Below are 113,569 nucleotides of genomic sequence, written 5' to 3'. Positions count from 1 at the left end.
GCATGTGGACGAGACGCAGCGCGTCATCGACTTCGTCGAGAAGCCCGCCGACCCGCCCCCGATGCCGGGCAACCCGGACAAGTCGCTGGCCAGCATGGGCATCTACGTCTTCAACGCGCAGTTCCTCTACGACCAGCTGGAGCGCGACTTCAACGAGCCCGGCTCGTCGCGCGACTTCGGCAAGGACATCATCCCGTATCTGGTGACGAGCGGGGCGCGGGTGATGGCCCACGACTTCGCCGATTCGGCCATCCTGAACGGCCACGAGTCCGAGCCCTACTGGCGCGACGTCGGCACCATCGACGCCTATTGGGAGGCCAACCTCGACCTCTGCCACGTCACGCCGCAGCTCAACATGTACGACCGCGAGTGGCCGATCTTCACCTACCAGGAGCAGCTTCCCCCGGCGAAGTTCGTCTTCGACGACGAGAACCGGCGCGGCATGGCGGTGGACAGCCTGGTGTCGGGCGGCTGCATCATCTCCGGCTCGCTGGTGAAGAACTCGCTGCTGTTCAGCGAGGTGCGCGTCAACTCCTTCAGCGAGCTGCATCAGGCGGTGGTCCTGCCGGATTGCGACATCGGCCGCCACTGCCGCCTGACCAAGGTGGTGATCGACCGCGGCGTGGTGATCCCCGAGGGGCTGGTCGTCGGCGAGGATCCGGAGCTGGACGCCAAGCGCTTCCACCGCAGCGAGGGCGGCGTCTGCCTGATCACCCAGGACATGATCGACCGCCTGCCCAAGGACTGACCCTTCCCATCCCCCTTCGCCCCCATGGGGCGAGGGGGCGGTGAGCAAGACCAAGAAGAAACCGAAAGACCCCGCCTCCATGCGCGTCCTGTTCGTCACGCCGGAATGCTACCCCCTGGTGAAGACCGGCGGGCTGGCCGACGTTTCCGCCGCCCTGCCCCCCGCCCTGAACCGCGCCGGAGCCGAGGTCCGCCTGCTGCTGCCCGGCTATCCGGCGGTGCTGAACGGGCTGACCGACCTGCAGCCGGTCGGCAATCCGCTCACCGACCTCCCCGGCGGCGCCCCGGCGACGCTGCGGATCGGACGGATGCCGGGCGGGGTGCTGGCCTATGTGCTGGACGCGCCGTCGCTCTACGACCGGCCCGGCAACCCCTATCTGGGGCCGGACGGCAAGGACTGGCCGGACAACGCGGAACGCTTCGCCGCCCTGTCCTGGTGCGCGGCGGGCTTCGCGGCGGAGGACGGCCTCGATCCCTGGTGGCGTCCCGACGTGCTGCACGGGCACGACTGGCAGACCGGCCTGATCCCGGCCTATCTGGAGCTGCGCCCCGACCGCTTCGCCGGGCCGTTCCGGCCGGGCACGGTGACGACGATCCACAACATCGCCTACCAGGGCCTGTTCGGCGCCTGGATGATGAGCGACCTCGGCCTGCCGTCCGCCGCCTTCCGGATCGACGGGGTGGAGTATTACGGCGGCGTCGGTTTCCTCAAGGCCGGCTGCTTCTATTCCGACCGCCTGACCACGGTCAGCCCGACCTATGCCCACGAGATCCAGACGGCGGAGCACGGCGCCGGCCTCGAAGGGCTTCTCGCCACCCGGGCCGAGGCGCTGACCGGCATCCTCAACGGCGTGGACTACGACATCTGGGACCCCGCCACCGACGCGCACATCGCCGCCCGCTACGGCGCCGCGGACCTCGGCGGCAAGGACCTGTGCAAGGCCGATCTCCAGGCGACCTTCGGCCTGGACCGCCGGGCGGACGCCCCGCTGGCCGCGGTGGTCAGCCGCCTGACCGGTCACAAGGGGCTGGACCTGGTGCTGGAGGCGGCCTCGCAATGGATCGCCTGGGGCGGCCAGCTCGCCGTTCTCGGCAACGGCGAACCGGCTCTGGAGGCCGGCTTCCGCCATCTCGCCACCTGGTACCCGAAGTCGGTCGGCGTGCGCATCGGCTACGACGAGGCTTTGTCCCACCGCATCCAGGCCGGCGCCGACCTGTTCCTGGTGCCCTCGCGGTCGGAGCCCTGCGGCCTGACCCAGATGTACGCGCTGAAGTACGGCACCCTGCCGCTGGTCCGCCGCACCGGGGGCCTCGCCGACACCATCGTGGACGCCAACCCGGCGGCGGTGAACGACGGCAGCGCGACGGGCTTCCAGTTCGTCAACGCCACCGCCCAGGAGCTGACCTGGGCGCTGCGCCGCGCCGCCGCCCTCTACCGCAAGCCCGAGCGCTGGCACGTCCTGCAGCAGCACGCGATGACCCGCGACTTCGGCTGGCACGGCCCGGCGGAGGAGTACATGGAGCTGTACCGCGCGGTGGCGCCGGTTCTGGTGGGGTGAGGCCGCTCGCCCCTCATCGGCATCACACCGGCACGGCCACATAGTTCGACGCGTCGACGCACGGGAATTCCTTGGCGATGCGGTAATCGTTCCGTCCGGCCCAATCGAAAAAGCCGCCCTCGTTGGCGTTCATGACCTCGATGAACAGGATGGGCCTGTGGAGGGCGATCGTGTTCCGGGCGCCGGACAGGGTTTCCATCTCCATGCCCTCGACGTTGATCTTGATGAAGTCGACGCGCTCCTGGACGAGATCGTCGATGGGGTGGACGGCGACGCGTCCGCCCGCCGCCGGGACCAGCCGCGCCGCCCCCAGGTTGGCCTCGTCGGCAACGCTGAGGTCGAAGGAGCCGGCACGGTCTCCGACGCCGCATTCCAGGAACGTGATGATCGCCGGGTCGAGCCGGTTGATCTCCACGTTCTTCTTCAGGAAATGCATGGCCGCCGGGTTGGGCTCGACCGCGATGATGCGGCGCGGCGCCATGAACAGACCATAGTAGACGACGTGGTTCCCGACATTGGCGCCAATCTCCAGGATCGCCGATCCGGCCGGCACGAGTTCCCGCAGATAGTCCAGTTCCTCCTGTTCGAAAAACATGCGCCGCAAATAATGGCGGTGGATCATGTCGAACGGATTGGCGATGGCAAAGCCGACCTTTACGCCGGACACCACGAAGTTGATCACGATGGGATGGTTCCGGAAGAACGCGCCGAACACCCGCGTCACCGCGTGGCGCCACCCGCTACCGTCCGCCGAGCGCGGCCCGGTGGAGTGGGCGCCGCGCCGGTTGATGAAGAGCGGCTGCGCGATCTTGCAGCATTTGTGCGTCCGCCAGAGCTCGAGGTAATATTTGAAGTCCTCGCCGGTATCCATGGCCTCGTCGAATGGGATGGATCGCGCGACGCGCGCGCGGACGAAATGCCCCATCTGCAGCGTCAGATACGGGTCGTTCAGGAGAATGTCGGTCAGGAGGGTGGTCGCCCCCACCTGCTTTTCCCGCAACACCACCGCGTCCGACCCGAACCACTGCTCGGCGATCATCCCGAACACAGCGTCGAAGTCCCCCACGTGGGCCCGGACCACCGCGAAGCCATCGCGATCCATCAGGTCGTCGGCGTCCAGGAAGAAGACCCACTCCGCGCCGTGTTGGATGGCGTGCTCGACACCGAAGTTCCGGCACTTCGAACGGCCGATCGCGCCGTCCGGGTCGGGGATGCGCAGGATCATCACGTCCGAAAAGGGTCCCTGGTCGGTGCGGAACGCCGCCTCGACGGAGGCCGCCGCCTCGTCGGACAAGCCATCGTGCCCCGGCCCCACCGGGATGATCACCGCGCATTTCATGAATGATCCCCCAAAGGCACGCTTCGCGCCGCCATAGTCCATGGCCGCCGCGGGACGGTAAAGGGAAAAGGCCGGACGCCGCACCGTGCCGCGGGCGGCCCCGCCCCTGGCCGGCGCGCGGCATGGTTGTCGCGCGACGGACCATGGGAGGGGGTGTGAGGGGAGCCGCCCTGCGAGCCGCGACCGACGTTGGTCAAAGCGGCACCGTCGCCCTTCTCCATTGCGCGCATCGTCCGTCCGCCCTATGTTCCGCCCCAAACCAGGGCTCCGGGCACCGATGACTGACCTTTCGCACATCCGCAATTTTTCGATCATCGCGCACATCGACCACGGCAAGTCGACCCTTGCCGACCGTCTGATCCAGCAGTGCGGCGGCCTCGATTCGCGCGAGATGCGCGAACAGGTGCTCGACAGCATGGACATCGAGCGCGAGCGCGGCATCACCATCAAGGCGCAGACCGTCCGCCTGCTCTACAAGGCCAAGGACGGGCAGCAGTACACGCTGAACCTGATGGACACGCCGGGCCACGTCGACTTCGCCTACGAGGTCAGCCGCAGCCTCGCCGCCTGCGAGGGCTCGATCCTGGTGGTGGATGCCTCGCAGGGTGTGGAGGCGCAGACGCTCGCCAACGTCTATCAGGCGATCGACAACAACCACGAGATCATCCCGGTCCTCAACAAGATCGACCTGCCGGCGGCGGAGCCCGACCGCGTGAAGCAGCAGATCGAGGACGTGATCGGCCTGGACGCCACCGACGCCGTGGAAATCTCGGCCAAGACCGGCCTGAACATCGACGCCGTGCTGGAAGCCGTGGTGCAGCGCCTGCCCGCGCCCAAGGGCAACGCTGACGGCGAGCTGAAGGCCCTGCTGGTCGATTCCTGGTACGACCCGTATCTCGGCGTGGTCATCCTGGTGCGCGTGGTGGACGGGCGGCTGAAGGTGAACCAGAAGGTCCGCTTCATGTCCACCGGCAGCGCCCACGAGGTCGACCGCGTCGGCGTCTTCACCCCGAAGGCGCTGCTGACCGGCGAGCTGGGGCCGGGCGAGATGGGCTTCATCACCGCCGCCATCAAGGACATCACGCTGACCAAGGTCGGCGACACCATCACCGAGGACCGCCGCCCGGCGGCCGAGCCGCTGGCCGGCTTCAAGCCGTCCATCCCCGTGGTGTGGTGCGGCCTGTTCCCGGTGGACGCCGCCGACTTCGAGCGGCTGCGCGACAGCCTGGGCAAGCTGAAGCTGAACGACGCCAGCTTCCATTACGAGGCCGAGACGTCGGCGGCGCTGGGCTTCGGCTTCCGCTGCGGCTTCCTCGGCCTGCTGCATCTGGAGATCATCCAGGAGCGGCTGGAGCGCGAGTTCAACCTGGACCTGATCACCACGGCGCCGTCGGTGGTCTACAAGCTGTACATGACCGACGGCACGGTGATGGATCTGCACAACCCGGCGGACATGCCGGACGTGATGAAGATCGATCGCATCGACGAGCCGTGGATCAAGGCCACCATCATGCTGCCCGACGAGTATCTGGGCGGCATCCTCCAGCTCTGCACCGAGCGGCGCGGCCAGCAGATCGAGCTGACCTACGCCGGCGCCCGCGCCATGCTGGTCTACCGCCTGCCGCTCAACGAGGTGGTCTTCGACTTCTACGACCGCCTGAAGTCGATCAGCCGCGGCTACGCCAGCTTCGACTACCAGATGGACAGCTACGAGGAAGGCGACCTCGTGAAGATGTCGATCCTGGTGAACGCCGAGCCGGTGGACGCCCTGTCGATGATCGTCCACCGCTCCCAGTCGGAGCGCCGCGGCCGCCAGCTCTGCGAGCGGCTGAAGGAGCTGATCCCGCGCCAGCTCTTCAAGATCGCCGTCCAGGCGGCCATCGGCGGCAAGATCATCGCCCGCGAGAGCATCGGCGCGCTGCGCAAGGACGTGACGGCCAAGTGCTACGGCGGCGACATCAGCCGCAAGCGCAAGCTGCTGGACAAGCAGAAGGAAGGCAAGAAGCGCATGCGGCAGTTCGGCCAGGTCGAAATCCCGCAGAGCGCCTTCATCGCCGCCCTCAAGATGGGCGACGAGTGAGCCCCGGCGTCGCGGTGATGTGATGGAAAGCGGGTCCGGCAAGACCCGCTTTCTTTTTGTCCGCGCATCCCGGAGCCCACAAAAAGTCGAATGACTCGCCGCGCGGAATCGCCTATCACCCGGTCAGGCTTCCAAACGGATGATGTCCCGTGACGCGCACTGTCATGTTTGGCCTGCCCGCCGCGGCCCTGGTCGTCGGCATCCTCGCAGGCTGCACCCCGAACTATTCGCCCAACACCTACGCCGCCACCGCGACCCAGCAGGCGAACAAGGTGGAGCGGGCGGTCGTCATCGGGTTCCGTCAGGTCAAGATCAGCACCAGCGGCACCGTCGGCGCCGTCACCGGCGGGGCTGCGGGCGGCGTGCTCGGCTCGCAGTCCGGCACCTTCGGCATCAACTCGGCGCTGGGTGCGGTCGGCGGCACGGCCATCGGCGGGCTGATCGGCACCTCCATCGAGCATGTGACCGGCGACACCACGGGCTGGGAATACATCGTCCGCAAGCCGGACGGCGAGCTTCTGTCGGTCACCCAGCGGGAAGAGAAGCCCATCGAGATCGGGCAGAAGGTGCTGGTCATCGCCGGCAGCCAGGCCCGCATCGTCGCCGACTATTCCACGGACCCCGAGCCGGCTCCCGCCCCCAAGGACGCGGTGAAGGAAGCGGCCAAGGACGACGCCCAAAAGGACGCCTCTAAGGACTCTAGGCCCGCCGAGACGATCGAGGCGAAGGAGCTTCCCGCCCCGCCCCCTGCGGAGGTCCCTGTGGAGGCCCCCGTGGAAGCTCCGGCGGCTTCGACTCCCGACAGCGGCGGACCGGCGCCCATCCGCCTCACCCCGCCAGCAACGCCGGCTCCCGAGCCGGTGCCGGCGGCCGAGGCCCCGGCGGACAAGCCCGCCGACGGCGCGCCTGCCACCTGACCCGGCCCTCACGCCACCAGGATCGTCAGCAGCAGCACCGGCAAGGCCGGCATCCGGGGCAGGCGGAAGCGCCGCGGCGGCGGCGCTGCCACGGTCACCGGGCGCTCCTCCTCGCGGTCCAGCCGCCCGGCCTCCAGCACCACCGTCGTCATCGCATCGAACACGCCCATCGCCGGTCCCTCCGTCATGTTGGAGGTCACCCTGCGCCCGCGCGAAAAATCTTGGAAACGAATAGGCTTTATGAGGATCATTACAGATCGTGATGGTCCTTCCGCGCGTTGAACCCGCGCGCCCCCTCTGCTTGAATGCGTGACCATGCCGGCCAACCTCGACACCGACCTTCTGCGCGCCTTCGTCGCCGTCGCCGACGCGCGCAGCTTCACCCGTGCCGGCGACACGCTGGGCCGCACCCAGGCCGCCGTCAGCCAGCAGGTCCGCCGGCTGGAGGAGGTCGTGGGCACCCGCGTCTTCCAGCGCGACACCAAGAGCGTCCACCTGACCCAGGAGGGCGAGCTTCTGCTGACCTACGCCCGGCGGATGCTCACCCTGAACGACGAGGTGCTGACGCTGATGCGCCGGCCCGCCACGGTGGCCAGCGTGCGCATCGGCACGCCGGACGATTACGCCACCATGCTGCTGCCCGGCGTGCTGGCCCGCTTCGCCGCCGCCTACCCCGACGTGCCGGTGGAGGTGATCTGCGACAACAGCCCCGATCTGGTGGCGGAGATCGACAAGGGCCGCTACGACCTCGCCCTGGTCACCCGCCACCCGGACAGCCGCAGCGGCGAGCTGGTGCGGCGGGAGCCGGTGGCCTGGGTCGCCCCGCCGCGCTCCACAGTCGTTGATTCCATCCCGATAGAGCGTGAGAACCCGCTGCCGCTGGCCCTGTTCCCCAAGGGCTGCGTGGTGCGCGATCTCGCCGTCGCGGCGCTGGAGGGCATCGGGCGCGGCTGGCGCGTCGCCTTCATCAGCAAGAGCGTGGTGGCGGTGCACGGCGCCGTGCTGGGCGGGCTCGGCGTCACCGCCATGGAGGAATGCACCGTACCGCCCAGCCTGCGCCGGCTGACCGCGGCGGACGGCTTCCCCGACCTGCCGGACATCGACATCGCGCTGCACCGCGCGCCCGGCATGGCCGCCAAGCCGGTCCGCCTGCTGGCCGAGGCCATCCACGATCTGGTGGGCGGGAATCGCGCGGCCTGACCGACCTTGCGGCTCCGTGACATCCGTCCCGGCGCGCACGCGCCGGGTTGCCCCGGCGGGCCGGACCGATGCAGAATGGCCCCTCCTTCATAGGGACAAACCGCCGTGCGCACGCGTTCCACCACCGCCTTCCGCGCCCTGGCGCTGCGGCTGATCCTGGCCGCGGCGGCGATGTGGTTCGCCCCGGACGCCGCCCTGGCGCAAAGCCCCGTCGCCATCGGCGCGCCGCTGACCGGCGAGGTGGTCCTGAACCGCGACATCGAGGTGCGCATCGGCCCCAACGCCGACGCCCGGATCATCCAGACCCTGCCGCGCGGCAAGGCGCTGAACGCGCTGGGCACGCCCCGCGGCACGAGTTGGACGGAGGTCGCCATCGGCGGCCAGCCCATCGGCTACGTGCCCTCCGACTCGCTGGACCCGGCGCTGATGGTGTCGCGCTCGATCACCGCCGCCATGGGCGCCACCGCCGCGGGGGCCAACGCCGGCGGATCGCCCCCCTCGACCGGCAAGCCGCCGGTCATCCACCGCAGCGCCGCCGTGGTGCCGCGCAGCGCGTGGGAGATCGCCGCCCAGGTGCCGGCCCAGGGCTATGTCGTCGCAGCGGACGCCATCAAGGCGACGGAGATTCTCGACAACAAGAAGCGACGCAGCTTCACCCTGCGCAAGGGCGACGTGGTCAGCCTGATCGACTCCGCGAACGGGCGTGTGACGCTGGGCATGCCCGGCCGGACCCGGGCGGTCGCCACGGCCGAGGGGCTGATCGGGGTGGTCGCCCCCTACCCGCTGCCCGGCATGCCGCCGATCGAGCCGGGAGCGCTGTTCGCCGCGCGGCTCGGCGAGTATGTCAGCCACGCCGAGGGGCTGCGGGCGTGGCAGGAGTTCACCTACGGACCCGGAACCGCCTACCGCGACCTGCCGCCGATGGTCTGGCCGGTCTTCCGCGGCGCCCGCACCACCTACCAGATGGGCGTCGGCCCCTTCACCCGGACGCAGGTGGACAATGTCTGCGGCGCGCTGGCGCAGCGCTCCATGGACTGCTGGGTGATCGAGCTGGAGACCTTCTGACCCCGGCCTGACCCCGGCCTGACCCCGGCTTGACCCCGGCTTGACCCCGGCGGCGCCCTTCCGCCAAGCGGCAGCAACTCGTCGCCTCCGGTAAATTACTGAGCTTTTTCGACGAAAATCCATCGATCGTGGCGGTAGGCGGGCATGGCCGTGCCATGTTAATCTTTCTTACTCCCCGCCCGCTCCGCCCCAGGCCTTGCCCATGATCGACTCCGACGACGAGTTCCTTTTTCTGGACGACCAGGACGGCGACGGCAACGGCGAATCCGGGTCGCCGGTCACCGGGAACCGGTGGAAGATGATGATCGTGGACGACGAGCCGGAGGTGCATTCCATCACCAAGCTCGTCCTGGCCGATTTCTCCTACAAGGGCCGCTCCGCCCAGTTCATCTCCGCCTATTCCGCCGCGGAGGCACGGACGATCCTGGCGCGCGAGGAGGACATCGCCATCATCCTGCTGGACGTGGTGATGGAAACCGACGACGCCGGGCTGCAGCTCGTCCACCACATCCGGGAGGAGCTGAAGAACCGCCACGTCCGCATCATCCTGCGCACCGGCCAGCCCGGCCAGGCGCCGGAGCGCGCGGTGATCCTCGACTACGACATCAACGACTACAAGGCCAAGACGCAGCTCACCGCCCAGCAGCTGTTCACCACCACGGTCGCCGCCCTGCGCTCCTACGAGGACATCATGGCGATCGAGATGAACCGGCGCGGGCTGGAGAAGATCATCGAAGCGTCGTCGTCGCTGTTCCAGGCCCGCTCGATGAAGCTGTTCGCCGCCGGCGTGCTGACGCAGCTGTCCGGCATCCTCGGCGTCGGGCCGGACGCCATCCTGTGCGTGCAGCGCGGCCCGGTCATCAGCGGCGCGGCGGACGGGCTGTATGTGCTGGCCGGTTCCGGCCGCTTCGAGACGCTGATTGACGAGCCGGCGGCCAACCATGTCGAACCCGCCGTTCTGGCGGAGGTGAAGCGCTGCCTGGAGGCGCGCAGCAACCGATACGCCGCCGATCATTGCACGCTCTACATCCGGACGCCGAACGACCGCGAGAACGTGGTCTATCTGAGTTCCGACCGGCCGCTGTCGGACCTCGACCGCAACCTGATCGAGGTGTTCTGCCGCAAGATCTCGGTCGGCTTCGACAATCTGCACCTGTACGAGCAGTTGCGGCGCAGCCAGGAGCACACGGTCATCGCCATGGCCGATCTGGCGGAGCGCGCCGGCCATTCCAGCGCGGAGGCCGAAACCGGCCCGCGCATCGCCATGGTGACCGACCGCATCGCCCGCCGGCTGGCCGAGGAGGGGCGCCATCCCGCCATTCTCGACACGGTGTTCCTGGAGTCGGTCGGTCTGGCCGCCATCCTCCACGACGTCGGCAACGCCACGCTGGACCCCGCCATCCTCGGCAAGACCGGGCCGCTGAGCCCGGAGGAGCGGGCCGTCATGCAGGCCCACACCACCACGGGTTGGGATTTGCTGGACCGTGCGAGCCAGCGGTCCGAGGGACGGACGCATCTGCATCTGGGGGCGGAGATCGCCCGGTCGCATCATGAGAATTGGGACGGCACCGGCTATCCCGACCGCCTGAAGGGCGACGCCATCCCGCTGAGCGCCCGCATCGTCGCGGTGGCCGACAGTTTCGACGCCATGACCCGCGACCGCCCCTACCGCAAGGCGCTGGACCATGACGTGGCGGTGGCGGAGATCCGGCGCCTGTCCGGCAGCCGGTTCGATCCGGTGGTGGTCGACGCCTTCCTTGCGGTGTCCGGCAACCTGCGCCGGGAGTGACGCCCTTCGGAGTAGGAGGCGGACGCGGTCAGCCGGCGCCGCTCATCAGCGTGTCCACCATGTCCTTCAACGGACCGATCTGCACCGGCTTGTGCAGCAGCCGGCAGCCCATGGCAGCGGCTTCGGCCTGACGCTCCGGCATCGTGTCGCCGGTCAGGATCAGGGCGGGCACCGGGCCGCCGACATGGGCGCGCACCATCTCCACCGCCTGGGCGCCCGTACCGCCGGCTGGCAGGAAGTGATCGGCCAGGACCAGCCCCGGACGGCCGGACACCTGCGGCAGCCGCTGCGCCAGTTCGTTCAGCGACAGGGCGGTCAGCACATCGTACCCCCAGGCCTCCAGAAGCAGTGCCAGCCCTTCCACGATTGACCGATCGTCGTCCACCACAATGACCAGCCGGCTGGCCTCGTCCGGCGGCCCGCCGTCGCCGTCATCGCGGCGGAACGCGCCGTCGCCATCCACCGGACCATTGCCGGCATCCCCGGTCATGGCGAGGACGGAGGCGGTTTTGGCGTGGTCGTTCGTTAAGCTCACCATTGGATTCTTCACCAGGGCTGAGGGCGGCGGAGCCAGGATACCCCGCGCCGTTTCCAACATGACCATTTCAAAAAAGAATGAAAAATATTAAAAAAATCGAAATATCAGCCTAACAAATTTTTTGCAATGCCTGCCATGTATCGTGGAAAGAAAACATTCCATTTCTGAAATTTATATGCAGCGATGCGCAACATCGAAACAATACGGACGCATGATTTACAAACTTATGTTCATTCGCTTTATCTGATGGACCAACTCTGTTCAACTCTGAAAAAGCGCATATGAGGCACGCTCGGATGCCCTGCCGAAACGTGCTCCAAACAACGGGCCGCGGCATGTTCCGCGAATCCAGACGTGTCGCCTCCGGAACAATCCTTTGAACTGTCCGGATTGGGAGCCGTTCCATCCGGAGACCGAAAAACAATGGGCCCCCGCCTTGCGGCGGAGGCCCGAACTTTATCCTACGAAATTGAATCCTTTTTCGGATCCACAGTCTTTGGATGCGCCCGCTTCAGAAGCGTAGACGTCAGCTGCGCAGGCTGCCGCCCGTGGCTTTGGCGACCGCGGCGACGATCTTCTGGCCGATGGCCTCGATCTCCGGCTCGGTCAGGGTGCGCTCGGTCGGCTGGAGCGTGACGGAGAGCGCGACGGACTTCTTGCCCTCTTCCAGGTTCGCGCCCTGGTAGACGTCGAAGACCGTCACGTCCTTGACCAGCGCCTTGTCGGCGCCCTTGGCGGCGCGGATCAGCTTGTCGGCTTCCACGTCCTTGCCGACGACGAAGGCGAAGTCGCGCTCCAGCGGCTGGAAGGGCGAGAGCTGGACCAGCGGACGCGCCGTGCCGCCCTTCTTCTTGGGCAGCGGGATGACGTCCAGGAACACCTCGAAGCCGACCACCGGACCCTTGACGCCCAGCGTGCCCAGCACGGTCGGGTGGATCTCGCCGAAGCGGGCCATCACCGTCGGGCCGAGACGCAGCACGCCCGAGCGGCCGGGATGGTACCAGCCCGGCGCGTCGGTGGTGACCTGCAGGTTGGTCACCGGCGCGCCGGCGGCCTCCAGCACGGCCATCGCGTCGGCCTTGGCATCAAAGGCATCGACGCCGCGGGCCTTCTCCGCCCAGTGGCGCGGCACCGCGTTGCCGGCGCGGATGCCGGCGGCCACGATGTCCTGCCCGTCCGGCGACGGCTTGCGGAAAGCCGGGCCGACCTCGAACAGGCCGGCGTCGGCGTAACCGCGGTCGGCGTTGCGCCCGGCGGCCTGGATCAGGTTGCCGAGGATCGACGGGCGCATCACGTCGAGGTCTGCGCTGATCGGGTTGACCAGCGTCAGTCCCTCACCGACGCCGCCGAACAGCTCGGCCACCGGACCGGCCATGAAGGACCAGGTGACGGCCTCCGACAGGCCGCGGACGGCCAGCGTGCGCTTGGCCAGCCCGACGCGGCGCTGCTTGGTGGAGAGCGCCGGGCGGGTCAGCACGCTCTCGCGCGGCAGCGGAGTCGCCGGGATGGCGTCGAAGCCGTGGATGCGCAGCACCTCTTCCACCAGATCGGCTTCGCCGTGGATGTCGGCGCGCCAGGAGGGGGGGACGACGCGCAGGGTGCCGTCCACATCCTCGCCGACGATCTCGCAGCCGAGATCGATCAGGATGCGGGTCTGCTCGTCGCGCGGCACCTCGACACCGCCCAGCGCGGCGACGCGGCCCGGACGCAGCGTCAGGGTGCGGCGCCACTGCGGCTCCTCGCCGGCGATCACAAGGTCGGAGGCCTCGCCGCCGCAGATCTCCAGGATCAGGCGGGTGGCGCGCTCTATCCCCGACACCACCGCCGCCGGATCGACGCCGCGCTCCAGCCGGTAGCGGGCGTCCGACTCGATGCCCAGCTTGCGGCCCGTCTGCGCCGTGCGCACGGTGTCGAAGATCGCCGCCTCCAGGAAGACGTTGACCGTCGTCTCGGTGCAGCCCGACGCCTCGCCGCCGATGATGCCGCCCAGCGCCTCGGCCCGCTCATGATCGGCGATGACCGTCATGCCCGGGTCGAGCGGGTATTCCTTGCCGTTCAGCGCCGCCAGCGTCTCGCCCTCGCGGGCCAGACGGACGACGATGCCGCCCTTGACCTTGTCGGCGTCGAAGGCGTGCAGCGGGCGCGACAGGTCGAAGGTGATGAAGTTGGTGATGTCGACCAGCGCGGAGATCGGGCGCAGGCCGATGGCGACCAGCTTGTCGTGCAGCCACTTCGGCGACGGGCCGTTCTTCACGCCGCGGAAATAGCGGCCGACATACATCGGGCAGGCGTCCGGCGCCTCGATGGTCACGCCGAACGGGCTGGCGAAGGCGCCCTTGACCGGCTCCGCCGCCAGCGGCTTCAGCCGGCCCAGACCAGCGGCGGCGAGGTCGCGGGCGATGCCGCGCACCCCGGCGCAGTCGGCGCGGTCGGGCGTCAGGCTGATGTCGATGACCGGATCGCCCAGGCCGGCATAGTCGGCGTAGGCGACGCCGACCGGCGCGTCCTCGGGCAGCTCGATGATGCCGTTGTGCTCCTCCGACAGCTTCAGCTCGCGTTCGGAGCACATCATGCCGTTCGACTCGACGCCGCGGATGACGCCCTTCTTCAGCGTGATGTCGGAGCCGGGGATGTAGGCCCCCTCCGGCGCGAAGACGCCCTTCAGGCCGGCGCGCGCGTTGGGCGCGCCGCAGACGACCTGGAGCTTTTCGGTGCCGGTGTCGACGACCAGGACGCGCAGCTTGTCGGCGTCCGGGTGCTTCTCGGCGGAGACGACGTGGGCGACGCGGAAGGGCTTCAGCTCCTTGGAGCGATCCTCCACCCCTTCGACCTCCAGGCCGAGGGCGGTCAGCTTCTCCACGATCTGGTCGAGCGTGGCGTCGGTCTCCAGATGGTCCTTCAGCCAGGACAGCGTGAACTTCATGGGTCCGGCTCCTTTAGCGCGTCAGGCCCTGGGCCATGCTGGGAACGTCGAGCGGCACGAAGCCGTAATGCTTCAGCCAGCGGAGGTCGGCTTCGAAGAAGGTGCGCAGGTCCGGGATGCCGTATTTCAGCATCGCCACGCGCTCGATCCCCATGCCGAAGGCGAAGCCCTGGTACTTGGTGCTGTCGATGCCGCAGGCTTCCAGCACGTTGGGGTGCACCATGCCGCAGCCCAGGATCTCCAGCCAGTCGCCGTAGTTGCCGAGCTTCAGCTCGCCGCCTTTGCGGGAGCAGCCGATGTCCACCTCGGCCGACGGTTCGGTGAAGGGGAAGAAGCTGGGGCGGAAGCGCAGCGGCAGGTCGTCCACGTCGAAGAAGGCGCGGCAGAACTCGATCAGGCAGCCCTTGAGGTGGCCCATGTGGGTCGCCTCGTCGATGACCAGCCCCTCGATCTGGTGGAACATCGGGGTGTGGGTCATGTCGTAGTCGGACCGGTAGGTGCGGCCCGGCGCGATGATGCGGATCGGCGGCTTCTTGTTCAGCATGGTGCGGACCTGCACCGGGCTGGTGTGGGTGCGCAGCAGCATCTTCTTGTCGCCGGCATCCGGCAGATAGAAGGTGTCGTGCATGTCGCGGGCGGGGTGGCCCGGCGGGAAGTTCAGGGCGGTGAAGTTGTGGAAGTCGTCCTCGACGTCCGGCCCCTCGGCGACGCTGAAGCCCATCTCCGCGAAGATCGCCACCATCTCGTCGATGGTCTGGCTGATCGGGTGGATGCGCCCCTCGGTCTGCGGACGGATCGGCAGCGTGACGTCGATGCGCTCGGCCTGGAGGCGGGCCTCCAGATGGGCGCGGGCGAGGTCGGCCTTGCGGCCGTCGATGGCCGCGGCGATCTCGTCCTTCAGCGCGTTGAGCTGCTGGCCGCGCTCGCGCCGTTCGTCGGGCGACAGCCCGCCCAGCTCCTTCATGAAGCCGGTGATGCGCCCCTTCTTGCCGAGCGCGGTGACCCGCACCTCTTCGAGGGCCGCGAGGTCGCCAGCGGCGTTGACCTGCGACAGGAGTTCGTCTTTCAGCGCATCGAGCATGTCATTTCCCGCGAGCCATAAGGAAGTGCGAGCGTAAAGAAAAAGGGAGCCGGCCCAGAGGCACGGCTCCCTTCTTTCGTGTCCGGCGCCGGACCGGGGTTTCCGCTTGCGCGGCGAACCCTTTAGGCGGCGGCCTTGGAGGCGAGAGCGGCCTGGGCCTGATCGACGATGGCCTTGAAGGCCTCCGGCTCACGGGCGGCCAGATCCGACAGGACCTTGCGGTCGATCTCGATGCCGGCCAGCTTGATGCCGTTGATGAAGCGCGAGTAGGTCAGGCCGTACTGGCGCACACCGGCGTTGATGCGCTGGATCCACAGGCCGCGGAAATCGCGCTTCTTGTTGCGGCGGTCGCGATACGCGTATTGAAGGGCCTTTTCGACCTTCTCGATCGCGATGCGGAAGTTCTTGGAATTGCGACCCCGGTAGCCCTTGGCGAGCTTCAGGATCTTGCGGTGACGGGCGTGCGTGGTGACGCCGCGCTTAACACGAGCCATGGTTCAGATTCCCTTACGATATCAAGCGTTGCGCAGCCAGTTCTTCAGCACGATCTTCTGGTCCGGCTCGGCCAGGGTCATCATGCCGCGCGCATTGCGCTTCATATTCGGGCTCTTCTGCTCCAGGCAGTGGCGCTTGAAAGCCGCCTGGGCGCGCACCTTACCGGACGCGGTCACCTTGAAGCGCTTCTTGGCGCCGCTCTTCGTCTTCAGCTTGGGCATTTTCAATCCTTGCGTTGGATGTTCCCGACTGACGGTTGGGCATGCCCTGGGTCTCGGACCCGGCCTCGCCGCCCGTTGGAGCGCAGGGTTATACGCGCGGCCACGCCGCAACGCAAGGGGGAGCGAATGCGGGAGGGATGGAAGGTGGTTTCGCTCCATCCTCCCCCACTTGGCGGCGGGTCCCTCCCGCTCCCGGGATGGGAGCGGGAACCGGTGTCCGATTGTGATGTTGACGATGGAGGCGCGGCGCTTTGGCCGCGCCTTTGTCTTAAGTTTTCGTCTTTCGCCGGGCCTGCGCGGCGCCTACACTCCCGCCCCGGCCTGTTTTGGGCCGGTCCGTGACCGCTGGATGGGATGAGCGTCTCCGGCATGTCTGAAGCGCAGAAATTCATCGATCTCCGAAACCCGCGGCGCATCTGGGCCGTCGGTTCGATCCACGCGCAGACGGACCATCTCCACGCCGTGCACGAGGTGATCGCGGCGCGCTTCCTGCCCGGCGACCGGCTCGTCTATCTCGGCAACATGGTCGGCTGGGGCGAACGGGTGCTGGAGACGGTCGACGCGCTGCTGGCCTTCCGAACCTGGCTGCTGAGCTGGCGGGGCATGGAGGCCGGCGACATCGTCTATCTGCGCGGCGCGCAGGAGGAGATGTGGCACAAGCTGCTCCAGCTCCAGTTCGCACCCGACCCGCAGCAGGTTCTCGACTGGATGACCCGCCATGGCGCGGGGGCCACGCTGGCCGCTTATGGCGGCACGGTGGAGCAGGGCATGGCGGCGGCCCGCGGCGGCACCATGACGCTCGGCCGCTGGACCCAGGGGCTGCGTCAGGCGATGCACGCGCATCCCGGTCACGAAAATGTGTTCAACACCCTGCGCCGTGCCGCCTACTGCACCGGCCCCGAGCAGGGAGAGGGCGGCGTGCTGCTGGTCAGCGCCGGCGTGGACATCCGCCGTCCGCTGAATCACCAGGGCGACGCCTTCTGGTGGGGGGCGCCCGGTTTCGCCCAGATGTCAGAGCCTTACGGCGGTTTCGCCCGCGTCGTGCGGGGCTACGACCCAGCCCGCAAAGGCGTGGCCGTGACCGACCGCGTGGCGACCCTCGACGGCAATTGCGGGTTGGGTGGGCACCTCGTTTGTGGGTGCCTGTCGCCTTCGGGTGAGATCCTGGACCTGTTCCAGGTCTGATCCATCTCCCTTTTTCCTACCCGTCCTACCCATTCCTTCGGCCTCCGCCACCGAATCCCTTCCGGTGCGGATGATCCGAAACGTCTTGTGCTGCGTATGACGTGCAACAGGGCGAGGGGAACGGCTGTTGTCCCAACCGTCGGCGGTCCGTGGCGAAACGGCCATAGCGAACCGACGGATCATTGGACCTGAGGGGGCCTGTCCCTTCGGACTCCGCAGCACAGGGCACAAGCAGCCTGAAACGCGGCCGCCCAGACGGGAAGGAAGGGACGTATGGCTTACATCGACGATCCCGAGACTCAGCGCGCGAATCTGAGTTTCATCAAGGCTTCCATGCGTGAGCCTCTGCTGACGCGCGATCACGAATTCGATCTGGCCCGCAAATGGCGCGAGGGCGGTGACGAACGGGCCCTTCACGAACTGGTCCGCGCCTACACCCGGCTGGTGGTGGCGACCGCCGCGCGGTTCCGCAACTACGGCCTGCCCATGGGCGACCTCGTGCAGGAGGGCAACGTCGGGCTGATGCAGGCGGCCAGCCGGTTCGAGCCGGACCGCGAGGTGCGCTTTTCCACCTACGCGGCCTGGTGGATCCGCTCGGCCATGCAGGACTACATCCTGCGCAACTGGTCCATCGTCCGCACCGGCACCACCGCCGCGCAGAAGTCGCTGTTCTTCAATCTGCGCCGCCTGCGCGCCCGCATCGAGAGCATCAGCCAGGGCGGCACCGGGTCCGGCAACAGCCTGACCAAGGAAGGGCGGGAATGGATCGCCGGCGAACTCCAGGTCGACGTGACTGAGGTGGAGGCGATGGAGATGCGGCTGTCCGCCTCCGACCAGTCGCTGAACTCCCCGGTGGCCGACGGTTCCGACGAGGACTGGCAGGATTTCCTGGCCGACCAGCGCCCCTCGCCGGAGGAGGTGGTGATCGGCATGCGCGACAGCCGCACCCGCTCGCAATGGCTGGCCGAGGCGCTGGGCGAACTCAGCCCGCGCGAACGCACCATCATCCAGGAGCGCCGCCTGCGCGAGGAGGGCGCCACCCTGGAGCAGCTGGGCCGCGAACTTGGGGTGAGCAAGGAGCGGGTACGCCAACTCGAACACCGCGCGCTGCTCAAGCTGCGCCAGTCGATGCTGAAGCGGGTCGAGGGGTTCGGGGATCTGCTGGCGGACGCGTAGAAGCCATTTGCCCCCACCCTAACCTTCCCCGCCGGGCGGGAGAGGGGACGATCGCCGCTTCGCATAAGGCACCCTCCCCTGCGAAGCGGGGGAGGGCCGGGGTGGGGGCACGTCGCGCTGGCGCAAGGCCACGCTACGCCTTCTCCTCCTCCCGCACCGCCCCCGCGCCATCCCCGCCGCCGTCACCATCCAAAGTCACCCGCCACACCTCGGTCGTGCCGTTGCGGCCACGGAGCGTGCGGTCGCCGACGCAGTCCAGCGGGGCCGCGCCATCGCCCTGGAAGGCGGTGGCGGCACTCGACAATACGATGACCTCCTCGTCCCCCTGAAGGGCAGAGGCCAGCTCCTCGATGCGGGCGGCGACGTTCACGGTGTCGCCGACGATCGTGTAGTTGATGCGGCTTGCCGACCCGATGTTGCCCACCACCACCGGTCCGGAATGCAGGCCGATGCGAACACGGATCGCCGGCAGCCCCTCCGCCGCGCGGCGGCGATTGCCGTCGCGCACGGCGCGGGTGATGGCGTGGGCGGCGCGCAGCGCGCGGGCGGCGTGGTCCGGCTGCTCCTCCGGCGCGCCCCAGAAGGCCATGATGGCGTCGCCGATGAACTTGTCCACCGTGCCGCCCTCCGCCTCGATGCAGTTGGCGAGCAGGGTGAAATGCTCGTTCAGCAGGGCGGCGGTGTCGGCGGCGCCCATATGCTCGGCCATGCGCGAGAAGCCGCGGATGTCGGTGAACATCACCGTCACCTCCCGCTCCTCCGATTGGAAGCTGGTCAGGCCGCCGCGGCGGTGCATCAGCCGCAGCACCAGGGCCTTCGGCACATAGGTCTCGAACCAGCGCAGGCCGGCGACCATGGCGTTGAAGGCGCTGTTGGCGCGGGCCAGCTCGCGCAGGCGCGAATCGGGCAGCTCGTCGATCGCGCGGAAGTCGAAGGTCCGGACATGGTCGGCGGCCTCGGCCAGATGGGCCACCTGGGTGCTGATGCGCCGCCCGACGATCAGCGCCACCGCCACCGAGATCAGCAGGATGCCCAGTCCGGCGAGGCCGGTGGTGTAGAGGCGGCGGACCTCGGCGCTGGCCTCGTTGGCGCGGAAGCTGATGCCGATGGTCCAGTCCTGCTGGCCATAACCGGCCATGCTGCGCATCAGGAACAGGTAATCCTCGTCCAGCACGTTGACGATCCGGCCCTCCACCCGCTTCTTCAGGGCGTCCACCGGCTGGCCGGTCTGCCAGAGCGCCGCCAGCGCCGGGTCGGCCACCTGATCGATGCGCGGCAGGGGTGGGCCGTCGGTCTTGGTGGAGAAGTCGAACTTCATACCGGCCAGCGACGGGTGGGCCAGCACATGCTGCTGGTCGAACAGGACGAAGGCGTTCAGCCCCTGCTCCACATAGAGCGTGGACAGGAAGCGCGAGAGGTCGCCCAGCGACACCCCGACCACCACCTGCCCCAGATAGGCGCCGTTGCGCCGCACCGGCTGGAACAGGGTGACGAAGCTGGTCCCCGCCTCCTTCGACCACAGCGGGTCGGCCCAGACGGCGGTGGTGCGGTCAGCGCCGTTGCGCAGTTCGGGCGCCAGCTCCGGCTCGTGGCGCAGATCCTCCCGTCCGATGTGGAGCTGGTTGCCCAGCCGGTCGGCGCGCAGGCCGGTGCGGTCGGGATGGAAGAAGGCGATGCCCGTGACGTCCGGCGCCCCGGCCAGCGCGCCGCGCAACGTGTCCTGGAGCGAGCGGGAATCGGTCGGGTCCAGCTCCCCCCGCTCCATCAGTCCGGCCACGAAACGGGCCATGTCCCGTGCGGGGTTGAGCTGGTTGCGGATGCGCACCTCCACCCCCGACAAAGCGAGGTCGGCGCGGTCGTTCAGCAGGGTGAAGGTGTTGCGGCTGGCGCTGACGAGACCGAGCACCAGCACGCTGGCCACCGCCAGCAGCATCAGCGACCCGAAGCCGGCCACCAGCACCGCCGCGATGGGCAGGCGCAGGCGCGGGCGTCCCAGCGCGGGCGGGCGCGTCCGGCGCGGACCACCCTTTTTGCGCGCGGCCTCCTTCAGCCGGGCGATGCGCAAGCCGGTTTGAAGAAAACGCCGTTTGGTGGGGTGGTCAGCCATGGCGCGGAGCCTACAGGACGCACGCGGCCATCGGCAATCGGCCATCGCGCCGCGTCCTGTAACGGTCACCCCGCCGTCAACGGGGCGCCTTCAACCGAGTGCCGTCAGCCGGTGATGATCTTCACCGGACGTCCGGGCTGGATCGGCGTGCCCGGCGGCAGGTCGTTGATGATCCGGAACAACTCCTCCGCGTAGGGCTCCCGCGGCATCTGGCGGACGAAGCTCTCGACGCTGTCGCCGGGGCGGACGGTCTGCACGCGGATGCGCCGGGGCTGGTAGGACGCGGCCTCCTGCCGGGTCAGCCGGCGAAAGCTGGTGGCGGTCTGGCGGAAATCGGCGTCGAAGCGCGACAGCGCGCCGCCGGGGGCCAGGAAGGTGAAGCGGTAGAGGGTGCCGGAGTCGGCGCGGATGGCGACCAACCGCACGTCCACCGCCCCGGCGTCGGTCTTGCCCTGGGTCAGCGCGGTCGCCGCCGGCATGCCGTTGACGGTGAAGGATTGCAGGTCCCTCAACGGCGCCCCCTGCGCCCAGCTGCCGGTCAGATAGGCGGCGGGGTCGCCCGCGCCCGGCGCCTTGCCGCCGTCGAACACGATGGCGCCGCCGTTGGGACCCTTGGCGATCACCTGCTGCGCCCCGTTGAGCAGGCTGTATCCCTGCGGCACGTCGAAGGCAATGCCGAGCTGCGGGTGGGCGAAGCTGCGACCGCGGACGAAGCCGTTCTCCGGGCTGTCGCCGTAGATCACCCCGTCCATCGCCGTCATGTAGGGATCGACGGGCCGCGCCCCACGAGGAAGCTCGCGGGCGATGGCCGCCGCCTCGTCGACGCGCGACGCGGTCTGCGGGTGGGTGGCAAAGAAGTCGAAGCCGCCCTCCGCCGCCCCCTTGCCGGCGCGCAGGCCGGAATATTGGGTGTCGCGGCGCATGGTCTCCAGGAAGGTCGCCATGGCGAAGGGGTCGTAGCCGGCGCGGTGCAGATACTCGATGCCCAGCCGGTCGGCCTCCGACTCCTGGCCGCGCGAGTAGCGGGCGAGCAGGGCGGTGCCGCCGATGTTGGCGATCTGCGCCAGCTCCGGACTGCCCAGCACGAGGCCGATGCCGGCGGCGAGCAGCCCGGCGATGGTCTGGTTGGTCTGCCTCTCCTGGCCATGGTGGGCGATGACGTGGCCGATCTCGTGCCCCAGCACGCTCGCCACCTCCGCCTCGTCCTTGGCGAGCGCCAGCAGGCCGCGGGTGATGTAGACGTAGCCGCCGGGCAGGGCGAAGGCGTTGACCACGTCGCTGTCCAGGACGGTGAAGGTCCAGGGGCCGGAGCGGTCGGTCTGGGCGGCCAGCCGGTTGCCAATGCCGGTGATGTAGGCCTGCAGCCGCTGGTCGGGGTAGGCCCCGCCATACTGGGCGAGGATCTTGGGATGCTCCTGCGCGCCGATCGACTCCTCGCTGCCGCCGAAGATCTGGGCGTCGGCCGGGGTGCCGGCCGAGGTGAGCAGCAGGACGGCCAGCGCCGCGGCGGCGATCCGGCGCAGCGGGGACGGGGAAGACGGCTTGCGTTCGGTCGTCGGTTCGGGCGTCATGAGTCGTCATATCGGAAGGGGGCTCGCTGAGATCAAACTCCCCATCCGGTCCGCCTGTTCCACCGCTCCACCCCCACACCAACCATGCCGCGCCGCATTCTTCCGCTGACGCTGTCCGCTCTGCTGCTGATGGCGAACACCGCCGGGCCGCCGGAGCTGCGCGTCGCCGCGGTGACCGACGGCGCCACCCTGCTGCTGGAGGATGGGCGCAGCCTGCGTCTGGCCGGCATCGAGCCCGCCGCACCGCCCATGGGGGCGGAGCCGGGCGATCACTGGCCGCTGGCCGAGGCCGCGCGGCAGGCGCTGGCGGAGCTGGCCGTCGGGCAGCGCCTGAGCGTGCGTGGGGAGGCGCGGACCGACCGGCACGGCCGCCTGCTGGCCCAGGTGGAACGCGGCGACGGTCTGTGGCTCCAGGGCGAGTTGCTGGCGCGGGGCCTCGCCCGCGTGCACACCCGGCCCGACGCCCGCGCCCTGGCCCGCGAGATGCTAGCGGCGGAGGCCGGAGCGCGGGCGGCCGGGCGCGGCATCTGGCGGACCCGCGCCTACGCGGTGCGGCCCGCCGACCCGGACGCGCTGCGCCGGGACCGCGACAGCTTCCAGATCGTCGAGGGGCGGGTGCTGCGGGTAAGCAAGGCCGGCGGCGACGCCTATCTGGATTTCGGCGAGGATTGGCGGATCGACGTCACGGTGCACATCGGGCGCGCCGCGCTGCGCGAATTCGTGGCCGCCGGCATCGACCCGCTGTCCTACGAGGGACGGGTCGTCCGGGTGCGCGGCTGGGTGGGTCTGCGCGCCGGCCCGCTGATCGAGGCGACCCATCCCGAACAGATCGAGCGGCTGGACGGGGCGGCATCGCCGCTCCGGCCAACGCCGCGCCCTTCCGCTGCGCCACCGGACCTTTCCGACGACGACGAGGAGTGAGCCTGTGGCGGACGACGGACGGGCGTCCTACACTTGCTTCCATTCGGCCCGGACTGACAGGACCTCTTCATGCCCCGCAGCGAGCTTTTCCCGCCCATCGACCCCTACCAGACCGGCTTCCTGCCCGTGGACGAGATCCACACGCTCTATTGGGAGCAGTCGGGCAACCCGCGCGGCGTGCCGGTGCTGTTCCTGCACGGAGGGCCGGGGGCGGGCGCCTCGCCGACGCACCGGCGCTTCTTCGATCCCGGCCATTACCGCATCGTCGTGATGGACCAGCGCGGGGCGGGCCGATCCAGCCCGCTGGGCGAAGTGCGGCGCAACACGACCGAGCTGCTGGTGGAAGACGCCGAACGGCTGCGCCGCCATCTGGGGATCGAGCGCTGGCTGCTGTTCGGCGGAAGCTGGGGATCGACGCTGGCGCTGGCCTACGGGCAGACCCATCCGGAGCGCTGCCTGGGGCTGATCCTGCGCGGCATCTTCCTGATGCGGAAGGCGGAGGTCGACTGGTTCCTCTACTCCATGCGCACGATCTTCCCGGAGGCCTGGGCCACCTTCGCCGGCCACATCCCGCCGGAGGAGCGCGGCGACCTGCTGGAGGCCTACTGGCGGCGGCTCAACGCGCCGGACGCGGCGACCCGCATGGCGGCGGCGCGGGTGTGGAGCCTGTATGAGGGCTCCTGCTCCTCGCTGCTGCCTTCGCCGGAGCTGATCGCGACGAGCGCGGAGGACACCCACGCGCTGGGCCTCGCCCGCATCGAAGCGCATTACTTCCGCTCCAACCGCTTCACCCCGGAGGACCGGCTGTTGCGCGACGTGCACCGTATCCGGCATCTGCCGGGGGCGATCGTCCAGGGCCGCTACGACATCGTGTGCCCCATCACCAGCGCCGACGAGCTGCGCCGCGCCTGGCCGGAGGCCGATTACCGCGTGGTGCCCGACGCTGGCCATTCCGCAATGGAGCCGGGCATCCGCGCCGCCCTGGTCCAGGCGACGGAGCGATTCAAGGAGTACCGGTAGAGGAGAGATGGCTTCGCTGGGCCCCCTCCCCCCGCAGCAGTGGAGGGGGGCTAGGGGGCTTTCGGCCAGCGCGAGAGGCCTTCAGGCCAACCCTCTCCCGAAACGGGAGAGGGCTTTGAACACAGATCAGGCGGCCTTCTTCAGGACCAGTTCCAGCCGCTCGGTGGCCTTGGTCTCGTCGATCTTCTCGACGGCGGCCAGTTCGCGGGCCAGACGCTCCAGGGCGGCCTGATAGATCTGGCGCTCGCTGTAGGACTGGTCGGACTGGTCGGCGCCGCGGTACAGGTCGCGAACGACCTCCGCGATGGCCACCGGGTCGCCGGAGTTGATCTTGGCCTCATACTCCTGGGCACGGCGGCTCCACATCGTGCGACGGACGCGCGAACGGCCCTGCAGCGTCTCCAGGGCGACCTTGATGCGGTCCTTCGTGCTGAGGCGGCGCAGGCCGGCGGCCTTGGCCTTGCCAACCGGAACCTTGAGCGTCATGCGCTCTTTTTCGAACGTGATCGCGTAGAGCTGAACATCCATGCCAGCGATGCTGTGGGTCTCGATTCCCTCGACCCGACCGACGCCATGGGCCGGGTAGACGACGAAGTCACCGGCCTCGAAGTCAAGCTTGTTCGACATTTGGGTTGGCTCTCACTTCTCGCGATCGCGCCATTTTGCCGCCCCGGTGGAGGGGGCGAAAAAGGCCCGGTGACAACGACACACCGTGGGGATGGGGTCCTCCACGCCGCGCACTGTTGCACTGAGCCCTTGGTCGATGGGAATTCCGGCAATGACGCTGAGGCCGGCTCCGGGCGCGTATTATAGCGATGTTACGGCCGGGTTACAAAGGCTACGCGCGGGCAGCCGTCCGGATTCTGACGTTGCCCGCCGATGGCCGACCTGTCGTTTTTGCATGGCGGCAAAAGAATGCCATGCGCCGCAATAGTCCCGACTCCGCTTAGCCGCCGGCCTTCGGAGAGAAGAACTTGTCGAACTTGCCGTCCACGCCCTTCATGGCGTCGGCGTCGGGCAGCGCGTCCTTCTTGCGGGTCAGGTTGGGCCACTGCGCCGCGTAGTCGCGGTTCAGCTCCATCCACTTCTCCGCACGGCCGTCGGTGTCCGGCACGATGGCCTCGGCCGGGCATTCCGGCTCGCACACGCCGCAGTCGATGCACTCATCCGGATGGATGACCAGCATGTTCTCGCCCTCGTAGAAACAGTCCACGGGGCAGACCTCGACGCAATCGGTGTACTTGCACTTGATGCAGTCTTCCGTCACGACGTAGGGCATGATTCGTTCTCCGCTGTTCTCGCCAGTTCCGGCGGTGTTCACGCGCCGGGGTTCGAGTCGCTTCGATGGACGCTTCGACTGACGTGCTCGCGCGTGGGCGCGGCCGGGGGCATGATAGGGACCATGGCCCGACCGCGGCGCTTGCCTAGCACGCCGCCCGAGACGGGATCAACCCCGCCGGTTGTGTGGGCGCAAGCGACGCAGCCCCACCCTCCGGATTCCCCTCCGCGACCGCCTCCAGGAAGGTGCGCAGGGCCACCGTCTCCATGGAATCCACCCGCCGGACGAAACGGGTGGGCATGCGCGCCAGTTCCGGCGGCAGCGGGCGGGCGGTGAACAGGCCACGCCAGGGCTCCCGCTCCACCACGACGCGGGGCAGGACGGTGACGCCCATGCCGGCGCCGACGCAGCCCAGGATGGCCTCCAGCGCCCCGAACTCCATCACCCGGTAGGGAACCCGCCCGGCCTCGCGCATCGCCGTCTCGGCCCGCGCGCGGTAGGCGCAGCCGCGCCGGAAGGCCAGCAGGGTGTTCCGCCCGGACTCGCTGGTGATGCCGCTGGCGGGTTCGACCAGCACCAGCTCCTCCTCGAAGACGGGCTGGCTGACCAGTTCGGGATGCTCCACCGCCCCGGAGACGAAGGCGCCGTCGATGCGCCCGGCCAGCACCTCCCCCAGCATGGTTTCGGTGGGGCCGGGGACGATGGTCAGGTCGACGTCGGGATTCTCCGCGTGGAAGCGGGCGAGGATCGGCGGCAGCCGCACGGCGGCGGTCGTCTCCATGGTGCCGACGGACAGCCGCCCGCCCCGCCCCGCCGCGTCGGCCACCGCGTCGCGCGCCTGGGCGACGAGGCGCAGCACGCGGTCGGCGTAGTCGGCCAGCACCCGCCCGGCCGGCGTCGGGGCCATGCCGCGGCTGAGCCGCAGGAACAGCGGCACGCCGAGATCCTCCTCCAGACGCTTCAGCCGCGCCGTCACGTTGGACTGGACGCAGTTCAGCGTCTCCGCCGCCCGGCTGACGCTGCCGGCGTCCGCCACCGCCTTCACCACACGCAGGCCCGCAAGGTCCATCGCAGCCTCCCCGATCCGGACATCTCCCATCACTCACAGTGAAGCATAGCATCGAAACAAATCATTAGAAATGAGGTCTCCGTCGCGCGAAGATGGGAGCACACAAAAACGCGAGCCTACGGGAGGAAGCCATGGTCCGGGTGCTGATCGGCGGCGTGCTGGCGCTGGCCATCGCCATGGGGGTGGGGCGTTTCGCCTTCACGCCGATCCTGCCGGCGATGCAGGCGGCCACCGGTCTGGGCACCGACGCCGCCGGGCTGCTCGCCTCGCTCAACTATCTCGGCTATTTCCTGGGGGCGCTGGGGGCCGGGCTGGTGCCCCACGGCACGGTGCGCACCGCCGTCTTCCGCACCGCGTTGATCGCCAGCGTCACCTCGACCGCCGGCATGGGCTTCACCGAGGACATGGCGGCCTGGGCGGTGCTGCGCTTCGTCTCCGGGCTGGCCAGCGCCGGCATGTTCATCCTGGGCATCGCCATGACGCTGGACGCGTTGGCCCGCGCCGGGCGGGAGTCCTGGACCGGCTGGCTCTACACCGGCGTCGGGATCGGCATCGCGTCGAGCGGCCTGTTCGTCGCCCTGATGGGGGACCGGCTGGGCTGGCGCGGCGATTGGCTGTGGCTGGGGTTGGCCTGCCTGGGCTTCGGTACCCTGTCCTGGCTGTGGGTGACCGACCCGCCGAGGGCGGCCGCTCACACCGCCGCCGGGACGGCGGGGGGTGGCAGCCCCCAGCCCTCCGCCCCGCTGGTCCTGCTGACTCTGGCCTATTTCCTGGAGGGGGCGGGTTACATCGTGACCGGCACCTTCCTGGTCGCCATCCTGAAGACCATGCCGGAGACGGCGCAGCTGGGTGCCGCGGCCTGGATGGTCACCGGGCTGGCGGCCATGCCGTCCGGCATCGTCTGGGCGGCGGCGGGACGGAAGCTCGGTCTCTGGCGGGCGCTGATCCTCGCCCATGTCGTGCAGGCCGTGGGCATCCTGCTGCCCATCACCGGGTCTCCCGCCGCCGCGGTGGTGTCGGCGGCGCTGTTCGGCGGGACCTTCATCGGTATCGTCACCCTGTCCTTCACGCTGGGCCGGCAGTTGTCGGGCGGGGCGTCGGCCCGAGTCATCGGCGCACTGACCGCCGTCTACGGGCTGGGACAGATCGTCGGGCCGGTGCCGGCGGGGCTGGTGGTGGCACGCACCGGCAGTTTCGATTCCGCCCTGGTGGGCGCCACCGCTGTGGTGCTGGTCAGCGCGGCGCTGCTCGCCGCGGGGGCCTGGATGGCCGGACGCTCCGGCCCCGCCACGGTTGCCCTGGACGCCCGGCGGGGGTAGCCTGCCCAGCATGTTCGATCCACTGCACCCTGAGGAGTCCCGCCGCCACGCCCCCGCGACGGAGCGCAACCGCGCGCCCATCCTGGAGGTGCTGCGCCGCGTCCTGCCGCCGCAAGGTCTGGTGCTGGAGGTGGCGAGCGGCACCGGCCAGCACGCCGTCGCCTTCGCCGAGGCGCTTCCCGGCGTGACGTGGCAGCCGAGCGACCCCGACCCGGCCTTGCGCGACAGCGTCCGCTCCTGGGCCGCCGCCGCCGCGCTGACCAACCTGCGCGACCCGCTGGATCTCGACGCCGCCGCGCCCGACTGGCCGGTCCACAGCGCCGATGCGGTGGTCTGCATCAACATGATCCACATCGCCCCGTGGGAGGCGGCGCTCGGCCTGTTCGCCGGGGCCGCCCGCCTTTTGCCCACGGGCGGGCCGCTGCTGCTCTACGGCCCCTTCACGCGCGGCGGCCGGCACAGCGCGACGAGCAACGCCGCCTTCGACGCCGACCTGAAGGCCCGCAACCCCGCCTGGGGCGTGCGCGACCTCGACGCGGTGGAGCGCGCCGCCGCCGGCTTCGCCCTGGCTGAGCTGGTGGAGATGCCCGCCAACAACCTGACCGTCGTCCTGCGCCGCCGCTGACCGTCCATTCAGGCCCCCAATCCGGACCACCCCGTCCGAGGTGCGGTCTTCTGCCGCAGTTTCGCACCCGCGAGATTTGCTATTGTTTCCCTGTAGCGCTTGAGTTTGTAAACAAATTACAAATTGGGGGAAATGATGAAGCGGAAGCTGGTTCCGGACGTGGTGAAGTCGCAGGAACTCATCCTGGTGACGGAGGACACCTCCGTCCTGACCGTGTCGAAGCTGATGGCGGAGAAGAACATCGGCGCCGTTCTGGTGGTGAACCACGGCGACCTCGTCGGCATCGTCACCGAGCGCGACCTGAACAACAAGGTGCTCTCCACCCAGATCGACGCCTTCGAGACCGAGGTGTCGGCGATCATGACCCGCAACCCGGACACCCTGTCGCCGGACGCGGACGCCATCGAGGCGTTGACCCTGATGCAGTCCAAGCATTACCGCCACCTGCCGATTACCCAGGGCAAGCGTGCGGTCGGCATCGTCTCGATCCGCGACCTGTTCAAGCTCGCCTACGAGCATCTGGTGGAGGAGGTGGAGTTCCGCGACGGTCTGATGCGGACCTGACCCGAAAAGGCGAACGGGCCGCCCCAGCGAAGGGGCGGCCCGTCGGAAGACCCGTTCAGGAAGGCCGGAGCGTCAGTGCGCTTCGGCCTTCTTCCGTTTGCGGCGGGCGGCGGCCATCAGGTTCAGCGCCTCGACCAGCGTCGAGAAGGCGATGGCGAAGTACAGGTAGCCCTTCGGGATGTGGAAGCCGAAGCCGTCGGCGATCAGCGCCACGCCGACCAGAAGCAGGAAGGACAGGGCCAGCATCTTCACGGTGACGTGGCGGTTCACGAAGTCGCCCACCGGCCGGGCGGCGAACAGCATCACCGCCATGGCGATGATGACGGCGGTGACCATCACCGGCAGGTCGTTGGACATGCCGACCGCGGTGATCACGCTGTCCAGCGAGAAGACGATGTCCAGCACGATGATCTGCCCGACCACCGCGCCGAAGCTGGCGAGCTTGGGGGCGGCGCTGTCCTCCTCGTGGCCCTCCACGGTGTTGTGGATCTCGATGGTGCCCTTGGCCAGCAGGAACAGGCCACCGCCGAGCAGGATCAGGTCGCGGCCCGAGAAGCCCATGCCGAACACGGTGACCAGCGGTTCCGTGAGGGTCGCCACCCAGGAGATGGAGGCGAGCAGCGCGAGCCGCATCAGGAGCGCCAGCGCCAGACCGAGCTGCCGGGCCTTCTGCTGCTGGTGGACCGGCAGCTTGGCCGCCATGATCGAAATGAAGATGATGTTGTCGATGCCGAGCACGATCTCCAACGCGGTGAGCGTCAGGAGGCTGGCCCAGACCTGCGGGTCGGAGAACAGTTCGAGCATGAGGGCGGCGGGCTCCAGAAAAGTCGGCCGTTGCGGGATTATTTTGCGCAGATGAGGTTGCGGTTCCTGAATGGCAATGGCCCGGCCCGCGCTTCACCGCCGCTTTCCGTGGCTGTTCCGGCTTACTCCTCTCCGTAGAGCTGGTCGAGCGCCCGGCGGTCGCGCTTGGTGGGACGCCCGGCGCCGGGCTCCCGCGGGGCCGGCGGCGCGCGGTAGGGGTCCTGGATCGCCTCCTCGCGCACCGGCGGGGCAAGATCCTCGTAGAGGGCCTGCGCCTCCGGCGCCGGGCCGCGCCGGCTGCCGAGCGCGACCACCTTGATGACGCGGATATGCCGCCCCTGGGCGAAGGTCAGCACGTCGCCGGGCTTCACCGCGTAATGCGCCTTGCCGACCACCGTGCCGGACACCCGCAAGCCGCCGGCGTTGCACAGCTTCGCCGCGAGGCTGCGCGTCTTGAAGAAGCGCGCGAACCACAGCCACTTGTCGATCCGCAGCCGGCCCGCCGGGGTGGGGTCAGAGCCGGAGTCGGGGAGATCGTCATCGTCGTCGAGGTCGGTCATGCGGCGCCCCCACCCTTCCCACGGCTGACGCCGTGGGCCCCTTCCCTCCCCCGCTCACGCAGGGGAGGGACTTTCATCCCCTCCCCTGCGAAGCGGGGGAGGGTTAGGGTGGGGGCAATCGTGACCAGAAAAATCACGTTTCTCATCCAATTCCCGAAAGCTGGCGCAGCTTGGCGAAGGGGTGGTCGGCGTTGACGGGGGCCTCGCGGCGGGGCTTGTGGCGCGGGTTGCGGCGGCGGCGCCAGGAGACCGCCCCATCCTCCGCCACGGAACGCGTGTAGCCAAGCCCCTTCATCACCGCCCCCAGCTCGTCCGGCTTGGCGCCGATCATCTGGGCCAGCGCCGGCTCGGCCACCGTCCGACCCTCCTTGGCGGCGGTCAGCAGCTCGGTCTCCAGCCGGTCGAGCATGTCCACCCGCAGCGCCCGCGGCCCCGCCGCCGGGTAGCCGATGGCCTCCCAGAAGGCGGGCGGCGCGCCCGTCGCCTCCACCGAGACGCGGCCCGGCGGCGGGATCGGCACCGGCAGGGGCAGGCGGTGCTTCACCGCCCACAGCAGCCCGCGCAGCTCCACCGCCCCCGGCTTGGCGAGCGCCGTCAGGTAGAGGTGCGACACGCCGAGCCGCACCCCGTGTCGGGACAGCGCCTTGCGGTCGGCCTTCTCCAGCCCTTCGACGAGCGGGGCGACCGGCGCGCGGGGCATCGCCCCCATGTTCTCGACGACCTGGAAGGCCAGCCCACGCGCGGTGCCGGTGAGATCAGCCGCATCGCGCAGCGCCAGCAGGGGGCGCAGCCGGGCGGCGACGCGGTCCTTCAGCCAGCGCTCCAGCCGGACGCGGACGCGGTCGAGCTGCCCCTGGTCGAGCAGCCCCTCGTCGAAGGGCAGGACCGCCGGGGTCAGCACCGACGGGCCGGGGCCGAGCCGGGCCACCGCCAACCCGTCCGCCGTCAGCACCCCGTCCGGCCCGAGGGCGAACACGTCGTCCGGCTCCTGCTCGAAGGCGCGCAGGCGGGACGCCACCTCCTCGCGCAGCGCGCGGCGGGCGGCGGTCAGCAGGGATTTGGCCTCCTCCGAGCGCTCCGGGGCGTCGGGGACGAAGCGGAAGCCCTCCAGCCGGCCCACCGGGTGGCCCTCCACCACCACCTCGCCGTCGGCGCGCACGCCGCCGATCAGCTCCCGCCCATCCTTCAGCGTGCGGACCAGCGTGGCCGAGCGGCGGTCGATGAAGCGCTGCGTCAGCCGCTCGTGCAGGGCGTCGGACAGCTTGTCCTCGATGGCGCGGGTGCGCGCCTGCCAATGCACCGGGTCGGTCAGCCAGGAGGGCCGGTTGGAGATGTAGGTCCAGGTGCGGATGTGGGCGATGCGCGCGACCAGCGCGTCGATGTCGCCCTCGGTGCGGTCGAGCCGGGCGATCTGCTTGGCCGCCCAATCCTCGTCCAGCCGCCCGATGCCGGTGCGCAGCTGCCGGAAGATCTGCCCGAGCAGCCGGGTGTGGGCGTCCGACAGCACCTTGCGGAAGTCGGGGACCTGGCAGACCTCCCAGAGCAGGCGCACGTTGTCGCGGCCCTTGGCGAGGTCCATCACCTCATGGTCGCGGACCAGCGCCTGGAGCGCCAGATGGTCGTCGGCGTCGCGGGCGCGCAGCAGCTCGGGGATCGGCGGGCGCTCCTCCAGCGACTTCAGCAGGAAGCCCGGCGTGTCGAAGCGCAGCTTGCTGTTGCGCCACATCAGCGTCTTGATCGTCTCGAACTGGTGGTTCTCGACGCGGTCGACCACGTCGGCCTCCAGCTCCCCCACCTCGTCGGTGGTGCCGAAGGTGCCGTCGCGCATGTGCCGCCCGGCCCGCCCGGCGATCTGCGCCACTTCCGGCGCGCGCAGGCGGCGCGGGGCGAAGCCGTCGAACTTCACGATGCGGGCGAAGGCGACATGGTCGACGTCCATGTTCAGCCCCATGCCGATGGCGTCGGTCGCCACCAGATAGTCGACCTCGCCCGCCTGATAGAGCCCGACCTGGGCGTTGCGGGTGCGCGGGGACAGCGCCCCCAGCACCACCGCCGTGCCGCCGCGCTGGCGCCGGATCATCTCGGCCAGCGCGTAGACGTCGGTCGCCGAGAAGGCGACGACGCAAGAGCGCGGCGGCAGGCGGGTCAGCTTGCGGTAGCCGGCGTAGGTGAGCTGCGAGAAGCGCGGCCGGCTGATGAACTCGGCGCGCGGCACCAGCCGGCGGATCAGCGGCTGCACCGTGTCGGAGCCGAGGAACATCGTCTCCACCAGCCCGCGCGCGTTGAGCAGCCGGTCGGTGAAGATGTGCCCGCGCTCCGGATCGGCGCAGAGCTGGACCTCGTCCACCGCCAGGAAGTCCACCGCCCGGTCGAGCGGCATGGATTCCACCGTGCACACCCAGTAGGACGGGCTGGGCGGCAGGATCTTCTCCTCCCCCGTCACCAGGGCCACGGCGCTCTTGCCCTTGATCGACACGATGCGGTCGTAGTTCTCGCGGGCCAGCAGGCGCAGCGGAAAGCCGATCATCCCCGTCCGATGGCCGAGCATGCGCTCGATGGCGAGATGGGTTTTCCCGGTGTTGGTCGGCCCCAGCACGGCGACCACCCGGCCACCCGCACCCAGACCGCCCCCGGACGAAGAAAGGACAGAGGTCATAAGCGTAAGTTTTGGGCCTGGGGACCGGCAATGCAAGCGTCAGGGCGGCCGTGCCATGCTGCAACGCCCATCCGGGGCCGAACTCTTCCGGAAACGGTATAAAACCTCGGGCCGATGGACGGGCGCCGGTTATCCCGTCTACCCTGGCGCGCTCCACCCTAAGGGATTCCTCATGCGCCGTCTTCCCGCCCGTCCGCTCGCCGCCGCGCTGATGCTCGCAACCCTGGCGCTGCCGCCCGCCGCCCGCGCGGAGGCGCCCCCGGTGACCGAGGACGGGGCCAGGGCGCTCGCCGCCGCGCTGAAGGACGGGCTGGCCCGCTGGTTCCCCAAGAGCGAGGGCGACGAGACCGAGCTGCGCTGGAGCGGCGAGCCGGTGGCGACCCCGGCGGGCGACCATTACGAGGTGGCGCTGCCCGCCCTGACCGCGGTGTCGGACGACGGCACCACCGCCGACATCGGCACCATCCGCCTGACGGTGAAGCCGCAGGACGGCAACACCCACGCCGTCACCGCCACCCTGCCCGACCGCGTCGCCATCCTGGACAACGGCAAGCCGTCGGCCACCGTCAAGCTGGGCCGCCAGCGCATCAGCGCCCTGTGGTCCGGCACCTACGAGACGGCGCTGTCCATGGACGCCGAGCTTGGCGACCTGTCGGTCACCAGCGACCGCAAGGGCAAGAAGGGCAAGAAGGACGAGAGCGCCCTGACCGTCGGCGCCATCACCGTCGCCGGGGAGCTGAAGCCCGACGGCACCGCCGCCGCCGGCACCCCGCTGTGGAGCGGGCCGGGCGCCCTGTCCGTCAGCAACCTGCGCTTCCTCGACGAGACGAAGAAGGAGGTGCTGAACCTCGGCGGCCTGACGATGGAGGGCACCTACACCCGCGTCGACCTCGCCCGCGCCGACGCCATGCAGCGGCTGACCCAGACCCACGCCCTGGCCGGCACCCAGCCCCCGGCGGCGGAGCTGATCCCGCTGATGCAGAACCTGATGGGCGGGGCCAGCGGGCGCGTCCGCCTGTCCGGCCTGACGGCCCTGAACCCGGAGGACGGCACCCGCCTCGCCCTCGGCCAGCTCGTCCTGCGCGGCAGCGCCGAGGATCTGGACAAGCCGATGGCCTCGACCACCTTCGGGATCGAGTCCAGCGGCCTGACGCTGGAGCCGGAGGTGGCGCCGAAGGCCTTCATGCCGGAAAAGCTGGACATCCAGCTCAGCACCGCGAAGCTGCCGACCGCCTCGCTGTGGCGGGCCTTCGCCGACCTCGCCGCGCTGGCCGAATCCCAGGCCGCCGCGGGCGAGGAGGATGAGGAAGAGGGCGAGGAGGAAGCCGCCCTGCCGGACGACGGGACCGACGAAGCGGCGATGGCCGCCATCGGCAACCGGCTGATGGGCGCCATGGCGGAGGTCGGGACGGAGCTGCGCATCGACCGCTTCGTCGTCAACACCCCGGCGACCTCCGGCACCATGACCGGCGCCATGCGCATGGCCGCCAACTCGGCCTTCGGCGCCGTGGGCAGCAGCACCGTGCTTCTGCGCGGCCTGGACGCCGCCACCAAGGCGATGCAGCCCAAGCCGGGCAAGAAGGCCGACGAGAGCACCCAGAACGCGCTGGGCGTGATCGCCATGCTCCAGGCCTTCGGGCAGGCCTCCAAGGACGACGCCGGCAACGACGTGCGCAGCTACAAGATCGACGTCACCGAGACCGGCCAGTTCCTGTTGAACGGGGCGGATATGAGCGCTCTGATGGGCATGGGCCAGCCGGCGCCGGAGCTGGAACCGACCCAGGGCAAGAAGCGCTGAGGCTTGGGGGCGGCTTTTGCCCCCACCCTTCCCATGCTGCGCATGGGCCCCTTCTCTCCCCCGCTGCGCAGGAGAGGGAGTTGATCCCCTCCCCTGCGATAGCGGGGGAGGGTCAGGGTGGGGGCAATACTTTCCCCCACCCACTCCGGTTGCGAAACTCCAGTGCAACGCCAGCCGATCGCTCTTGCATGGGGCGGCGCGCTCGCACATATCTGCGCCGTCCTCCGGACCCACCGGCAAGCCCACCACTAACAAGCCCACCACCAACAAGAACGATCAAGGATGACACCATGACCGAGGAACGGCTCAGCTTCCAGGCCGAGGTCAGCCGCCTGCTCGACATCGTCGCGCACTCGCTCTACAGCGAGAAGGAAGTCTTCCTGCGCGAGCTGGTCTCCAACGCCTCCGACGCCTGCGACCGGCTGCGCTACGCCGCGCTGACGCAGCCCGAACTGTCCGCCGACGACCCGAACCTGAAGGTCCGGCTGATCGTGGACAAGGAGGCGCGGACCCTCACCGTGGCCGACAACGGCATCGGCATGAACCGCGAGGATCTGGTCGAGAACCTCGGCACCATCGCGCGCTCCGGCACCGCCGCCTTCATGCGCAACCTGAAGGACAGCGCGAAGGAGGGCGACGCCAAGAAGGACGTCAATCTGATCGGCCAGTTCGGCGTCGGCTTCTACTCCGCCTTCATGGTCGCCGACCGGGTGGAGGTGCTGACCCGCAAGGCCGGGGAGACGCAGGGCTGGCGCTGGCTGTCGGACGGCAAGGGCGAGTTCACCATCTCCGACGTGGCCGACCTGCCGCGCGGCACGCAAATCACGCTGCACCTGCGCGAGGGCGACGACGAGTATCTGGAGGAGCACCGCCTCTCCGCCATCGTCCGCAAATACTCCGACCACATCGCCATCCCGATCCTGTTCGGCGACGGCGAGGAGGCCAAGCCGCTGAACAGCGCGTCGGCCCTGTGGATGCGCTCCAAGAACGAGATCACGGCGGAGCAGTACAAGGAATTCTACCACCATGTCGGGCACGCCTTCGACGATCCGTGGCTGACCCTGCACTGGCGGGCCGAAGGCGCCATCGAATACACGAACCTGCTGTTCGTGCCGTCCTCCAAGCCGTTCGACCTGTTCGACCCCAAGCGCGCCCACCGGGTGAAGCTGTACGTCAAGCGCGTCTTCATCACCGATTCGGCGGAAGGTCTGCTGCCGCCCTACCTGCGCTTCCTGCGCGGCGTGGTGGACAGCGAGGATCTGCCGCTGAACATCAGCCGCGAGATGCTCCAGCACAACCCGATGCTGGCCAAGATCCGCGCCGGCATCACCCGCCGCGTCCTGTCGGAGCTGGGCAAGAAGGCCCGCGACACCGAGAAGGCGGAGGAATACGCGGCCTTCTGGGAAAATTTCGGCGCCGTCCTCAAGGAAGGCCTCTACGACGACTACGAGCACCGGGACGATCTGCTGAAGCTGATGCGCTTCCGCAGCACCGCCGGTGACGGTCTGGTCTCGCTGGAGGAGTATCTGGGCCGCATGAAGGAGGGCCAGGAGGCCATCTTCACGATCAGCGGCGACGACATCGAGACGCTGAAGCGCAGCCCGCAGCTCGAAGGCTTCAAGGCCAAGGGCGTCGAGGTGCTGTTGCTGACCGACCCGGTGGACGAGTTCTGGGTGCCGTCGGTCGGCAGCTTCCAGGACAAGCCCTTCAAGTCGGTGACCCGCGGCGGCGCCGATCTCGGCAAGATCCAGGGCGGCGAGGAGAAGCCGGCCGAGGAGAAGGCCTCCGAAGGCGAGCTGACCGACCTGCTGGTCCTGCTGAAGCTGACGCTCCAGGACGTGGTGAAGGACGTCCGGCCGTCGGAGCGCCTGACCGACAGCGCCGTCTGCCTCGTCGCCGACGAGAACGACATGGACATGCATCTGGAGCGCCTGCTGAAGCAGCACAAGCAGCTCGGCATGGACGCCCCGGCGGCCAAGCGCATCCTGGAGGTCAACCCCGCCCACCCGCTGATCAAGCGCCTCGCCGAGCGCGCCAAGGCGAGCGGCGCGGCGACCTCGCTGGACGACGCGGCGTGGCTGCTGCTCGACCAGGCGCGCATCGTGGAGGGCGAGGCCCTGCCCGACCCCGCCGCCTTCGCCCGCCGTCTGGCGAGCGCGATGGAGAAGGGGCTGGCGTAACCCGCCCCCCGTTGCCCCCTCCCTAACCCTCCCCCGCTCTCGCAGGGGAGGGAACTTTTCTCCCTCTCCCGCGCAGCGGGGGAGGGCCGGGGTGGGGGCGACGCTTATCCCCCCACCCGCTCCGCCGGGAAGACCAGCGTCATGGTGGTGCCGCGGTCAGGGGCGGTGTCGATGTCCAGCCTCCCGCCATGAAGCTCCACCAGCCGCTTGGTCAGGGGCAGGCCCAGACCGGTGCCGATGTGGTTGCGGCCCAGCGCGCTGTCGATCTGGCCCCAGGGTTCCAGCGCCTTTTCCAGCTCGTCGGCGGTCATGCCGATGCCGGTGTCGTGCACCGACAGGCACAGCGTCCCGTCCGCCGCCACGCGGCCGTTCAGGGTGACCACCCCGTGGGGCGGCGTGAATTTTACCGCGTTGGACAGCAGGTTCAGCAGCATCTGCCGCAGCTTGCGCTCGTCGGCGCGCAGCGGCGGCAGATCGGGCGGCAGGTCCGTCTCGATGCCGACCCCGGCCCGCCCGGCGCGGTCGGACAGCAGCCGGGCGCTGCCCACGGCGACGCGCGGCACGTCCACCAGGGATTCGGCCAGTTCCAGCCGCCCGGCCTCGGCCTTCGACAGGTCGAGCAGGTCGTTGATGAGGTCCATCAGATGACGACCGCTTTCCGCGATGTCGCGGGCGTAGTCGCGGTAGAGCGGGTTGGAAATCGGCCCCAGTACCTCCTTCTCCAGCAGTTCCGCAAAGCCCATCATGGCGTTCAGCGGGGTGCGGATCTCGTGGCTCATGCAGGCGAAGAAGGCGGTCTTGGCGCGGTTGGCGCGCTCGGCGGCGCGGCGGGCCTCGTCGAGCTGGCGGGTCCGCTGGATGATCTGCTCGTCCGTCCGCGCCAGCAGGGCCACCCCCGACCCGATGCCGAAATACCGCCCGTCCTCCAGAACGGCGAAGCCGGAAGCCAGCGCGCCGGGATTGTCCTGCATGATCCGCCGCGCGACCTCGCAGAGCGGCAGGTCGGCCTCGACCAGCAGCGGCGCCGGGTCCATTGCCGTCCCCGCGGGCGCCTCCGGATCGGCAACCCCCGCCAGCGCCAGACGGTCCACCAGCCCCAGAATGCGCCCGTCCTCCGCCGTCACGGCGAGCGCCGGCAGGTCGGGCTGGGCGGCCAGCCGATCGCGCAGGGCGCGGCAGGGCGCGTCCGGCCCGACGGGCGGCTCACGGACGGCCAGCAGGGCCGCGACCAGGACGGGGGCAGCCTCCGTTTCCGGTGTGCCGCTGGGGGCGGGACTGGTCGGATCGGGATCGAGCACGGGGTGACGCAGCCTCGTCTGTCGGATGGGACGGTCAGGCCGGAACCGAAACAGCCCCGGACCCTCCATTCTGCCAGACGTTCGTTTGCAATTGGTTGCCGTATCAGGCCGCGCCAGCCGCCGGCATCGGGTTTTGCGGAGCGCCGCCGGCACCCGCCCCACCGGTCGCGGTGACCTGCACGTCCACCGTCATGCCAAGGAAATCCGCTGGCGCGCCGGTCCAGGAACCGCCGAGCGGCACTGCCTGCGAGGGGTCGCGGGCGACGGCGACGCGGATCAGGTTCTTGCCGCCGATGATGCCGTTGGTCGGGTCGAACTCCACCCAGCCGCAGCCGGGCAGGTAGATCTCCACCCAGGCATGGGTCGCCCCGCCGCCGGTCATCGCCCCCTCCTGCCCGTCCCGCGCGGGATCGTAGAGGTAACCGGACACGAAGCGCGCCGCGAAGCCCAGCGAGCGCACGGCCTCCATCATCAGAAGCGCGAAATCGCGGCAGGAGCCGCTCTTCCACGTCAGGGTGTCCACCGGGCTCTGGGTGCCTTCCAGGTCGCGGGCCTGATAGGTGAAGGTCTCCTTGATGGCCCGGGTCATCGACACCAGCATGTCCTGCGTGTCGGGCGGCCCGCCCTCGCCCAGCGTCACGAACTGCCGGGCCCATTCGTCCACCAGATGCTCAGGGTCCGGATAATGCCGCTGGGTGGTCAGTGCCAGATCCGGCACCTCCTCCGCGGAATAGCTGAAGGGATAGGAGCGCGCGTAGTCCTCGATGGGAAACTCCAGTTCGCCCATCGGGTAGTGATCGACCCGGATGTGGCTTTCGAAGCGCAGCTCCGTCGCCGGCTGGTCGAAGCTCGCCACCGCGATGGAGTTGCCGAAGACATCGTGGAGCCAGCGGACGGAGGCCGGCGGCGGGCTGATCACCAGCCCCGTCTCGATCAACCGCAGATCGTGGCTGTCGCGGGGCCGGAACATCAGGCGATGGTCGCCGAAGGTCACCGGATTGGCGTAGCGGTAGGTGGTGGTGTGGTGGATGTCCAGGGTCATCATGGCGCGCGCCCTTTCCGTAAGCCGACACCAAACGTCGGCGTTTGTGAATGGTTCCGAATCACAGTATGGTGCTCGGGCTTTTGGGTGGCCGTGCCGGGGAGGGACGGCGGCCAACGCGCGGCCGGAGCCACAGGTGCCAAGCCAGACCGGGCTGAACCGCGCGCGCCAATGAGACGACAACAAGGGGACTTCCATGCCTTCGCGCCTCGAACAGCTCTGCATCGAGAAAGGGCTGAAGATGACCGACCAGCGCCGCGTGATCTCGCGCGTGCTGTCGGAGGCCGCCGATCACCCCGATGTGGAGGAGGTCCACCGCCGGGCATCCACCATCGACCCGCGCATCTCCATCGCCACCGTCTACCGCACGATGCGCCTGTTCGAGGACGCGAACGTCATCGACCGGCTGGACTTCGGCGACGGCCGCGCCCGCTACGAGGAAGCCGGGTCGGAGCACCATCATCACCTGATCGATCTCGAATCCGGAAAGGTGGTGGAGTTCCAGAATGAAGATCTCGAACGGCTGAAGGAAGTCATAGCCCGCGAATTGGGCTATGAACTGCTCGGCCATAGGCTCGAATTGTATGGTGTTCCGTTGCGCCGCCGCACCACCACGTCGGAGGGGGAGTAACGCCCGGGCGTGCCCGTTCCTGAGTCCTTTGGGACTCGTCGGGCACCATCCGGACGATAATCCCATCAATTGCGGGTTGCGCCGGGCGCGGGTCTGTCCAGAGGCGGTGCGTGGTCCTAGCTTCAGGAACGCACACGAATCACCGACGGATCAACCGCCGCCATGGACGACACGAACAACGACCCGGTTCTCGCCCGCCTCGACCGGCTGACCGACAGCGTCACCCGCCGTCTGGACAAGCTGGAGGAGCGCCTGCGCATCCTGGAACAGGACAACGGCGAGATCATCAACCTCCTGATCGCCGTGAAGGCCGGGCTGGAGGAATGCGCCGGAGAAATCGCCGTGGGCGAGATGCTCATCGACGCGGAGGACGCGGATGATTGCCCCAGCCCGTCGCTGCACTAAGTTGCCCAGGACGGCTCCGCTCAACGCATTTGGCTTGTGACGCGGCTCGTTCCGCCGGATAAGGGCGCATGCAGACCAGCGCCACTCCCGTTTTCGACGCCATCGCCTCCGGTCCCTCCACCGGAAGCCCCACCACGCATGGCGCCGGCCCCCTGGCCTCCATCGCGCCGGGGGTGGCCTTCTTCGACTTCGACGGGACGCTGATCCACGGCGACAGCCTGCTGATGTTCATCGGCGAGGTCATCGGGCGCAACCGCGCCCGGCTGGCCTTCCTGGACGCCCTGCGCTCCGGCCTGCACCGCCACGCGCGCGGGCGCGGGCCGGGGGTGGATTTTCCGGGGTCGGTCAAGACCATCCTGCTGCGCCGGACGCTGCGCGGCGTTCCGGTGGCCGACGCGCTGGCCGCCGCGGAACGGCTGGTCCACCGCATCCGCTGGCACGCCCCGCTGGTCGAGACTTTGAAGATGCACCGGCGCGAGGGGCGCCGGGTGGTCGTTGCCACCGGGGCGCTCGACGTCTACATGCCGGCCCTGCTGCGCGGGTTGGACGTCGATGACCTGCTCGCCACCGGGATGGAGGTGGAGGACAACACCCTGACCGGGCGGCTGTGCACCGGCAACTGCGTCCGGCTGGACAAGCTGGAGCGGGTGCGCGGCTGGATCGCCGCCAACGGCCCCTTCGGCGAGACCTGGGCGTACGGCAACCGGCCCAGCGACCTGCCCATGCTGTCCATCGTCGACCGCCCCACCGTCGTCAAGATCCGCTGACGTCAAGATCCGCTGATCGGGCGGCGCGTGCCGGCCATGGGGATTTGCAACCGGCATCCGCGTGGCGTAGAAAACTCTTGAGGTTCAAGGCCCCTGAAGTTCAGGGAAGCCCGTGGTGAGACCCCCATGACGACCGGCTTTTCCATCGATGCCGACATCCGCCCGCCCGGCCAGGTGGGCCGCAGCGCCGTCGTCGCCGACGACGATCCCGGCCAGCGGGACGAGTTGGCCCGCCATCTGGCCGAGCGCGGCTTCATCGTGTCCACGGTGTCCGGCGGCTTCGAGGCGCTGAACCTCATCGGGGTCGAGGGGTCTGCCGTCGCCCTGCTCCGCCGCCACCGGCTGGAGGACGAGGGGGACCGGGCCGCGGCGCTGGCCTGCATGCTCTACCCGCACACCCGGATCATCCTGACCGCCGGCGCGCCGGACGCCCAGTTGGACGCTGAGCCGGGCAACAGCCCGGTCACCGTGCTGGCCCGCCCCGTGGATCTGGCGCTGCTCGACCGCTGCCTGGACGGGCTATAGGACGACCTCCACCGGCGTGCCCACGGCCAGCCCGCCCAAGCCGCGCCCAACGTCACGGTCGGCGCGGCCCCGGTTGACGGCGATCTCCGCCAGACCGCTGGAGTTCGTGTACCACAGCGCCTCCCCCACCGGGACGTCGGCGAAGGTCCGGCCCCGGCGCACCGTGCGCCCGCCGGCCCGCAGCACCGCGTTCTCCGGCAGCCGGTCGGCGCGCAGGCCGGTCATGGCGTTGCCATAAACGTCCACATAGACGATCCGCGCCAGATCGTCCGGCCAGTCGGGCCGCGCGAGGCCGGCCGGATCGACGGGCTCCAGCGCGACCGGGTTCCCCATGGCCAGGCTGGCCGCCACCGGGGCGAACAGGTCCCGCCCGTGGAAGCTGGCCGACAGCCGCTCGGGCCGCCAGCCGATGCTCCAGGCGCGCACCGACCCGGCCCGCCGCCGCAGCAGCTCGAACAGGCCGTTGTCCGGCCCGACGAAGCGGCGCCCGTCGGCCTCCACCACCAGCGGGCGGCGGTCGGTCCCGACGCCGGGGTCGACGACGCAGAGGAAGACGCTGTCCGCCGGGAATTCCGGAGCGTAGGCGGCCAGCAGATAGGCCGAGAGCTGCGGGTCGAAGGCGGGCGCGTCGGCGAACAGGTCGATGACCGGCAGACCCGGCGCCATTCGCGCCAGCACCGCCTTCATCTGCCCGGTGTAGGGGCCGGACAGCCCGAAATCCGTAAAGAGCACGATCATCCCGCCACTGTAGCGCACTCCACCCCGTTCGGTAAGACACGGATCGTCACGAACCGCCTTGCAAGGCCGGAGAGGCGCTTCATATATTCATGGAACGCAAATGCACTCCGCCCCGTTTACTTGGTCCGCCCGCCCTAACCTTGCCGATCTTTGTCGGGACCAATGAATATGAACATATGTTCAAAAACCTTCGCGACGAAGAGCCTGACGAAGTTTATTGCCATCATGGGCTTGGCCGCCGCCCTGCTGCTGCCGGGAGCGGCGCGGGCCGAGGGTGAACGGCCCCAAGGCGAGCGCCCGAAGATCGTCGCGACCACCGGCATGGTCGCCGACCTCGTGCGGGCGGTGGCCGGCGACCGGGCGGCGGTGGAGGCGCTGATGGGCGAAGGCGTCGATCCGCACCTGTTCAAGCCCACCCGCTCCGACACGGTGAAGCTGCTGCGGGCCGATGCGGTGTTCATCAGCGGCCTGCATCTGGAAGGCAAGATGACCGCCGCCTTCGACCGGCTGCGCGAGTCCGGCAAGCCGGTGGTGGCACTGGGCGATGCGGTGCCCAAGGAGCGGTTGCTCAGCCCGCCGGAGTTCGAGGGCGCCCATGATCCGCACATCTGGATGGATGTGGGGATCTGGGCGAGCACCCTGCCGTCCATCCGCGACGGGCTGACGCGACTCGACCCCGCGGGTGCCGAGACGTACGCCCGCAACGCCGACGCGTACGGGGCGGAACTGGCGCGACTCGACACGTACGCCCGCCGCATCCTGGCCTCCATCCCTGGCAAGGCCCGCGTGCTGGTCACCGCCCACGACGCCTTCAACTATCTGGGCCGCGCCTACGGGATCGAGGTGCGCGGCATCCAGGGGATCAGCACGGAATCCGAAGCCGGGCTGCGGATCATCGAGGAGCTGGCCGCGCTGCTGGCGGACCGCGGCGTGCCGGCGGTCTTCCCGGAAACCAGCGTGTCCGACCGCAACGTCCGCGCGCTGGTCGAAGGCGCGGGCGCGCGCGGCCACCGCGTAACGCTGGGCGGCGCCCTGTTCTCCGACGCCATGGGCGCGCCGGGCAGCTACGAAGGCACCTACATCGGCATGATCGACCACAATGTGACGACCATCGCCCGCGCGCTGGGCGGCGAGGCGCCGGCCGACGGCTTCCAGGGCAAGCTCGCCCTGGCGCAGCGCTGACGCGGCGGAGGAGGAACGGACCATGCAGTATCTCTGGCGCACCCCCGGCAGCCGCACCGCCCCCGAGGAGGCCTCGCCCATCGGGCCGCCGCCCCTGGAGATCCGCGGCCTGACCGTCGCCTACCACCGCCGGCCGGTGCTGTGGAACGTCGACTACGCCGCCCCGCCGGGCGGGCTGATCGCCGTGGTCGGACCGAACGGCGCGGGCAAATCGACCCTGATCAAGGCGTGCCTCGGGCTGGTCCCCAGCGTGTCGGGCACGGTCGAGGTGTTCGGACGCCCGATCGCCAGGCAGCGCCGCCTAATCGGCTATGTGCCGCAGCGCGAAAGCGTGGACTGGGACTTCCCCGTCTCGGCGCTCGACGTGGTGGCGATGGGCCGCTACGGGAAGATCGGCTGGTTCCGCCCGGTCACCCGCGCCCACAAGGAGGCCGCGCTGCACGCGCTGGAGCGGGTGGGCATGGCCGACTTCGCCAAGCGCCAGATCGGCCAGCTGTCCGGTGGTCAGCAGCAGCGCGTCTTCCTGGCCCGCGCGCTGGCCCAGGAGGCGCAGCTCTATTTCATGGACGAGCCCTTCGCCGGGGTGGACGCGGCGACGGAGCGCGCGGTGCTCCAGGTGCTGCGCGACCTCGACGCCGCCGGGCGCACGGTGATCTGCGTCCACCACGATCTTCAGACGGTCAGCGACTATTTCGACCACGCCCTGCTGCTCAACACCCGCGTGGTCGCCCAGGGGCCGGTCGCACGGGTGATGACGCCCGATCTGCTGTCCCGCACCTACGGCGGGCGGCCGATGCCGGCCCCGGCGGCATTGGGGACATTGGGGGCGGAGGCGTCATGATCGATCCCATGTTCGAGGAGGCGTTGCGCATCCTGACCTTCCAGTCCGGCTTCAACAGCGCCGTGGTGGTCGCCGGGACCGCCGCGCTGGGGTTGGCCGGCGGGACGGTCGGCACCTTTTTGCTGCTGCGCCGCCGCGCGCTGGTCAGCGACGCGCTGAGCCACGCCACCCTGCCCGGCATCGCCGTCGCCTTCCTGGTCGGGGCGGCGCTCGGCCTGCCGGAGCGCTCGCTGCTGCTGCTGCTGGCCGGGGCGGTGGCGAGCGGGGTGGTCGGGCTGCTGACGGTGCAGGCGCTGTCCCGGTTCACCCGGCTGACCGAGGATTCGGCCATCGGCGCGGTGCTGTCGGTCTTCTTCGGGCTGGGCGTCGTGCTGCTCAGCGTCATCCAGAATTTGGAACTGGGCGGGCAGGCCGGGCTGAAGACCTTCATCCTGGGCCAGACCGCCGCCATGGCGCAGGGCGAGGCCATCGCCATCGGCCTGCTGGCCGCTGGGGCGGCGCTGGCCGTCGCCCTGCTGTTCAAGGAGCTGCGGGTGCTGGCCTTCGACCCCGGATTCGCCGCCGTGCAAGGCTGGCCGGTGGGGGCGCTCGACCTCGTGTTGATGGGTCTGGCGACGCTGGTGACGGTGATCGGGCTCCAGACGGTGGGGCTGATCCTGGTGGTCGCGCTCCTGATCATCCCGCCCGCCGCCGCCCGCTTCTGGACCGACCGGCTGCCCGCCCTGACCGTCGCCGCGGCGGTGATCGGTGCGCTGTCCGGCTGGCTCGGCGCCACCCTGTCGGCCCTGCTGCCCAAGCTGCCGGCGGGGGCGGTGATCGTCCTGGTCGCCGGGGGCTTCTTCCTGCTCAGCTTCCTGTTCGCCCCGGCGCGCGGGCTGGTCGCCGCCGCGCTGCGCCAGGGGCGGCTGCGCCTGACCTTCGCGGAGCGGCGCGCCCTGACCGACCTGCTGGACGGCCGGCCGGTGGAGGGCGCGACGGCGCTCTGGCTGCGCCTGCGCGGCTATGCCCGGGACGGCGCCCTGACCCCGGCCGGCCAGACCGCCGCCCGCGCGGCGGCGCGCGACCGCCGGCTGTGGGAGCGGTTCCTGGCCGACTACCCGGCCCTGCTGCCCGCCCACGCCAACTGGGGCGTCGACCCCATCGACTCGGTCCTGCCCGGCGACATGGTCCGGCTGCTGGAGGAACGGAGCGCCCCGTCATGATGCCCGACGTCCAGGAATTCCTGCAGATCGACGCCCCCGCCCTGCTCGCCGCGGTGCTGGCCTGCGCCGCCTGCGCGCTGGTCGGCAATTTCCTGGTGCTGCGGCGCCAGGGGATGATGGGCGACGCGGTCAGCCACGCCATCCTGCCCGGCATCGTCGGCGGCTTCCTGGTCGCCGGCACGCGGGAGACGCTGCCGATGATGCTCGGCGCGCTGGCCGCCGCGGCGCTGGCCGGCCTGCTGATCGAGGCGGTGCGGCGGCTGGGCCGGCTGGAGTCCGGTGCCGCCATGGGCGTCGTCTTCACCGTGATGTTCGCCGCCGGCGTGGTGATGATCGAGCAGGCGTCGGCCGGCGGCGTCGATCTCGACGCCGACTGCGTGCTCTATGGCCAGCTGGAGACCATCCTGTGGCTGGCCCCCAAGGGCTGGGCGTCGCTGGCCGACCCGGCGGTGTGGGCGGCCCTGCCGCGGGAGGTGCTGACGCTGGCCGCGGTCTTCGCGCTCTGCGTCGCCCTGGTCGGGCTGTTCTACAAGGAGCTGAAGATCACCACCTTCGATCCGGCGCTGGCCTCCACGCTGGGCATCCCGGCCGGGCTGTTCCATTACGGGGTGGTGCTTCTGGTGGCGGCCACCGCCATCGCCGCCTTCGAGGCGGTGGGTTCCATCCTGGTCATCGCCATGCTGATCGCCCCGCCCGCCGCGGCGCGCCTGCTGACCGACCGGCTGGCCGCGCAGATCCTGCTCAGCGTCGCGCTGGGAGTGCTGGCGGCGCTGGCCGGCTATGGCGCCGCCGCCTTCGGGCCGATGCTGCTCGGGGCCTCCCACTCGCTGAACGCGGCGGGGATGATCGCCGTGGCATCCGGGCTGATCCTGGCGCTGGCCGTCCTGTTCGGGCCGCGCCACGGCCTGCTGGGCCGCCGCCGCGCCGTCGGCCGGCTGCGCGCCGCCCCCGGATTCGTTGCTCCGGAGGCGCAAAAGCCGTAACGTTTTCGCCTCGTCCGATGCGGAGCGCCGAATGCCGTTCCACCCCCGCCGGCTGCGCCGTTGGAGCTGGCTCACCCTGGTCGCGCTCCTCCTTCTGATGGCGAGCGCGCTGCACACGCTGCAGCATCTTCTGGAGCATGGGACGGACGAGCTGATCTGGCCCTTCTTCGGGATCGGGCTGGCCGGTGTGGTGATGGCCCTGGCGGTGCTGCGCGAGCGGGAGGCTACCCGGCGCGCCGAAGCGGAGGCCCGCGCCGCCGACAGCCGGGCGGCGGACGCCCACCGCCGCCTGTCCGAGGCCATCGAGGTCGTCAACGAGGGCTTTGCCCTGTTCGACGCGGATGACCGGCTGGTCCAATGCAACGCCCGTTTCCGCGAGATCTACGCTCCGCTGGGGCCTCTGGAGCCCGGCATCACCTTCGAATCGCTGATCCGCCGCGCCGCCGCCGCCGGCCATTACCCCGACTGCGGCCCCGGCGACATCGACCGCTGGGTCGAGCGGGAGATGGAGCGGCACCGCAACCCGCAGGGGCCGCAAGTGCTGCGGATCGGCGACGGGCGCTGGTTCAAGATCGAGGAGCGGCGGACCAGCGACGGCGGCTATGTCGGGCTGCGCACCGACATCAGCGAGCTGAAACGGCGCGAGCAGGAACTGGCCCACAAGTCCGACCTGCTGGAGGCCACCTTCAGCGCCATGTCGCAGGGCCTCGTGGTGTGGAGCGCGGACTATCATTTCCTGACCTGCAACCGGCGCCTGCGGGAGATGCTCGACCTGCCGGACGACGCGCTCCATCCCGGCCTGAGCATGCCCGGCTTCCTGCGCTTCATGGCCGAGCGCGGCGAGTTCGGCCCCGGCGATACGGCGGAGATCGTCGCCCGCCATTTGACCAACCTGCGTCCCGAGGGAGTCAGCCGCATCGAGCGCACGCGCCCCGACGGCCGGGTCCTGGAGATCACCGCCAGCTTCCTGCCCGACCGCTCGGTCCTGATGACCTACACGGACATCACCGATCACCGCCGGGTGGAGCGGGCTCTGCGGGAGAGCGAGGACCGCTTCCGCAAACTGTCGGACGCCGCCATCGACGGCATCCTGGTGCATGAGCAGGGGGTGATCGCCGACGCCAACCGGGCCGCCGCCGCCATCCTGGGCTATCCGCCGGACGAACTGACGGGGCTGTCCATCACCGCCCTGATGGCGCCGGAGGACCGTGAACTCAACTGGCAGCGCATCCGCGCCCACGAAGAAACCCCCTTTGAAACCATCTGCCTGCGCCGCAACGGCGAACGGCTGACCGTGCAGGGGGAAACCCGCTACGTGCCCTACCGCGGGCGGACGATGGCGATGGTGTCCTTTCGCGACATCACCGCCCACCGCCTTGCGGAAGCGCAGCTCCGCCTCGCCAAGGAGCAGGCGGAGCTGGCGAGCCGCGCCAAGTCGGAGTTCCTGCGCACCATCAGCCACGAGATCCGCACTCCGATGAACGGCGTCCTGGGCATGCTGGGGCTGCTTCTCGACGGCCCGCTGGGCGAGGAGCAGCGCGCCTACGCCCGCACCGCCCGCGAGTCGGCGGAGGCGCTGCTGTCCATGCTGAACGACATCCTGGACATCTCCAAGATGGAGGCCGGGAAGCTGACCCTGGAGTCGGGCTGCTTCTCCCCGGCCGAGGTGGTGGAAAGCGTGGCCGAGTTGCAGGCTCCCCGCGCCTTCGCCAAGGGGATCGAACTGGCCGTCTGCATCCCCGGCGGCCTGCCGGCGATGCTGCGCGGCGACTCGGGGCGGGTAAGGCAGGTCCTGCTGAACCTTGTCGGCAACGCCGTGAAGTTCACCGACCGCGGCGGCGTCGCCGTCACCCTGTCGACAGTGGAGTCGGACCAGGACGGTGGCGGCCAAGCGCCGCCGCGCCTGCGATTCGAGGTGACCGACACCGGCATCGGCATTCCGCAGGACGCGCGGGCCGACCTCTTCACTGAATTCTCCCAAGTGCATCCCCGCCTGTCGCGGCGCCACGACGGCGCCGGGCTGGGGCTGGCGATTTCCAAGCGGCTGGTGGAGATGATGGGGGGGAGTATCGGTTTCGACAGCACCCCCGACCAGGGCAGCCGCTTCTGGTTCACCCTGCCTCTGGGGTCCGGGCCTCTGGGGTCCGGGCCGCTGGAGTCCGGGAGGGCGCGGGCCGCCGCGGCGGAACCGCCGTTGGCCGGGGAGACCGTTCTGCTTCTGGAATCCAACCCCGTCGCCCGGCGGGCTTTGGCCGAGCAGCTCCATTCCTGGGGAGCCACGGTCAGCGCGCCGGACGTGGTGGCGATGGTGGCCGGGCTGGACGCCGGCACCCTGCCCGCCGCCGGCATCGCGGTGATCGGCAGCGTGGAGACCCCGGTCGCCGGCTCGCTGCCCGACCGGCTGCGCGCACGGGGCGTGGGGCGGATCGTCCGTCTCGCCCTGCCGCACCGGACCGCGGGAGGGGACGGCAACGGCGCCGACGCCACGGTGACGAAGCCCGCCCGGCCCTCACGCCTGCTCGCCGCCGTGACCGGGCGGAGCGTGGCGGAGGCGCCGCCCGCCGCGCCGCCGCCTGCGCAAAGCCCGGCCGCCCCGCTCGCCGCCGGAACGGGCCAGCGGATTCTGCTGGTCGAGGACAGCCCGACGAACCAGATGGTCGCCGCCCTGCTGTTGCGCGGCGCCGGCTATCGGGTGGACATCGCCAACAACGGACGGGAAGCGCTGGAAGCGCTGGAGGCCGCGGCGGCCGGCCCGTCGCCCTATGGGCTGGTCCTGATGGACCTCGCCATGCCGGAGATGGACGGGTTGACCGCCACCCGCCGGCTGCGCGTCCTGCCGCCGCCGGCCGGCACCGTCCCGATCATCGCCATGACCGCCGACGCCATGGACAGTGACCGCGAACGCTGTCTGGCCGCCGGGATGAACGGGCATGTCGCCAAGCCCATCGACCGCCCGCATCTGCTGGAGACGGTTTCCCGCTGGCTGGACGCCACCCCGGCGGGCGTTGCGGATACGGGCACGCCGGAGAAAGGCGTTTTGGACATGGAGGTCCTGCAACAGCTCGCCCATGATCTCGATGCGGAACTTCTGGCCGATGTCATCCGCCAGTTCGTGGAGGAGACGCTGGAGCGGGCTGAGAGGATCGCCCGCGGCGGCGCGGAAGCGGCGGGGGGAGGCCCGGCCGATCTCGCCGGGCTGGCGAAGGAGGCCCACACGCTGAAGAGCACCGCGGGGACCTTCGGCGCGCGCAACCTGTCGGCGGCCGCCCGGGCGCTGGAACTGGCCTGCCGGAGCAACGCGGTGGGTGAGGTGACGTCGCTGTGCCGCGACATCCCCCGCCTCACCCGGGAAGCCGTGGAGGCCTACCGGCTCCGCGGCTACGTCACGTCATGACGCGCGGCTTCACTCCATGACGCTGATGTTGACCGCGGCGTCCTTGCCGTTGTTGCCGCGCGCCACCTCGAACTCGACGCGCTGGCCCTCGGACAGGGCGTGAAGACCCGACTTCTGCACGGCCGTGATGTGCACGAACACGTCCTTGGCGCCGGCCTCCGGCGCGATGAAGCCATATCCCTTGGTGGTGTTGAACCATTTGACGGTGCCGGTGGTCATAAGGCGAACTCCTGCTCCTCGGTCGGGGGGCTGCCGCCGGTCCGCGCCGCGGGGCGCAAGGGGCCGGCGAAGGACGATGGACGGTGTGGCGGTCATGTCCGGCGATCCGGTGTAGCGGTCCGGTGTGGCGCCACGCGGAAGCGCAAGCAAAGCAACGCGAGGGGAGGCTAGCCGGATGGCACCGGAACCGGCAAGGCGGCTTCACGGCATATGCCCAATGTGGCCAGACCGGTCATTTGGAAATAAGCCGATGGCGGCAGGTCCCGGCACGGCAAGACTTTCGATGGTCTTGCGTGAATTGAACGCACACGAAGTCTATGCTTCGGCAGGACCAGAGGCGCGAGGACAAGAGCGGGGGGATGAGACTCCCGACGCGACCGGGAATCAGAGTTTTCCTTCGGCCTGCCAGGCGAGGCGCTTGCGGTAGATGGTCGAGGCGCTGATCTCCAGCAGGGCCGCGGCGCGGGGAATGTTGCCGTCGCAGGCGGCAATGGCCTCCTCGATGGCGTCGCGCTCCACCTCCCACAGCGGCTTCACCGTTTTGGGGGACGGCGCGTGGGCCGCGGAGGCCAGGCCACCGCCGTGTCCGCCGCCATGACTATTGCCGCCGTTGCCCGCGGACGACGCCGCGGCGGTCCCCGCCGGACTGCCGAGCGGGGCCGGCAGCATGGCCGGCGTCACCGTGTCGCCGTCGTGCAGCACCACGATGTTGCGCACCACGTTCTGCACCTGCCGCACGTTGCCCGGCCAATGGTAGGTGCGCAAAGCCTGCTCCGCCGCCGGGGAGAAGCGGACGAAGCCCTTGCCCTCCTCTCGCGCGTAATCGCTCAGGAACTGCCGGCAGATCTCCAGCACGTCGTCCTCACGCTCGCGCAGCGGCGGCAGGTGGATGGGGATGACGTGCAGCCGGTAATAGAGATCCTCGCGGAAGCGCCCCTCCTCGACCTCGCGCAGGGGGTCGCGGTTGGTCGCGCAGATGATGCGCAGATCGACCTTCTCCAGCCGGCTGCCGCCGACGGGCGTGAAGGTGCCGGTCTGGATGAATCGCAGCAGCTTGGTCTGGAGGTCGGGCGCCAGCTCGCAGATCTCGTCGAGGAACAGGGTGCCGCCGTTGGCCCGCGCTGCGGCGCCCTCGCGGTCGGCCACCGCCCCGGTGAAGGAGCCCTTCATGTGGCCGAAGATCTCGCTCTCCATCAGGTCCTTGGGGATGGCCCCGCAGTTGATGGCGATGAAGGGCCGGTCGGCCCGCGGGCTCTGCCGGTGGATGGCCTCGGCGCAAACTTCCTTGCCGGTGCCCGACTCGCCGGTGATGAAGACCGTCGCGCGCGAGGAGGCGGCGCTGTCGATGATCCGGTAGACCGCCTGCATCGCCAGCGAGGAGCCGAGGAAACCGTGGTAGCGGCTGCGCCCCAGATCCTTCTCGAAGCTGTCGACGAGCTGGGCGAGGCGCAGCCGCTCCATGGCGTTGCGCACGGTGACGGTCAGCCGCTCCGCCGAGAAGGGCTTCACCAGGAAATCATAGGCGCCGTAGCGCATCGCCTCCACCGCCACCCCGACCGACCCATGGGCGGTGATGATGATGACCGCGCAGGGCAGCGCCTGGGCACTGATCCGCTTCAGCACCTCCATCCCGTGCATGTCGGGAAGCTGAAGATCCAGCAGCACGATCCGAGGCACGCCGTCGGCGAGCTGCTCCAGCGCCGCGGCCCCGGTTTCCACCGTGGTGACGGCGGTGCAGTCCTTCTTCAGGAATTCCGCATAGACGCGGGCCAGCGACGGCGTGTCTTCGACAAGAAGGATTGGCGTGGAGCGCGGGGGCATGGACCGTATGGATTCAAAGGAAAAATGCGGAAAAGGCCATCGGATTGCCCTGGTTATCAGCAAATCCTTAAAAATGCACTCTACGCGATGATGGGCCGGAGACGAAAGACCTGGGATGCGGCCGCGCAACGAAATATCACGCCCGCGGTTTCACACACCCATCATGGATGTGCATTTCACACCGGATTCGCTGTGAGGATCAGCGAAGGACGCTTGTACCGGGTGTCGTGATGGAATATCTGAATTCTACAAAATCCATAGCAAGGAGAGGCGGACCCCCGTGGCCGAAACATCCGTGCTGTCCGGCAAGCGCATCCTGCTCGTCATCGCGGGCGGCATCGCGGCCTACAAGAGCCTGGAGCTGATCCGCCGCCTGAAGGAGCGGGGCGTGCGCGTGCGCGCGGTCCTGACCCGGGCCGGGACCCAGTTCGTCACGCCGCTGTCCGTGCAGGCGCTGACCGAGGACACCGTCTACCAGGACCTGTGGTCCCTGACCGACGAATCGGAGATGGGACACATCCAGCTGTCGCGCGACGCCGACCTGCTGGTCGTCGCCCCGGCCACCGCCAACCTGCTGGCCCGCATGGCCGCCGGCATGGCCGACGATCTGGCGGCCACCGTGCTGCTGGCCACCGACAAGCCGGTGCTCGTCGCCCCGGCGATGAACGTCCGCATGTGGGAGCATCCGGCGACCCGCGACAATCTGGCGCTCCTGGAGAAGCGCGGCGTGCGCCGGGTCGGCCCGAACAAGGGGGAGATGGCCTGCGGCGAGTACGGATTCGGGCGCATGGCCGAACCGATGGAGATCGTCCAGGCCATCGCCGCCCATTTCGAGGAGTTGGACGCGCCCAGGCCGCTGGCCGGCAAGCGCGCCCTGGTCACCAGCGGCCCGACGGTGGAGCCCATCGACCCGGTGCGCTACATCGCCAACCGCTCCTCCGGCAAGCAGGGCCACGCCATCGCCGAGGCGCTGCGGCGGCTGGGCGCCGACGTGACGCTGGTCACCGGCCCGACCCGCCTGCCCGACCCGGCCGGCTGCACCGTGCGCCCCATCGAGACGGCGCGGGAGATGCTGGCGGCCTGCGAGTCGGCTCTGCCCGCGGACATCGCGGTCTGCGCCGCCGCCGTCGCCGACTGGCGTGTGGCCGGCGAATCGGACCGCAAGCTGAAGAAGGACGGCGGCGGCCCGCCGAGCCTGACCCTGGCCGAGAATCCCGACATCCTGGCGACCCTGTCCCAGCCGGGGCCGCGCCGCCCGGCGCTGGTTGTCGGCTTCGCCGCGGAGACCGGCAACGTGGTGGACTATGCGACCGCCAAGCGCATCCGCAAGGGCTGCGACTGGATCGTCGCCAACGACGTGTCGCCGGGCACCACCACCTTCGGCGGGGCCGACAACACTGTCCATCTGATCCGCGCCGACGGCGCCGAGGACTGGCCCACCATGGGCAAGGACGCCGTGGCCGCCCGCTTGGCCGAGGCCATCGCCCGGCATTTCAATCCACCCTCCACCCCCGCCCTCCAGGAGACCATTCCGTGAGCGCAACGGCACCCGCCATTCCCGTTCCCATCGTCCGGCTCGCCCACGCCGCGGGGCTGGACCTGCCGGCCTACGCGACGGAGCATGCGGCGGGCATGGACCTGCTGGCGGCGGTGGCGGAGCCGGTCGTCCTGGAGCCGGGCCGCCGCGCGCTGATCCCCACCGGCGTCGCCTTCGCCCTGCCCGACGGGTACGAGGCGCAGGTGCGGCCGCGCTCCGGTCTGGCGCTGAAGCACGGGGTCACGGTGCTGAACAGCCCCGGCACCATCGACGCCGACTACCGCGGCGAGGTCGGGGTGATCCTGATCAACCACGGCGACCAGCCCTTCACGGTGGAGCGCGGGCAGCGCATCGCCCAGTTGGTGATCGCCCGCTACGAACGCGCCGCCTGGGCCGAGTCGGCCGCCCTGCCCGACAGCGCCCGCGGAACGGGCGGCTTCGGCTCCACCGGCCAGTTCGCCCCGCCCTCCCCCGCGCAGGAGTCGCGCTGATGCTCCGCATCTCCAAGAAGCTGATGTTCGCGATCGAGGCGGTTCTGGACATCGCCTACAACGCCGGCACCGAACCCGTGCAGTCCGGCGAGATCACGCGCCGCCAGGGCATTCCCAAGCGCTATCTGGAGCAGGTTCTCCAGCAGCTCGTCCGCGACGGCGTCCTGGCCGGCGTGCGCGGGCCGCGCGGCGGCTACCGGCTGGCCCGCGAGCGCCGGCGGATCACGCTGGGCGAGATCGTGAAGGTCGTCCGCTCCATGGAGACCGCGACCGACCCCATCGAGGAGCCGGCGGGTTCCATCCTGGGGCACAAGGTCGTGCGCCCTCTGTGGAACGAGCTTCAGGAGGAATGCATGAAGAAGCTCGACGACATCACCATCGAGGATCTCTGCCTGCGCGCCCGCACCGCCGGGGTGGAGAGCGAGACCGAAGACCGCATCGATTTTACGATTTGATCCCACCCGGAAAACGGTTAAATTCCACACACGCTGTGGAAAGTGGGAAAATACCACACACCGGAGGAGTGAAAAATGCCGGGTTCCGAGTTTCGCGGTAAGATCTACGACAGCATTCTCGACACCGTCGGCGCCACGCCGCTGGTGCGCGTCAACCGGCTGGCCGAGGACGCCGGGGCCAAGGCCCAGATCGTCGGCAAGCTGGAGTTCTTCAACCCGCTGGCCAGCGTGAAGGACCGCATCGGCTTCGCGATGATCGACGCGGCGGAGCGCGCCGGCACCATCGAGCCCGGCCGCACCACCCTGGTCGAGCCGACGTCGGGCAACACCGGCATCGCGCTGGCCTTCGTCGCCGCCGCCAAGGGCTACCGGCTGATCCTGACCATGCCGGAAAGCATGTCGGTCGAGCGCCGCAAGATGCTGAAGCTGCTGGGCGCCGAGCTGGTGCTGACCCCGGCGGCGGAGGGCATGAAGGGCGCCATCCGCCGGGCCGACGAGATCGTCGCCACCGATCCGAACGCCTACATGCTCCAGCAGTTCAAGAACGCCGCCAACCCGGAGATCCACCGCAACACGACGGCGGAGGAGATCTGGAAGGACACCGACGGCAAGGCCGATTTCCTGATTTCCGGCGTCGGCACCGGCGGCACGCTGACCGGCGTGTCGGAGGTCCTGAAGGCCCGCAAGCCGGGCTTCCGCACCATCGCGGTGGAGCCGGAGGACAGCCCCGTCCTGTCCGGCGGCATGCCCGGCCCGCACAAGATCCAGGGCATCGGCGCCGGCTTCGTGCCGGACGTCCTGAAGAAGGACCTGATCGACGAGGTCGTGCGCATCTCCAACCAGCGCGCCTTCGAGACGGCCCGCAAGGTGGCGAAGCTGGAAGGCATCCCGGTCGGCATCTCCTCGGGCGCGGCGCTGGCCGCGGCGCTGGAGATCGGCTCCCGTCCGGAGAACGAGGGCAAGCTGATCGTCGTGATCCTGCCATCCTTCGCCGAGCGCTATCTCTCCACCGCCCTGTTCGAGGGGCTGGAATAAACCGGTCCCCCCTCTCCCACGGCCGCCCGCGGCTATGGGAGAGGGGTTTCCAGCGCATGTTCCTGCGCAACCGGGCGGCGAATATTGCGCCGCCGCGCATCCTGCTGTAGAGTGGGATCCGTCCGGTCTTTGTACCCGCCCCTGGCATCGGGCGGCGCTTTGACAAAAAGATTGGATTTTATTAATCTAACCTGTCTGCGCCGGGAGTTTCGGCCGGCGCGGCTCCGCCGTTACAGGCGATGGCCCGGCTTTCGCCACGGGCGCCCGACGATGCGGAGCTGACGGCACAGGACCAGCGGGGGAGGCCACCATGGGCGTCGCGATTCCGAATGCCTCGACGATGAACTGGTTCCAGTTCCGCGGCATCACCAACGAATTGGACTCCAACCTCGCGTCCACCGACTACCGCCAGTTCACGGTGTCGAAGGCCGGCGAATTCAATTTCCGAATCGCCGACATCAACACCAACATCAAGATCGTCGACCAGAACAACAAGGTCGTCGCCGAGGCCAAGGCGAAGAACGAGGCGGCGGAGGCCAGCGCGAAGCTCGGCCCCGGCACCTACACGGCGGTCATCTCTCAGGCCGTCCGCGGGGTGAACGAGCGCGAATACACGCTGGACGTCACCGAACGCCAGAACATCATGATGGTGGGGACCGGCGCCCAGATGAAGGGCATCGCCCGCGCCGTCGTCGGCAAGGATCCAGGCGTCCAGAAGCACACGCTGACCGTCGCCCAGGGCGGCGAGTTCGTCGGCAACATGTCCCTTCCCTTGACGCGCTGGGCCCTCATGAGCAAGGAGGGCAAGGTCGTGGCCTCCGGCGACACGATGGACCCGGCCAAGTCGGGTGGGGACATGCTGAAGAAGCCCAGCTTCAAGATCGAACCCGGCCAGTACGAGTTGGTGATCGTTCCGCCGAAGAACGTGATCGGCGAAATCCCCTATCAGCTGAACTTCGTCCAGAAGGTCGCCAAGTCGCCCGACGACAACAGCGAGGAACGCCCGTTCGACAAGATCATGCGGGAGCGCGAAGCCCGGCTGAAGCAGTGGGCGGCGGAGGACGCGAACAAGTCGTCCAGCAAGGCGAAGACCACCCCCTACAAGATGAGCCTGCTCGCCTGACGCCGCCGCCTGCGGCGGGAGCCTGAGCGAGGGGCTTGCGCGGCATGGGGCGTTCCGCGCTATTCTGCGGATCATGGATTTCACCGACACCCAGCTCCACCGCTATTCCCGCCACATCATCCTGCCGGAGGTCGGCGGCGTCGGGCAGGAGGCGCTGCTGCGCGCCCGCGTCCTTGTCGTCGGAGCCGGCGGGCTCGGCGCGCCGTTGCTGCTCTACCTCGCCGCGGCGGGGGTGGGCACCATCGGCGTCATCGACGACGACACGGTGGACCTGTCCAACCTGCAACGGCAGGTGATCCACGATGAGTCGTCGCTCGGCGTTCCGAAGGTGGAGAGCGCCGCCGCCCGCATCCGCGCGCTGAACCCCGACGTAGCGGTGGAGGTGCACAAGATGCGCCTGACGAAGGACAACGCGCTGGACCTGATCGGCCGCTACGACATCGTGGCCGACGGGTCGGACAATTTCGCCACGCGCTTCCTCCTAAACGACGCCTGCTACTTCGCGGGTAAGACGCTGGTGTCGGCGGCGATCCTGCGCTTCGACGGGCAGGTGTCCACCTTCAAGGCGCATCTCGGCGATCCGCACCCCTGCTACCGCTGCCTGTTCCCGGAGCCGCCGCCGCGCGGGCTGGTGCCCTCCTGCTCCGAGGGCGGCGTGCTGGGGGCGCTGGCCGGCTTCGTCGGCTCGCTCCAGACGACCGAGGTGCTGAAGGAGATCATGGGCATCGGCGAGGGCCTGTCGGGCAGCCTGATGATGCTCGACACGCTGCACGCCTCGTTCCAGCGCATCACGGTGCGCCGCGACCCCGACTGCCCGCTGTGCGGCGCCCACCCGACCATCCACGACCTGTCCGCCCACTGAGCGGCGGCTGAGAGGCTCCCCCCATGGAAGGTCCTGAAAACCTGTCCATCGTCCTGTTCGCGGGCGGCTTCGACCGGGTGCACTACGCCCTGGTGATGGCCAGCGCCGCGGCGGCGACCAACCGCAAGGTCACGCTGTTCTTCACCGGCCGCGCCCTGAACACGTTGCTGGCCGGAGACGCCGACGGCGCGCCGGGCTGGCACCGGCTGGACCCCGCCGACGACGGCAGCCGCCCGGCGGAGCGCGACGCCGCCTTCACCGCCAACGGACTGGCCGGCTTCGAAGAGTTGCTGGAGGCCTGCGTGATGCTGAAGGTCACGGTCATGGCCTGCGAAATGGGGCTGCGCGCGCTCGGCCTGCCTGCCGGTGTGCAGTTGCGCCCCGACGTGCCGGTGAAGACCGGCGGCGTCGTCACCTTTCTGAACGACGCGCCGAAGACCGGCGCGATCCTCTTCGTGTGAGCGCGATGACCGACGACCACAGCCCGGTGGACCACAGCTTGGTGATCGAGCACGCGAACCGCTTCGAGGCGATCGCCGCGGAGGGATTCGAGGGCCACCCCTACCGGGACGCGCTGGCCCATCTGGCGCAGCATGTGACGGCGCATCCCGACCTCGCCCCGCGGGTGGCGCACGCCCTGCGCATGATGATCGGCTTCATCGAGGACAGCGACCCGGTGAAGCGATTCGGCCCGAAGGTGGAAATTTTGCGGGAGGCGGTGGGGCTGTTGGAGGGGTAGCTTTCGCATTGCACACGGAGCCCCCACCCTTCCCACGCTTGCGCGTGGGCCCCTTCCCTCCCCCGCTTCGCAGGAGAGGGAAACAATCCCCTCCCCTGCGTCAGCGGGGGAGGGTTAGGGAGGGGGCAAGGCCGGCGCTTGGCGCATTTCGCTCAGATGGACTTGCTGTCCAGCGCGTAGCCCGCCGAGCGGACGGTGCGGATCAGGTCCATCTCCGTCTCCTCGTTCATCGCCTTGCGCAGGCGGCGGATGTGCACGTCCACGGTGCGCGGCTCGACATAGACGTCGTGGCCCCACACCACGTCGAGAAGCTGCTCGCGCGAGAACACGCGGCCGGGATGCTGCATGAAATGGCGCAGCAGGCGGAACTCGGTCGGCCCCAGATGCACGTCGCGCCCGTTCCGGCGCACCCGGTGGGCGGCCAGATCCATGGTCACGTCGGCGAACTGCAGCGTCTCGTCGGTCATGCCGGGGGCCGAGCGGCGCAGCACGGCGCGCATGCGGGCGACCAGCTCGGTCGGGGAGAAGGGCTTGGTGATGTAGTCGTCGGCGCCGGAGTTCAGGCCGCGCACGCGGTCCGCCTCCTCGCCGCGGGCGGTCAGCATGATGATCGGGATGTCGCGCATCTTGCTGTTGCGGCGCATCTGGCGGCAGACCTCCAGGCCCGACATCAGCGGCAGCATCCAGTCGAGCAGGACGATGTTCGGCGTCTGCTCGCCGGCCAGCAGAAGGGCTTCCTCGCCGTCGGTGGCGGCGTTCACGCGGAAGCCTTCCTTCTCCAGATTGTACTTCAGCAGCGTCACGATGTCGGCTTCGTCCTCGACGATGAGGACGAGCGGCTTCAGCGCCGAATTCATGCTTGTCCCGCTCCCACTGCGCGTCTCGCCGTCACGCGGCATGTCCCGCTCCATCGTTATCCGGGCCGCCGTCCCGCGGCAATCCCCGTTCCACTGGCCCCCGCTCCACTGGCCCCCGCTCCACTGGCCCCCGCTCCACCGACTCCGTGGCCGCATCCATGACCGAACCGCCCGGCTCGACCACCGCGAAGCTGCTGCCGTCGTTCTTCGGACGCGCGGCGCGCAGCGTCGTGCCGACCACCAGATAGTGGATGGTCTCGGCGATGTTGGTGGCGTGGTCGCCGATCCGCTCCAGGTTCTTCGCCATGAACAGCAGGTGCGTGCAGGGCGTGATGTTGCGCGGATCCTCCATCATGTAGGTGAGGACCTCGCGGAACAGGCTGGTGTAGAGGTCGTCCAGCTCCTCGTCGCGCTCCCAGGCGGCGATGGCGCGCCGGACGTCGCGCTCGATGTAGGCGTCCAGCACGTCCTTCATGATCGACTCGACCAGCCGCCCCATGCGCGGGATCGCCACCGCCGGGCGCACCACCGGCACCTGGGCCAGCGCCAGCGAGCGCTTGGCGATGTTGGAGGCGTAGTCGCCGATCCGCTCCAGGTCCGACGCGATCTTCAGCGCCGACACGATCTCGCGCAGGTCCTGGGCCAGCGGCTGGCGCAGGGCGAGCAGGCGCACGGCCTCGGCGTCGATGTCGCGCTCGTAGGCGTCGATGCGCTGGTCGGCCTGCATGACCTGGGCGGCCAGCGCGACGTCGCGGCGGGCCACCGCCTTCACGGCGGCGTCCACCTGCGCTTCGGCGACGCCGCCCATCTGGGTGATCAGGTTGGACAGGCGTTCAAGTTCGTGCGCGAAGGAACGCACGATGTGTTCGTTGCTCATGCTTCACGTCCTTCGCTGATGGAAGAGTAGTGGCGATGCCGGGGATCAGCCGTAGCGGCCGGTGATGTAGCCCTGGGTGCGCTCGTCCCGCGGGTTGGTGAAGATTTCCTCGGTGTCGTCGCACTCCACCATGTCGCCCAGGTGGAAGAAGGCGGTCTTCTGGGAGACGCGGGCCGCCTGCTGCATGTTGTGGGTGACGATGACGATCGTGTAGTTCTCACGCAGCTCGTCGATCAGCTCCTCGATGTGGGCCGTCGCGATGGGGTCGAGCGCCGAGCAGGGCTCGTCCATCAGGATCACCTCGGGGCTGACGGCGATGGCGCGGGCGATGCACAAACGCTGCTGCTGGCCGCCGGACAGGCCGGTGCCCGGCTCGCGCAGGCGGTCCTTCACCTCGTTCCACAGGCCGGCGCGCTTCAGCGAGGTCTGGACGATCTCGTCCATCTCGTCGCGGTGGCTGGCGATGCCGTGGATGCGCGGGCCGTAGGCGATGTTGTCGTAGATCGACTTCGGGAACGGGTTCGGCTTCTGGAAGACCATGCCGACGCGGGCGCGGAGCTGCACGGCGTCGATGTTCTTGCCGTAGACGTCCTCGCCGTCGAGCGCGATCAGCCCCTCGACGCGGCAGTTCTCGATGGTGTCGTTCATGCGGTTCAGGCAGCGCAGGAACGTCGACTTGCCGCAGCCGGACGGGCCGATCAGCGCCATCACGCGGTTTTCCTGGATCTCCAGGTTGATGCCCTTGAGCGCCTGTTTGGCCCCGTAGAACACCTTGACGTCGCGGGCGACCATCTTGGTGCCGTGGATGCCGGCGGCGGGACGCGAAGCCATGGCCGTGGCCGGGATGTGGGTCTGGACGCTCATGGGGTTACCAACGCCTCTCGAATTTCTTGCGCAGGAAGACGGCCAGGCCGTTCATCAGGATGAGGAAGGCGAGCAGGATCAGGATCGCCGCGGAGGTGCGCTCCGTGAAGGCCCGCTCGGGGCTGTCCGCCCACATGTAGATCTGCACCGGGATGGCCGTGGCGCTGTCGGTCAGGCCGCCCGGAATGTCCACGATGAAGGCCACCATGCCGATCATCAGCAGCGGCGCCGTCTCGCCCAGCGCGCGGGCCATGCCGATGATGGTGCCGGTCAGGATGCCCGGCAGGGCCAGCGGCAGGACATGGTGCGTCACCGTCTGCAGCGGCGAGGCGCCGACGCCCAGCGCGGCCTCGCGGATCGACGGCGGCACCGCCTTCAGCGCGACGCGCGAGGCGATGATGATGACTGGCAGGGTCATCAGCGCCATCACCAGGCCGCCGACCAGCGGGGCGGAGCGCGGCAGCCCGAAGAAGCCGAGGAACACCGCGAGACCGAGCAGGCCGAAGATGATCGACGGCACCGCGGCAAGGTTGTTGATGTTCACCTCGATCAGGTCGGTCCAGCGGTTCTTCGGCGCGAACTCCTCCAGATAGACCGCGGCGGCGATGCCGATCGGCACCGACAGCAGCATGGTCACCACCAACGTCAGGGCGGAACCGACGACGGCCCCCAGGATGCCCGCCTGTTCCGGCTCGCGGCTGTCGCCGGCGGTGAACAGGGTGGTGTTGAAGGTGCTGCGGATGGAACCGTTGGCAACCAGCGCGTCGATGGCGGCGATCTTGACGTCGTTCAGCCGGCGCTCGCTCTCCGGCACGTCGCGCCGGATGAAGCCCTTCATGAACTGGTCGATCTCGTCGTCGGCGCGGACCCAGACCGTCTGCGTGGTGCCGACGAGGGAGGGGTTGGCGTTGACCATCGCCTCCAGCTCGTACGGCGCGCCGGAGGACAGCAGGTCGTTCAGCGAGCGGCGGGTGGCGCGGTCGGTGGCCGCCGGGACCTGGGCGTAGAGCGCCTGCCGGACGAGGGCGGTGTAGTTCCGCTCCTCGACATGCTGCTTGTCCAGGGTCACCTCAAGCCGGATCTGCGCCTGCCAGAAGGCGGTGTAGCCCTTGCTGACGATGGAGCCCAGCAGGATCACCAGCATCAGGGACGCAACCCCGACGGCGAGCATCCCGGCGATCCGGAACCGGCGCTCCGCGGCGTAGCGGCGGCGCAGGCGGGCGGAGAATTCCTCGCTCTGGTAGCGCGACTTGGTGACGGCGACCGACATGGCCCGCGTATCCTGTTCCACGAGGTCAGTCATATTTCTCTCGATACTTCTGGACCACCCGGAGGGCGACCATGTTGAGGGTGAGGGTCACGACGAACAGGACGAGGCCCAGCCCGAAGGCCGACAGCGTCTTGGGGCTGTCGAACTCCTGGTCGCCGACCAGCAGCGTGGCGATCTGCGTCGTCACCGTGGTCACGGCGTCCAGCGGGTTGGCGGTCAGGTTGGCGGTGAGGCCGGCGGCCATGGTGACGATCATCGTCTCGCCGATGGCGCGGCTGACCGCCAGCATGACGGCGGCGACGATGCCCGGCAGGGCGGCGGGCAGCACGACCAGCCGGATCGTCTCCGACTTGGTGGCGCCCAGCCCATAGGAGCCGTCGCGCAAGGATTGCGGCACCGCGTTGATGACGTCGTCCGACAGCGAGCTGACGAAGGGGATGATCATCACGCCCATCACGAAGCCGGCGGCCAGCGCCGATTCCGAGCTGACGCTCAGCCCCAGGCTGTTGCCCACGTCGCGGACGAAGGGCGCCATGGTCAGGGCGGCGAAGAAGCCGTAGACCACGGTCGGGATGCCCGCCAGCACCTCCAGGATCGGCTTCAGCCAAGTGCGCAGGCCCGGGCTGGCGTATTCCGACATGAAGATGGCCGCCATCAGCCCGACCGGAACCGCCACCGCCATGGCGATGCCGGTGATCAGCAGCGTGCCGGCGAACAGCGGGATCGCGCCGAAGGAGCCGCTGGAGCCCACCTGGTCGGCGCGCATGGCCATCTGCGGGCTCCAGTGCGTCCCGAACAGGAAGTCCAGCGGGTTGACCACCGCGAAGAAGCGGATCGCCTCGAACAGAAGCGACAGCACGATGCCGATGGTGGTCAGGATGGCGACCAGCGAGCAGATGACCAGCGCGATGTTGACCGTGCGTTCCACCCGGTTGCGGGCGCGCAGGTCGGGGTCGATCCGACCGCGGGCGTAGAGCAGGCCGCCGATGGCGATGCAGCAGCCGATGACCAGAAGGCTCCAGTCGCCGAGCGCGTGCAGCCGCAGATAACGCTCCGCCGCGGCGACCACCTCAGGGTCGGGCTCGCGGCCCGTGGCGACGCCGTGGGCGAGGTTGAGGATGTCGGCGCGCAGCAGGCCAAGCGACTGGGCGTCGCCGTTGACCAGCCGGTCCGGCAGGCCGGACAGGACCATCTGCATGACCAGCCAGCCTTCCGACGCCCCCCAGAAGGCGAAGAGCAGCAGGGCCGGAAGCCCCGCCCAGAGGGCGACGTAGAAGCCGTGGTAGGACGGCACCGAATGAAGCTCGACGACGCGGCCGCCGACGGAGGCGACGGCACGCGACCGGCCCATCTGGTAACCGATCACTGTGAGCAGGGCCAGAATGATGAGCAGTACCGTGAGCTGCATGCGAAACCGCCGGAAATGGGCTGAGAATTGGCTCCTGGCACGAACGGGAAACCGGCGTTCCACCTTTCAGGGGCGCGATGGCATCCATGGTCCCCTCTCCCCTCTGGGGAGAGGGTTAGGGTGAGGGGGTTGCGCTTGTGCCGGACGAACCGCCTTGCGCAACCCCCTCACCGGCCCTCCGGGCCACCCTCTCCCCAGAGGGGAGAGGGCTAAGGTGACCAAACGCTATCGCCGCGCCCTCCGAGGAGAGCCGCCGGTGCCGTCAGCCGGTCAGAGCTGGAGCGGGGTGAGGTTGGTCGCCGAGGTGCGGGCGGCGTCGCGCTCCGCCTTCGGCATGGAGATCAGGCCCTTGTCGCCCAGGTAGCCTTCCTCGCCCATCGCGCGCTCCGAGGTGTACTCGGCGATGAACTCGCGGATGCCCGGGATGACGCCGGCGTGGGCGTTCTTGATGTAGATGAACAGCGGGCGCGACAGCTCGTACTTGCCGGCCTGGACCGCTTCCGGCGACAGCTCGACGCCGTCCATCTTGGCGGTCTGCAGCTTGTCGCGGTTCTGGTCGTAGAAGCTGTAGCCGAACACGCCGAAGGCGTCCGGGTTGGCGGTCAGCTTCTGGACGATCAGGTTGTCGTTCTCGCCGGCCTCGACGTAGCCGCCGTCCTCGCGGATGGTCATGCAGGCCTTCTCGCGGGCCTTTTCGTCGGCAACCGCGGCCTTCACCTCGGCGACCTTCTTGCAGCCTTCGAGCATCACCAGCTCGTTGAAGGTGTCACGGGTGCCGGACGTCGGGGGCGGGCCGAGGACCTCGATCTCCTTGTTCGGGAGCTTCGGGTCGATGTCCGACCACTTCTTGTAGGGGTTGGCGACCATCTTGCCGTCGACCGGCACGTCCTTGGCCAGCGCCTTCCACAGGATCTGGGTGGTCAGGTCGGTGTGCGGGGCCTGCTTGGAGTAGGCGAGCGCGATCCCGTCGAAGCCGACCTTCAGCTCGGTGATCTGGGCGACGCCATTGGCGGCGCACTGCTCGACCTCGGACTTCTTGATGCGGCGCGACGCGTTGGCGACGTCCGGGTGCTGCGGGCCGACGCCCGCGCAGAACAGCTTCAGGCCGCCGCCGGTGCCGGTCGACTCGACCACCGGGGTCTTGAACTTGCCGCCCTTGCCGAAGGCCTCGGCAACCGCCGTGGTGAATGGGAACACGGTCGAGGAGCCGACGGCGCGGATCTGGTCGCGCGACTGGGCGTTCGCAGCACCCGCGAAGGCGGCGGTCATGGCGACGACCGCAGCGGCGGTGACGGCGAGCTTCTTGGAATTCACGGTATCCCTCCGATGGTCCGGTTGCCCCTTTTCCGGGGAACGCGATGGTTCAACCCCGTGCCGCTTCCCCCAGGGGCGGGCGGCTTGCGGGGCGGACACTAGTCGGGGTCCGCGACGCGCTGATTACGGTTTTATGACAGTTTCATGACGACGCCCACTTTCGGTCACGCCGGACGGGGTAGACGCAACCTCTACGCTTGGCGCCGCGCGGGCTCCGCGGCGCGGCCCTCTCCCGACTCCTCCGAGGCCGCCGGCAGATAGACCGTGAAGGTGCTGCCCACCCCGACCGCGCTTTCGATGGTCAGGCGGCCGCGGTGGCGGTTGACGATGTGCTTGACGATGGCCAGCCCCAGCCCCGTGCCGCCCATCGCCCGCGACCGCGCGGCGTCGACGCGGTAGAAGCGTTCGGTCAGGCGCGGCAGATGGGTACGGGCGATGCCCTCCCCCTGGTCGCGCACGGCGACGGCGACCATTTGCATCCCCCGTCCGCCGCGGCCCGCCGGGCCGGACACCCCGACCGCCACGCCGTCGGCGAGCGATACGGCGACGGTCACGTCGGTGTTCTCGCGCGTGTATTTGATCGCGTTGCTGACGAGGTTCTGGAAGACCTGGGTGAGCTGGTCCTCGTCGCCGACCACCGCGGGCAGGCCGTCCGGCGCCTCCAGCGTCAGGCGGATGCGGCGGCTGGCCGCCTTCAGCTCCAGCGCCGCCATCACCCCGTCCAGCCGGTCCAGCACGTCGACTTTACCGGCGGGCGGCATGTGCTCGTCCAGCTCGATCCGCGACAGCGACAGCAGGTCGTTGACGAGGCGGGCCATGCGGCTGGCCTGGTCCTGCATGATCGACAGGAAGCGCTCGTGCGCCTCCAGATCCTCGCGGGCGGGGCCGCGCAGCGTCTCGATGAAGCCGAGCAGCGAGGACAGCGGCGTGCGCAGCTCGTGGCTGGCGTTGGCGATGAAGTCGGCGCGCATCTGCTCCGACCGGCGCAGCGCGGTGATGTCGTGCAACGTCAGGATGACCATCCGCCCCGGCACGGTCCCGGCGGGCACTCCGTCCTCGCCCAGGGCCGGGCGGGGGACGCGCCGCTGGAAAGGCTTGACCCGCACCTCGAACATGCGCTCCACCGGCACCGGCAGGCTGAATTCCAGGATGCGCGAGGCACCGCCCTTCAGGACGGCGTCCACCGCCTCCAGCACCGCCGGGTTGCGCAGCGAGGCGGCGAGGTCGCGGTCGAGGATGCGGTCGCCGAACAGGGCGCGCGCCGCCTGGTTGGCCCGCGCCACCTGCCGCTCCACCCCCACCAGGACCAGCGGGTCGTGCAGCGCCTCGATGATGGATTCGTTGGCTTCGAGCTGGGCCAGCGCCAGTTCGGTGCGGGCGTTCATCACCCGATGCAGCCGCACCGCCGCCGCCGCCGCCGCCCGCACCGGGCGGGAGGCGGTGACGGGCAGGGAGGGCACGGGCTCTGTCGGGCCGGCGGCGAGCTGTGCCGCGTGGGCGGCCACCGTCCGCAGGTCGCGGAAATACAGTTGGATCATCAGCGCCACCCCGCCGACCCCGGCCAGCCCCCCCAGAAGCGCCACCAGCGGCCCGATCGTCCCCTGCCGCCACAGCCCCCACAAGGCCGGCAGCAGCGGCGCCAGCACCAGCGCGGCGGCGAGGATCAACCGGAGGGGCGGCATCGGCTTGGGAATCATGGACGGCGCTTCTCGTGCGTCATGCGGACGGTTTTGGAGACGGAACTCCGCTTTTACACCATCCCGCAAGCCGGTGAGCGGGCGTCACAAAAGATTAACGCGCGGGCCGGGGACATGCCCGGCCCGCGCGTCGTCCGAGAACAGCGTCCTTCGCTTACCAGGGCAGCGAGTCGTGGGCCGCCAGCGCCGCCGCGGTGACCAGATCGTTGACCGAGGCGCCCATGGTGACGATCTGCGCCGGCTTGTCCAAGCCGATCAGCAGCGGGCCGATCATCTGGCCGCCGGCCATCTTGTTGAGCAGCTTCGCCGTGATGTTGGCCGAATGCAGGCCGGGCATGATCAGCACGTTGGCCGGACCGGACAGCCGGCAGAAGGGGTAGACCCGCTTCATCAGCTGGTAGTCCAGCGCCACGTCCGCCGACATCTCCCCGTCATACTCGAAATCGACGCGGCGGCTGTCGAGGATGGAAATGGCCTCGCGCAGCGGGTCGGTGTGGGGGTGCGGGTGCTGGCCGAAGTTGGAGAAGGACAGCAGCGCCACCCGCGGCTCGTGCCCCATCTGCCGCGCCTTGGCCGCAGCCCCGATGGCGATGTCGGCCAGCGTCTGGCCGTTCGGGCGGACATGCACCGTGGTGTCGGCGATCAGCACCGTGCGGTTGCGCGTCAGGAAGACGTGCAGGCCGAAGACCGGCTCGTTCGCCTTGGCGTCGATGACCCGGCGGATCTCCTCGAAGGCCACGCCGAAGGTGCGGGTCAGGCCGGTGACCATGGCGTGGGCGTCGCCCTGCGCCACCATCAGCGCGGCGAAGACGTTGCGGTCCTGGTTCACCATGCGCTGGCAGTCGCGCAGCAGGGCCCCCTGGCGCTGCATCCGGCGGTACAGATAGTCGCTGTAGCGGCGGTTGGCGTCGGACACGCGGGCGTTGTGGATCTCCAGGGAGACGCCCGACTGGCCCATCGCCGCCAGCTGCTCCTTGATGACCGCCTCGCGCCCGATCAGCACCGGCGTGCCGAAGCCGGCGGCGCGGTAGGCGAGCGCCGCGCGGATCGTCCGCTCCTCCTCGCCCTCGGCGAAGACGACGCGGCGCGGGTTGGCCTTCACCTTCTCCAGGATGAGCTGGAGGCTGTCCGCCGTCGGGTTGAGCCGGGTGCGCAGGCCGTTCCGGTAGCCCGCCAGATCGACGATGGGCTTGCGCGCCACGCCGGTCTCCATGGCGGCCTGGGCCACCGCGGCGGGTACCGTCACGATCAGGCGCGGGTCGAAGGGCACCGGGATGATGTATTCCGGCCCGTAGCGCAGGCGGCGGCCGGCATAGGCGGCGTCCACCTCGTCCGGCACGTCCTCGCGCGCCAGGGCGGCCAGCGCCTTGGCGGCGGCGACCTTCATCGCCTCGTTGATGGTGGTCGCCCGCACGTCGAGCGCGCCGCGGAACAGGTAGGGGAAGCCCAGGACGTTGTTGACCTGGTTCGGGTAGTCGGAGCGGCCCGTCGCCACGATGGCGTCGGAGCGGACGGCCTTCACCTCCTCCGGGGTGATTTCCGGATCGGGGTTGGCCAGCGCGAAGATGATCGGCTTGGCCGCCATCGACTTAACCATCTCCGGCGTCATCGCGCCCTTGGCCGACAGGCCGACGAAAACGTCGGAGCCGGCGACGGCCTCCTGGAGCGTGCGCTTGTCCGTCTCCACCGCGAAGGACGACTTCCACTGGTTCATGCCGTCGGTGCGGCCGCGGTAGACGACGCCCTTGGTGTCGCACAGGATGATGTTCTCGCGCGGCACGCCCATGGTCGTGAACAGCTCGGCGCAGGCGATGCCCGCCGCACCGGCGCCGTTGACCACCATCGTCACGTCCTTGAGATTCCGCCCGGTGATGTCGCAGGCGTTGATCAGGCCGGCGGCGGCGATGATGGCGGTGCCGTGCTGGTCGTCGTGGAAGACGGGAATGTCCAGCAGCTCGCGCAGACGCTCCTCGATGATGAAGCAGTCCGGCGCCTTGATGTCCTCCAGGTTGATGCCGCCGAAGCTCGGCCCGAGGAAGCGGACGCAGTTGACGAACTCGTCGACGTTCTTCGTATCGACCTCCAGATCGATGCCGTCCACGTCGGCGAAGCGCTTGAAGAGGACCGCCTTGCCCTCCATCACCGGCTTGGAGGCGAGCGCGCCGAGGTCGCCCAGGCCGAGCACCGCCGTGCCGTTGGAGATGACGGCGACGATGTTGCCCTTGGCCGTGTAGTCGTAGGCCGTGCTGGGGTCCTCGGCGATGCGCAGGCAGGGAACGGCCACGCCCGGCGAATAGGCCAGCGACAGGTCGCGCTGGGTCGTCAGCGGCTTGGTCGGCGCGATCTCCAGCTTGCCCGGACGCCCGGAGGAGTGCAGCAGAAGGGCTTCTTCGTCGGTGACGCGCTTTGTATCGGGTTCGGTCATCGGGGTTCGGTTCCTGAGCGTAGGCTGTTGCAGCCGTTCTTCTTTGGGCCGGCCGTCGTTGTTGTTCTCGGTTCCGGCCGGTCGGGCGGCGGATGTTAGCCCGCGCGGGCGCGTCCCGCCAGAGCGGGATCGCACGAAAGATGCGAATTTTTCCTGGAATACGACATATCAGATCACGAACGATGATCGAAGCGATCATTCCGTGTCCGAAAGGAGGCTCAGCAGCCCTCGGCCATGTCGTAGATGGCGTCCATGTCGCTGATCAGGACCTTGTTGCCTTCCTGCAGCGAGATGGCCCCGGCGGTCTTCAGCTGGGTGAAGGTGCGGCTGACCGTCTCGGTGGTCAGGCCCAGGTAATCGGCGATGTCGGCCCGGCTCATCGGCACGTAGACGGGGTTTTCCTTGTGACCGCGCCGGGCGGCGCGCTGGGACAGCATCAGCAGGAAGGAGCAGATCTTCTCCTTCGCCGTCTTGCGGCCGAGCAGGAGCATCTGGTCCTGCGCCGCCGCCAGCTCGTTCGAGGCCATGGAGAAGAGACGGCGCTGCATCTTCGGGAACTCGTCCATCAGCGCGTCGATCTTCTTGCGCGGGAAGCGGCAGAGCGTCGCCGCCGTGACCGTTTCCGCGGTGTAGGCGTAGCTGTCGTTGACGGCCAGCCCCAGGAAGTCGCCGGTGACGAGGAAGCCGGTGATCTGGCGGCGCCCGTCCGGCAGCAGCTTGTAGAGCTTCACGGTGCCGGCGGTGACGTTGTAGAGCGCGTCCGCCGCGTCGCCTTCGCTGAACAGGGTCTGTCCGGCCTCGACGCGGGAGGTCTGGAGGATGTCGGCGAGACGGCGCAGTTCCTCGGGGTCCAGGGCGGCGCAGACGGTGAGACTGCGCACGGGACAGGCCCCGCAGGGATTCATTTCACTCGCCGCGCCCTTTTCGCGGGCGCGCCCCATGTCAAAGGGTGGCATGGCATGACCCAACCCTTAGCCGTACAACGCTTCCATAATCGTCATATTCGGTCCGTTTCGCAACGGTGCTCACAGAGACCGTGGCCGAATTGCCATACGAATGCCTTATGAGCGGCCCGCCGGAGCGGCCAATCAGCGCCCTTTCGGGGGGCTCGGCGGCTCGGCGTTCGGGCGCGGCGGCTCGTCGTCGAACAGGATGCGGTGGGCCGCCCCGTCGAGATCGTCAAACTGCCCGGACTTGAGAGCCCACAGGAACGCCCCCAGGCCCATCAGCCCCAGGCTCAGCGCGATCGCGATCAGATAGAGAAGCTCGGTCATCGGTCAGGTCCTTGGTCACCGCGCCGCGGCTGAGCCGCAGGGCGTTGGCGATAACGATCAGGGAGGAGGAGGACATGGCCAGCGCCGCCAACAGCGGCGTCAGCATGCCCGCCATGGCGATGGGCACCGCGAACAGGTTGTAGACCAGCGCGATGCCGAAATTCTGGCGCACCAGCCGCCCGGAGCGGCGGGACACCTCGAACGCCTCCAGGATGGGGCGCAGGCGGCGGCCCTGGAACACCACGTCGGCGGCGGTCTGGCTGACGTCCACCGCGGTGGACGGCGACATCGACACGCTGGCCGCGGCCAGCGCCGGGGCGTCGTTCAGCCCGTCGCCGACCATCAGCACCTTGCGGCCCTCGGCGGCGAGCGCGTCGAGGACGGCGGTCTTGTCGGCGGGCGTCTGGCCGGCCCGCCAGTCCTCGATGCCGAGCTGCGCGGCCACCGCGGCCACAGCACCACGGCGGTCGCCGGACAGCAGCCGGACGTCGAGGCCCCGCGCCTTCAGCCCGCGCACCACCGCCGCGGCGTCGGCGCGCGGCGCGTCGAGGAAGGTGATGCGCACCGGGACGGCGCCGGGGCGGGCCAGCCACAGCTCCGGTCCCGCGGCGTCCTCCGCCGTGTCCGGCGCGCCGGTGAAGGCGCGGCTGCCCAGCCGGATTTCCCCACCAGCGTCATCCAGGGCGAGGCCGGCGCCGGGGATCTCCCGCACGCCGGCGGCGACGGGTACATTGGGCAGCGCGCGGGTCAGGGCGCGGGCCAGCGGGTGGCGGCTGGCCCCGGCGAGCGTGGCGGCGAGGCGCAGGTCATCCTCGGCCACGCCGTCGAGATGCGGGACGGGCCGCCCCTCGGTCAGCGTGCCGGTCTTGTCGAAGATCAACGTGTCGATGACGGCCAGCCGCTCCAGCGCCGTGGCGGTCTTCAGCAGGATGCCCTGCCGCATCAGCCGCCCGCTGGCGATCACCTGCACCACCGGCACGGCCAGCGCAAGCGCGCAGGGGCAGGTGATGATCAGCACGGCCACCGCGTTCATCAGCGAGTCCTGCCAGGGTAGCCCGCCGAGCAGCAGCCAGCCCAGGAAGGTGCCCAGCGCCGCCACATGGACGACCGGGGCGTAATGGCGTGACACGCGGTCGGCGATGGCGACGTATTTGGCGCGGCCCTGCTCCGCCACCTCCATCAGCCGGACGATCTCGGCCAGCAGCGTGCCCTCGCCCACCGCCGTGACGGTCACGCGCAGCGGGGCGGTGAGGTTGAGCATGCCGGCGAACACGCGGTCGCCGGGGCGCACGCTGCCCGGCACCGTCTCGCCGGTGATCAGGGCGGTGTCGAGGTCGGACACGCCGTCGGCCACCGTGCCGTCCACCGCGACCCGCTCGCCCACCGCCACCAGGATGGTGGAGCCGGGGCTGACCTGATCCGGCGGGACGATGGCGCTGCGTCCGTCCTCGTTCAGCACGGTCACCGAGGTGGCGTGCAGGCCGAGAAGCTGCTCCGCCGCCGAGCGGGCCCGGCCACGCGCCCGCTGGTCGAGGTAGCGCCCGATCAGCAGGAAGAACAGCAGCATCATCGCGCCGTCGAAATAGGCGTGCTGGCCGCTGTTGATCGTCTCGAACAGGCTCATGCTGGTGGCGAGCAGGACGCCGATGGTGATCGGCACGTCCATGTTCGTCCGCCCGCGGCGCAGCGCCTGGAAGGCCGAACGCGCAAAGGGCCGCAGGGCGTAGGCGATGGCCGGCATGCAGACCAGCGCCGACAGCCAGTGCATCAGGTCGCGGGTGGCGGATCCCATGCCCGTGGCGTGACCGGCCCAGACCGACACCGACAGCAGCATCACGTTGCTGGCGCCGAAGCCGGCGACGGCCAGCGAGCGCAGAAGCTCCTTCTCCGTCTTCGCTTGAGCGTCGCCCAGCCGTTCCGGATCGAAGGGCACGGCGCGGTAGCCGATGCGGGCGACGGTGTCGACGACCGTGTTGGCGTCGGTCTCGGCCGCGCGCCACGTCACCGACAGGCGGCGCGTGGTCATGTTCAGCCGCGCGTGGGTCACCCCCGGCTGGCGGGCCAGCGCCGTCTCGATCAGCCAGACGCAGGCAGCGCATTGCAGCCCGTCGATCATCAGGTGCAGCGAGGCGGTGCCGTCGGTGCCCGGCTTGGCGTGGGGGGCGTAGTCGAGCGGCGGCGCCTCGCCGTCCGGGCGCAACGGCCGGGCCGCGGGATCGACGCAGCGCCGCTCGTAATAGCGTTCCAGCCCGAGCCCGCGGACGAGGTCGTAGGCCGCCGCGCAGCCGGTGCAGCAGAAGGGGCCGGTACCGTCGGAGGCGGTGGTGCCGGTGCCCTCGGGATGCTCCTGCCCGCAGTGGAGGCAGACGGTCATGTCACGAAACCCGTGTGCTGGTGTGCCGTAATCTTGAGGACGGGACGCTTACTTGACGAAGAGGCGCTGTTCGTCCTGGTAGTCGCCCGTGGAATGGTGGATTTCCACGCGCAGGTCCCACTGGCCGGGCAGCGGCAGCGCCACCGGGGCGGCGAAGCGGCCCTCGCCCAGATAGGGCAGGTCGAGGCGCACGTCGTGGCCCTCGCTGGTCGGGCGGATGAAGGCGACCTTGACCTCGGCGTCCTTCAGCAGGTTGCCGTACTTGTCGTGCAGCGTCAGCGCCAGGATGCCCTTCTGCGCCTCGGTGCTGGTGAAGTCGGTGGCGACCTTCCAGCCGCGCTCGGCCTGGGCGCGGGCGCCGGCCAGATCCTCGTTGTACTTCAGGCCCTTCATGAAATGCTGCTCGGTCTGGACGCCGGTCCAGCTCGACAGGGCGAAGTGCAGCATCACGCCGTTGACCGCGATCACGACGGCGAATCCGGCCACGAAGATCCAGGGGATGTACCAGCCGGGCTGGCGGCCGGTCCGGCGGGGCGGGGTGCGGCGGGTTCCGGCGTCGGTGGACAGCGTCATCGTCGTCTTGACCTTTGGTGAATGCAGCGCGAAGAGCCGGTCGGGATCAGTTGGCCGGCCCCATGAAGACGGAGTCATAGGTCGCCACCTCACCATCGGCCGAGGTAAGCCTGAAGGTAAGGGGCTGGGAGGCGCCTTGCAAACCGGTGCGCGGCGCGGTCACGAAAATTCTGTAGGTCGCCACCATGTCCGGATCGGCGGTCAGGCGCTGGTTGTCGGCCTGCTCGTCCTGACCGTCGCCAGCCACCGACAGGCTGGCCCCCGTCACCCCGGAGACCGCCAGCGTGTAGGCGCGCGGGTCGCGGGTCATGTTGGAGATCTTGAAGGTGTAGGCGTTGCGCACCGACCCGTCGGACAGCGCCACGAACAGCGGCGCGCGGTCGCGCAGGACGCTGATGTCCAGCCCCGGCTTCAGCAGCAGCCCGACCCCGATGCCGCCGGCGATGACCAGCATCATCAGCGTGTAGAGAATCGTGCGCGGGCGCAGCAGGCGGAAGGGCACCGGCTGCCCGCCGGTGGCGACGGCCACCTGATTGGTCTGGGTGTCGAACGTGATGAGGCCGGTCGGCCGCCCGACCTTGGTCATGATCTCGTCGCAGGCGTCGATGCACAGGCCGCAGCCGATGCACTGCATTTGCAGCCCGTCGCGGATGTCGATGCCGGCGGGGCAGACCTGGACGCAGTTGAAGCAGTCGATGCAGTCGCCCAGACCTTCGGCCCTGCGCTCCTCCCAGCTCTGCGACTTGCGCAGCAGGCTGCGGCCCTCGCCGCGCCAGTCCTGGTAGGTGACGATCAGGCTGTCCTCGTCGATCATCGCCGACTGGAAGCGCGGCCACGGGCACATGTAGGTGCAGACCTGCTCCCGCGCGAAGCCGGCCAGCAAATAGGTGGTGGCGGTGAACAGGCCGATGAAGCCGAGCGCGGTCGAGGACATCTCGAAGCGCAGCATCTCGCCCAGCAGGGTCGGCGCGTCGGTGAAGTAGAAGATCCAGGCGCCCCCGGTCGCCAGCGCGATCAGCAGCCAGATCAGGTTTTTCAAGACCTTGCGCCCGACCTTCCGGGCGGTCCAGCCGCCCTGGTCGAGGCGGATGCGCTCGCCGCGGTCACCCTCGACCAGCCGCTCGACCCAGACATAGAGGTCGGTCCACACCGTCTGCGGACAGGCGTAGCCGCACCAGACGCGGCCCGCCAGCGAGGTCGCCAGGAACAGGCCCAGCGCCGCCAGGATCAGCGCGCCGGTCAGGTAATAGATCTGCTGCGGCCACAGCTCCACGAAGAACAGGTAGAAGCGGCGGTTGGCGAGGTCGAGCAGCACCGCCTGGTCGGGGGCGTTCGGCCCGCGGTCCCAGCGGACCCAGGGCAGCACGTAGTAGATCGCCAGGAGAACCGCCAGCGCCGCCCATTTGATACGGCGAAAGGTGCCGTGCACCGCCTTGGGATAGACCTTGGCGTGCTTCTGATACATGGAGCGCGACGCGCGACGCTGCGCCTTCGGTGGGGCAGCGGCGGGCGCGTCACCGAAGGCCGGGCGTTCCAACCGGTCGCTTCCCAGTCGGTCGCTTCGAGGCGGTTGCTGTTCGGTGGTCGTGTTCATGACCTCGCCCTTATTCGTCTGGCGACCGCCGCGCGGGCGGCTTGGCCATGCCGACATGGTTCGGCCGTGGCGAGGGGACTATGGCGGCAGAACGTCACAGGGGCATTGCGCTGGATCAAAGGATTCGGGGGCGGATTCGGGGGCGGATCGGAGCACCACCACCCACCTCGACGCAGCCATCGCGGGCCGGACAACAAGCCGCCCGGAAAAAGAAAATGCCGGGGAGTCGCCTCCCCGGCACCGAAGTCCGGCGGACCCGCCAGGGGGGCGTCCCCCTCCCCGGCCGGTTCCTCCTGTCTGGACGGCTTACTTGCCGCCGCCCAGGTTGTGCACGTAGACGGCCAGCGACTTGATCGTCGCGTCGTCCAGACGCTTCGACCAGGCGGGCATCACGCCGGCGCGGCCGTTCGTGATGGTCTGGACCAGCGTGGCCTTGTCGCCGCCATACAGCCAGTTGGCCGTAACGAGCGGCGGAGCGCCGACCTCCATGCCGACCGCGAGCGAGCCCTGCGCGTTCTCGCCGTGGCAGGCGGCGCAGTTCTCGTCGTAGACGGTCTTGCCCTTCTCCGCGGCGGCGGCGTCGGTCGAGCGCTTGTTCAGCGACAGGATGTACTCGGCGACCTGACCGATCTGGTCACGGTTCAGGATGCCGTCCCGGCCGAAGGCGGTCATGCCGATGCCGACGGTGCCGCGGGTGTCGCCGTCATCCGCACGGATGCCGTGCTGGATGGTCTTGTAGATGTCGGCGGTGGTGCCGCCCCACAGCCACACGTCGTCGGCGAGCGTCGGGAAGCCCTTGGCGCCCTGACCGCCGGCGCCGTGGCAGGCCGCGCAGTTCTCGTTGAAGTAGGAGCGGCCGCCGGCCATCGCGAAGGCAAGGAGGTCCTTGTTCTTCTGGATGTCCTCGACCGAGGTCGCCGCGATGGCCGTCAGGTACTTTTCCTGGGCCTTCTTGCCGTCGGCGACCTTCTGCACCAGCTCCTCGCGCTGCGAGTAGCCGAGCAGGCCCTTCGTGTAGCTCTTGCCCAGCGGCCAGGCCGGGTAGAGCACGTAGTAGACGAGGGACCACGCAATGCAGACGTAGAAGATGTACAGCCACCACTTGGGCAGGGGGTTGTTCAGCTCCCGCAGGCCGTCCCACTCGTGGCCGGTGGTCTCGACGCCGGAAAGGGCGTCCTTTTCTTTCTGTGCCATGGCCTAAAACTCCTGACCATCTTCCTTGAGCGGGATCCGGGAGGCGTCTTCGAACTTGCCCCGGTTGCCTGGCCACATGGCGTAGACCACGATGCCGGTGAAGAGCAGGGCCAGCCAGACGGTCCAGAAGGACCGCAGGGCGACAGTGATCGAATCCAAGTCCATGGATCCCTCCCGGTTACTGCTGGAGCTGCTTGGGCGACTGGTACTTGGTGAAGTCCACCATGGTGCCCAGGACCTGCAGGTAGGCCACCAGCGCGTCCATTTCGGTGACGCCCTTGTTGCCCGTGAAGTTCGCCACGACGGCCTTCGGGTAGCGCTTCATCAGACCGGCCGTGTCGGCGTCCGGGTTCTTCTGCGCTTCGAGGTCGGCCTTGGCGCTGGCGATCTGCTCGTCCGTGTAGGGGACGCCGACGATGCGCAGGGTCTTCATGTGATCCTGGATGTCGGTGTACTTCAGCGGACGGTCCTTCATCCAGGCGTAGCCCGGCATGATCGATTCCGGCACCACGGCGCGCGGATCGACCAGATGGGCCACCTGCCAGTCGTTGGAGTACTTGCCACCCACGCGGGCCAGGTCCGGACCGGTGCGCTTGGAGCCCCACTGGAAGGGATGGTCGTACATGCTTTCCGCGGCCAGCGAATAGTGACCGTAGCGCTCCACCTCGTCGCGGAACGGACGGATCTGCTGGCTGTGGCAGTTGTAGCAGCCTTCGCGGAAGTAGATGTTCTGGCCAGCCAGTTCGAGCGGCGAGTAGGGACGGACCCCATCCACCTTCTCGATCGTCGACTCGATCGTGAACAGCGGGACGATCTGGACGAGGCCGCCGATCGACACGGTGATCAGGATCAGGACGATGAGCAGAAGCGTGTTCCGCTCGATCGTGTCGTGACTAAAGCCCTTTTTTTCCTCAGCCATTTTCTCAGTTCCTCCGGCGTCAGGCCGCACCGACCGCCGCCTTGTGCGGGGCGGAGGCATAGGGCTTCTCGATGCGGACGTCACCCTTGGCCGTGCGCCACAGGTTGTAGACCATGATCAGGGCACCAGCCAGGAACAGGACGCCGCCCAGCGCACGGATCACGTAGAAGGGATGCATGGCCGCGACCGTCTCGACGAACGAGTACTGGAGGAAGCCGAGGTTGTCGTAGGCGCGCCACATCAGGCCCTGCATGATGCCCGACACCCACATGGCGGTGATGTAGAGCACGATGCCGATGGTGGCGGTCCAGAAGTGGTAGCTGACCAGACGCAGGCTGTAGAGCTGCGAGCGCTTCCACAGGACCGGGACCAGATAGTAGATCGCGCCGAAGGAGATGAAGGCCACCCAGCCGAGCGCACCGGAGTGCACGTGGCCGATCGTCCAGTCGGTGTAGTGCGACAGGGCGTTGACCGGCTTCACCGACATCAGCGGGCCCTCGAAGGTCGACATGCCGTAGAAGGCCACCGACGTCACGAGGAAGCGCAGGACCGGGTCGGTGCGCAGCTTGTCCCAGGCACCCGACAGGGTCATGATGCCGTTGATCATGCCGCCCCAGGACGGCATCCACAGCATGACCGAGAAGGTCATGCCCAGCGTCTGCGCCCAATCCGGCAGGGCCGTGTAGTGCAGGTGGTGCGGGCCGGCCCAGATGTAGAGGAAGATCAGCGTCCAGAAGTGCACGATCGACAGGCGGTACGAATAGACCGGCCGCTCCGCGCGCTTCGGAACGAAGTAGTACATGATGCCGAGGAAGCCGGCGGTCAGGAAGAAGCCGACCGCGTTGTGGCCGTACCACCACTGCACCATGGCGCTCTGCACGCCCGAGACGAACGGGTAGGACTTCATCCCGGTCAGCGACACCGGGACGTTGACGTTGTTGCCGATGTGGAGGATCGCGACGGTCAGGATGAACGCCATGAAGAACCAGTTGGCGACGTAGATGTGCGACTCCTTGCGGGTCATCACCGTGCCGACGAACTGGATGGCGTAGAGGACCCAGATGACCGTCAGGTAGAGGTCGAGGATCCACTCCGGCTCTGCATACTCCTTGCCCTGGGTGTAGCCGAGCACGTAGCTGAGCGCCGCCAGGACGATGAAGATGTTGTAGTTCCAGAAGACGAACTTCGCGAGGCCCTCGCCGCCGAACAGGAACTGGCGGCTGGTGCGCTGCACGGAGTAGAGCGAGGTGGCGAACAGGACGTTGCCGCCAAACGCGAAGATCACGGCCGAGGTGTGGACCGGCCGCAGGCGCCCGAAGCTCGTCCACTCAAGGCCGAGATTCAGCGCCGGAAAAGCGAGCTGCAGCGCGATGAAGACGCCGGCGAGGAAGCCGACGACGCCCCAGAACACTGCAGCGATGACGAAGAGTCGGACGGCGTCTTCGTAGTAACGCACATTTTCCGACACCCGCTGGCTGCCCAGGGCGGCCCCTGGCGTCAGAGTCGCTGATGTCATTCAATCTCTCCCGTTTGCCCCGGGCGGCTCGGGCCGCTCCCTCTGAGGTTGCACCACCGCTGGGTACGTACTGTTAAGGAGGGGGGCAGGTTCACATACGATGCACTTCTTATGCGGACGCCGGTTGCGCCTGCCTCCAATAATCCCAATATGTGTAGGGGTGGACCTTGCAACATTGATCTACGTCAACGACCGGTCTTACCGGTGCCTGCCATCGTTCACCGTCCTTCACGCGGTCGGACGGGCATGGACGAAAGCTTCATCGCGAAACCTCTCGGTCAGCGTCAGATCGACCAGGCCTATCCGCTGGTGCGGGCCATCTTCCCGGACCTGCCGGTGGAGCAATGGCGCGCATTTGCCGCAGCACTTATCGGGCCGGTTGATACCCCCGCGACGCCGTCGGGCATCATGACCGTGCAGAACGCACGGGGGTACCTCCATGGACTTTTCTCATACGCTATTGCGGAGCATCTTCGCCACGGCCGAATTCTGGCCGTGGAGAATTTCGTGGTGCTCGACCTGTTCGACATGACGGGCCCGGCGGAGACTTTGCTGCACTCCATGGATCGTTTGGCGCGCGGTCACGGATGCGCGGCGATTCACACCGCGCTGCCGGAATTGCTGGCCGGGGCGGCCGGGTCGCGCGGGTCGCTGCTGACCTGCTTCCACCAGGACGGGCACCGCACGGAAACCTTGCGGCTGTGCAAGGCGATGGACGGCGCCAACGACAACCGCGCGCATCGGTCGCAGGCGGAAAGCCCGCTCGGCATCCCGTAAACCGCGCCGGAGGCGTCGGGTCCCCGTCCCATTCCGCGAATCCACGCGCCGTTTCCCACGACTCCGGCGACGTGACCGTTTGCTCGGCGGGCGCGAGCGGCTAGGATGCGCCATCATGACCGACACCCCCACCACCCCCGTCAAATACCGGGCGATCCATCTGCAGGCCGGCCGCCAGCGGCGCGTCCTGCACGGCCACCCCTGGGTCTATTCCAACGAAGTCCAGATGGACACGGCGGCCAAGGCCATCCCGCCGGGCAGCCCGGTGCGCCTGCTGGACCCCGGCGGGAAACCGCTGGGCATCGCCACCTTCAACCCGCACACCCTGATCGCCGCGCGGATGCTCTCCGGCGACCCGGCGACGGTGGTCGACCACGCCTTCCTCGCCGGGCGGCTGAGGAACGCCGTGGCGATGCGCGACGCGCTGTTCGACCGGCCCTACTACCGCGTCGTCCACGCGGAGGCCGACGGGCTGCCGGGACTGATCGTGGACCGCTACGGCGACGTGGTGACGGTGCAGGCCAACAGCGTCTTCATGGACCAGCGGATCGACGCCATCCTGGCCGCCATCGACGAGGTGCTGGCCCCGCGCGCGGTCATCCTGCGCAACGACAGCACCCAGCGCGCGCTGGAGGGGCTGCCCGAGGAAAGCCGGCTGGTGAAGGGCGAGATCGACGGCCCGATCCGGCTGGAGGAGAACGGCGCCACCTTCTTCGCCGACCCGCTGGGCGGGCAGAAGACCGGCTGGTTCTACGACCAGCGCGACAACCGCGCCTTCATCGCCAAGCTGGCGAAGGGCAAGCGGGCCATCGACTTCTTCAGCTACAACGGCGGCTTCGGCGTGCTCTGCGCCGTCGAGGGCGCGTCGTCGGTGGTGTCGGTCGACCGCTCGCAGGGGGCGCTGGACAACGCCACCCGCGCCGCGGAGGCCAACGGCGTGGCCGACCGCTTCGAGGCGCGCCGCGCCGACGCCTTCAACGAGCTGGAGCGGCTGAACGCCGAGGGCGAGACGTTCGAGATCGTCATCGCCGACCCGCCGGCCTTCGTGAAGTCGAAGAAGGACCTCGCCGTCGGCTGCCGCGCCTACCGCAAGATGACCCGTCTGGCGGCGAAGATCACCGCGCCGGGCGGCTTCCTGCTCTGCGCGTCCTGCAGCCACAACGTCGACCCGCCGACCTTCGCCGAGCAGGTCGCCCGCGGCCTGCACGACGCCGGGCGGACGGGGCGCATCCTGCGCAGCGCCGGGGCCGGGCCGGATCATCCGGTTCATCCGCATCTGCCGGAGTCGGCCTATCTCAAGGCCATCGTGATGCAGCTGGACTGAGGGTGACTCACCAGGAAGGCGCGAGGCTGTTGATGACCCTCGCGCCTTCCTGATCTTCCTCGCGGACCCTACGGGCGGCTGAACACCCCGACGACCTCGACATGGGCCGACCACAGAAACTGGTCCACGGGGTAAACGCGGCTCAACACGTAGCCGCCGTCCACCAGCGTCCGGGCGTCGCGGGCGAAGGTCGCGGGGTTGCAGGATACCGCCACCAGCCGCGGCACCTTCGAGCCGGCCAGCGCCTGCGCCTGGGCGGCGGCCCCGGCGCGCGGCGGGTCGAAGACCACCGCGTCGAACCGCGCCAACTCCTTCGCCGTCAGCGGATTCTCGAACAGGTCGCGCCGCTCCGTGGTCAGGCGCAGCGCCCCCGCCGCCTTGTTCAGCGCGGCCAGCGCCGGGGCGTCCCCCTCCACCGCATGGACCGCCGCCCGCTGGGCCAGCGGGACCGCGAAGGTGCCCAGACCGGCGAACAGGTCGGCGACCCGCTTCGGCTCCCCGATGTTGGCGAGGACGGCGGCGACCAGCGCGGCCTCCCCCTCGGCGCTCGCCTGGAGGAAGGCGCCGGGCGGCGGGGTGACCGGCAGGCCGGCGAAGGACACCGCCAGCGGACGGCGGTGGGCGATGGGCTCCGGCGTACCCCGCCCATCCGGCTGTCTTTCATCGGCCTGCCAGGAGATGCGGGCCACCCCCTCCGCCTCGCCGAAGGCCACCAGCCGTTCCCGCGCCGCGCGGTCCAGGCTGCGCGGGCCGACCAGCACAAGGTCGATCCCGCCCTCCAGATCGGTGGCGATCACGTCACAGCCGCCGCCGTCCGGCAGAACCGACAGCAGCAGCCCGCGCAGCGGCTCCACCAGGGCGAACAGGCCGGGCCGCAGCACCGGACACTCCGCCAGGTCGGTCAGCCGGTGGCTCATCCGCTCGTTGAAGCCGAGCCAGACGCGACGCCCCCGCTTCAGCGCGGCGAAGCGGGCGCGGCGGCGCGCCGCTGGCGGCGTCCGCGACAACGGCTCAAGGGGCGTGTCGCCCAGCCCGACGCGGGCCAGCGCGCCCTGCACCAGCCCGACCTTCCAGGCGGCGTAGGCGGCGTCCTCCATATGCTGGAGCGTGCAGCCGCCGCAGGTTCCGAAATGGGAACAGGGCGGCGCGGCGCGTCCGGGGCCGGGCTCCAGAATTTCGAGCAGGTCGGCGCGCAGACCGTCTCCCTTGGCGTTGGCGGCCTCCTTCACGGCCACCCGCACGCGGTCGCCGGGGACGGTCAGCGGCACGAAAAGCTTGGCGTCTTCGAAGCTGGCGATGCCGTCGCCGCGGGCGCCGACCTCGGTGACGGTCACCTCGGCGATCCTGGGGGCAACACGGGGAGCGGTGCGGGATTCGCCGCTGCGGGGGGACGGGCGGTGTTTGGGGGCGGGTCGTTTCACGCGGTCACTCTCAGGACGGCCATCATGCCGGTCTCCTGATGCTCCAGAACATGGCAGTGGAGCATCCAGTCGCCGGCCTCTTCGGCCACGAAGGCGATCTCGGCCGTTTCACGGGGGCCGAGCAGGATGGTGTCGCGCCACTCGCGGTGCTCGGCCGGCCGGCCATTGCGCGAGAGGACGCGGAAGGGAAAGCCGTGCAGGTGCATGGGGTGCCACCAGCCGGTCTCGTTGACGAAAGCCGTCACCTGCGTTTGACCGCGTTTGACGGTGATGAGCGGCTCCAGGTGATGGCCCATGGATTGATGGTTCATGGCGGCCACGCCGTTCAGCGCCCAGAAGGGGCCGCGCGGCCCGGCGGTCTTCGGCATGGCGCCGTGCATCCCGCCATCCAGAACCACATCCTGACGGACGGCTCCGGAAAGGTCAGGCTCGGGCAGCGGGTTGGCGGCCAGCGCGATCGGGGCGTCCAGAGGCGAATCGCGCAGAGGCGCCTCGTCGCCGTAGGTCAGCCGGGTCAGCCGGTAGGCCATGCGCGGGTAGAAGCCGTCGACCACGTCGAACCCCTCGCCCGGCCTGCCTTCCATGTCGATCACGAGATCGGCGCGCTGGCCGGGTCCCAACACCACCTTGCCGTCCGGCGGGGCGTGCGGCGTCACCGGCTGGCCGTCGAGCGCGATCACCCGCGGCGTGTGCCCCTGGAAGTCGAGCGCGAAGACGCGGGCGTTCGCCGCGTTGATCAGGCGCAGACGGACGCGCTCTCCGGCACGGACCGGCACGCTGTCCCGCACCGCGCCGTTGATGGTGACGGTGTTGCCGATGCGCCCGGCGTGGGTGGCGTCCATGGGGTGGCCGAAGCCGCCGGCCAGTTCCGCTTCCTTCGTCAGACGCCAGTCGCCGAGCAGCCAGAGCAGGTCGCGGTCGACGCGGATCGGCTCGCGCTCATCCACGATGAAGGCGCCGGTCAGGCCGTGGGCCACCTGCACCCCGCTGTTGACGTGCGGGTGGTACCAGAAGGTGCCGGCGTCCTTCAGCGGGAACTCGTAGTCGAACCGCCCACCCACCGGCACCGGCGGCTGCGACAGGCCGGGCACCCCGTCCATGGCGTTGGGGACGCGCAGGCCGTGCCAGTGGATGGTCGTCGGCTCCGGCAGCGCGTTGGCGAAGGCGATGCGCGCCGTGTCGCCCTGGCGGAAGCGCAGCTCCGGCCCCGGAATCCGCCCGTCATAGGCCCAGACCGCCGTGTCGGGAAAGCCCGCCCCCGCCAGATTGGCGCGGGCCGGGCCGGCGGACAGGCTGACCGCCGTCCCCTCCCCCACCGCCGCGCGGGCCGCGCGCGGCAGCAGGCCGGCCCCGGCCAGCAGGGCGGAGCCGATCAGCAGATCGCGGCGGGTCAGCGGGAGAAAGGGCGGCACGGCGTCCTCACACGTAGCGGGCCAGGGCGTCGCGCAGGTCGGCCGGCACCGGGGTCGGACGGTGGCTGTCCTTGTCGACGATGACGCAGACGGCCTCCTGCACGGCGATGCAGCGGTCGCCGTCGAAGATCGCCGCACCCAGCACGACGGAGGTGTTGCCGACCTTCGCCACCCGCGCGCCGACACGGATGCTTGCCGGGAACAGCAGCTCCGCCTTGTAGTCGATGATGCTGCGCGCCAGCACCACGGTCCAGGGCGACTCGCCACGGAAGCCGCCGCAGTCATGGACCAGCGACACGCGGCTCTGCTCGAAATACACGCCGATGGCGTTGTTGTTGACGTGGCCGAGCGCGTCGAGGTCGGCGAAGCGCACATGCTCGGCGATCCAGAAACGGTAGAGGTCGGGGCGGGTCGGATCGGTCATGGTCGCCTGTCGTATGATGGTTCGGGCCGAATGTGGCCGGTGGCGCGGGCCGGGGCAAGCCCGGGCATGACGGTCATTCCCCGCAGCGTCCCGATTTGCCGCGCCAACCCGGGCGGGGCGGTGTTATAGGAGTCGCACCATAACACCCGCAACGGACCGCAAGATGAGCAAGGACAGCACCAACCAGACGGCCGAGGCCCTCTTCGAGAAGGCCCTGTCGGTCGCCGAGAAGCATCTCGAGGCGGCGATCAAGGAAGGCGGGGTCCTCGGCCCCTACATCGCCGTCGCCATGATCGAGGCCGCCGTGAACACCGCCGTGGACGAGACCAGCCACGAGGACGTCATCGACATGCTGCGCGATCTGGCCGCCCAGATCGAAGCGGACGCGGACGAGAGCGAAGAATAAAGCGAACTTCGTTCGCTTTAGTTTTTAACGCCTCATTCGCCGGCGGGCTTCGGCCGCATGTGCGGCCGGGACCGCCGTCGCGGTCCGAAGCGGATGAACATCCGCTTCAAGTGCCGCCGTCACGCGGGGTCCGGCTGCCGGCGCGCTTCGCGCCGGCGCAGGATTTCGTAGACGACGGCGCCCAGGATGGTCAGCGCGATCAGGATCAGCGACAGCGCGTTGACCGCGGGTGTCAGGCCCGTGCGCACCTTCGAGGCGATGTAGACCGTCAGCGTGGTGTCCAGCCCGCGGACGAACAACGTCGTGTTGTAGTTCTCGAAGCTCTGCAGGAAGGCCAGGAAGGACGCCGACAGGATGGCCGGCGTCAGATAGGGCAGCGTGATCCGCCGGAACACCTGCCCGTGGGTGGCGCCCAGATCCAGCGCCGCCTCCTCCAGCGTCTGGTCGAACCGTTGCAGCCGCGCCAGGAACAGCAGCATCGCGTAGGCCGCGATGAAGCTGGATTGCGCCAGGATCGTCAGGAACAGGCCGCCGGTCACCCCGAACCACTCCCGCCAGAAGACCAGCGTGGAGATGCCGACGATCACCCCCGGCGTCAGCAGCGGCGACACCATCACGGCGTAGAGGAAGGTCCGCGCCCGGCTGTGCAGCCGGTCGAGCAGCAGCGCCGCCGCCAGCCCCAGCGGCACCGCCACGGCGATCACCCCCGCCCCGACCAGCAGGCTGGTCCCCAGCGCCTGCCACATGCGCTGATCGGCCCACAGGGCGCCGAACCATTGCAGCGTGAAGCCCATCCAGGGGGTGACGGTCGGGAAGCGGCTGCTGTTGAAGGTCGCCGCCGCCATGATCCCCAGCGGCAGGAACAGATAACCGAAGAACAGGACCAGATAGGCCCCGGTGACCCAGCGGCGGAAACTTGCGGCGGTCATGGCGCGATACCCGTCACTTGGCAATACCCATCACTTGGCGATGTCTGTGAGGCCGACGCGGAACAGCCGCATCATCAGCAGGATGAAGGCGACGCACAGGATCAGCAGGATGAAGGCGTAGGCCGCCCCCTGGTTCCAGTTCCCGCCCTCGAAGAACCAGTTGTAGATGACCTCGGTGAACCAGCGGCTCTGCGGTCCGCCGAGCAGGGCCGGCACGGCGTAGCTGCCCGCCGCCAGCATGAAGGTCATGATGCAGCCGACCGCGATGCCCGGCTTGGCGTGGGGGATGACGATGCGGCGGTGGATGCGCAGCCACCCCGCCCCCAGGTCGCGCGCGGCCTCGATCTGGTTGCGGTCCAGCGACTCCATGGCGTTCATCATCGGGAACACCATGAAGAGGATGTAGACGTAGACCATCCCGATGATCACCCCGGCGTCGCCGCCGAGCAGCCGCTGCGGCTCCGAGAAAATGCCCAGCCCGACGAGCAGCGCGTTCAGCGGCCCGTTGAAGGCCAGGATGATGTACCAGGCGAAGGTGCGCAGCAGCTCGTTGATCCAGAAGGGCACGACGAGCATCAACACGAGCAGCGGCAGGCGCCGCCGCGGCGCCACCTGCGCCATGTAGAAAGCGACGGGGTAGCAGACCGCCAGCGTCACCGCGGTGACGAGGCTGCTCGCCCAGATCGTCTTGAGGAAGATCGCCAGATGGATCTGGTTGGTCCACAGCGTCGCGTAGTTGCGCAGCGTGTAGACGTCCTCCGGCCCGCCGGCCTTGCTGGGCGGCAGCGACGGGCGGAAGGAGAAGTCCACCATCAGCAATTGCGGCAGCACGACCAGCAGCAGAAGCCACACGGCCACCGCCAGCAGGATCGCCGCGGTCAGAACCGGACCGTACCGGCGCAGCACGCCGCCCATGACCAAACCCCCACCCGCCGAGATTCTAGGATCGAAAGCCTCTCACGACCCCGGTCCAGAGCGCAAGCGAGGCTATGCCCCGGCAAAAGACCAGAGACTTCAAATAACCACAATTTTATTGCCTTTTTTCGGTCCCTGGACTGTGCCCATAGTGACGCCATGCGTGCATGGCGGACATCCGGCGTGATGAGGGAGGCAACAGCGTGGGTCGCCGCGCTGGTGCTGGTCTTCCACGCCCTGGTCATGGCCACCCACATCCCGGCGCCATTGGCCAGGGTGCTGGCGGAGTCGGCACAGATCGCCATGGCCGGCTCGATCTGCCATTCCAGCGCCGCGCCCGACGCCTCCGCCGCATCGCACGCGAATCATGATTCCGTCCCGGATGGCACGCCGGGCCACGTCACCTATTGCCCGATCTGCCTGTCGCTGGGCGGCGGGTCCCTGTTCGGTCCGGCCATGGCGCCGGCCCCGCTGCCGCCGGTCGGGATCGTGCTGGCCGCCGTTCCGCTGCCCGTGGACGACGAGGCCGGGGCCGGGCGACCCCCGCGCGCCTTCTCCGCCAGAGCGCCTCCGGTGGGTGTCTGAACCGACCCCCTCAGACAGACCCACACCGGAGACTTCCCATGTTCCGCAACACCCGCGGCGCCCTGCTGGCCGCTGCCGTCCTCGCTTGCCTGCCCGGTCTTCTTCCTGGTTCCGCCGCCCTCGCCCACACCACGCTGGAGACCAAGCAGGCCCCGGCCGCCAGCACCTACAAGGGCGTGCTGCGCGTCGGCCATGGCTGCGGCGCCTCCCCCACCATCGCCCTGCGCGTGCAGATCCCAGAGGGGGTCATCGCGGTGAAACCGATGCCCAAGCCCGGCTGGACCCTGACGACCAAGGAAGGCCAATACGCCAAGGCCTACGACTACTACGGCGAGTCGCTGAGCAAGGGCGTTACCGAGATCGCCTGGACCGGCGGCTCGCTGCCCGACGCCCATTACGACGAGTTCGTCTTCCGCGCCCGCCTGCCCGACGCCGACCCCGGCACCGTGGTCTATTTCCCCGTGGTGCAGGAGTGCGAGACCGGCGTACACCGCTGGATCGAGATCCCGGAGCCGGGCAAGACCGACCATGACGTCAAGGAGCCGGCCCCCGGCGTCACCCTGACCGCCAAGCCGTAAGGGAAGGAAAAACGCATGCGCCGGCTGGTCGTGGGGTGGGTCGCCGCCCTGATGCTGCTGTCCCTGTCCGTGCCGGCCCTGGCGCATGCCGTGCTGGTCGAGAGCGCTCCGGAGGACGGGGCGCGGCTCGACAGCCCGCCCGCCGAGGCCGTGCTGCGCTTCAACGAGCCGGTGCGGCCGGTGTCGGTGACGCTGATCGGCCCCGGCGGTGTGACGCTTCCCCTGCCCGCACCGGCCGCCGGGGACGGGGCGCTGCGCGTCGCGCTGCCCGGCGGGCTGGCGGTGGGGACCCATGTCCTCAGCTACCGCGTCAGCTCAGCGGACGGCCATCCGGTCGCCGGATCGCTCCTCTTCGGGATCGGTGCGGAGCCGGAACGACCGGCGGCGCTGGGCGGGGCGACGCCGCCGGCCACGCTGCTGGCCGCCGCCGCGGTCCGGGCGCTCCATTACGGAAGCCTGCTCGCCGCGGTCGGCGGCGGGCTGTTCCTGGTGCTGGTGGCGGGGCGGTGGAGTCCGCTGAACCGCCGCCTGCGCCCCGGCCTGTGCCTGGGCGTCGGCGTCGCCGCCCTGGTGGCGGTGCTGAACGCCGGGCTGGCCGGCGCGGTGCTGGAAGGCGCGCCCCTGTCCGCCCTGGCCACCGCTCCACCCTGGATCGCCGGCCTGACGAGCACGGCGGGGCCGAGCGTCCTCCTGGCCCTGCTCGGCCTGATCGCCACCGCCCTGGGGCTGGCGCTGGAAGAGCGGGGGACGGCGGGCCGCGTCCTGCTGGTCATCGGGGCGGTCGGGGCGGCGCTGGCGCTGGCCGCCACCGGCCACGCCGCGACGGCGGAGCCGCGCTGGCTCAGCGTGCCGCTGGTCGCCTTGCACGGACTCGCGGTGGCCTTCTGGATCGGCGGCTTCTGGCCGCTGGCCGTGCTGCTGCGGACGGAGCCGCCGGCCGAGTCGCTGCGGCTGGTCCGGCACTTCTCCGCCATCGCGGTTCCGGCGGTGGCCGTGCTTCTGCTCGCCGGGGCGGGGCTGAGCGTGTTGCAGATCGCCGACCCGCGCGCCATCCTGACCACCGCCTACGGCCAGATCTGGTCCGGCAAAATCGTTTGCGCCCTGGCCCTGCTGGGGCTGGCGGCCCTCAACCGCTGGCGGCTGACCCCACGGCTGGAGACCATGGGGACCGAGGGAGCGGCCCGGCTGCGCGCCAGCGTCCAGACGGAGATGGTGGTGGCCGCGCTGGTCGTGCTGTTCACCGCCGGGCTGGGCACCACGCCGCCGCCGCGCACCGAGTCCCTGCCGGTCTTCGCCGAGAAGCCGGCGGGCTTCAGCACCGCGGTCGTGGCGCGCGGGCGCACCGCCATCGTGACGGTGACCCCGGCGACGCCGGGAGCGAACCGAGTTGAGATGCGCCTGACCGGACCGGACGGCGCGCCGCTCGACGCGCTGGAGGTGTCGGCGGAGCTGGCCCTGCCCACCGCCAGGATCGAGGGCATCACCCGCCCCCTGCCCAAGGTCGCGCCCGGCGTCTATGCGTCGGACGGCATCACCCTGCCGGTGGCCGGATCCTGGGCGGTGCGGCTGGACGCGCTGGTCAGCGACTTCGAAAAGGTGCCCTTCCGCGCGGTTGTCCCGGTGGGTCGCTGAGCGGCGTTACGCCGGCGCGTCGGGCAGCACCACGGCGTCCTCCGCCCGGAAGGCCAGGCGGGCGGGCTCGCCGGGGGTCAGCGGCGGCTCGTCGCCGAGATGCGGGACCTGGACGGTGATGCCGCCCTCCAGGAAGGCGTTGATGAAGGCGCCCTCGAAATCGCGGTGGGTGACCCGCGCCTCCAGCGCGTTCTCCGCCCCCGCCCCCGCCGCCATGCGCTCCGGCCGGACGAACAAGGTGGCGCGGTCGCCGGGGCCGAGGCGGCGGGGGTTGCGCCCGACCAGACGACCGCGCGGCGTGTCCAGAACGGCCATGCCCCCCGCCGACTCGGCGACGGTGCCGGCAAAGCGGTTGTTCTCCCCGACGAAAGCGGCGACGAAGGCGGTTTCCGGATGGTCGTAGATGGCCCGGCCGTCGCCCACCTGCTCCAGCACGCCCCTGGACATCACGCCGATCCGGTCGGACATGGTCAGCGCCTCGCCCTGGTCGTGGGTGATGTAGATGAAGGTCACGCCGGTCCGCTTCTGCAGGTCGCGCAGCTCGGCGCGCATGTGCTGGCGCAGCTTGAGGTCCAGCGCCGACAGCGGCTCGTCCAACAGCAGGACGGCGGGCTCCACGGCCAGCGCGCGGGCGATGGCGATGCGCTGGCGCTGGCCGCCCGACAGCTCCGTCACCTTCTTTTCCGCGGCGTCGGGCAGGGCCACGAGGTCAAGCAGCTTGCGGACCCGCTCCTGGCGCTCCGCCGAGGGCACGCCGCGCACCTCCAGCCCGAAGCCGATGTTCTCCGCCACCGTCATCAGCGGGAACAGGGCGAGGTTCTGGAAGATCAGCGCGGTCGGCCGCTTGTTCGGGCCGATGCCGCGCATGTCGCGGCCGCCGATGCGGATGGCGCCCTCCGTCGGCTCCATGAAGCCGGAGACCATGCGCAGGATGGTGGTCTTGCCGCAGCCCGACGGGCCGAGGAAGCTGAAGAATTCCCCCGCCCCGACCGTCAGCGACACGTCGCGGACGGCGGTGACGGAACCGAACCGCATGGTGACGGACTCGAGCTGGACGTCCTGACTCATAGGCACCTGATTGGAAGGTCAATCCCTTGTGGGGCGATCACACGTCGCCGCCCTTAGCCCTCTCCCCTCTGGGGAGAGGGTGGCCCGGAGGGCCGGTGAGGGGGTTGCGCGTGACGGTGCGTCCGGCAAAAGCGCATCCCCCTCACCCTAACCCTCTCCCCGGAGGGGAGAGGGGACAATCGGGACGGGAGAGGGTCGCACTCACGCGGCCAGGAAGCGGTCCTGGTACTCGTTGCGGATGGAGACGTACCAGGCCTCCTGGATCGGCCACCACCACAGCTTCTGCAGCGCGTCGCCCGGATAGGCGTCGGCGAAGAACTGCTTGTTCAGGTCGGACAGATGCGCCTCCGCGCCGACCGCCGTGCTGGAGATGCCGGAATGGTTGGTGTAGAGGGCGCCCGCCTCCGGCGTGTAGAACCAGTTGATCCAGGCGTAGGCCTGCTCCAGGTTCGCCGCCTTGGCCGGGATCGCGAAGCCTTCCATCCAGGCCAGCGCGCCTTCCTTCGGCGCCAGGAAGCGGATCGGCAGGCCCTCCTTGCGCAGGGCGACCGCGGACGAATCCCAGGTCTGGCCGATCACGCAGCCGTTGGTGCGGAAGGCGCCCTGGGCCTCGTTCTCGTTCGACCAGAACTGGCCGATCGCCTTCTTGTTGGCCGCAGCCACCTGGAGGATCGCGTCGAAGTTGGCGCGCGCCTTCGCCTCGTCCTTGAACTGCTCGCGGATCGGGTGGGGCAGCTTGCCCTGGCCTTCCAGCCACAGGCCGATGCCGATCAGGCCGGAATGGCCGCGCACCGTCACCTTGCCGGCGTGCTCCGGCTTCCACAGGTCGCCGTAGCTGGCCGTGCCGTAGGTCAGCGGCGCCTTGGCCTGATCGTAGGCGATGGCCTCCGTCCCCCAGTCGGCGGGGGCGAAGAAGCGCTTGCCGCCGACCACGCCGCCCATGGCGGCGGAGCCCTCGACCGCCGACTTCAGGCAGCCGTCCCATTTGACCTTCGACTCGTCCAGCGGCTGGACCAGCTCGAACTCCACATAGTTCGGCACGCGGTCCACCGTGGGGTGGATGATGTCGAAGCCGGCGCCGCCGGTGGCCTTGAGCTGGTTCAGCAGCTCGTCGTTGGTGCCGTATTCGGTCAGGCTGGCCTTGATGCCGGTCTTCTTCTCGAAGTCGGCCAGCATGTCCGGGCTGATGTAGCCGGCCCAGGAGAAGATCTTGACGCTGCCCGACGCGGCGCGACCCTCGCGCAGGATGAAGGGGCCGACCGCCGCGACGCCCGCGGCGGCGGCGGTCCCCTGGAGCAGCAGGCGGCGGGTGAAGCCCTTGGCGGCGCGCTGCGTCTCGGCGCTGGAGCGCTGTTCCAGGCTGGTGGTTTCCGGAACCTTGGTCATGGCACCTGCTCTCCCCTTTTCTTATTGGCCCGAAATCATGCCGGCCATGCCCATCGCGGGGCCGGCCGCGGGGCCGGTCCAGCCGGACTCCGCCGCAGCGGCAACTGTGCCGCGATATCCGGGCGCCGTCCATGGCTCAAGCGGGAGTGGGCGCAAACTTCATCGGCCTGTAACGGCCCGAGGGACCGCCTCGAAGCCGTCAGCTCTCCAGCATGCGGCGGAGAAGCTCGACGTCCTCGGCGAAGGCGGGGTCGGTGGTGCGCAACTCCTCCACCTTCTTCACCGCGTGCATCACGGTGGTGTGGTCGCGCCCGCCGAACTTGCGCCCGATCTCCGGCAGGGAGCGGGCGGTGAGCTGCTTGGCGAGATACATGGCGACCTGGCGCGGGCGGGCCACGGCGCGGGCGCGGCGGGCCGAATGCATGTCGGCGACGCGGATGTTGAAATGCTCCGCCACCCGCTTCTGGATCTCGTCGATGGTGACGCGGCGGTCGTTGGCGCGCAGCAGGTCGTGCAGCACCTCCTGCGTCGATTCCAGCGAGATGGCCCGCCCGACCAGCTCGGCGTGCGCGACGATGCGGTTCAGCGCCCCTTCCAGCTCGCGCACGTTGGACGTGATCTTGTGGGCGAGGAACTCCAGAACCTTCAGCGGGATGGCCGCGTTCAGCGCGTCCGCCTTGGCCTGCAGGATGCCCAGCCGCAGCTCGTAGGTGGTCGGGTGGATGTCCGCGACGAGGCCCCAGCCGAGGCGGGAGCGCAGCCGCTCCTCCATGCCTTCCAGGTCGGACGGGCTCTTGTCGGCGGAGATGATGACCTGACGGTTCTGGTCCACCAGCGCGTTGAAGGTGTGGAAGAACTCCTCCTGGGTGCTGTCCTTGCCGCTGATGAACTGCACGTCGTCGATCATCAGCACGTCCACCGAGCGGAACTGCTGCTTGAAGGCCATGGTGTCCTTGAAGCGCAGCGCCCGAATGAACTGGTACATGAACTTTTCCGCCGACAGGTAGATCACCTTGCGGTTCGGATCGTTCCGCCGGATCTGCCAGGCGATGGCGTGCATCAGGTGCGTCTTGCCGAGCCCGACCCCGCCGTAGAGGAACAGCGGGTTGAAGGTGACCGAGGTGGCGTCGGCGACGCGCCGGGCGGCGGCGTGGGCCAGCTCGTTCGGCTTGCCGACCACGAAATTCTCGAAGGTGAAGCGGGGGTCCAACGGCGCCGAGATGTCGGTCCGGTCCTCCAGCACCGAGGCGACCGCCGTGGGCGACTCGTCCGACGCGAAGGAGGGCGGTCCCGCCGAATAGGATGAGCCGATGTAGGAATTGGCCCCGTAGGAGGCGGCCCCATAGGGAGCGGATTGGCTGAGCGCCGCGGCCCGCGGGGCGGGCGCCTGGGGAACCGGGCCGCCGCCGCCGGCGCCGTCGGCCGGAGCGGAGTCGCGCGACGGCTCGCCCGCGTCCTCGTCCGGCATCAGCATGGACGGGGCGTTGGCGGAGGCGACCACGACGTCGATGGACAGGACGTCCGGATTCTCGCCGGCCCACAGGTTGCGGATGCGGTCGGCGTAGTGGGTCAGCACCCAGTCGCGCATGAAGCGGGTGGGCACGACGATGCGCACCTCCCCGCCGCGGATGCCGGCGAAGGAAAGCGGCTGCAGCCAGCTGCGGTAGGCGATCTCGCCCACCTCGTCCTTGAGGCGGCCCCGGATGCGGGCCCACTGCTGATCCAACGACGCGCCGACCGACATGCTTCCCCTACCCCGCTCCTTTCCCCCCGGACGGCCCCGCGCCGCAGGGGGCACCGTCCCGCCCGACTGAACCCGGACCCCTTAACTTAGGCCCCGCGCCTTCAAAACGTTCCTCTCCTGAAGACTCCAACAGTGGATGCCTCCCAACTGGGCGGCAATACTATCCCTTCGGCGAAGTTGGACTCCGCCTTAGCCACGTCGAGTTTTAAGAAAAGCATCGCTCCAGGAGCAACGGGTTGAGTCGAGCTTCTTGAGCGTCCCGCAGCGTTGCCCGCCGCTTTGAACGTCTCCGTCCTTTAGCAAACGGCGCGTGACATTAAAGGCAACATCAGTGCGCCATTCCCAACGGATCGAAAGTCTAATCAGCCGCCCTCGCCGTGGCAATAGGACAGAAAGCGAACGGTCCGGACTGCGGCAAAAATCACGCAACCCCTCCGAAACGCGCCCCTGCCCTCACGAAAGACCAGGACCGCCGGGAGCGAATCGCCGCCCAGCAGCCGCGATCCCCTGTCCCACCGGAGTTCTGCCGGAGGACTCGGAAAGAACGGAGACTGTACTTATCAAAAACGCAAAAAGCCGCGCCCAGACCTGGTGCGCGGCTTTATAACGCCGAGTAAACTCAGAGAGCCTTGATGCGGGCCGACAGGCGCGACAGCTTGCGCGACACGGTGTTCTTATGCAGAACGCCCTTGGAGGCTCCACGCATCATTTCCGGCTGCGCGGCCTTGAAAGCCTCAGCGGCTTCAGCCTTGTTGCCGGACGAGATCGCCGTCTCGACCTTCTTCACGAAGGTACGGATACGGCTGACGCGGTTACGGTTGATCTCCGTACGACGCGCGGTTTGACGAATGCGCTTTTCAGCAGACTTATGATTGGCCATGAAAACCCTACTCCGGACGACACGCCTGTCCCAGTGCGAGGGGGCCTTATACGCTCCAGCCGAATGGGAGTCAAGGCACCGTCCAACACTGTTTTTCGGCAAAGGAAAGATTACGAGATCTTGACGGATTTCTGGTCCTCCCCCGCTAGATACGGGGGAGGAGTCGGGGGATGTCAGCGATGCTTCCAATCCGGCTGACGCTTTTCGGCGAAGGCGGCCATGCCTTCCTTCTGGTCTTCGGTGGCGAAAGTCGAGTGGAAGATTCGGCGCTCGACCCGGATGCCCTCGGACATGGTCGTCTCGTAGGCGGCGTTGACGGCGTCCTTGGCCATCATGACGACCGGGCGCGAGAGCTTGGCGATCTTCTCGGCGACCTTCACCGCCTCGTCCACCAGCTCCGCCGCCGGCACGATGCGGCTGACGAGGCCGGCGCGCTCGGCCTCGGCGGCGTCCATCAGGCGGCCGGTCAGGCACATCTCCATGGCCTTGGACTTCCCGACAAAGCGGGTCAGGCGCTGCGTGCCGCCGGCGCCGGGGATGGTGCCGATGGTGATCTCCGGCTGGCCGAACTTGGCGGTGTCGGCGGCCAGGATGAAGTCGGCCATCATCGCCAGTTCGCAGCCGCCGCCCAGCGCGTAGCCGGCGACCGCGGCGATGGTCGGCTTGCGGCACTTGGCCAGCCGCTCCCACTTGGCGGTGATGAAGTTGGCCTTGTAGACGTCCATGTAGGAGAAGTTCTGCATCTCCTTGATGTCGGCGCCGGCGGCGAAGGCCTTCTCCGAACCCGTGACCACGATGGCGCCGACGGAGTCGTCGGCCTCCAGCGCGTCCAGCGCCTGGCCCAGCTCGGTCACCAGCAGGTCGGACAGCGCGTTCAGCGCCTTGGGCCGGTTCAGCGTGACGAGCCCGACCGGTCCGCGGGTTTCGACGAGAATGGTTTCGTACGGCATGATGCAGCAGGCTCCCGTGGTTTGCCCCCTCGCTCCGGGCGGGGGTGCTTCTGGTTTGCTCTTGGTCTCGTTTGGAGGATCAGCGCGGAATCAGCGAGAAGCGGACGACCGTGGCCGCCGCCTTCTGGGCAGCGGCTCGGGCCGGCTCGACGAATTCCAGGCGCAGCTCCTCGCCCTCCCGCAGGAAACTGGCGCTTCCACCCGCCCATTGCGGGGCGCGGCTCCAGCCGAGCTGCGGCATGGTCTGGTTGTAGAAGGACAGGACCGCGTTGCGGTCCATGGCGCCCGCCATGACGGACTGCGCGATGCGTCCGGCGGGCTTGTCGAAGACCAGCGGCGCCTCCTCGGCGGGGGCGAGGCCCGGCATGACCGGCACGTCCCCCATGCCTTCGACGTAACGGGCGGAGTCGGCGCGGGCGGGGTCGGCCGCCCAGGCGGACGAGGTTGCGGGCAAAGGAACCCCGGCCAGACCCGCAAGGGCGGGGCCGGCGAGGAGGAGGGCGGCGAGTGTCGCCCTCGCGGTGGCCGATGGAGCCGTCATACCTTCCACCTATATCAACGCTGGCGTTGCGGACAATAGAAAGTCGAACGGCCCGCCTGGACGATCCGGCGGACGCCCCCGGTCTTCGCCACATCGCAGCTGCAGCCCGGACAGGGCGCGCCCTCGCGGTCGTAGACCGAGAACTGGTGCTGGAAATAGCCGAGCTCCCCCGACGCCTGCCGGTAGTCGCGCAAGCTGGATCCCCCCGCGGCGATGGCCCGCTCCAGCACCGCGCGGATCGCCGTGGCCAGCCGCTCCGCCTTGGCGCCGGTCACCGTGGCGGCGATGCGCGTGGGGCTGAGGCGGGCGAGGAACAGCGCCTCCGACACGTAGATGTTGCCGAGCCCGGCGACCACGCTCTGGTCCAGCAGGGCGGCCTTGATGCTGGTCATCCGCCCGGCCAGCCGCGCGGCCAACACCGGTCCGGAGAACGCGTTGCCCAGCGGCTCCGGCCCCAGCGCGCGCAGCAGCGGGTGCTCGGCGAGCGTCTCCGCCATGGCGAGGTCCATCAGGCCGAAGCGGCGCGCGTCGTTGAAGGTCACCACCGTTCCGGCGTCGGTCTCCAGCACGACATGGTCGTGGGCGCCCCAGGCGGCGGGCCGTTCCGGCGTGATGATCATACGGCCCGACATGCCGAGATGGGCGATCAGCACCGTCCCGTCGTCGAGATGGACCAGGATGTATTTGGCGCGGCGGCGCACCGACTCGACACGGCGGCCGGTCAGCCGCTCGCAGAAGCTGTCCGGAAAGGGAACGCGCAGGTTGGCGCGGCGCTGGAGCACCTGGACCAGGGTCCGCCCCTCCAGATGCGGGGCGAGGCCACGGCAGACGGTTTCGACTTCGGGAAGTTCGGGCATGATGGCAAGGAGGATGGTGGGAAGCGCCGGTTGACGCAAGGGGCGCCTTCAGCCCTCCAAACCGTCCACCAGCCCCCGCAAGGCGCGCGCCACCGCCTCCGCCGGGCCGGACCAGTCGCCCCTCCGGGTCTGGCGGAACAGGCGGGCGGTGGGATACCAGGGGCTGTCCTCCCGCCCCATCAACCAACGCCAATCCGGCGAGTGCGGCAGCACGACCCACACCGGCACCCCCAGCGCCCCGGCCAGATGCGCCGGCCCGGTGCAGGAGGAGATCACGAGGTCGAGGTTGCGCATGATCGCCGCGGTGTCGGCGAAATCGGCGATGTCCGGCCCGAGGTCGGTGAAGGAAGGCGGCATGTCCACCCCTTCCAGATCCTCCCGCCCCGGCCCTTTCTGAAGCCCGAAGAAGCGCACGCCCGGCACCTCCAGCACCGGCCGCAGCCCGGCCAGCCGGGGCGAGCGCTGCGCGTCGCCGTGAAAGGACGGGTTTCCCGCCCAGACCAGCCCGACCCGCAGCCCGACCCGCCGCTGGGCATCCGGGTCCGCATCCCGCAGGCGGTGGACCCAGCGACCGCACCACTCTTCGGGCGTGCCGAGATAGGGCACGCGGGCGGGGATCGCCTCAAGGCTTGGGCAGAACAGGCCGGCGAGGCTCATCAACGGAATCTGGACGTCCGTGTCGGGCAAGCCGCTCACGCCCGGAAAGTCGGGAGCCCGCGGGATCACCGTCACCCGCGCCGGATCGGTGTTGCGCTCCAGCAGCGGCAGGAGAGGACCGTGCGCCTCCAGATAGACGCGCGCCGGGGCGGCCTGCAGCACATGATCCAGGAAGCGGATGAACTGGATGGTGTCGCCCAGCCCTTGCTCCGCATGGACCAGAATGGTCCGCCCCGCCAAATCGGTGCCGTCCCAGAGCGGCTGGCGGAAGGGGCGGCGCTGCCCGGCCAGGGCCTCGCTCCGCCAGCGCCACTCGTACTCCGCCCAGCCGGCGGCGTAATCGCCCAGGCGCAGCAGCAGATGGGCCAGATTCCAGTGGGCGACGGTCAGTTGCGGCGCCACCCGCAGGGCGCCGCGGAAGGCCTCCTCCGCGTCCCGCGGGCGGTCGAGATGCACCAGGGCATCGCCGCGGACGACCTGGGCCTCGCCCAGATCCGGGGCCAGCCGCAACGCCCGCTCGGCCAGCCGCAGGGCCTGCGCATCCTCCCCGATCTGGATGGTCAGCGCGCCGAGGTTGGACAGGGACGGCGCGTGCGCCGGATCGCAGACCAGCGCCGCGCGGCCGGCGGTCATCGCCTCCTCCCGCCGTCCCAGGGCGGTCAGCGCCAGCCCGAGCTTGGCATGGCCCTCCGCCTCCTGCGGGGCCAGGGCGCGCGCGCGGCGGGCCAACCGCTCCGCCGCCGCCGCGTCGCGCCCATCGAGCCGGCACAGCGACAGGTTCCACAGCGCCAGGGCCTCCGCCGGACGTGCGGCCAGAAGCCCCCGGAACAGCCGTGCGGTCTCCTCCACCCGGCCATCGCGGTAAAGCGCGGCGGCGTGGGTGGAGAGGAGCGGCACCCCCACCGCCTCCGCCACCGGGCGGGTGAGCCGCGCCACCGCCTGCCCAACCTTCCCTCCATCAAGAAGCTCCCGCCCCTCCCGCTCCACCGCCCGGTCGGCGAGGTAGCGCGCCTCCAGGCTGTCGGGCTGGAGCGTCAGGAGCCGTTCCAGCACCAGCAGCGACTCGTCGTGCCGCCCGACGCCGCGGCAGGCCAGGGCGAGCTGGAACGCCGCCGCCGCATGGTCGGGCTGGAGCGCCAGCGTCCGCCGCAGGGCATCCACCGCCCCATGCCCGTCCTCCAGGATCAGCCGGACGCGGGCGAGGTCGTAGCGCAGGCCCGGATTGTCGGGAACCAGCCCGATGGCCCCCACGAACAGCGCCGCCGCCAATTTCGGCCGGTCCGTCTGGCCGTAAAGCACGCCCAGCAGATGCAGCGCCGTCGCCTGATGGGGATCGGCGTCGAGGATGCGGCCATAGAGAATTTCGGCCTCGGCCAGACGGCCGGACTCGTGGTGGTCGAAGGCGATGGCCAGGGCTTCCGCGATTGTCGCCATGTGTCCGTGCCGGGCCGTGGGGGGGAGTGAAGGGGTGTGAGGACGCGAAGGGTAGCAGAGCTATGGGAAAAGCGCGCGCAGCCGGCCGGTCACGGCATCCAGCGGCGTCCGCCAATCCCCCGCCGCCGGCTGACGGAACAGGCGGGCCGAGGGATACCAGGGCGAGTCGTCCCGGCCGACCAGCCAGCGCCAGTCCGGCGCATGGGACAGCAGGACCCAGACCGGATGGCCCAGCGCGCCGGCGAGATGGGCGGTGGCGTTGTCGATGGTGACGACGAGGTCGGTGGCGGCGATCTGCGCGGCCAGCCCGTCCAGGTCGTCCTTACGGTCCAGCCCGGGCGGCAGCGCGACGGCAACGCCCTCCGCCGCCAGGGCGGCCACCTCCGCCGTGCAGTCGCCGTATTGCAGGACCACCATGTCGGCGCCCGCGGCGTGCAGCGCGCGTGTCAGATCGGCCAGCGGCACGTTGCGCAGGCGCCCCCATTTCGGGTTGGTGGTGTGCCAGGCGATGCCGACCAGGGGGCGCCGGCCACTCCGCTGAACCGCCGGTGTCCGCGCCGGGTCGGCGGCCAGGATCGGGCGCAGCCGGCGGAAATCCTCCTCGGCGCGCAGCAGAAGGCGCGGCAGGCTGCCCGACGGGATCTGCGCAGCGATGTCCGGAGCCGACAGGCGCGGGTCCGTCAGCGGGCCGCGCGGCACCACCTCGACCCCCGGCAGCGAGCGGGCGAACAGCGGCGCCAGCCGGGCGTCGCATTCCAGCAGGCAGCCGGCCAAGGCCGGCGTTGATGATTGCGTCTTATCTGTTGACGATTGCGTCAACAAAGGGAGCAGCGTGGCGAACATCAGTTCATCGCCGACACCCTGCTCCCCCCAGACGAGCAGCCGCCCGCCGCCCAGCGGCTGGCCGGTCCACCACGGCTGCGGGAAACGCCCGGCGGTGCGGCACCAGGGTTCGGCGGACCAGCGGTCCTCCCAGGCGTCCCAGCCCACCGCGAAGCGCCCGAGCGCCAGCAGCGCCGAGGCCCGCGCCAGCCGCGCATCGGCCAGGGCGGGGTCGCGGGCGAGCGCTGCCTCCGCCTCCGCCAACGCCGCCTCCGGGTCGCCGCAGAGCGCGTGGGCGTCGGCGAGGTTGTTGCGGATGGCCGCCGAGTCCGGCTGGAGCGCCGCCGCCCGCAGCAAGGCCTCCCGCGCGCCGCCCGGAGCGCCCTGCCCCTTCAGCACGTTGGCCCGGTTGTTCCACAGCGCGGCGTCGGCGGGGTCCAGCGCCAGACCACGCTCGTAGGCGCTGCGGGCCGAAGACAGCGCGCCGCGGTCCTTCCGCCACGCGCCCAGCCGGTTCCACAGCGCCTCCTGCTCCGGGTCGAGCCGCAGGGCGCGGCGCAGTTCCCCTTCCCCCGCGTTGGGCCGCAGAGCCAGCGCCCCCAGCAGGGCGGCGTCGTCCGGCGCCAGCAGCGCGGCGATCCGCCGCTGGGTCAGCGCCGCCTCCGGCCGGCCCAGCGCGTCCAGCGCCCGGGCTCGGTTTATGCGCGGGTCGGCCAGCCCCGGTTGAAGGTCCAGCGCGGCGCGCAGGGCCCGCTCCGCCGTTGCCGGATCGTCGGCGGCCAGCCGGCGCACCGCGAAATTGTTGAGAAGCGCCACCCGCTCCGGATCGAGGGCGGCGGCGCGGGCCAGCGCCTCCGCCGCCCCGCCGAACCGGCCCAGCGCCTCCAGCAGATTGGCGTGGTTGGCGTGCAGGTCGGGCTGGCCTCCATCCTGACCATCGATGGCGGCGATGGCCTGCTCGACCAGCGCGCAGCCTTCCTCCAGCCGCCCGCATTGGGCGAGGAGGAGGCCGCGCAGATGCAGGGCCGGCGGGTGGCCGGGAACGGCGTCGAGGATCTGCCCGTAGACCGAGTCGGCCTCGGCGAAGCGCCCCTCCCGCTGGAGGTCGAAGGCGATCAGCAGGGCTTCCTGCAGCGTGGCCATGGTCCCCCGTCCGTCCGCCATCATCCACTGGCATCGTCCACCGGCAGGCACGGTGGCGAAGCCGGGACGCGGGGTCAAGCCCGCAAAAACCGCGCGCCGGGGGTGCGTCACGGCAACGCCCCGGCTGGCGCAAGCCCAGACCGCGCGCTATGTTGCGCGCCATGACCGATCCGCGCACCCCCTCCGCCCCGTCCCAGCCCGCAGCTCCGGCCCAGGCCACCGGCGTGTCCGCCGGGGCCGAAGGGAACTGGTTCGGCTACCGCCCCGTCGACCCCGACGCCAAGTCCGGCCTCGTCCGCGCCGTCTTCGACAGCGTGGCCGGACGCTACGACCTGATGAACGACCTGATGTCGGGCGGCATCCACCGGCTGTGGAAGGACACGCTGATGGAGATGGTGGCGCCGCGCGCCGACATGACGCTGCTCGACGTGGCGGGCGGCACCGGCGACATCGCCTTCCGTTTCCTGGAGCGCGGCGGCGGGCGGGCCGTGGTCTGCGACATCACCGAGTCGATGGTCCGAGTCGGGCGCGACCGTTCCTACGACCGCAACCTGCTGACCGGCGTGAACTGGACGGTCGGCGACGCCGAAAGGCTGCCCATCGCCTCCCGTTCGGTGGACGCCTATACGATTGCGTTCGGCCTGCGCAACGTCACGCGCATCGACGCCGCGCTTTCCGAGGCGCGCCGCGTGTTGAAGCCCGGCGGAAAGTTCTTCTGCCTGGAGTTCAGCCACGTGGTCCTTCCGGTCCTGCGCGAGATCTACGACGTCTATTCCTTCCAGGTCCTGCCGCGGCTCGGCCGCATGGTGGCCGGGGACGAGGACAGCTACCGCTATCTGGCGGAGAGCATCCGCCGCTTCCCCGAGCAGCAGGCCATGGTCAAGCGCATCGAGGCCGCGGGCTTCGGCGCGGTGCGCGTGCGCAACCTAACGGGCGGCATCGCCGCCATCCATTCCGGCTGGCGGATCTGACCGGATGCTGTTCCGGACCGCCCGAAACATCGGCCGCCTCTTCGTGATCGGCCGCACGCTGGCGCGCTACAACGCGCTGCCGGAAACGCTGCCGCAGACCGCCCCCGGCTTCGCCCTGTTCTGGCGCTGGGTCGGCAACGCCAAGGAGCCGGGCCGCGTCGGCCAGCGGCTGGCCCGCGCGCTGGCTGATTTGGGGCCGACCTACATCAAGCTGGGGCAGCTGCTGTCCACCCGCTCCGACCTCGTCGGCGAGCGGATGGCGCTGGATCTGGCCGAGCTTCAGGACAAGCTGCCGCCCTTCCCCGGCGCCCAGGCCCGCGCCATCGTCGAGGAGGAGCTGGGCGCCCCCATCGGGACGCTGTTCCGCAGCTTCGACGAGGTGCCGGTCGCCGCCGCCTCCATCGCGCAGGTGCATTTCGCCGTCACCGCCGAGGGGCGGGAGGTCGCGGTGAAGGTGCTGCGGCCGGGCATCGAGAACGCCTTCGAGCGGGACATTGACCTGTTCTACTGGCTGGCCGAGCTGGCCGTCCTGGTCATGCCCAAGCTGAAGCGGCTGCGCCCGCGCGAGGTGGTGGACACCTTCGCCCGCACCTCCCGCCTGGAGATGGAACTGCGGATGGAAGCCGCGGCGGCGTCGGAGCTGGGCGACAACTTCAAGGACGACCCCACCTTCAACGTGCCGGCCATCGACTGGGACCGCACGGCGCGCCGCGTCCTGACGCTGGAGCGCATCCGCGGCTTCAAGGTGGACGAGTCGGAAAGGCTCGACGCCGCCGGCTACGACCGCGACGAGATTTTGGCCAAGGCCTCGGCCAGCTTCTTCAACCAGGTGTTCCGCGACGGCTTCTTCCACGCCGACCTGCATCCGGGCAACCTGTTCGTCACCCAGGACGGCAACATCACCGCCGTCGATTTCGGCATCATGGGCCGGCTGGACCGGGCGACGCGGACCTACCTCGCCGACATGCTCATCGGCTTCCTGACCGGCGACTATCGCCGCGTCGCCGTGGTGCATTTCGAGGCGGGCTACGTCCCCCGCCACCAGTCGATCGAGGTCTTCACCCAGGCCTGCCGCGCCATCGGCGAGCCGTTGCAGAACAAGCCGCTGAGCGAGATCTCCGTCGGCCGGCTGCTCGCCCAGCTCTTCGCGGTGACCGAGCAGTTCGAGATGGAGACCCAGCCGCAGCTCCTCCTGCTTCAGAAGAGCATGCTGACGGCGGAGGGGGTGGGCCGTATCCTGAACCCGAACATCAACATGTGGGAGCTGGCGCGCCCGCTGATCGAGGACTGGATGCGCGAGAACCGCGGGCCGGAAGCCCAGATCCTCGACGATCTGGAGGCCATGGTGTCGACGGTGCGCCGCCTGCCCCGTCTGGTGAACCAGGCCGAACGCGCCGCCGCCGAGCTGGCCGACGGCGGCCTGCGCCTGCACCCCCATTCGATCAAGCACATGCTCGACCGCTGGGTGGAGCGCCGGATCAGCGAGCGCGTCGCCCTGTGGATCATCGTCGTCCTGCTGACGGTGATCGCGGTGAAGGTGCTGTAGATCCATTTTGGCTGAGCGCGGAAGGGGTGCGACGGGGTGCCCCTCCCCCTTGGGCGTCGTTGACCCCGCCGCCGCCCGGCCGGACACTGGAATCGTCGCAACCGTTCGCGGAGGGAAGCCATGGCCCGCGACGAATTCCAGGCGCTTCTGACCTACATCCGAACCGACCAGCTCCAGCCGCACCGGCCCCGCTCCGGCCCACTGGAGTCCCCGCCCCCCGTCGTCACCATCGCCCGCGAGCACGGGGCCGGCGGCGAGGTGATTGCGGCGAAGCTCGGCGGGTCGCTGGGGGTGCCCTGCTTCGACAAGGAAATCCTCGACGCCGTGGTGGCGACGGCCACCTCCGACCCGACGCTGATGCGCCAGCTCGACGAGAAGCTGCCGGGGCGGGCGGGGATGTTCCTTTACGCCAGCCTGATGGGGCTGCACGACCCGCTGACCGAGTACCAGCGGCTGCTGACCCGCGTGGTCAACGGCATCGCCTTCCGCGGCGGGGTGATCGTCGGGCGTGGGGCGCATTTGCTGCTGCGCGGGGCGCCGCGCTTCCGCGTCCGCATCGTCGGCTCGGACGAGGTCTGCGCCGCGCGGCTGGCCGGCGGCGATCCCGCCAAGGTCGCCGACGCGCTGCATGAGGTGCAGCGGGTCAACGCCGCCCGCACCAAGTATTTCAAGGAGTTCTTCAAGGTCTCCAACAGCGATCCGCTGCAATACGACCTGATCGTCAACACCGACCGCTTCACCGATCTGGACGCCGTGGTCGATGTGATCCTGCACGCCTACCGGGTCCATGGCGGGCATGAGGAGGCTCAGCCGCCGTCCTCGATCCACCAGGACTCGACCAGCGGGCCGTAGAGGGGCGTCGCCTCCGGGTGCTTCAGCCGCGACCAGCGGGCCATGCGGTCGGCCGGGCTGTGGAACAGCGGCACCATATATTGTCCCCACAGCAGCACCCGGTCGAGCGCACGGACGCGGGCCACGAGGTCGGCGCGGGTCCGCGCCTCGGCGATGGAGGCGGCGATGGCGTCCACCACCGGGTCGCGGATGCCGGGATAGTTGCGGCTGCCCGGCTGGTCCGCTGCCTCGGACCCGTAATAGTAAAGTTGCTCATTGCCCGGCGAGAGGCTGGAAACCCACCAGCGCAGGGTCATGTCGAAGTCGAAATGATCGAGGCGCGCCTGATACTGCGCGTTGTCCACCGTGCGCACCGTGGCGGCGATGCCCAGCCGCTCCAGCGAACGGGCGTATTCCAGCGCCACCCGCTCGTCCGCCGGGTTGCCCAGCAGGATTTCGAAGGCGAAAGGATGCCCCGCCCCGTCGGTCAGCCGCCCGCCGCTCACCCGCCAGCCGGCCTCCGCCAGCAGGCGCAGCGCCTCGCGCAGGTTGCCCCGCGCCCCCGCCGGGCCGCTGCCGTCGGTATGCGGCAGGGTGAAGGGCGTGGTGAACAACTCCGGCGGCAGGCGGTCGCGGAAGGGCTCCAGCACCGACCGTTCCTCCGGCCCCGGCACCCCCTCCGCCGCCAACTCGGAGTTCGGGTAATAGCTGGCGGTGCGGACCAGCGCGCCGTGGAACAGCGTCTTGCCGATCCAGGCGAAATCGGTGGCGAGACCCAGCGCCTGCCGCACCCGGATGTCTTGGAACGGCGGGCGGCGGGTGTTGAAGATCAGGCCGCGGGCGAACTCCGGGCGGCGGTGCGGCAGTTCCTCCAGCACGATCCGCCCCGCGCGGAGCGCCGGGCCGTCGTAGCCGGTGGCCCATTTGGCGGGGTCGGATTCGCGCCGCACGTCGCCCTGCCCGGCCAGGAAAGCTTCCAGAGCCACCGAGTCGTCGCGGTAATAGGTAAAGTCCAGCGTGTCGGCGTTGAACAGCCCGCGCCGCGACGGCAGGTCCCGCCCCCAGTAGTCGGCCACCCGCTCGTAGACGATGCGCCGTCCGGCCTCCGCCTGTTTGACCCGATAGGGGCCGCTGCCCAGCGGCGGGTCGAGCGTCGTGGCGGCGAAGTCCCGCCCCGCCCACCACGCCTTGGCGTGGATCGGCATCAGCCCCATCAGCAGCGGCATCTCGCGGTCGAAACGTCCGTCCGGGCCGGGGGCGAAGGCGAAGCGGACGGTGCGCTCGTCCGGCGCCGCGGCGCTCGTCACCTTGGCGTAGAATTGGCGGCGGTTCGGCGTGCCGTGGGCGCGCTGGACCTCCAGCGAGAACAGCACGTCCGCGGCGGTCACCGGCGTCCCGTCGTGCCAGCGCGCGGCGGGGTTCAGGTGAAAGACGGCGGCGCTGCGATCCTCCGGCACCTCCAGGCTCTCGGCCAGCAGGCCGTAGAGCGAGAAGGGTTCGTCCCACGAGCGGGTCAGCATCGTTTCGAAGACGAAACCGAGCCCCAGGGCGGGCACGCCCTTGACCACATGGGGGTTCAGCGTGTCGAAGCCGCCGGTCACCGCCTGGCGCAGGGTGCCGCCCTTCGGCGCGTCGGGGTTGACGTAGGCGAAATGCGCGAAGCCCGGCGGGTAGGCGGGCTCGCCATGCATGGCGATGGCGGGCATGGCGATGGCGTGGGAAGGCCCCGGCGGTGGTTCGGCCCGCGCGGCAAGGGGAAACAAGGCGAGACAGAGCAGCGCGAGACGGAGGAAGGGCATGGCGAAGGCTCGTCCCTTTGCCGCACCTGCGCAAGTGCGCTTTGACTTATGGCCGCATCTGCCTAAAACTCCGCGCGCGCGGCGCCGGGAGCTTTGGCCCGCGTCCACAACCAAGCGCAACCCGCTTTTGCAGTCGAAGGATGGTTTTCCATGGATCTCAGCAAGGTTCCGGTCGGCAAGAACGCCCCGTGGGACGTGAACGTGGTCATCGAGATCCCGTTGCGCGGCGAGCCGGTGAAGTACGAGATCGACAAGGAGTCGGGCGCGATGTTCGTCGACCGCTTCCTGCACACCGCCATGTACTACCCCTGCAACTACGGCTTCATCCCGCACACCCTGTCGGGTGACGGCGACCCGGTGGACGTCTGCGTGGTCGGCCGCCATTCGGTCATCCCGGGCGCCGTCCTGCGCTCGCGCCCGATCGGCGTGCTGTTCATGGAGGACGAGGGCGGCGAGGACGAGAAGCTGCTGGCCGTTCCGGTCGACAAGCTGCACCCGTTCTACAGCAGCGTGAAGTCCTACAAGGACCTGCCGGAGATCACCACCGAGCAGATCGCCCACTTCTTCCAGCACTACAAGGATCTGGAAAAGGGCAAGTGGGTGAAGATCCTGCGCTGGGGCGACGAGCAGGAAGCCGCCAAGAAGATCCAGGAAGGCATGGAGCGCGCCGCCGCCGCCACCAAGGGCCAGCTCGGCCCGGTGGTCTGACGCGCCTCTCGACTGGACGGGTTGCAAGGGCCGGCTCCGCAGCGCGGGGCCGGTCCTGCAACGCGGACCAGTCCCGCTTTTTCCTTCACCCCGTCAGGGCAGCGACTTCTCCACCGAGGTCACCGCCTCCTTCAGGATTTCCGCGCTGCGCTTCAGCGCCGCCGCCTCTTCCTCCGACAGGTCGGGCATCACCGTCTCCAGGACGCCGCCGGCGCCGATCACCCGCGGCAGCGACAGCGCCACGTCCGGCACCCCCAGAACCTCGTCGTTGAGGATGGAGCAGGTCAGCACCGCCCGCTCGTCCCCGGCGATGGCCGCCACGATGCGCGACAGGCCGCCGGCGATGCCGAAGGCCGTGTGCCCCTTGCCGTCGATGATGCGGTAGGCGGCGCGGCGCACGCCCTCGTCGATGGCGGCGCGGTCCTCGGCGGTCAGGGGACGCTTCAGCCGCTCGGCGCCGCGATCCACCGGCAGGCAGGCCACGGTGGCGCCGGACCACAGCAGGACTTCCGAATCGCCATGCTCGCCCACCACATGGGCGTGCACCGACTTCGGCGTCACCCCCAGCCGGTCGGCCAGCAGGGCGCGGAAGCGCGCGGTGTCGAGGATCGTGCCGGAGCCGATCACCCGCGACGGCGGCAGGCCGGAGATGCGGGTGGCGATCTGCGTCATCACGTCCAGCGGGTTGGTCGCCACCAGCAGGATGGCGTCGGGCGCCGCCGCCAGGACCGCCGGGATGATGGCGCCGAAGACCGCCGCGTTGCGCTCCAGCAGCTGCAGGCGCGTCTCGCCGGGCCGCTGCGCCACGCCGGCGGCCAGCACGACCACCCCGGCCCCCGCCAGCGCCGCGTAGCCGCCCTGGCGCACTTGGGCGGCGCGGGCGAAGGGCACGGCGTGAGCGATGTCCTGCGCCTGGGCCGCGGCCAGCTTCTCGTTCATGTCGACCAGCACGACCTCGCTGGCCGCACCGCTCATCACCATGGCGAATCCCGCCGTGGCGCCCACCGCGCCGGCCCCGACGATCCCGACCTTCATGACTCCCGCTCCCTGTTCTTTTCCATTGAGGGTCAACAGGGTGGAGCATCGCGCCCGCCCGCTCAAGCCCCGATGCGCGGCAGGGATATCCGCTCCGGAAGGGGGCGCGACAAAGGGCGCCTGTACAAAGGTATGACCAATGTGTATGTTGCACCGCAACATGAGCGGCGATCGGTCGCGTTCCCGTCCTGCGATTGCCTCCTTACCGCTGATTGCAAGTCGATGGCCCCGGTCCGATCTTTAGCGGAATGGCGGCTGTTCGAGCCTTGCTGTGTGAGACGAACCCCCGGAACCCGGCCATGACCGTTCGCAACCTCGACCGCCTGTTCAAGCCTGCCTCCATCGCCCTGATCGGGGCGACCCGAAAGCCGAACACCATCGGCGCCGTGGTGGCCCGCAACCTGTTCAACGCCGGGTTCGACGGCCCGATCATGCCGGTGACCGGCGAACGCGCGGTCGAGGGAGTGTTGACCTACAAGTCGGTGGACGATCTGCCGGTCACGCCGGATCTGGCGGTGATCTGCACCCCGGCCGCCACGGTGCCCGCCACCGTCGACGCGCTGGGCAAGCGCGGAACCAAGGCGGCCATCGTCATCTCCAGCGGATTTTCCAAGGAGCAGACGCAGACCCTGCGCGAGGCGGCGAAGCCCCACCTGATGCGCGTACTGGGTCCCAACAGCCTGGGCATCATGGTGCCGGGCCGCGGGCTCAACGCCAGTTTCGGCCACGTCACGCCGAAGAAGGGCGACGTGGCGCTGGTGGCCCAATCGTCCATGGTGGTGACGTCGATCGCCGACTGGGCGACGGCGCGGGGGATCGGCTTCTCGCACCTGATCTCGATGGGCGACAAGGCCGACGTCGATTTCGGCGACCTGCTGGATTATCTGGCCAGCGACGCCACCGTGCGGGCCATCCTGCTCTACATCGAGAGCATCAGCGACGCGCGGAAGTTCATGTCGGCGGCGCGCTCCGCCGCCCGCCAGAAGCCGGTGATCGTCATCAAGTCCGGCCGCACCGACGAGGCGCTGGAGGCCTCGACCTCCCACACCGGAGCGCTGGCGGTGTCCGACGCGGTCTACGACGCCGCCTTCCGCCGCGCCGGCATCCTGCGCGTCACCGGGCTGGACGAGCTGTTCGACGCGGTGGGCACGCTGGGCACCGGGTCGCCGATCACCGGCGACCGGCTGGCCATCCTGACCAACGGCGGCGGCATGGGGGTGATGGCGACCGACAGCCTGATCCTGTCCGGCGGCCGGCTGGCCCAGTTCGCGCCGGAGACGATGGACGCGCTGGAGAAGGCGCTGGGCGCCGGCAGCGCCCGCAACCCGCTGCGCATCGGCGGCGACGCCCCGCCCAAGCGCTACGCCGATGCGTTGAACGCCCTGATGGCCGACCCCAACAACGACGCCGTGCTGGTGCTGAACTGCCCGACCGCGGTGACCGACGGGCTGGCCGCCGCGCAGGCCGTGGTCGACACCATGATCGCCAACAAGACGCGCAAGCATCCGGTGCTGACGAGCTGGCTGGGCGACAACACCGCGGCGGAAGCGCGCAAGCTGTTCGCCGCCAACCGCGTCCCCACCTACGACACGCCCAGCCACGCGGTGCGCGCCTTCCTGCATCTGGTGGAATACCGCCGGAACCAGGAGCTGCTGATGGAGACGCCGCCGTCGGTGCCGGAGGATTTCCAGCCCGACGGCATCACGGTGCGCAAGATCATCTCCCGCGCCATCGCCGAGAAGCGCGACTGGCTGAGCGAGTATGAGGCCAAGCGCGTGCTCGCCGCCTACGGCGTCCCGGTGGTGGACACCCGCCGCGCCGACACGCCGGAGGAGGCCGCCCACTGCGCCGAAATGATCGGCGGGCCGCTGGCGCTGAAGATCCTGTCGCCGGACATCACCCACAAGTCGGACGTCGGCGGCGTCGCCCTGCACCTGACCGAGCCGGCGGAGGTCAAGGCTGAGGCCGAGGCGATGCTGGCCCGCGTGCGCGAGGCCGTGCCCGACGCCCGCATCGAGGGCTTCACCGTCCAGGAGATGGCGGTGCGCGCCGACGCCTACGAGCTGATCGTCGGCATGACGGAAAACGAGCTGTTCGGCCCCGTCCTGCTGTTCGGCGAGGGCGGCATCGGTGTGGAGGTGGTGGAGGACTACGCGCTGGCATTGCCGCCGCTGAACATGAAGCTGGCGACGGAGCTGATGGGCCGCACCCGCATCTGGCGCCAATTGCAGGGCTACCGCTCGCGCGCCGCGGTCGACCTGGAGGCGGTGGCGCTGACGCTGAACAAGATCTCGCAGCTCATCGTCGACTTCCCGGAAATCGCCGAGCTGGACGTCAACCCGCTGCTCGCCGACGCGGAGGGCGTGCTGGCGCTCGACGCCCGCATCAAGGTCGGCGTCCCGGCCCTGCCCGGCGCCAAGCGTCTGGCCATCCGCCCCTACCCCAAGGGGCTGGAGGACCGCATCACCATCAAGGACGGCCGCCAGTTCCTCGTCCGCCCCATCCTGCCGGAGGACGAACCGCTGGTGCACCACATGGTGGCCAATCAGACGCAGGAGGATCTGCGGCTGCGCTTCTTCGCGCCGCTGAAGCGGCTGTCGCATCAGGCCGCCGCCCGCCTGACCCAGATGGACTACGACCGCGAGATGGGTCTGGTCGCCGTCGGGCCGGACCCGGAGACGGGTGAAACCATCATGTACGGCGTCGTCCGCATCACCGCCGACCCCGACAACCTGCGCGCCGAATACGCCGTGATGGTGCGGTCGGACATGAAGGGCCAGGGGCTGGGTTACCAGCTGATGAACAAGATCCTGGACTACGCCCGCTCCCGCGGAATCAAGGAGGTCTACGGCGAGGTTCTGCGCGAGAACACCAACATGCTGGGCATGTGCCGCGCGCTGGGCTTCATCCGCAAGGAGAACCTGGACGAGCCCGGCGTGGTCGAGGTCCGGATTGAGCTGGGCGGCGGGCTCGCCGCGAAATAGCCGCGGCGGCCCCTTGGACGGCGCCCACTTGGAAGCGACGAGGGAGAGGGCCATACTCATGGGCATGAGCGATCCGGCACCCCGCCCGATGACCGTGGATGAGTTCCTCGTCTGGAACGACGGAACGGACACCCGCTATGAGCTGGACGGCGGTCAACCCGTTGCCATGGCGCCGCCCGCCGCGACCCATGGCGCCTTGGCGATGGCCATCGGCATTCAGATCGGAACCCGGCTCCGGCCTCCATGCCGTGTCGTTTCCGAAGCGGGCATCCGGCTTTCCGACCACGAGGACACCTATTTCCAGGCGGACATCGCGGTGACTTGCCAGCCCTTGAAGCCCGGCATGGTTCCGGTGCCGGACCCGACGATCATCGTCGAGATCCTGTCGCCGTCCACAGCCCAGTTCGACCGTGGCCGGAAGCTGGCGATCTACCGGGAAATCCCATCGGTACAGGAAATCCTGCTGCTCGACTCGACAAAGCGCTATGCCGAGCTGTGGCACCGCGAGGACGAACAAAGCTGGGTTGTTCGTGACATCAGAGGCTGCGACGTCATCGGGGGCGGGACGCTGCGCTTCCCCTCGGTCGGGATCGAGATCCCCATGGCCAGCCTGTATGAGGGCGTCCTCTAGACGCCCTCTCCAGCACTCAGCCTTACAGCAGCGTTTCCAGGACGCGGTCGGGCGGGGCGTGGCCGTCCGCGAAGGTCTTGATGTTGATGATGACCTTCTCGCCCATGTCGATCCGGCCCTCGATGGTGGCGGAGCCCATGTGCGGCAGCAGGACCACATTGTCGAGCCGCAGCAGCTTCGGGTTCACCGCCGGCTCATGCTCGAACACGTCCAGGCCGGCCCCGGCGATCTCGCCCTTCGACAGCATCCGGGTCAGCGCCGTCTCGTCGATGACCTCGCCGCGCGAGGTGTTGACGATGAAGCAGTGCGGGCGCAGCAGCTTCAGCCGGCGCTCCGACAGCAGGTGATAGGTGGCCGGGGTGTGCGGGCAGTTGATGGACACCACGTCCATGCGCGCCAGCATCTGGTCCAGGCTGTCCCAATAGGTCGCCTCAAGCTCCTGCTCGACGTCCGGATAGACGCGGCGGCGGTTGTGGTAGTGGATCGACATGCCGAAGGCGCGCGCCCGGCGCGCCAGCGCCTGCCCGATGCGGCCCATGCCGAGGATGCCCAGCCGCTTGCCCTGGATGCGGTGGCCGAGCATCGTCGTCGGCCCCCAGCCTTTCCACTGGCCGGAGCGGACCAGCCGCTCGCCCTCCGCCACCCGGCGGCCGACCGCCAGCAGCAGGGCCATGGTCATGTCCGCCGTGTCTTCGGTCAGGACGCCCGGCGTGTTGGTGACGCTGATGCCGCGCTCCCGCGCCGCCTTCAGGTCGATGTGGTCCACGCCCGTCCCGAAGGAGGCGATGAGGCGGAGTTGCGGCCCGGCCTTCTCGATCACCTCGCGGTCGATCCGGTCGGTGACGGTGGGAACCAGCACGTCGGCCACTTGCGCCACGTCGATGAGCTGCGCGTGGGTCAAGGGTTCGTCGTCGGAATTCAGCCGTGCGTCGAACAGCTCCATCATCCGCGTCTCGATGACGTCCGGCAATTTCCGGGTGACGACGACGAGCGGCTTCTTCTTTTCGGTCATTGGACGGTGCCTCCCCCATTCCGGGCCGACGCTTGTCCTATCAAGCGGTTGGGAGGCTGTCCAGATGGCAGTGACGATTCGGCGCGGCGGCCAGCCCGATGAGCCGCCCCGCCATGTGACAAGAACCGATGCCGTGCGCCCACCCGCGCCTTGCGCTTGCTCCCGGCGGCTACCCCTAATTATAGTGCTTCCGACTCAAATCCTTCCGATCTCCACAGCACGGGGCTGCCGGTGTTGCCGTTGCCGACGACGTCTGCCATCCGCCGCGCTCTCGCCGTTCTGGCGCTGGCCGTCGCAGCCCTGGCTCCGGTCACGCCGTTCACCGCCGACGCGTCGGAAGGCGGGCGGCGCGAGAAGGACCCGACCCACGCCTCGGGCCTGCCGATCCCCCGTTTCGTGTCGCTGCGCTCGGGCGAGGTGAACGCGCGCACCGGCCCCAACGTGCGCTACCCCATCGAATGGGTGTTCACCCGCAAGGAAATGCCGGTGGAGATCACCCAGGAATTCGACACCTGGCGCCGCATCCGCGACTGGGAAGGCAGCGAGGGCTGGGTGCACCAGAGCATGCTGTCGGGCAAGCGCAGCATCGTCATCACCGGCGACATCCGCACCGTCCGCAAGGAGCCGCGTGGCGACGCCGCCGTCGTGGCCCGCGCCCAGCCGGGGGTGATCGGCTGGCTGCGCAAGTGCAAGGGCGAGTGGTGCGAGGTGGACCTGAAAGGCTATCGCGGCTGGATGAGCCGCGGGGAGTTCTGGGGCGCCTACAAGGACGAGACGTTCGAGTAACAGGCGGGCACAGCGCTCTCTACTCGAAATCCCCCGCAAGCTCCGCCCGGACCGCCTCCGGCATCACCGCCATGTGGCCGTACTGAGAATGGCCGATACCGAGGATCACCTCCGTCCGGGGGGTGCGGAAGGCGGCAATCTGCTCCGGCGTGAAGTCGAAATGCAGGAAATGGACGGCGGACGCCTTGCCGGCCTCGTTCGTGCGCTCCACGTCCTCCTCCGGCCGGCCGGTCACCGTGTGGCCGGCGAACCGCAGCGTCACCGTCCGCTCCACCCCGCCCAGCCGGCCAAGTTCGGCAGCGCGCCGCGCCGGGTCGGCGATCTCGAACATCACCGTGGCGACCAGTTCCGTCCCTTGCGGGATCAGGCCGTTGTAGGCGCGAAGCTCGCCGTCGATCTGCGCCTCGCCGCCCCGCTCGATGAACAGCATCTCGTGGACCTGCTGCCACATCGTCTCGTAATTCTCGAAATGGACGAGGGCGTAGGGGCCGACCGCGACGCGGCGCTTCCTCTTCACGGCGACCAGCGCGCTGCGGCGGGCGGCGCGTTCGCGGGCGTAGCGGTCCAGGGGAAGGATGTCGGTGCGGGTGATCGCGGTCCGGCGTGCCGTCATGACGACAGCTGGTCCAGCATCCTCTGGAACCGCCCGGCGTGGCTCCGCTCGGCCTTGGCCAGCGTTTCGAACCAGTCCGCAACCTCCTCGAAGCCTTCCTCGCGGGCGGTGCGGGCCATGCCCGGGTACATGTCGGTGTATTCGTGGGTCTCGCCGGCGATGGCGGCCTTCAGGTTGCTCACCGTATCGCCGATGGGCAGGCCGGTGATCGGGTCGCCGGCCTCCTCCAGAAATTCCAGATGGCCGTGGGCGTGGCCGGTTTCGCCCTCCGCGGTGGAGCGGAAGACGGCGGCAACCTCGTTGTGGCCTTCCACATCGGCCTTCTGGGCGAAATAGAGATAGCGGCGGTTGGCCTGACTCTCCCCCGCGAAGGCCGCCTTGAGGTTCTGCTCGGTCTTCGTGCCCTTCAGCGACATGGCGGCGTTCTCCAGACGGGGTTCTGTCCGGCCCGGCCGCGCGCGGGCGTGGGGCCTCCGGCGGCCGAGCCTCGGCTACGGCTTATGCCATTGCTCCCAAAACGCGTCAATGTTCCGG

The 113,569-nt window shown here is 69.5% G+C and carries 102 protein-coding genes (1 of these 102 only partly in view); 46 read left to right on the top strand and 56 right to left on the bottom strand.

Annotated features, from left to right (window positions below):
- A protein-coding gene (gene glgC / locus AMK58_RS01315; RefSeq protein ID WP_035669793.1) for a glucose-1-phosphate adenylyltransferase crosses the window boundary here: on the top strand, window positions 1-748 show its 3' portion. 524 nt of this gene lie to the left of the window's left edge; only the last 748 of its 1,272 coding nucleotides appear in the window; its start codon lies off the left edge, out of view; its stop codon occupies window positions 746-748.
- A gap of 79 nt (window positions 749-827) precedes the next feature.
- Window positions 828-2,306, top strand: coding sequence for a glycogen synthase GlgA (gene glgA / locus AMK58_RS01310; RefSeq protein WP_035669868.1), 1,479 nt, complete (start codon window positions 828-830; stop codon window positions 2,304-2,306).
- A 22-nt stretch (window positions 2,307-2,328) separates the two neighbouring features.
- Here glgA and AMK58_RS01305 read toward each other — a convergent pair whose 3' ends face one another.
- Window positions 2,329-3,960 carry an FkbM family methyltransferase gene (locus tag AMK58_RS01305; protein WP_158646833.1) on the bottom strand — a complete coding sequence of 544 codons (1,632 nt, stop codon included), beginning with the start codon at window positions 3,958-3,960 and terminating at the stop codon, window positions 2,329-2,331.
- Here AMK58_RS01305 and lepA point away from each other — a divergent pair.
- Complete coding sequence (gene lepA / locus AMK58_RS01300) at window positions 3,923-5,725, top strand: translation elongation factor 4 (RefSeq protein ID WP_035669796.1); 1,803 nt, start codon at window positions 3,923-3,925, stop codon at window positions 5,723-5,725. The two genes, AMK58_RS01305 and lepA, sit on opposite strands and share 38 nt — an antisense overlap.
- Window positions 5,726-5,874: 149 nt before the next feature.
- Window positions 5,875-6,642 carry an outer membrane lipoprotein gene (locus tag AMK58_RS01295; RefSeq protein ID WP_236778155.1) on the top strand — a complete coding sequence of 256 codons (768 nt, stop codon included), beginning with the start codon at window positions 5,875-5,877 and terminating at the stop codon, window positions 6,640-6,642.
- 8 nt (window positions 6,643-6,650) lie between these two features.
- On the opposite strand, the gene AMK58_RS30190 is transcribed toward AMK58_RS01295, so the two are convergent.
- Window positions 6,651-6,830, bottom strand: coding sequence for a hypothetical protein (locus AMK58_RS30190; RefSeq protein ID WP_137165156.1), 180 nt, complete (start codon window positions 6,828-6,830; stop codon window positions 6,651-6,653).
- Between the two features lie 127 nt (window positions 6,831-6,957).
- On the opposite strand from AMK58_RS30190, the gene AMK58_RS01290 reads away from it, so the two are divergent.
- From AMK58_RS01290 to AMK58_RS01280, 3 genes are all read left to right on the top strand, one after another.
- Window positions 6,958-7,842 (top strand): LysR substrate-binding domain-containing protein, encoded by an 885-nt coding sequence (locus AMK58_RS01290; protein ID WP_035669803.1) that lies wholly within the window; start codon window positions 6,958-6,960, stop codon window positions 7,840-7,842.
- Between the two features lie 105 nt (window positions 7,843-7,947).
- Window positions 7,948-8,907 (top strand): SH3 domain-containing protein, encoded by a 960-nt coding sequence (locus tag AMK58_RS01285; protein WP_035669806.1) that lies wholly within the window; start codon window positions 7,948-7,950, stop codon window positions 8,905-8,907.
- Between the two features lie 202 nt (window positions 8,908-9,109).
- Window positions 9,110-10,696, top strand: a complete 1,587-nt coding sequence (locus tag AMK58_RS01280; protein ID WP_035669809.1) for a DUF3369 domain-containing protein — start codon at window positions 9,110-9,112, stop codon at window positions 10,694-10,696.
- 28 nt (window positions 10,697-10,724) lie between these two features.
- Here AMK58_RS01280 and AMK58_RS01275 read toward each other — a convergent pair whose 3' ends face one another.
- The 5 genes from AMK58_RS01275 to rpmI form a co-directional block, all read right to left on the bottom strand.
- Window positions 10,725-11,234 carry a response regulator gene (locus AMK58_RS01275; protein WP_236778154.1) on the bottom strand — a complete coding sequence of 170 codons (510 nt, stop codon included), beginning with the start codon at window positions 11,232-11,234 and terminating at the stop codon, window positions 10,725-10,727.
- Window positions 11,235-11,760: 526 nt separating this feature from the next.
- Window positions 11,761-14,157, bottom strand: coding sequence for a phenylalanine--tRNA ligase subunit beta (pheT, locus tag AMK58_RS01270; RefSeq protein WP_035669812.1), 2,397 nt, complete (start codon window positions 14,155-14,157; stop codon window positions 11,761-11,763).
- Window positions 14,158-14,170: 13 nt separating this feature from the next.
- A complete protein-coding gene (pheS, locus tag AMK58_RS01265; protein WP_035669815.1) occupies window positions 14,171-15,238 on the bottom strand; it encodes a phenylalanine--tRNA ligase subunit alpha in 1,068 nt (355 codons plus the stop codon).
- Window positions 15,239-15,360: 122 nt separating this feature from the next.
- Window positions 15,361-15,732: a 50S ribosomal protein L20 gene (rplT, locus tag AMK58_RS01260; protein ID WP_014238729.1), complete on the bottom strand. Its 372-nt coding sequence runs from the start codon at window positions 15,730-15,732 to the stop codon at window positions 15,361-15,363.
- A gap of 21 nt (window positions 15,733-15,753) precedes the next feature.
- The gene (rpmI, locus tag AMK58_RS01255; protein ID WP_014238730.1) at window positions 15,754-15,954 is read right to left on the bottom strand and encodes a 50S ribosomal protein L35; all 201 of its coding nucleotides are present in this window, start codon (window positions 15,952-15,954) and stop codon (window positions 15,754-15,756) included.
- A gap of 369 nt (window positions 15,955-16,323) precedes the next feature.
- Here rpmI and AMK58_RS01250 point away from each other — a divergent pair, with 369 nt between their 5' ends.
- Window positions 16,324-17,139, top strand: coding sequence for a hypothetical protein (locus tag AMK58_RS01250; protein WP_035669875.1), 816 nt, complete (start codon window positions 16,324-16,326; stop codon window positions 17,137-17,139).
- A gap of 273 nt (window positions 17,140-17,412) precedes the next feature.
- Entirely contained in the window at window positions 17,413-18,315 is a 903-nt protein-coding gene (locus AMK58_RS01245; RefSeq protein ID WP_035669819.1) for an RNA polymerase factor sigma-32, read from the top strand.
- 133 nt (window positions 18,316-18,448) lie between these two features.
- Here AMK58_RS01245 and AMK58_RS01240 read toward each other — a convergent pair whose 3' ends face one another.
- Window positions 18,449-20,422 carry an adenylate/guanylate cyclase domain-containing protein gene (locus tag AMK58_RS01240; protein ID WP_035669822.1) on the bottom strand — a complete coding sequence of 658 codons (1,974 nt, stop codon included), beginning with the start codon at window positions 20,420-20,422 and terminating at the stop codon, window positions 18,449-18,451.
- A gap of 104 nt (window positions 20,423-20,526) precedes the next feature.
- Window positions 20,527-21,993 (bottom strand): M48 family metalloprotease, encoded by a 1,467-nt coding sequence (locus tag AMK58_RS01235; protein WP_059398510.1) that lies wholly within the window; start codon window positions 21,991-21,993, stop codon window positions 20,527-20,529.
- An 84-nt stretch (window positions 21,994-22,077) separates the two neighbouring features.
- On the opposite strand from AMK58_RS01235, the gene AMK58_RS01230 reads away from it, so the two are divergent.
- The gene (locus tag AMK58_RS01230; protein WP_059398509.1) at window positions 22,078-22,914 is read left to right on the top strand and encodes a thermonuclease family protein; all 837 of its coding nucleotides are present in this window, start codon (window positions 22,078-22,080) and stop codon (window positions 22,912-22,914) included.
- Between the two features lie 69 nt (window positions 22,915-22,983).
- Window positions 22,984-23,934 carry a prolyl aminopeptidase gene (gene pip / locus AMK58_RS01225; RefSeq protein ID WP_035669888.1) on the top strand — a complete coding sequence of 317 codons (951 nt, stop codon included), beginning with the start codon at window positions 22,984-22,986 and terminating at the stop codon, window positions 23,932-23,934.
- A gap of 126 nt (window positions 23,935-24,060) precedes the next feature.
- Here pip and AMK58_RS01220 read toward each other — a convergent pair whose 3' ends face one another.
- The 3 genes from AMK58_RS01220 to AMK58_RS01210 all read right to left on the bottom strand — a co-directional run bounded on the left by AMK58_RS01220 (window position 24,061) and on the right by AMK58_RS01210 (window position 26,282).
- The gene (locus AMK58_RS01220) at window positions 24,061-24,561 is read right to left on the bottom strand and encodes a CarD family transcriptional regulator (protein ID WP_014238739.1); all 501 of its coding nucleotides are present in this window, start codon (window positions 24,559-24,561) and stop codon (window positions 24,061-24,063) included.
- Window positions 24,562-24,880: 319 nt separating this feature from the next.
- Window positions 24,881-25,213 carry a ferredoxin FdxA gene (gene fdxA, locus AMK58_RS01215; RefSeq protein ID WP_014238741.1) on the bottom strand — a complete coding sequence of 111 codons (333 nt, stop codon included), beginning with the start codon at window positions 25,211-25,213 and terminating at the stop codon, window positions 24,881-24,883.
- Window positions 25,214-25,358: 145 nt separating this feature from the next.
- Complete coding sequence (locus AMK58_RS01210) at window positions 25,359-26,282, bottom strand: LysR family transcriptional regulator (RefSeq protein ID WP_059398508.1); 924 nt, start codon at window positions 26,280-26,282, stop codon at window positions 25,359-25,361.
- A 131-nt stretch (window positions 26,283-26,413) separates the two neighbouring features.
- Between AMK58_RS01210 and AMK58_RS01205 the strand changes: the two genes are divergently transcribed.
- The 3 genes from AMK58_RS01205 (at window position 26,414) to AMK58_RS01195 (ending at window position 28,790) form a co-directional block, all read left to right on the top strand.
- On the top strand, window positions 26,414-27,601 hold the full coding sequence (locus tag AMK58_RS01205) for a YbfB/YjiJ family MFS transporter (protein WP_035669893.1): 1,188 nt from the start codon (window positions 26,414-26,416) through the stop codon (window positions 27,599-27,601).
- A 10-nt stretch (window positions 27,602-27,611) separates the two neighbouring features.
- The gene (locus AMK58_RS01200; RefSeq protein ID WP_059398507.1) at window positions 27,612-28,226 is read left to right on the top strand and encodes a DUF938 domain-containing protein; all 615 of its coding nucleotides are present in this window, start codon (window positions 27,612-27,614) and stop codon (window positions 28,224-28,226) included.
- A gap of 132 nt (window positions 28,227-28,358) precedes the next feature.
- A complete protein-coding gene (locus AMK58_RS01195) occupies window positions 28,359-28,790 on the top strand; it encodes a CBS domain-containing protein (protein WP_236778153.1) in 432 nt (143 codons plus the stop codon).
- 72 nt (window positions 28,791-28,862) lie between these two features.
- Here the strand turns inward: AMK58_RS01195 and AMK58_RS01190 are convergent, their stop codons facing one another.
- From AMK58_RS01190 to AMK58_RS01180, 3 genes are all read right to left on the bottom strand, one after another.
- Window positions 28,863-29,594, bottom strand: a complete 732-nt coding sequence (locus AMK58_RS01190; RefSeq protein ID WP_035669902.1) for a TerC family protein — start codon at window positions 29,592-29,594, stop codon at window positions 28,863-28,865.
- A 122-nt stretch (window positions 29,595-29,716) separates the two neighbouring features.
- Window positions 29,717-30,154 (bottom strand): RNA-binding S4 domain-containing protein, encoded by a 438-nt coding sequence (locus AMK58_RS01185; RefSeq protein ID WP_035669905.1) that lies wholly within the window; start codon window positions 30,152-30,154, stop codon window positions 29,717-29,719.
- A 142-nt stretch (window positions 30,155-30,296) separates the two neighbouring features.
- Window positions 30,297-32,810, bottom strand: coding sequence for a helicase-related protein (locus tag AMK58_RS01180; RefSeq protein WP_059398506.1), 2,514 nt, complete (start codon window positions 32,808-32,810; stop codon window positions 30,297-30,299).
- Between the two features lie 172 nt (window positions 32,811-32,982).
- Between AMK58_RS01180 and AMK58_RS01175 the strand changes: the two genes are divergently transcribed.
- On the top strand, window positions 32,983-34,608 hold the full coding sequence (locus tag AMK58_RS01175) for a hypothetical protein (protein ID WP_059398505.1): 1,626 nt from the start codon (window positions 32,983-32,985) through the stop codon (window positions 34,606-34,608).
- 290 nt (window positions 34,609-34,898) lie between these two features.
- A complete protein-coding gene (gene htpG, locus AMK58_RS01170; RefSeq protein ID WP_035679958.1) occupies window positions 34,899-36,788 on the top strand; it encodes a molecular chaperone HtpG in 1,890 nt (629 codons plus the stop codon).
- A gap of 104 nt (window positions 36,789-36,892) precedes the next feature.
- Here htpG and AMK58_RS01165 read toward each other — a convergent pair whose 3' ends face one another.
- On the bottom strand, window positions 36,893-38,086 hold the full coding sequence (locus AMK58_RS01165; protein ID WP_035679962.1) for a sensor histidine kinase: 1,194 nt from the start codon (window positions 38,084-38,086) through the stop codon (window positions 36,893-36,895).
- Between the two features lie 103 nt (window positions 38,087-38,189).
- Window positions 38,190-39,131: a transglutaminase family protein gene (locus AMK58_RS01160; protein ID WP_035679965.1), complete on the bottom strand. Its 942-nt coding sequence runs from the start codon at window positions 39,129-39,131 to the stop codon at window positions 38,190-38,192.
- Window positions 39,132-39,324: 193 nt separating this feature from the next.
- Here AMK58_RS01160 and AMK58_RS01155 point away from each other — a divergent pair, with 193 nt between their 5' ends.
- From AMK58_RS01155 to AMK58_RS01140, 4 genes are all read left to right on the top strand, one after another.
- Window positions 39,325-39,759, top strand: a complete 435-nt coding sequence (locus AMK58_RS01155) for a Fur family transcriptional regulator (RefSeq protein ID WP_035679968.1) — start codon at window positions 39,325-39,327, stop codon at window positions 39,757-39,759.
- 162 nt (window positions 39,760-39,921) lie between these two features.
- Window positions 39,922-40,164: a hypothetical protein gene (locus tag AMK58_RS01150; protein ID WP_174436610.1), complete on the top strand. Its 243-nt coding sequence runs from the start codon at window positions 39,922-39,924 to the stop codon at window positions 40,162-40,164.
- Between the two features lie 68 nt (window positions 40,165-40,232).
- On the top strand, window positions 40,233-40,931 hold the full coding sequence (locus AMK58_RS01145) for an HAD-IB family hydrolase (RefSeq protein WP_059398504.1): 699 nt from the start codon (window positions 40,233-40,235) through the stop codon (window positions 40,929-40,931).
- A gap of 126 nt (window positions 40,932-41,057) precedes the next feature.
- A complete protein-coding gene (locus tag AMK58_RS01140) occupies window positions 41,058-41,456 on the top strand; it encodes a response regulator (RefSeq protein ID WP_035679971.1) in 399 nt (132 codons plus the stop codon).
- Here the strand turns inward: AMK58_RS01140 and AMK58_RS01135 are convergent.
- Complete coding sequence (locus AMK58_RS01135) at window positions 41,451-42,194, bottom strand: SAM hydrolase/SAM-dependent halogenase family protein (RefSeq protein WP_059398503.1); 744 nt, start codon at window positions 42,192-42,194, stop codon at window positions 41,451-41,453. The two genes, AMK58_RS01140 and AMK58_RS01135, sit on opposite strands and share 6 nt — an antisense overlap.
- Before the next feature lie 225 nt (window positions 42,195-42,419).
- Here AMK58_RS01135 and AMK58_RS01130 point away from each other — a divergent pair, with 225 nt between their 5' ends.
- Genes AMK58_RS01130 through AMK58_RS01110 form a run of 5 tightly spaced genes read left to right on the top strand, consistent with a single transcriptional unit; the run spans window position 42,420 to window position 49,796 of the window.
- Window positions 42,420-43,376, top strand: coding sequence for a metal ABC transporter solute-binding protein, Zn/Mn family (locus tag AMK58_RS01130; RefSeq protein WP_035679980.1), 957 nt, complete (start codon window positions 42,420-42,422; stop codon window positions 43,374-43,376).
- Window positions 43,377-43,398: 22 nt separating this feature from the next.
- Window positions 43,399-44,217, top strand: coding sequence for a metal ABC transporter ATP-binding protein (locus AMK58_RS01125; protein ID WP_059398502.1), 819 nt, complete (start codon window positions 43,399-43,401; stop codon window positions 44,215-44,217).
- Entirely contained in the window at window positions 44,214-45,419 is a 1,206-nt protein-coding gene (locus AMK58_RS01120) for a metal ABC transporter permease (RefSeq protein ID WP_059398501.1), read from the top strand. Before AMK58_RS01125 ends, AMK58_RS01120 begins: the two co-directional genes overlap by 4 nt.
- Window positions 45,416-46,402, top strand: coding sequence for a metal ABC transporter permease (locus tag AMK58_RS01115; RefSeq protein WP_059398500.1), 987 nt, complete (start codon window positions 45,416-45,418; stop codon window positions 46,400-46,402). Before AMK58_RS01120 ends, AMK58_RS01115 begins: the two co-directional genes overlap by 4 nt.
- A gap of 31 nt (window positions 46,403-46,433) precedes the next feature.
- Window positions 46,434-49,796 carry a PAS-domain containing protein gene (locus AMK58_RS01110; RefSeq protein ID WP_059398499.1) on the top strand — a complete coding sequence of 1,121 codons (3,363 nt, stop codon included), beginning with the start codon at window positions 46,434-46,436 and terminating at the stop codon, window positions 49,794-49,796.
- Between the two features lie 9 nt (window positions 49,797-49,805).
- On the opposite strand, the gene AMK58_RS01105 is transcribed toward AMK58_RS01110, so the two are convergent.
- Window positions 49,806-50,015, bottom strand: a complete 210-nt coding sequence (locus AMK58_RS01105; RefSeq protein ID WP_014238764.1) for a cold-shock protein — start codon at window positions 50,013-50,015, stop codon at window positions 49,806-49,808.
- A gap of 384 nt (window positions 50,016-50,399) precedes the next feature.
- Window positions 50,400-51,836, bottom strand: a complete 1,437-nt coding sequence (locus tag AMK58_RS01100) for a sigma-54-dependent transcriptional regulator (RefSeq protein WP_059398498.1) — start codon at window positions 51,834-51,836, stop codon at window positions 50,400-50,402.
- A gap of 280 nt (window positions 51,837-52,116) precedes the next feature.
- On the opposite strand from AMK58_RS01100, the gene coaBC reads away from it, so the two are divergent.
- From coaBC to AMK58_RS01060, 8 genes are all read left to right on the top strand, one after another.
- On the top strand, window positions 52,117-53,373 hold the full coding sequence (gene coaBC / locus AMK58_RS01095) for a bifunctional phosphopantothenoylcysteine decarboxylase/phosphopantothenate--cysteine ligase CoaBC (protein ID WP_035669928.1): 1,257 nt from the start codon (window positions 52,117-52,119) through the stop codon (window positions 53,371-53,373).
- Window positions 53,370-53,864, top strand: coding sequence for a dUTP diphosphatase (gene dut, locus AMK58_RS01090; RefSeq protein WP_035669931.1), 495 nt, complete (start codon window positions 53,370-53,372; stop codon window positions 53,862-53,864). The genes coaBC and dut overlap by 4 nt, the downstream gene beginning before the upstream one ends.
- Window positions 53,864-54,319, top strand: a complete 456-nt coding sequence (locus AMK58_RS01085; protein WP_014238770.1) for an RrF2 family transcriptional regulator — start codon at window positions 53,864-53,866, stop codon at window positions 54,317-54,319. The genes dut and AMK58_RS01085 overlap by 1 nt, the downstream gene beginning before the upstream one ends.
- A 75-nt stretch (window positions 54,320-54,394) precedes the next feature.
- The gene (cysK, locus tag AMK58_RS01080; RefSeq protein ID WP_035669937.1) at window positions 54,395-55,354 is read left to right on the top strand and encodes a cysteine synthase A; all 960 of its coding nucleotides are present in this window, start codon (window positions 54,395-54,397) and stop codon (window positions 55,352-55,354) included.
- Between the two features lie 310 nt (window positions 55,355-55,664).
- Window positions 55,665-56,477 (top strand): hypothetical protein, encoded by an 813-nt coding sequence (locus tag AMK58_RS01075; RefSeq protein ID WP_051140011.1) that lies wholly within the window; start codon window positions 55,665-55,667, stop codon window positions 56,475-56,477.
- A 73-nt stretch (window positions 56,478-56,550) separates the two neighbouring features.
- Window positions 56,551-57,339, top strand: a complete 789-nt coding sequence (locus AMK58_RS01070; RefSeq protein ID WP_035669941.1) for a HesA/MoeB/ThiF family protein — start codon at window positions 56,551-56,553, stop codon at window positions 57,337-57,339.
- A 23-nt stretch (window positions 57,340-57,362) separates the two neighbouring features.
- Window positions 57,363-57,800, top strand: coding sequence for a DsrE family protein (locus AMK58_RS01065; protein WP_035669944.1), 438 nt, complete (start codon window positions 57,363-57,365; stop codon window positions 57,798-57,800).
- 5 nt (window positions 57,801-57,805) lie between these two features.
- Window positions 57,806-58,078, top strand: coding sequence for a hypothetical protein (locus AMK58_RS01060; RefSeq protein WP_035669970.1), 273 nt, complete (start codon window positions 57,806-57,808; stop codon window positions 58,076-58,078).
- 152 nt (window positions 58,079-58,230) lie between these two features.
- Here AMK58_RS01060 and phoB read toward each other — a convergent pair whose 3' ends face one another.
- From phoB to ccoN, 17 genes are all read right to left on the bottom strand, one after another.
- A complete protein-coding gene (phoB, locus tag AMK58_RS01055) occupies window positions 58,231-58,935 on the bottom strand; it encodes a phosphate regulon transcriptional regulator PhoB (RefSeq protein WP_014238776.1) in 705 nt (234 codons plus the stop codon).
- 31 nt (window positions 58,936-58,966) lie between these two features.
- Entirely contained in the window at window positions 58,967-59,812 is an 846-nt protein-coding gene (gene phoU / locus AMK58_RS01050) for a phosphate signaling complex protein PhoU (protein WP_059398497.1), read from the bottom strand.
- Window positions 59,813-59,857: 45 nt separating this feature from the next.
- Window positions 59,858-60,643, bottom strand: a complete 786-nt coding sequence (gene pstB / locus AMK58_RS01045; RefSeq protein WP_167555899.1) for a phosphate ABC transporter ATP-binding protein PstB — start codon at window positions 60,641-60,643, stop codon at window positions 59,858-59,860.
- 37 nt (window positions 60,644-60,680) lie between these two features.
- Entirely contained in the window at window positions 60,681-61,979 is a 1,299-nt protein-coding gene (pstA, locus tag AMK58_RS01040) for a phosphate ABC transporter permease PstA (RefSeq protein ID WP_079285296.1), read from the bottom strand.
- Window positions 61,972-63,354, bottom strand: coding sequence for a phosphate ABC transporter permease subunit PstC (gene pstC / locus AMK58_RS01035; RefSeq protein ID WP_035669952.1), 1,383 nt, complete (start codon window positions 63,352-63,354; stop codon window positions 61,972-61,974). The genes pstA and pstC overlap by 8 nt, the downstream gene beginning before the upstream one ends.
- A gap of 270 nt (window positions 63,355-63,624) precedes the next feature.
- On the bottom strand, window positions 63,625-64,668 hold the full coding sequence (locus AMK58_RS01030) for a PstS family phosphate ABC transporter substrate-binding protein (protein ID WP_035669955.1): 1,044 nt from the start codon (window positions 64,666-64,668) through the stop codon (window positions 63,625-63,627).
- A 191-nt stretch (window positions 64,669-64,859) separates the two neighbouring features.
- Window positions 64,860-66,365, bottom strand: coding sequence for an ATP-binding protein (locus AMK58_RS01025; protein WP_059398496.1), 1,506 nt, complete (start codon window positions 66,363-66,365; stop codon window positions 64,860-64,862).
- A 154-nt stretch (window positions 66,366-66,519) separates the two neighbouring features.
- Window positions 66,520-68,790, bottom strand: a complete 2,271-nt coding sequence (locus tag AMK58_RS01020) for an NADP-dependent malic enzyme (protein ID WP_035669991.1) — start codon at window positions 68,788-68,790, stop codon at window positions 66,520-66,522.
- A gap of 218 nt (window positions 68,791-69,008) precedes the next feature.
- Window positions 69,009-69,671, bottom strand: a complete 663-nt coding sequence (locus AMK58_RS01015; RefSeq protein ID WP_236778152.1) for a Crp/Fnr family transcriptional regulator — start codon at window positions 69,669-69,671, stop codon at window positions 69,009-69,011.
- Window positions 69,672-69,878: 207 nt separating this feature from the next.
- On the bottom strand, window positions 69,879-70,016 hold the full coding sequence (gene ccoS / locus AMK58_RS31190) for a cbb3-type cytochrome oxidase assembly protein CcoS (protein ID WP_236778217.1): 138 nt from the start codon (window positions 70,014-70,016) through the stop codon (window positions 69,879-69,881).
- The gene (locus tag AMK58_RS01010) at window positions 69,970-72,438 is read right to left on the bottom strand and encodes a heavy metal translocating P-type ATPase (RefSeq protein WP_059398495.1); all 2,469 of its coding nucleotides are present in this window, start codon (window positions 72,436-72,438) and stop codon (window positions 69,970-69,972) included. Before AMK58_RS01010 ends, ccoS begins: the two co-directional genes overlap by 47 nt.
- 48 nt (window positions 72,439-72,486) lie before the next feature.
- Window positions 72,487-73,011 (bottom strand): FixH family protein, encoded by a 525-nt coding sequence (locus AMK58_RS01005; RefSeq protein ID WP_035672929.1) that lies wholly within the window; start codon window positions 73,009-73,011, stop codon window positions 72,487-72,489.
- A gap of 46 nt (window positions 73,012-73,057) precedes the next feature.
- A complete protein-coding gene (gene ccoG, locus AMK58_RS01000) occupies window positions 73,058-74,605 on the bottom strand; it encodes a cytochrome c oxidase accessory protein CcoG (RefSeq protein WP_059398494.1) in 1,548 nt (515 codons plus the stop codon).
- Between the two features lie 306 nt (window positions 74,606-74,911).
- Window positions 74,912-75,799, bottom strand: a complete 888-nt coding sequence (gene ccoP, locus AMK58_RS00995) for a cytochrome-c oxidase, cbb3-type subunit III (protein WP_035672924.1) — start codon at window positions 75,797-75,799, stop codon at window positions 74,912-74,914.
- A gap of 3 nt (window positions 75,800-75,802) precedes the next feature.
- Window positions 75,803-75,964, bottom strand: coding sequence for a cbb3-type cytochrome c oxidase subunit 3 (locus AMK58_RS00990; protein ID WP_014238792.1), 162 nt, complete (start codon window positions 75,962-75,964; stop codon window positions 75,803-75,805).
- Window positions 75,965-75,977: 13 nt separating this feature from the next.
- Window positions 75,978-76,718: a cytochrome-c oxidase, cbb3-type subunit II gene (gene ccoO / locus AMK58_RS00985; RefSeq protein WP_035672921.1), complete on the bottom strand. Its 741-nt coding sequence runs from the start codon at window positions 76,716-76,718 to the stop codon at window positions 75,978-75,980.
- Between the two features lie 19 nt (window positions 76,719-76,737).
- Window positions 76,738-78,234, bottom strand: coding sequence for a cytochrome-c oxidase, cbb3-type subunit I (ccoN, locus tag AMK58_RS00980; protein WP_059398493.1), 1,497 nt, complete (start codon window positions 78,232-78,234; stop codon window positions 76,738-76,740).
- A 246-nt stretch (window positions 78,235-78,480) separates the two neighbouring features.
- On the opposite strand from ccoN, the gene AMK58_RS00975 reads away from it, so the two are divergent.
- Window positions 78,481-79,011 (top strand): hypothetical protein, encoded by a 531-nt coding sequence (locus AMK58_RS00975; protein WP_035672913.1) that lies wholly within the window; start codon window positions 78,481-78,483, stop codon window positions 79,009-79,011.
- A 115-nt stretch (window positions 79,012-79,126) separates the two neighbouring features.
- Window positions 79,127-80,335, top strand: a complete 1,209-nt coding sequence (locus AMK58_RS00970) for a class I SAM-dependent rRNA methyltransferase (protein ID WP_035672910.1) — start codon at window positions 79,127-79,129, stop codon at window positions 80,333-80,335.
- A gap of 68 nt (window positions 80,336-80,403) precedes the next feature.
- Here the strand turns inward: AMK58_RS00970 and AMK58_RS00965 are convergent, their stop codons facing one another.
- From AMK58_RS00965 to AMK58_RS00955, 3 genes are all read right to left on the bottom strand, one after another.
- Window positions 80,404-81,669, bottom strand: a complete 1,266-nt coding sequence (locus AMK58_RS00965; RefSeq protein WP_236778151.1) for a class I SAM-dependent RNA methyltransferase — start codon at window positions 81,667-81,669, stop codon at window positions 80,404-80,406.
- An 83-nt stretch (window positions 81,670-81,752) separates the two neighbouring features.
- Entirely contained in the window at window positions 81,753-83,168 is a 1,416-nt protein-coding gene (locus AMK58_RS00960) for a multicopper oxidase family protein (protein WP_059398491.1), read from the bottom strand.
- A gap of 7 nt (window positions 83,169-83,175) precedes the next feature.
- Window positions 83,176-83,592, bottom strand: coding sequence for an acyl-CoA thioesterase (locus AMK58_RS00955; RefSeq protein ID WP_035670011.1), 417 nt, complete (start codon window positions 83,590-83,592; stop codon window positions 83,176-83,178).
- Window positions 83,593-83,755: 163 nt separating this feature from the next.
- On the opposite strand from AMK58_RS00955, the gene AMK58_RS00950 reads away from it, so the two are divergent.
- Window positions 83,756-83,998, top strand: coding sequence for a hypothetical protein (locus AMK58_RS00950; protein WP_035670021.1), 243 nt, complete (start codon window positions 83,756-83,758; stop codon window positions 83,996-83,998).
- Between the two features lie 119 nt (window positions 83,999-84,117).
- On the opposite strand, the gene AMK58_RS00945 is transcribed toward AMK58_RS00950, so the two are convergent.
- Together AMK58_RS00945 and AMK58_RS00940 are read right to left on the bottom strand one after the other, a co-directional pair.
- Window positions 84,118-84,927, bottom strand: a complete 810-nt coding sequence (locus AMK58_RS00945) for an ABC transporter permease (protein WP_035670025.1) — start codon at window positions 84,925-84,927, stop codon at window positions 84,118-84,120.
- 30 nt (window positions 84,928-84,957) lie between these two features.
- Window positions 84,958-85,842 carry an ABC transporter permease gene (locus AMK58_RS00940; RefSeq protein ID WP_035670028.1) on the bottom strand — a complete coding sequence of 295 codons (885 nt, stop codon included), beginning with the start codon at window positions 85,840-85,842 and terminating at the stop codon, window positions 84,958-84,960.
- 186 nt (window positions 85,843-86,028) lie between these two features.
- Between AMK58_RS00940 and AMK58_RS00935 the strand changes: the two genes are divergently transcribed.
- From AMK58_RS00935 to AMK58_RS00925, 3 genes are read left to right on the top strand one after another with little or no spacing between them, the layout of a single operon-like run.
- Window positions 86,029-86,427: a DUF2946 family protein gene (locus AMK58_RS00935; RefSeq protein WP_035670031.1), complete on the top strand. Its 399-nt coding sequence runs from the start codon at window positions 86,029-86,031 to the stop codon at window positions 86,425-86,427.
- Window positions 86,428-86,465: 38 nt separating this feature from the next.
- Window positions 86,466-87,005, top strand: a complete 540-nt coding sequence (locus AMK58_RS00930; protein WP_059398489.1) for a YcnI family copper-binding membrane protein — start codon at window positions 86,466-86,468, stop codon at window positions 87,003-87,005.
- Between the two features lie 15 nt (window positions 87,006-87,020).
- Window positions 87,021-88,637, top strand: a complete 1,617-nt coding sequence (locus tag AMK58_RS00925; protein ID WP_059398488.1) for a copper resistance CopC/CopD family protein — start codon at window positions 87,021-87,023, stop codon at window positions 88,635-88,637.
- A 6-nt stretch (window positions 88,638-88,643) separates the two neighbouring features.
- Here AMK58_RS00925 and AMK58_RS00920 read toward each other — a convergent pair whose 3' ends face one another.
- The 9 genes from AMK58_RS00920 to AMK58_RS00880 form a co-directional block, all read right to left on the bottom strand.
- Window positions 88,644-89,705, bottom strand: coding sequence for an ABC transporter ATP-binding protein (locus AMK58_RS00920; protein WP_059398487.1), 1,062 nt, complete (start codon window positions 89,703-89,705; stop codon window positions 88,644-88,646).
- A 201-nt stretch (window positions 89,706-89,906) separates the two neighbouring features.
- A complete protein-coding gene (locus tag AMK58_RS00915; protein WP_174436726.1) occupies window positions 89,907-91,091 on the bottom strand; it encodes an extracellular solute-binding protein in 1,185 nt (394 codons plus the stop codon).
- 199 nt (window positions 91,092-91,290) lie between these two features.
- Complete coding sequence (gene dnaA, locus AMK58_RS00910) at window positions 91,291-92,835, bottom strand: chromosomal replication initiator protein DnaA (RefSeq protein WP_059398486.1); 1,545 nt, start codon at window positions 92,833-92,835, stop codon at window positions 91,291-91,293.
- A 619-nt stretch (window positions 92,836-93,454) separates the two neighbouring features.
- Window positions 93,455-93,715, bottom strand: a complete 261-nt coding sequence (rpsT, locus tag AMK58_RS00905; protein ID WP_014238814.1) for a 30S ribosomal protein S20 — start codon at window positions 93,713-93,715, stop codon at window positions 93,455-93,457.
- A 173-nt stretch (window positions 93,716-93,888) separates the two neighbouring features.
- Entirely contained in the window at window positions 93,889-94,665 is a 777-nt protein-coding gene (locus tag AMK58_RS00900; protein WP_035672539.1) for an enoyl-CoA hydratase, read from the bottom strand.
- 79 nt (window positions 94,666-94,744) lie between these two features.
- On the bottom strand, window positions 94,745-95,206 hold the full coding sequence (locus tag AMK58_RS00895; RefSeq protein ID WP_035672536.1) for a hypothetical protein: 462 nt from the start codon (window positions 95,204-95,206) through the stop codon (window positions 94,745-94,747).
- 14 nt (window positions 95,207-95,220) lie between these two features.
- On the bottom strand, window positions 95,221-96,063 hold the full coding sequence (gene mutM / locus AMK58_RS00890) for a bifunctional DNA-formamidopyrimidine glycosylase/DNA-(apurinic or apyrimidinic site) lyase (protein ID WP_035672584.1): 843 nt from the start codon (window positions 96,061-96,063) through the stop codon (window positions 95,221-95,223).
- Between the two features lie 48 nt (window positions 96,064-96,111).
- Complete coding sequence (locus AMK58_RS00885) at window positions 96,112-98,154, bottom strand: tetratricopeptide repeat protein (protein ID WP_059398485.1); 2,043 nt, start codon at window positions 98,152-98,154, stop codon at window positions 96,112-96,114.
- 60 nt (window positions 98,155-98,214) lie between these two features.
- Complete coding sequence (locus AMK58_RS00880; protein WP_059399023.1) at window positions 98,215-100,119, bottom strand: tetratricopeptide repeat protein; 1,905 nt, start codon at window positions 100,117-100,119, stop codon at window positions 98,215-98,217.
- A 161-nt stretch (window positions 100,120-100,280) separates the two neighbouring features.
- Here AMK58_RS00880 and AMK58_RS00875 point away from each other — a divergent pair, with 161 nt between their 5' ends.
- The 3 genes from AMK58_RS00875 (at window position 100,281) to AMK58_RS00865 (ending at window position 103,488) form a co-directional block, all read left to right on the top strand.
- Window positions 100,281-101,090 (top strand): class I SAM-dependent methyltransferase, encoded by an 810-nt coding sequence (locus AMK58_RS00875; RefSeq protein WP_079285102.1) that lies wholly within the window; start codon window positions 100,281-100,283, stop codon window positions 101,088-101,090.
- 4 nt (window positions 101,091-101,094) lie between these two features.
- The gene (gene ubiB, locus AMK58_RS00870; RefSeq protein WP_236778150.1) at window positions 101,095-102,636 is read left to right on the top strand and encodes a 2-polyprenylphenol 6-hydroxylase; all 1,542 of its coding nucleotides are present in this window, start codon (window positions 101,095-101,097) and stop codon (window positions 102,634-102,636) included.
- A 120-nt stretch (window positions 102,637-102,756) separates the two neighbouring features.
- Complete coding sequence (locus tag AMK58_RS00865; RefSeq protein WP_035670069.1) at window positions 102,757-103,488, top strand: cytidylate kinase-like family protein; 732 nt, start codon at window positions 102,757-102,759, stop codon at window positions 103,486-103,488.
- Here the strand turns inward: AMK58_RS00865 and AMK58_RS00860 are convergent.
- Window positions 103,443-105,266, bottom strand: a complete 1,824-nt coding sequence (locus tag AMK58_RS00860) for an extracellular solute-binding protein (RefSeq protein WP_059398484.1) — start codon at window positions 105,264-105,266, stop codon at window positions 103,443-103,445. The two genes, AMK58_RS00865 and AMK58_RS00860, sit on opposite strands and share 46 nt — an antisense overlap.
- 150 nt (window positions 105,267-105,416) lie before the next feature.
- On the opposite strand from AMK58_RS00860, the gene ppa reads away from it, so the two are divergent.
- A complete protein-coding gene (gene ppa / locus AMK58_RS00855) occupies window positions 105,417-105,974 on the top strand; it encodes an inorganic diphosphatase (RefSeq protein WP_035670072.1) in 558 nt (185 codons plus the stop codon).
- A 93-nt stretch (window positions 105,975-106,067) separates the two neighbouring features.
- On the opposite strand, the gene AMK58_RS00850 is transcribed toward ppa, so the two are convergent.
- Complete coding sequence (locus tag AMK58_RS00850; RefSeq protein WP_059398483.1) at window positions 106,068-107,009, bottom strand: L-lactate dehydrogenase; 942 nt, start codon at window positions 107,007-107,009, stop codon at window positions 106,068-106,070.
- Between the two features lie 299 nt (window positions 107,010-107,308).
- Here AMK58_RS00850 and AMK58_RS00845 point away from each other — a divergent pair, with 299 nt between their 5' ends.
- A complete protein-coding gene (locus tag AMK58_RS00845) occupies window positions 107,309-109,993 on the top strand; it encodes a bifunctional acetate--CoA ligase family protein/GNAT family N-acetyltransferase (RefSeq protein WP_035670078.1) in 2,685 nt (894 codons plus the stop codon).
- Between the two features lie 58 nt (window positions 109,994-110,051).
- Window positions 110,052-110,624 carry a Uma2 family endonuclease gene (locus AMK58_RS00840; RefSeq protein WP_035670081.1) on the top strand — a complete coding sequence of 191 codons (573 nt, stop codon included), beginning with the start codon at window positions 110,052-110,054 and terminating at the stop codon, window positions 110,622-110,624.
- A gap of 22 nt (window positions 110,625-110,646) precedes the next feature.
- Here the strand turns inward: AMK58_RS00840 and AMK58_RS00835 are convergent, their stop codons facing one another.
- Window positions 110,647-111,636, bottom strand: a complete 990-nt coding sequence (locus AMK58_RS00835; RefSeq protein WP_035670084.1) for a 2-hydroxyacid dehydrogenase — start codon at window positions 111,634-111,636, stop codon at window positions 110,647-110,649.
- 231 nt (window positions 111,637-111,867) lie between these two features.
- Here AMK58_RS00835 and AMK58_RS00830 point away from each other — a divergent pair, with 231 nt between their 5' ends.
- Window positions 111,868-112,422, top strand: coding sequence for an SH3 domain-containing protein (locus AMK58_RS00830; protein ID WP_035670087.1), 555 nt, complete (start codon window positions 111,868-111,870; stop codon window positions 112,420-112,422).
- Between the two features lie 19 nt (window positions 112,423-112,441).
- On the opposite strand, the gene AMK58_RS00825 is transcribed toward AMK58_RS00830, so the two are convergent.
- Together AMK58_RS00825 and AMK58_RS00820 are read right to left on the bottom strand one after the other, a co-directional pair.
- Window positions 112,442-113,035 (bottom strand): DUF3501 family protein, encoded by a 594-nt coding sequence (locus tag AMK58_RS00825; protein WP_035670089.1) that lies wholly within the window; start codon window positions 113,033-113,035, stop codon window positions 112,442-112,444.
- Complete coding sequence (locus AMK58_RS00820; RefSeq protein ID WP_014238831.1) at window positions 113,032-113,451, bottom strand: rubrerythrin family protein; 420 nt, start codon at window positions 113,449-113,451, stop codon at window positions 113,032-113,034. The genes AMK58_RS00825 and AMK58_RS00820 overlap by 4 nt, the downstream gene beginning before the upstream one ends.
- Between the last annotated feature and the right edge of the window lie 118 nt (window positions 113,452-113,569).

Origin of the sequence: Azospirillum brasilense, from assembly GCF_001315015.1 — a bacterium.
Taxonomy (GTDB): Bacteria; Pseudomonadota; Alphaproteobacteria; order Azospirillales; family Azospirillaceae; genus Azospirillum; species Azospirillum brasilense.
This window is presented reverse-complemented; position numbering and strand designations above follow the sequence as displayed.

Coding starts and splice junctions, on each gene's coding strand:
- glgA (WP_035669868.1), top strand. CDS start 828: ATGCGCGTCCTGTTCGTCACGCCGGAATGCTACCCCCTGGTGAAGACC.
- lepA (WP_035669796.1), top strand. CDS start 3,923: ATGACTGACCTTTCGCACATCCGCAATTTTTCGATCATCGCGCACATC.
- AMK58_RS01305 (WP_158646833.1), bottom strand. CDS start 3,960: ATGATCGAAAAATTGCGGATGTGCGAAAGGTCAGTCATCGGTGCCCGG.
- AMK58_RS30190 (WP_137165156.1), bottom strand. CDS start 6,830: ATGACGGAGGGACCGGCGATGGGCGTGTTCGATGCGATGACGACGGTG.
- AMK58_RS01290 (WP_035669803.1), top strand. CDS start 6,958: ATGCCGGCCAACCTCGACACCGACCTTCTGCGCGCCTTCGTCGCCGTC.
- AMK58_RS01280 (WP_035669809.1), top strand. CDS start 9,110: ATGATCGACTCCGACGACGAGTTCCTTTTTCTGGACGACCAGGACGGC.
- AMK58_RS01275 (WP_236778154.1), bottom strand. CDS start 11,234: ATGGTGAGCTTAACGAACGACCACGCCAAAACCGCCTCCGTCCTCGCC.
- pheT (WP_035669812.1), bottom strand. CDS start 14,157: ATGAAGTTCACGCTGTCCTGGCTGAAGGACCATCTGGAGACCGACGCC.
- pheS (WP_035669815.1), bottom strand. CDS start 15,238: ATGCTCGATGCGCTGAAAGACGAACTCCTGTCGCAGGTCAACGCCGCT.
- rplT (WP_014238729.1), bottom strand. CDS start 15,732: ATGGCTCGTGTTAAGCGCGGCGTCACCACGCACGCCCGTCACCGCAAG.
- rpmI (WP_014238730.1), bottom strand. CDS start 15,954: ATGCCCAAGCTGAAGACGAAGAGCGGCGCCAAGAAGCGCTTCAAGGTG.
- AMK58_RS01250 (WP_035669875.1), top strand. CDS start 16,324: ATGTCTGAAGCGCAGAAATTCATCGATCTCCGAAACCCGCGGCGCATC.
- AMK58_RS01245 (WP_035669819.1), top strand. CDS start 17,413: ATGGCTTACATCGACGATCCCGAGACTCAGCGCGCGAATCTGAGTTTC.
- AMK58_RS01240 (WP_035669822.1), bottom strand. CDS start 20,422: ATGGCTGACCACCCCACCAAACGGCGTTTTCTTCAAACCGGCTTGCGC.
- AMK58_RS01235 (WP_059398510.1), bottom strand. CDS start 21,993: ATGACGCCCGAACCGACGACCGAACGCAAGCCGTCTTCCCCGTCCCCG.
- AMK58_RS01230 (WP_059398509.1), top strand. CDS start 22,078: ATGCCGCGCCGCATTCTTCCGCTGACGCTGTCCGCTCTGCTGCTGATG.
- pip (WP_035669888.1), top strand. CDS start 22,984: ATGCCCCGCAGCGAGCTTTTCCCGCCCATCGACCCCTACCAGACCGGC.
- AMK58_RS01220 (WP_014238739.1), bottom strand. CDS start 24,561: ATGTCGAACAAGCTTGACTTCGAGGCCGGTGACTTCGTCGTCTACCCG.
- fdxA (WP_014238741.1), bottom strand. CDS start 25,213: ATGCCCTACGTCGTGACGGAAGACTGCATCAAGTGCAAGTACACCGAT.
- AMK58_RS01210 (WP_059398508.1), bottom strand. CDS start 26,282: ATGGACCTTGCGGGCCTGCGTGTGGTGAAGGCGGTGGCGGACGCCGGC.
- AMK58_RS01205 (WP_035669893.1), top strand. CDS start 26,414: ATGGTCCGGGTGCTGATCGGCGGCGTGCTGGCGCTGGCCATCGCCATG.
- AMK58_RS01200 (WP_059398507.1), top strand. CDS start 27,612: ATGTTCGATCCACTGCACCCTGAGGAGTCCCGCCGCCACGCCCCCGCG.
- AMK58_RS01195 (WP_236778153.1), top strand. CDS start 28,359: ATGATGAAGCGGAAGCTGGTTCCGGACGTGGTGAAGTCGCAGGAACTC.
- AMK58_RS01190 (WP_035669902.1), bottom strand. CDS start 29,594: ATGCTCGAACTGTTCTCCGACCCGCAGGTCTGGGCCAGCCTCCTGACG.
- AMK58_RS01185 (WP_035669905.1), bottom strand. CDS start 30,154: ATGACCGACCTCGACGACGATGACGATCTCCCCGACTCCGGCTCTGAC.
- AMK58_RS01180 (WP_059398506.1), bottom strand. CDS start 32,810: ATGACCTCTGTCCTTTCTTCGTCCGGGGGCGGTCTGGGTGCGGGTGGC.
- AMK58_RS01175 (WP_059398505.1), top strand. CDS start 32,983: ATGCGCCGTCTTCCCGCCCGTCCGCTCGCCGCCGCGCTGATGCTCGCA.
- htpG (WP_035679958.1), top strand. CDS start 34,899: ATGACCGAGGAACGGCTCAGCTTCCAGGCCGAGGTCAGCCGCCTGCTC.
- AMK58_RS01160 (WP_035679965.1), bottom strand. CDS start 39,131: ATGATGACCCTGGACATCCACCACACCACCACCTACCGCTACGCCAAT.
- AMK58_RS01155 (WP_035679968.1), top strand. CDS start 39,325: ATGCCTTCGCGCCTCGAACAGCTCTGCATCGAGAAAGGGCTGAAGATG.
- AMK58_RS01150 (WP_174436610.1), top strand. CDS start 39,922: ATGGACGACACGAACAACGACCCGGTTCTCGCCCGCCTCGACCGGCTG.
- AMK58_RS01145 (WP_059398504.1), top strand. CDS start 40,233: ATGCAGACCAGCGCCACTCCCGTTTTCGACGCCATCGCCTCCGGTCCC.
- AMK58_RS01140 (WP_035679971.1), top strand. CDS start 41,058: ATGACGACCGGCTTTTCCATCGATGCCGACATCCGCCCGCCCGGCCAG.
- AMK58_RS01135 (WP_059398503.1), bottom strand. CDS start 42,194: ATGATCGTGCTCTTTACGGATTTCGGGCTGTCCGGCCCCTACACCGGG.
- AMK58_RS01130 (WP_035679980.1), top strand. CDS start 42,420: ATGGGCTTGGCCGCCGCCCTGCTGCTGCCGGGAGCGGCGCGGGCCGAG.
- AMK58_RS01125 (WP_059398502.1), top strand. CDS start 43,399: ATGCAGTATCTCTGGCGCACCCCCGGCAGCCGCACCGCCCCCGAGGAG.
- AMK58_RS01120 (WP_059398501.1), top strand. CDS start 44,214: ATGATCGATCCCATGTTCGAGGAGGCGTTGCGCATCCTGACCTTCCAG.
- AMK58_RS01115 (WP_059398500.1), top strand. CDS start 45,416: ATGATGCCCGACGTCCAGGAATTCCTGCAGATCGACGCCCCCGCCCTG.
- AMK58_RS01110 (WP_059398499.1), top strand. CDS start 46,434: ATGCCGTTCCACCCCCGCCGGCTGCGCCGTTGGAGCTGGCTCACCCTG.
- AMK58_RS01105 (WP_014238764.1), bottom strand. CDS start 50,015: ATGACCACCGGCACCGTCAAATGGTTCAACACCACCAAGGGATATGGC.
- AMK58_RS01100 (WP_059398498.1), bottom strand. CDS start 51,836: ATGCCCCCGCGCTCCACGCCAATCCTTCTTGTCGAAGACACGCCGTCG.
- AMK58_RS01085 (WP_014238770.1), top strand. CDS start 53,864: ATGCTCCGCATCTCCAAGAAGCTGATGTTCGCGATCGAGGCGGTTCTG.
- cysK (WP_035669937.1), top strand. CDS start 54,395: ATGCCGGGTTCCGAGTTTCGCGGTAAGATCTACGACAGCATTCTCGAC.
- AMK58_RS01075 (WP_051140011.1), top strand. CDS start 55,665: ATGGGCGTCGCGATTCCGAATGCCTCGACGATGAACTGGTTCCAGTTC.
- AMK58_RS01070 (WP_035669941.1), top strand. CDS start 56,551: ATGGATTTCACCGACACCCAGCTCCACCGCTATTCCCGCCACATCATC.
- AMK58_RS01065 (WP_035669944.1), top strand. CDS start 57,363: ATGGAAGGTCCTGAAAACCTGTCCATCGTCCTGTTCGCGGGCGGCTTC.
- AMK58_RS01060 (WP_035669970.1), top strand. CDS start 57,806: ATGACCGACGACCACAGCCCGGTGGACCACAGCTTGGTGATCGAGCAC.
- phoB (WP_014238776.1), bottom strand. CDS start 58,935: ATGAATTCGGCGCTGAAGCCGCTCGTCCTCATCGTCGAGGACGAAGCC.
- phoU (WP_059398497.1), bottom strand. CDS start 59,812: ATGAGCAACGAACACATCGTGCGTTCCTTCGCGCACGAACTTGAACGC.
- pstB (WP_167555899.1), bottom strand. CDS start 60,643: ATGGCTTCGCGTCCCGCCGCCGGCATCCACGGCACCAAGATGGTCGCC.
- pstA (WP_079285296.1), bottom strand. CDS start 61,979: ATGACTGACCTCGTGGAACAGGATACGCGGGCCATGTCGGTCGCCGTC.
- pstC (WP_035669952.1), bottom strand. CDS start 63,354: ATGCAGCTCACGGTACTGCTCATCATTCTGGCCCTGCTCACAGTGATC.
- AMK58_RS01025 (WP_059398496.1), bottom strand. CDS start 66,365: ATGATTCCCAAGCCGATGCCGCCCCTCCGGTTGATCCTCGCCGCCGCG.
- AMK58_RS01020 (WP_035669991.1), bottom strand. CDS start 68,790: ATGACCGAACCCGATACAAAGCGCGTCACCGACGAAGAAGCCCTTCTG.
- ccoS (WP_236778217.1), bottom strand. CDS start 70,016: ATGGGCCTGGGGGCGTTCCTGTGGGCTCTCAAGTCCGGGCAGTTTGAC.
- AMK58_RS01010 (WP_059398495.1), bottom strand. CDS start 72,438: ATGACCGTCTGCCTCCACTGCGGGCAGGAGCATCCCGAGGGCACCGGC.
- AMK58_RS01005 (WP_035672929.1), bottom strand. CDS start 73,011: ATGACGCTGTCCACCGACGCCGGAACCCGCCGCACCCCGCCCCGCCGG.
- ccoG (WP_059398494.1), bottom strand. CDS start 74,605: ATGAACACGACCACCGAACAGCAACCGCCTCGAAGCGACCGACTGGGA.
- ccoP (WP_035672924.1), bottom strand. CDS start 75,799: ATGGCACAGAAAGAAAAGGACGCCCTTTCCGGCGTCGAGACCACCGGC.
- AMK58_RS00990 (WP_014238792.1), bottom strand. CDS start 75,964: ATGGACTTGGATTCGATCACTGTCGCCCTGCGGTCCTTCTGGACCGTC.
- ccoO (WP_035672921.1), bottom strand. CDS start 76,718: ATGGCTGAGGAAAAAAAGGGCTTTAGTCACGACACGATCGAGCGGAAC.
- ccoN (WP_059398493.1), bottom strand. CDS start 78,234: ATGACATCAGCGACTCTGACGCCAGGGGCCGCCCTGGGCAGCCAGCGG.
- AMK58_RS00975 (WP_035672913.1), top strand. CDS start 78,481: ATGGACGAAAGCTTCATCGCGAAACCTCTCGGTCAGCGTCAGATCGAC.
- AMK58_RS00970 (WP_035672910.1), top strand. CDS start 79,127: ATGACCGACACCCCCACCACCCCCGTCAAATACCGGGCGATCCATCTG.
- AMK58_RS00955 (WP_035670011.1), bottom strand. CDS start 83,592: ATGACCGATCCGACCCGCCCCGACCTCTACCGTTTCTGGATCGCCGAG.
- AMK58_RS00950 (WP_035670021.1), top strand. CDS start 83,756: ATGAGCAAGGACAGCACCAACCAGACGGCCGAGGCCCTCTTCGAGAAG.
- AMK58_RS00945 (WP_035670025.1), bottom strand. CDS start 84,927: ATGACCGCCGCAAGTTTCCGCCGCTGGGTCACCGGGGCCTATCTGGTC.
- AMK58_RS00940 (WP_035670028.1), bottom strand. CDS start 85,842: ATGGGCGGCGTGCTGCGCCGGTACGGTCCGGTTCTGACCGCGGCGATC.
- AMK58_RS00935 (WP_035670031.1), top strand. CDS start 86,029: ATGAGGGAGGCAACAGCGTGGGTCGCCGCGCTGGTGCTGGTCTTCCAC.
- AMK58_RS00930 (WP_059398489.1), top strand. CDS start 86,466: ATGTTCCGCAACACCCGCGGCGCCCTGCTGGCCGCTGCCGTCCTCGCT.
- AMK58_RS00925 (WP_059398488.1), top strand. CDS start 87,021: ATGCGCCGGCTGGTCGTGGGGTGGGTCGCCGCCCTGATGCTGCTGTCC.
- AMK58_RS00920 (WP_059398487.1), bottom strand. CDS start 89,705: ATGAGTCAGGACGTCCAGCTCGAGTCCGTCACCATGCGGTTCGGTTCC.
- AMK58_RS00915 (WP_174436726.1), bottom strand. CDS start 91,091: ATGACCAAGGTTCCGGAAACCACCAGCCTGGAACAGCGCTCCAGCGCC.
- dnaA (WP_059398486.1), bottom strand. CDS start 92,835: ATGTCGGTCGGCGCGTCGTTGGATCAGCAGTGGGCCCGCATCCGGGGC.
- rpsT (WP_014238814.1), bottom strand. CDS start 93,715: ATGGCCAATCATAAGTCTGCTGAAAAGCGCATTCGTCAAACCGCGCGT.
- AMK58_RS00900 (WP_035672539.1), bottom strand. CDS start 94,665: ATGCCGTACGAAACCATTCTCGTCGAAACCCGCGGACCGGTCGGGCTC.
- AMK58_RS00895 (WP_035672536.1), bottom strand. CDS start 95,206: ATGACGGCTCCATCGGCCACCGCGAGGGCGACACTCGCCGCCCTCCTC.
- mutM (WP_035672584.1), bottom strand. CDS start 96,063: ATGCCCGAACTTCCCGAAGTCGAAACCGTCTGCCGTGGCCTCGCCCCG.
- AMK58_RS00885 (WP_059398485.1), bottom strand. CDS start 98,154: ATGGCGACAATCGCGGAAGCCCTGGCCATCGCCTTCGACCACCACGAG.
- AMK58_RS00880 (WP_059399023.1), bottom strand. CDS start 100,119: ATGGCCACGCTGCAGGAAGCCCTGCTGATCGCCTTCGACCTCCAGCGG.
- AMK58_RS00875 (WP_079285102.1), top strand. CDS start 100,281: ATGACCGATCCGCGCACCCCCTCCGCCCCGTCCCAGCCCGCAGCTCCG.
- ubiB (WP_236778150.1), top strand. CDS start 101,095: ATGCTGTTCCGGACCGCCCGAAACATCGGCCGCCTCTTCGTGATCGGC.
- AMK58_RS00865 (WP_035670069.1), top strand. CDS start 102,757: ATGGCCCGCGACGAATTCCAGGCGCTTCTGACCTACATCCGAACCGAC.
- AMK58_RS00860 (WP_059398484.1), bottom strand. CDS start 105,266: ATGCCCTTCCTCCGTCTCGCGCTGCTCTGTCTCGCCTTGTTTCCCCTT.
- ppa (WP_035670072.1), top strand. CDS start 105,417: ATGGATCTCAGCAAGGTTCCGGTCGGCAAGAACGCCCCGTGGGACGTG.
- AMK58_RS00850 (WP_059398483.1), bottom strand. CDS start 107,009: ATGAAGGTCGGGATCGTCGGGGCCGGCGCGGTGGGCGCCACGGCGGGA.
- AMK58_RS00845 (WP_035670078.1), top strand. CDS start 107,309: ATGACCGTTCGCAACCTCGACCGCCTGTTCAAGCCTGCCTCCATCGCC.
- AMK58_RS00840 (WP_035670081.1), top strand. CDS start 110,052: ATGGGCATGAGCGATCCGGCACCCCGCCCGATGACCGTGGATGAGTTC.
- AMK58_RS00835 (WP_035670084.1), bottom strand. CDS start 111,636: ATGACCGAAAAGAAGAAGCCGCTCGTCGTCGTCACCCGGAAATTGCCG.
- AMK58_RS00825 (WP_035670089.1), bottom strand. CDS start 113,035: ATGACGGCACGCCGGACCGCGATCACCCGCACCGACATCCTTCCCCTG.
- AMK58_RS00820 (WP_014238831.1), bottom strand. CDS start 113,451: ATGTCGCTGAAGGGCACGAAGACCGAGCAGAACCTCAAGGCGGCCTTC.